Here is a 113,325-nt window from a genome sequence, read left to right on the forward strand (position 1 = left end):
CCCCCGCCTCAATGGCGGGAGTCGTTTTAGCCCCTCGCCGGGCGGGCGCTCCCGCGCCCTTGGCCCCCGCCTCAATGGCGGGAGTCTGTTAGCCCCTCGGCCCAAGCGGGCGCTCCCGCGCCCCCCGTCTCGCGAACTGCCTGAAAAGCAAGAGGAACGCACCCATGGGTTTCACCCGACGCACCCTTCTCGGCGCAGCACTCGGCCTTGGCGCGCTGGTCGCCACCGTGCCGGCGATGGCCGCCGACGTGACCCTGAAGCTGGGCTGGACCACCTCTGACGGTGCGACCGACCCCTATGCGATCGCGGCGCGCGACTTCGCCGCGGCGCTTGAGGCCGAGATGCCCGGCGTGTTCGAGGTGAAGTACTTCCCGAACCGCCAGCTGGGCGACGAGAAGGAAATGATCGAGGGCATGTCCTTCGGCACCATCGACGGCGGCATCATCACCAATGCGGTGATCGCCAATGTCGAGCCGGCCTTCCAGCTGCTGGACCTGCCCTTCCTGTTCGCGAACGAGGCCCAGGCCCACAAGGTGCTGGACGGCGATGTCGGCCAGGAGCTGATGGGCAAGCTGCGCAACCGCGGCATCATCGGCCTGGGCTTCGCCGAGGGCGGCTTCCGCCACATGATCAACAACACCCGCCCGGTGGCCCAGCCCGACGACGTGTCGGGCGTGAAGTACCGGGTGATGCAGAACCCGGTCTTCCTGGAAATGTTCAGCTCGCTGGGCGGCAACCCGGTGCCGATGGCCTGGGGCGAGACCTTCACCGCCGTGCAGCAGGGCACGATCGACGGGCTGGAAATTCCGGTCGCGGTCATCCAGGCCAACAAGTTCGCCGAGGTCACGAAGTATCTTTCGCTCACCCGCCATACCTATTCGGCGCTGGGCGTGCTGATCTCGAAGCGGACCTTCGACAAGATGACCAAGGAACAGCAGGAGGCGGTGCTGCGCGCGGCCCCCAAGGCGATCGCCGCCCAGCGCGTCCAGGTGGCAGACAACACCAAGCAGATCATCGAAGAGCTGAAGGCCGCCGGCATGACGGTCAACGAGATCAGCGATCCCGCCGCCTTCCGCGCCAAGGTGACCGGCGTCTACGACCGCTTCAAGCCGCGGATCGGCGCCGAGCTGATGGACAAGGCCCTCGCCGAGGTCAACTGACCCCGGTGACGGACCGTCCGGCCGGCAGTGCGCCCCCCGCGCTGCCGGCCGGATGCCATTCCGGACCAGCGCATCCCCCCGACCCTGACGGCAGACGGTAGCTCCCCCATGTCGGCTTTGCTCCAGACCCTCTCGCGCGGGCTTGCCCGGGTGACCGGCTGGGTGATCGTGGCCATCACCACCGTGATGATGGTGAGCCTGATCCTCCAGGTGTTCTCGCGCTATGTGCTCGGCCAGGGCTTCACCTGGACCGAGGAACTCGCCCTGTTCCTGTTCACCTGGGTGGTGCTGCTCGCCGCCACGACCGCGATCCGCGACGACGGCCATGTCCGCCTGCAGCTGGTCATCGACCTGCTGCCCGGGGCGGCCCGGCGGATCTGGATGCGCGTCCTGACCCTCGCCGTGCTGATCTTCTGCGTGGTCTTCGCCGTGACCGGGGCCGAATACGTCTCGGCAACGCTGGGCCAGGTTTCGGCCGCGGTGCAGTACCCGATCGAGGCGCTGCACATGGCGGCCCCCGTCGCCGGCGTGCTGGGGGCGATCCACGCCCTGGCCCGGCTGCTGGCGCCGCAATCGGTGATCGACGGCACGCCCGAAACCGGAGGCATGGTATGAGCACCGCCGCAGCCGTTCTGCTGATCGCCTTCGCCGTCTGCCTGTTCAGCGGCGTGCCGATCGTCTTCTCGCTGGGCCTTGCCGCCATCGCCGGGCTCTGGGCTGCCGATTTCGACCTGATCGTGCTGGCCCAGCGGACGATTTCAGGCACCCAGGTCTTCACCCTGCTCGCCATTCCGGGCTTCGTGCTGGCCGGGGACCTGATGATGCATGGCGGGCTGTCGCGCCGCCTGGTCCGGCTCTGCCAGGTGCTGGTGCAGCATGTGACCGGCGGGCTCGGCATGGTGACCGTGCTCTCGGCCACCTTCTTCGCCGCGATCTCGGGCTCGGCACCGGCCACCACCGCCGCCATCGGCGGCATCATGGTGCCCGAGATGGAGCGCCACGGCTGGAGCCGCCGCTTCGCCGCCGCACTCTCCACCGCCGCCGGCCCGATCGGGCAGATGATCCCGCCCTCGATCCCCATGGTCATCTGGGGCGTGGTCGCCGAACAGTCGATCACCAAACTGTTCCTGGCCGGCATCGTGCCCGGCATCCTGATCGCCATCGGGCTGATGACGGTGTGCTGGTTCGCCGCCCGCGCCCAGGGCATCCCCAAGGCGACCCGCCGGGCGACCGCCCGCGAACTGCTGGTGGCGCTGAATGACGGCAAATGGGCGCTGGCGGCGCCGCTGGTCATTCTGGGCGGCATCTATGGCGGCATTTTCACCCCCACCGAAGCCTCGGCGATCGGCGTCGCCTATGCCTTCGTGGTCGGCATGTTCATCTATCGCGAGCTGAAGGTCCGGGACCTTCCGGCCATTCTGCTCCAGTCGATGCGCACCACCACCATCGTCTGCAGCATCATCGCCGTCGCCTCGGCCTTCGGCTGGCTGGTCGCCATCGAACAGCTGCCGACGGTGATCGCCGAAGCCATTCTGTCGGTCTCGTCGAACCCGATCGTCATCCTGATGATGATCAACGTGCTGCTGCTGTTCATCGGCGCGATCATGGACAATGTGGCGGCGATGATCATCCTGGGCGGCGTGCTGACCAGCATAGGCACCAGCCTGGGGCTGGACCCGATCCATCTGGGCGCGATCGTGGTGATCAACTTCGCGATCGGCATGGCCACCCCGCCCTTCGGCTATTCGCTGTTCGTCGGCGCCGCGATCAGCAGGCTGTCGGTCGAAGAGGTCTCCAAGGCGCTCTGGCCGATGCTGCTGGTCAAGATTCTGGTGCTGGCCCTGATCACCTATGTCCCCTGGGTGGTGCTGGCCCTGCCTCGGCTGCTCGGCTGAAACCGGTCCCCGAACCGGGTCGAAACCGCCCCCGCCGGCCGCCGGCGGGGGCGGTTTCGTTTCGGACCGGCCCCGGAATTCTTAGAACCTGAAGTTTATTTTGGTCCGATAATATTCCTTGACGCGTTCATTTCGGGTGATAAAGTCGCGCAAGAATTAAACAAGAGCGGCATGTAGTCCATTCTTCATCAGCTGGGGAGCGGCATCGGATGAAGGTGTACGACTCGATCCTGGAGGCCGTCGGCGATACGCCGATGGTCCGGATCCGCAGCGTCTCGAAACAGGTCCCGGCGGAGATCTTCGCCAAGCTCGAATTCATGAACCCCGGCGGCAGCGTCAAGGACCGGCTGGTCCGCTACCTGCTGGAGCGCTACGACGAAGCGGGCGCGCTGACGCCCGACACCGTGCTGGTCGAGAATTCCTCGGGCAATACCGGCGCGGCGCTCTCGATGGCGGCGGCCGTGCGCGGCATCGGCTGCGTGGTGACCATCCCCGACAAGATGAGCACCGAGAAGATCGCCCGGATGCGCGCCTTCGGCACAAGGGGGGTGGTGGCCCCGACCGCAGTGGCCGCCGATGCGCCCGAAAGCTATTACAGCCAGGCCCGGCGTATCGCCGAAGAGACGCCCGGGGCGATCTATCCCGACCAGTACAACAACCCGCTGAATGCCGCCGCCCATTACGCCAGCACCGGGCCCGAGATCTGGGAACAGACCGGCGGCCGGATCGACGCCTTCGTCTGCGGCATCGGTACCGGCGGCACGATCAGCGGTGTGGGCCGCTATCTGAAGGAACGGGATCCGTCGATCCGGGTGATCGGCGTCGACCCGGAGGGCAGCGTGTTCCACGACCAGTTCCATCACGGCCGGTTGAGCACGCCGCATGTCTATCAGGTGGAGGGCATCGGCGAGGATTATCTGGTCGAGGCGGTGGATTTCTCGGTGATCGACGACATCATCCGGGTCGACGACCGGTCTTCGTTCCTGACCGCGCGCCGGCTGGTGCGCGAGGAAGGGCTGCTCTGCGGCGGATCGAGCGGGGCTGCGATGTGGGGTGCGCTGCAGGTGGCGGACCGCTTCCCGGGCGGCCGGATCGTGGTGCTGCTGCCCGATTCCGGCAACATGTATCTCAGCAAGTTCCTGGATGACGACTGGATGGTCCGGCACGGCCATCTGGCGGCCCCGACGGCAGCAACACCGCAGGCCATGGCGGCCGTGGCAGGTGCAGAATGACCGCCGTCGCAGCCGGGCCGTCCGTGGCCGAACCCCCGGTGGCGGCCGGCGTGATGCCTGGCGCGCGCTGGGCCTTCGCCGACCGCATCGACCTGATGGACGAGAGCCTGCGCGAGGGCGCCGAACGCGCCAGCGTGCCGCCGGACCTGGACGCCAAATGCGATCTGGCCCGGGCGATCGCCGATGTCGGCATCCGCACGCTGGTGGTCGGCATGTTCCCCGACGTGCCGCAGAATGCCGAACTGCTGGCACGGCTGGTGCGCCGCCAGCAGGCCGGGCAGCTGCCTGCCGATCTGCGCTTCATGGTCATCTCTCATGTTGGCGTGACCATGCGCCAGACGCTGGCCCTGCTCGACGAACTGGCGATCCCGCTCGACACGGTGCATGTGATCGCGATCCATTCGGTTTCGGATCTGCAGATCACCCATCTGTTTCCGACCATTCTGCGCAAGGACGGCGCCGTCGACTGGGATCAGGCCGCCTGGGAAGCGCTGGACGATGCCACGCGGCGGGCGCGCAATCTGGACTGGCTGGCCGATTTCCTGCCGGTGGTGACCGGCTGGCGCGGCGGCGGGGTGATGGTCGGGCTGCTGGATGCCTTCCGCGCCGATCACGGCCATCTGATGAATGCGGTGGCACCCGTGGCCGCGGCCGGCATCCGCCAGATCCGTCTGGTCGACACCGCCGGCACCTGCCTGCCCCATCAGCTGCCCCAGACGGTGGGCGAGCCGGTGGCGCGCTTCCCCGACATCGCCTTCTACGGCCATTTCCACGACGATTTCGGCATGTCGACCGCCAATGCGGTGATGGGGTTGTCGCTGGGGCTGAAGGGGGTGGACGTCTCGGTCGGCGGCTTCGCCAACCGGGCCGGACATCCGCCGCTGGCCGAGGTGGTGATGGCGCTGCGCAAACTCTACGGCGTGGAGCTGCCGGGCATGGACGCCACCCGGCTGCACGGCCTCAGCCGCATGGCTGAACGGATCTACGGGTTGATGGAAAACCCCGCCCAGGCGATCACCGGCGTCGTCACCCACAGCGTGCAGAGCGGCATCCGTACCGAGCTGCTGCGCAAGGCCCCGCGGATCTTCGACGCGATCGCCCCCGAAGAGGTCGGTGCCCGACTGGTGGCGATGTTCGGGGTGCGCAGCGGTCGCGACGGGCTGCTGCGCTTTCTGCGCGAACGCCAGCTGCTCGCCCCCTTCGGCCTGGAGCCGACGCCCGAGATCGCCGACGCGCTGTTCGAACATCTGGACGCCGAATGGGCCCTCCGCAGCGCCGGCGCCCGCGCCCGGCTGGGCGAGCTGATCGAACAGTATCAGGACACGCTGAACGCATCCTTCTTTACCGAAGAGGCTATGACGTCATGGCTGAGCGCGCATCTGACCGCCGTGCATATGAAGACGGCCTGACCGCCACCGCCGCCGCGGCCGCGCTCTGGCCGATCTTCCGCGACCGGGCCACCGGCGCCGATGAGGAACAGTGGCGCGACATGCTCGACCTTGCGGCGATCGCGGCCGCCGGGCTGACGCAGGAGAACGGGCTGGACCCGGTGGGTGAACTGGCCGTGCACCGGGTGCTTTATGCCATCTATGCCGGGCGGATCCTGGTGCCCTGGTCGCCGCAATGGCGCGATCTGGACGATGTCCGGGTCGATCTGCTGCGCCGGACGCTGGAAACCGGCTGGGAGGCGGCCGAACGCCGCCGGCTGACCGGCTTCTTCGGCCCCCTGCCGCAGGTGACGGATTTCGCCGGCTGGGCCACGCATCACTGCCAGGCCCACCGGTCCAATGTCGGCCACCCGCTGTTCGATTTCTTAAGCGACCGGGCAAGCTTCGACCAGCTGCGCAGCTTCATCGTTCAGGAAACCCCCTTCGACATCCATTTCGGCGACATCGTAGCCATGATGCTGCCGGGGGTGCATGGCGGCGCCAAGGCCGAGTTCTCGCGCAATTTCTGGGACGAGATGGGCCGCGGCGACCAGCGGCTGGCGCATCGCCAGCTCCGGCTCGACATGATGACGGCGCTGGGCGTGCGCGAGGATGTGCATGTCACCGAGGTCGAGGCCTTCTGCCTGGAAGAACTTCGCCTCGCCAACATGTATTTCCACGGCGTGTTCAACCGCGCCCTGCTGCCCCAGGCGATCGGCATGATGCTGGCCACCGAACTGATGGTTCCCGGGCGGCTGGACCGGCAGATCCAGGGCTGGCGGCGGGTCGGGCTGGATGACGACACCATGCGCTATCTGATCGAACACACCGTGGTCGACATCGAACACGCCGCCGGCTGGATGAACGAGGTGGTGCTGCCGATGCTGGCCGAGCGCCCCGAGGTGATGGGCGAAATCGTCCTCGGCATGGCCCGCCGGCTGGAACATGCCGCCGCGGTCTGCGACCGGATGATGACGCTCCTGCCTGCGGCGGCCTGAATGACCGCCCTCGCCGTTGGAGACCTTCTCTCCCGAACCCCTGCCGCTGAAATCGTCCTTGCCGGCTGCGGCCTGAGAGGCATGGGGCTGCTGACCGCGACGCCGGCCCTGCTCGACCACCGCCTGACGGTGGTCGATGCGGGGCCGCGGCCGGGGCCGGGGGCCTTTCCGGGATACCGGATCCAGTCCAATTCCGCCGGCGCCGATTTCTTCGGCTGGGTGGATCCGGCGGGGCCGTTCGGGGCCGTGCTGGACGATCCGGCCGTGCGCCGGCTGCGCGAGCATCAGGGCGCCTTCGATCTGGCGCTGCTGGCGGGCGCGCTCGACCGCTTCGGCGACAGGCTTGCCGCATTGCTGCCGCCGGACCGGCTGATCCGGGGCGATCCGCTGGTGCATGTGACGGTGGAGGGAGAGGCGATCGCGCTGACCCTTGCCTCGGGCCGCCGCATCGACACCCGGGCACTGGTGCTGGCGCTGGGCATCACCGAACCCGCCCATGACGCCCTGGCGCCCTGGGCGGGCCGTACCATCCCCTCGGGCCGGATCGTGCGCGACCATCTGGCCGCCCTGCCGCCGGTGCCGGCAGACCGCCCGGCACGGATCGTGATCGCCGGCGGATCGCACAGCGCCTATTCAGCCGCCCTGGTGCTGGCCGATGCCGTGGATGCGGGCCGGCTTTCGGCCGAGGTCACCATCCTGCATCGCGGACCCGCCCGGCTGTTCTACCCGAACATGGACGCCCATGCCGCCGAGCCGCATGGCCCGCTGGAAGCCCTGCCCGACCCCGCCCGCGACATCTGCCCGGAAACCGGCCAGATCTTCCGCTATTCGGGGCTGCGCCACCGGGCCCGCGCCCTGTTCCGCGAGATCGCCCTGGGCCGCCGCCCGGGCTTCACCCAGCGGCAGATCCCCGCGATCGACGATGCGGCCGCCCTGCTGGACCAGGCCGATCTGATCGTCCAGGCGCTGGGCTATCGAAGCCGCCGGCTGGCGATGACCATCGACGGCCGCCCCTGGGATCCGGCCGGCGGGCGGCCGGTGGTCCGCCCGGAGCCCGACGGTCGCATCCCGCTGCCGGCAGGGGCTCGCGCGCAGATCTTCGTGATGGGCATGGACCCCTACCCCTATGACGACGGCGCACTGACCCCCACGGGGCAGTATGCGCTGCGCGGCGGCCAGATCCTGGCCGCCCTTGCCCGGCCGCCTGCGGCCGGACAGCCCCTCCCCCTCGCAGAACCCGGATGAGGTACGGCCATGGCGCATATGGTCTTCGTGGAAACCACCCGCCCCGCCACGCGGGCGATCGATCATGCGCTGGCCATGGGGCACGAGGTGACGCTGATCCGATCCGGGCGCTTCGACTGGTTGTTGCCGCCCGCCGAGCATGAGCGGATCCGCGCGCTCGACATCCGCCTGGTGGAGATCGCCGACACGCGCTCCGATATGCTGATCGAGGCGGCGCTGCGGGATCTGATGGCCGGCGGGCCGGTGGATGCGGTGCTGACCGCCCTGCAGCCGGCCGCCACCCCGGCCGCGATCGCCGCCGGCCGGCTGGGCATCCGGGCGACGGCGGCACGGGGCATGATCAATGCCCGCGACAAGGCGCTGACACGGGCGGCACTCGACCGCGCAGGGCTGCCCTCGGTCGCCCATGCCACCGTCCGCACGCTGGAAGATGCCCTCGACGCCGCGGCGCGCATCGGCTATCCGGTGATCGTGAAGCCGGTGAACGGTCTGGGCAAGGCACTGACCACCTGGGCGAAGACGCCCGACGACATCCACCGCCATTTCGCCACCCTGGCCGAGCGCCGCGAGGTGCTGCAGACCGGTCTTGCCGACGAGCTGGCCGATGCCGCCTTCATCATCGAAGAGATCGCTCGCGGCCCGCTGCATTCGCTGGAACTGGCGGGCCTCGCCTCGGGCGCGAAGGTGCCGCTGATCCTGGTGCGGCGGAAAACCGGGCGGGATGATCCGGTGCTGGAGATGGGCTCAACCGTCCCCGCACCGCTCTCGGCCGAAGACCGCCGGGCGGCGGGCGATTACGCGGTGGTGGTGGCCGAGGCGCTGGGCCTCGACATCGGCATCTTCCATATCGAGCTGATCATGACCGACAGGGGCCCGCGGCTGGTGGAGGTGAACCCGCGGATTGCCGGCGGCGCCATCCCCGATCTGATCCGCACCGCCACCGGCATCGACCCGTTCGAGCTGCTGGTGCGCGTCCATGCCGGCGAAAGCCCGGTTTCGGACTGGCTGCCCGAGACCTGTGCCGCCAGCCACAGCTTCATCACCATGGCCGAAGACTGCACCATACGTGCCGATCTGGCTCCCGACTGGTTCGAAGCCTTCCGGCCGCGCATGGCCTCAGGCGGTTGCGACATCCGCCCCGGCGCCAGCTACCGGCGCATGGATGGCAACCAGGATGTGTTGGGCGTTGTTCGAATGGTTGCACCCACCATCGGTGAGGCGGCCGCCGCCTGCGAGGCGCTGCGGGCCGAGATCGCCGACACACTGGGCGTGAAGCTGGTGGAGCTGGTGGAATGAGCGGCACCACCCAGGCACTACCCTCGCGGCTCGCGCTCTTCGCCGACCGGCGGTTCCTGCTGCTCTGGGCGGCGATGCTGGTCAGCGCCACCGGCACCTTCATGCTGCTGCTTGCGGTTTCGGCCGAATTGCTGAAGCGCCACGGCTCGGGGCTGGGTGCCGCCTCGGTCTTCGCCTTTCAGTGGATCCTGCCGGTGGTGGCGGTGTCGCTGGTCCGCCGGCTGGCGGAAAGCCGGCGGCTGCGCCGCACGGTGATCCTGGCCGAAATCGCCGGGGCCGTGATCTCTCTGGCGATCGGCCTGCTGCTGACCGCCGATCTGACCGTGGCGGTGCTCGCCTGCTTCCTGATCCGGGGCCTGGCCGAAGCGGTGACCAAGACCTCGCGGGTGGTGCTGGTCAAGCTGATGTTCCAGGGGCCGGCGCTGACGCTTGCCTCGTCCACCTTCAACCTGTCCTTTTATGTCGGCGGGGCGCTGGGCGGGCTGGCGGGCGCGGTGGCGGTAGAACATCTGCCGCTGATCGGCGTCTGCGCGGTCGACGCCATGACCTTCCTGATCTCGGCCGCCTGCTACCGGGCGCTGCCCGATCTGAGGCCGGCCGAAGACGCAGCCCCCCGCGCGCCCGGCCGGCGCCGGGGCGCGATCGCCGAAGCCCTGACGCTGATGCGCGCCGATCGGCGGCTCTGGCTGGCGGCGGGCTATGTGGTGGCCGCCACCGGCGTGCTGCAGGGGTTCCACAACACCGCCCGGGTGGTGCTGCCCATGCGCCATCTGGGGCTGGATGAAAGCGCGGTGATGCATCTGCAGATCACCAGCGGCCTCGCCATCATCCTGGGCGCGGTGGCGATCCCGGTGCTGGGGGCGCTCGCCCGCCATCGCAGCTTCGCGCCGCTTACCCATCTGGGGGCCTGCGTGATGCTTTGGGCGGTGACGCTGGTCGCCGGCGAGACGGGGCTGCATCTCGGCTATTTCGCCTATATCTTCCTGTTCGAAGCCGCCTTCACCGCCGCCCAGGCCCAGCTGATCCAGGCCACGCCCAGCCGCGACATGGCCACGATGCAGGCGGCGGTGGGGGCGCTGGGCACCAGCCTGCTGATCGGCTGCACGCTGTTGAGCGGCGCGCTCGCCGATCTGATGCCGCTGCCGGTGGTCGCCGCGATCACGGCCGGGATCGGGGTCGTCATCCTGCTGGGTATCGAGGCGGGCAGCCGCCACGGCATCCGCAAGGCGGCCGGTATCTGATGAAGGCCCATATCTGATGAAGGCCCATATCTGGTGAAGGGACTGCTGCACGACCGCAACTTCCTGCTGATCCAGGCGGCGACGCTGATCAGCGCCACCGGCAGCTTCATGCTGCTGCTGGCGGTTTCGGCCGAGCTGTTGCGGCGGTCGGGATCGGGGCTGGGGGCGGCGTCGGTCTTCGCCTTTCAGTGGATCCTGCCGGTGCTGGCGGTGTCGGCCGTGCGCCGGATTGCCGATCTGCCGGGGCTGCGGCGGGTGCTGATCCTGGCGGAACTGGCCGGCGGCGCGCTGTCGCTCGCCATCGGCCTGCTGCTCACGGCCGATCTGCTGCCGGCCGTGCTCGGCTGCTTCCTGCTGCGCGGCTTCGGCGAGGCGGTGACCCGCACCGGCCGCGTGGTGCTGTTGCGCCGGCTGTTCGACGGCCCGCGTCTCGCCGCGGCCGCGTCCAGCTTCAACATCGCCTTCTATACCGGGGCGACGCTGGGCGGCGTGGCGGGCGGGCTGGTGGTCGGGCGGCTGTCGCTGACCGAAATCTGCGCCCTTAACACCGCAGGCTTCGTGGTGGCGGCGCTGTGCTGGCGGGCACTGCCGGATGTGCGCGCTGCAGCCGATGCCGCCGGAAGAGGTGGCGGCGCCCTGCGTGACGCCCTGCGGATGACGGCCGGCAATCCTGCCCTGCTGCGCCAGGCCGGCTATGTCGTGCTCTCGACCGGCGTGTTCCAGGGCTTCCACAATGCCGCCCGCACCCTGTTGCCCATGCGCGGGCTGGGGCTGGACGACCGGGCGGTGATGCATCTGCAGGTGGCAAGCGGGCTTGCCATCATCCTGGGGGCGGTGCTGGTGCCGCTGCTGGGCGGGCTTTCCCGCCGCCGCTGGCTGACGCCCTGCGCCTCGGCGCTTGCCTGCCTGCTGCTGGCGGCCGCCAGCCGCGCGCCCGGGCTCGGCCTGCTGATCGCCGCCTATCTGGCCTTCCTGGTCGCCTTCGAACTGGCCTTCACCGCCGCCCAGGCCGGGCTGATCCAGGCCGCGACCACCGGCCAGATGGCGACCATGCAGGCCGCCGCCAATGCCGGCGGCACGGCTCTGGTCATCCTGGTGACGCTGGCGACCGGCGGGTTGGCCGATCTGATGCCGATGGCGGCCGTAGGCCCGGTGATCGGCATTCTGGGGCTGATGCTGATCGCCGGGCTGGAGCTGGCCGCGCGGCGGGCTCAGGCGATGCTGTCGACCACGCCGCCATCCACCCGCAGGGCGGCGCCGGTGGTGGCGGACGACAGCGGCGAGGCCAGATAGACCGCCAGATTGGCGACCTCGTCGACCGAGGCAGCGCGCCGGATGAGCGAACCCGGCCGGTTGTCGGCCACGAAATTCGCGGCACTGTCTTCGATCACATCCCCGTCCACCGGCCGGCCATCCGCCTCCAGCATGCGCCGGAGCCCGCGGGAGAGGGTCGGGCCGGGCAGGATGGCATTGGCGGTGACGCCGGTGCCGGCCAGCCGCTTGGCGAGCCCCCGCGACAGGGCGAGATAAGCGGTTTTGGTGACGCCGTAATGGATCATGTCGGCGGGGATGTTGAGCGCCGATTCAGACGACAGGAAGATCACCCGCCCCCAGCCGCGATCGACCATGCCCGGCACCAGCGCCCGCGACAGGCGCATGCCCGACAGGAAGTTGACCGCCAGGATCTGCTGCCAGAGATCGTCATCGGCCTCGAAAAAATCGGCCGGGCCGAAGAAGCCGACATTGTTGACCAGAATGTCCGGATGCGCGACCGCCCCGGCCAGGGTGTCGCAGCCGGCTTCGGTGCCGAGATCAGCGGCGACACCGCGCACATCCGCCCCGGGCACGGCCTGTTTCAGCGCCGCCACTGCCTGGTCGACATCCGGCTGGTGCCGGCCGTTCAGCACCACGGACGCCCCCGCCCCGGCCAGGCCGCGGGCGATGGCATGGCCGATGCCGGCGGTGGAACCGGTGACGACGGCCGAGCGGTCGGTGAGATCGATCTTCATCGGGTTTGCCTCCAAACGACTGCGGGATCGTCAGAGGTGCGAACGCCGTGGCAGGCGATGCGTTCCGGCCGGACCGATCAGCGATAGCCGGTGGGATCGGCCGGCAGGCCCGCCTCCTGCACCTCCACCAGATAGCGGAAGCAGTCGGGGCGCGACCCGTCGAGATCGTCGATGCCATAGACCCGGGCCAGTTCGCCGCTGGAGGTCGAGCCGCCGTTCCAGCGCATCCGCCGGGGGTCTGCCGCCAGCGCCGCAATGCCGCGGCCAAGGAAACGGGGGGTTTCCGAGATGCAGAAATGCGGTTCCCGCGCAATCGCCTCGCGCCAGCCGGCCTCGGTCACGCCGTAATGGTCGAGCATCATCTCGGACCGCATCCAGCCCGGCGTCACCGCGACCGAACAGCAGCCATGGGGCTCAAGATCGCGGCCATGGGCCCAGGCCATGCGGATCACCGACATCTTGGCCAGATCGTAGAAGGGAGACAGCCGGTAGCGGCCGGCATTGTAATCGGCGGTGCCGTCGGTCACCTCGACCAGAACCCCGCCGGGCCGGCGGATCAGCAGCGGCAGCAGGTGATGGGCGGCGATCAGATGGGTGTCGACCGCGTTGTGCAGCAGCCGCAACCCTCTGTCGAGATCGTGCCCCCAGACCGGGACATTCCATTCGGTCAGCAATTCGCCGCCCCAGACATCGTTGACCAGCAGGTCGAGCCGGCCATGGGCCGCATCGATCCGGGCGGCCAGCGCGGCCACCGCCGCCGGGTCCAGATGGTCGAGCACGACCGGAATGCCGCAACCGCCGGCCGCCGTGACCAGGGAAGCCGTTTCCTCGATCGTCTCGGGCCGGTTGTAATCCGAGCGGCGACCGGCGGTGGAGCGGCCGGTGACGTAGACCGTGGCCCCGGCGGCGCCCAGTTCGACCGCGATCCCGCGCCCGGCGCCGCGCGTTGCGCCGGCGACCACGGCAATCCTGTCCGAAAGAGCCGTCATGAACCCTGCCTCCCTGGATACGGCGCTTCCATCTGCGCCTCGGATAATTTATAAACGAACATTCATTTATAATGAAAGCCCGAGATCTGCAAGGGGAGGACGACATGGCCCGCCGACGCAGCCTGCCCGATGACCGGATTCTGGAGATCACCCTCGCCCTGATGCACCGGCTGGGGCCGCAGGCGGTCACCTTCGCAGCCGTGGCGACGGAAACCGGACTGTCCGGCGCCACCCTGGTCCAGCGCTTCGGCAGCAAGCCGGCGATGATCCGGGCCGCGCTCGATCTTGCCTGGACGCGGCTGGAGACCGCCACGGCCGAGGCGATCGCCGCCTGCCCGCCGACACCGGACGGTGCGGTCGCCCTGCTCGCCGGGCTCTCGCAGAGCTATGGCGACATCGACAGCTATGCCGACGGGCTGATGGTGCTGCGCGAGGATCTGCGCGACCCGGAGCTGCGCGCCCGCGGCACCCGCTGGGGCAACGGTCTGGCCGCGGCGATCGACCGCTGCTTTCCCGCCCAGCCGGGTGCCGGCCGGCTGATGATCACCCAATGGCAGGGCGCGCTGATCTGGTGGGGCTTCGCCCCCGACCGGCCGATCGACCGGGTGGTGGCGGAAAGTCTGGGCAGCCTGGCAGGGCTGCTCGCCGGACGGCCGGTCCCGGCGGAACCGGCCGGCGGCGCCTGATCGCGCGCGCCAACGCCTCCTCCCCCCCTCAACGCCTCGCCACCGCCTCACCCGGGGTGGCGTCAGGCGGTGGCGCCCAGATCTTCCGAGATGATCCGGCAGCGCTCGGCCAGCAGAAGGGCGGCCGGGTGGTCGGGGTCGGCGAGCGCACGGTCGGTGCCGATCAGGGTCAGCACGCATTGCGCCTCGTTCTGCCAGTCGAGCACCGGGCTCGAAGCAGCGGCAAGGCCCGGCACCACCGAACCGTCGACGGTGGCGACCCGGCGGGCGCGGATCTCCGCCACCAGCGCATCGACATCGACCGGCGGCAGATCCCGGCCGGCGGCACGGGTTTCGGTGGCGAGCACCGGCGCGGTGACGCTTTCGGGCAGCCAGGCCAGAAAGGTGCGGCCGGTGGCCGACCGCAGCAGCGGCATCACCGATCCCAGGCTGAGCGCGCCCACGAAGGGCACCCGGCTGCGATGCAGCCGGACGACGACGGCGCCGTGCAGGCTCCAGACCGCCAGATGGGCGGTGAACCCCGAGGCCTCGGCCAGTGCCGGCAGTTCGGCCGCGGCCCGCGCGACCGGATCGAGCCGGCCCATGGCGGCCAGCCCCAGCTGCAAGGCGATCGGCCCCAGATCATAGCGGCCGCCATCACCATCCTGCACCACCAGCCCGTCGCGGACATAGCTCGCCAGATAGCGATGGGCATTGCTGGCCGAGATGCCGGCCGCCTGGGCGATGGCCTTCAGCGGCAGCGGCCCGCCGGCGCGCATCAGCACCATCAGCACGCGGTTGCCGATCTCCACCGACTGAATGCCGCGCGATCCGGCGGCCGCGCCGATCGCGCCCCCCTCTTCCAGCTCGATCGCTGCCATGGCGGGGTCCTGTCCTCCCATTGTTTCCGACGCCTTGCGGCAGATCGCCGCCGCGGCGATCGACCGCATGGGCGCCTGCATTGGCGTTTGCTTCTGAGCAATCGTTTTGCTAATAGAGAATACAGAGCCCGAAGACGGGTGACAACATGTCGCACCGACGGCCGGCGATCTTCAGTGTCGCCCCGGCCCAACGGTCGCAAAGCAGAGGCCGGGTCATCAGCGGGTCGCGTGGGAAACGCCGCCGTCCTCCCGGCATGTGCCCATGGAGGAATTTCGATGACCGCTCCCACCGCTTCAGGCCCGACCTCTTCAGGCCTCCCTGAAAGCTACGCCGCCGAACTCGACCGGCTGGACATGGCGCCGCTCTGGACGGTGCTGGCCGATCTGGTGCCCGAACATCCGCGCCCGAAGGCCGTGCCCCATCTCTGGCCCTATGCGACCGCGCGCGAGGTGCTGCTGGAAAGCGGCCGGCTGATTTCGGCCGAAAAGGCCGAGCGCCGGGTGCTGGTGCTGGAAAATCCCGGCCATCGCGGCGAGCACCGCGCCACGGCGTCGATCTATGCCGGCCTGCAGCTGATCCTGCCCGGGGAACGGGCGCCCGAACACCGCCACACCCAGTCGGCGCTGCGCTTCGTGATCGAAAGCGACGGCGCCTATACCACGGTCGAAGGGGCGCGGGTCGACATGGCCCCCTTCGATCTGGTGCTGACGCCGCGCTGGCGCTGGCATGCCCATGGCCATGACGGCAGGCAGCCGGGGGTGTGGCTGGACGGGCTCGACATCCCGATGATCAGCCTGTTCCAGGGCGGTTTCGCCGAGCGGATCGGCGACAACGAGGCCCCCGCCCGCCGGCCGGACGTGTCGCCCGCCATGCATGCCGCGGGGTTGCGGCCGGCGGCCGGCACTGCCGCCGCCGCCCATGGCCTGCTGCATTATCCCTTCGCCAGCTGGCGCCCGGCGCTGGATGCCGCACGTGCCGCAGGCGGCGTGGAGCCCCATGACGGCGTGCGGCTGGAATTCACCGACCCGGCCACCGGCGGCCCGGTGCTGCCGACGCTGTCGGCCTTCGCACAGCTGGTGCCGGCCGGGACCGCCACCCGGCCCGTGCGCCGCACCGAAAGCGCGATCGTGGTCGGTGTCGAAGGTCGCGGCACGCTGGAAATGAGCCGCGCCGACGGCAGCCGCGTGGCGCTTGCCATCGGCCCGCGCGACGTGGCCGTGATACCCTCCTGGTCCGATCTGTCGATCACCGCCGAAGCCGGCGAGGACCTGGTTCTGTTCAGCCTGTCGGACCGGGCGGCGCAGAGCGCGCTCGGCCTCTATCGCGAGGAACGTGCATGACCACCGCTGCCACCAGCCCGGAGATCACCGCCGGCGGCACCGCCCCCACCGTCGTCGTGCCCGTCGAGGGCGGCGGCGGCTTCGCGGTGCGCCGGGTGTTCTGCGTCGGCCGCAACTATGCCGCCCATGCCCGCGAGATGGGCCGCGACCCGGATCGCGAGCCGCCCTTCTTCTTCACCAAATGGGCCGAAAGCGTGGTGCCCGGCAGCGGCACCATCACCTATCCGCCGCGCACCGCCAATTATCACCACGAGGTCGAACTGGTGGTGGCGATTGCCGAAGGCGGCGCCAACATCCCGCAGGACCGGGCGCTGGATCATGTGTTCGGCTATGCGGTCGGCCTGGACATGACCCGCCGCGACCTGCAGCTGGCCGCCCGCGATCTGGGCCGGCCCTGGGACGAGGGCAAGAATGTCGAGCAGAGCTGCCCGATGGCGGCGCTGGTGCCGGCGGCCCGCATCGGCCACCCCGATCGGGGCCGGATCGTGCTGACGGTGGACGGCGCCGTGCGCCAGGAGGCGGACCTTGCCGACCTGATCTGGAGCGTGCCCGAGATCGTGTCGATCCTGTCGGAGAGCTGGACCCTTCAGCCCGGCGACCTGATCTTCACCGGCACGCCCGCAGGCGTGGGGGCGGTGGTGCCGGGTGCGGTGATGCATGCCGAGATCGACGGCCTGCCGGCGCTGGACGTGACGGTGGCGGCGGCCGGCTGACGGGCGCCGGAAGAAAGACGGGTGCGGCCGGCGGGGAATGACCGGCCGCCCCTCCATGACATTGGGGAGGAGACGACCATGCGCGGTTTCATCGCGGCGGCCTTCGGGGCCGCCCTCACCCTCGCCGGTCTGGGCGGCGGTGTGGCGCCGGCCGCGGCGCAGGAAACGGTGACGCTGAAGATCAGCCACTATCTGCCGGCCAGCCACGGCTTCCAGGCCGATTTCCTGGGCCCCTGGGCGGAAGAGCTGGAGCGGCGCACCAACGGCAAGGTGAAGGCCGAGATCTATCCCGGCACCAGCAGCTTCGGCAATGCCGCCCGCCAGGCCGACCAGGTCCGCGCCGGGGTGATCGACATCGCGCTGGGTCTGCGGGGCATTCCGCGCGGCCGGTTCGAGCGCAGCTCGGTCTTCGAACTGCCCTTCGTCGTCAGCGAGGCCGGTGCCGGCACCAGGGCGATGTGGGAGATGTACAAATCCGGCGCGCTGGCCGACGACTACAAGGATTACAAGGTTCTGGCGCTGTTCGTGCACAATGGCGGCCTGTTCCACACCACCTCTGTCCCCGTCCATGAACTCTCGGATCTGAAGGGTCTGCGCCTGCGCACGCCGAGCGAGGCGGTGTCGGTGATGCTGCAGTCGCTGGGCGCGAGCGCGGTGGGCCTGCCGCCGAGCGAGATTTACGAGAACCTGCAGAAGGGCACGCTGGACGGGCTGGTCACCACCTGGGACCTGGTCGGCGCCACCCGGCTGAACGAGGTGGTCAAGTACCACACCGACGGCCGGGTCTATACCGCGGCCTTCTACGTGCTGATGAACAAGCGCAAGTATGAGAGCCTGCCCGCCGACGTGAAGCAGGCGATCGACGAGACCACCGGCGATGCGCTGGTCGCGAAGTTCGGCGACTGGTGGGCGAAGTGGGACAAGGCCGGCCGCGAGGACGCGGTCGCGCGCGGCCACGAGATCATCGAGATCGACGAGGCCACCCGCAACCGCTGGCGCGAAGAGCTGACGCCGATGATCAACGCCTATATCGAGCGGCTGCAGAACAACGGCGTCGCCGATGCCCGCGCGCTCTACGACCAGGCCCGCGACCTCACCGCCCGCTACGAGGCCGCGGAATGACCAAAAGCCCTTCGGCATCGCCCCGGCCCGCACGCGGCGGTGCCGTCCGGCTGATCGACGGCCTGATCGAGGCGGCGGCGCTGTTCGGCGTCGCCTGCCTCGGCATCGGGATCGTCGCCACGGTGGCCGATGTTCTCGGCCGCCAGGTTCTCGGCTTTCAGGTGACCGGCACCGTCGACCTCACCCAGCTGGCGGTGGTTACCTGCGCCTTTCTCTCCCTGCCCTTCGGCTTCCGTCGCGGCGCCCATGTCGCGGTCGAACTTCTGGACGACCGGCTGCCGCCCGCGGCCCTGCGTGCGCTGGATCTGCTGGCCGGCATCGCCGGGCTGGCGGTCATGTTCGTGATCGCCTGGCGCGGCTGGGGCGAGCTGGAGCTGGCGCTCGACTATGGTTCGATTTCGCAGGATCTGGGCCTGCCGCTCTGGATCCATCGCGGCCTGGTCGTGGCCGGCGGCGCGCTCGGCGTGCTTGCCTGCCTGATGAACATGGCCGAGGCCCTCGGCCTCTGGTCACGCCCCGCGCCCGCCCCTGCCGGCGCCTCCGTCTCCGTCAACGAGGGCTGAGTTCCCATGGATCTGACGATCGGCGTGCTCGGCTTCGTGGCCGTGCTCGTGCTGGGCATCCTGCGCGTGCCCGTGGCCGTGGCGATGGCCGTGGTCGGCCTGGCCGGCGGTGCGGCTCTGGGCGGGCTCGACGGCATTCTCTATCTGTCGGGCACGCTGCCCTATGACGCGGTCTCGCCCTATGGCCTGTCGGTCGTGCCGCTTTTCGTGATGATGGGCGTGTTCGCCGGCCGGGCCGGGCTGTCGCGGGCGCTTTACGACGTGGCGGATCTTCTGGTCGGCCGCTTCCGCGGCGGCCTCGCCATGGCGACGATCGGCGCCAGCGCCGGCTTCGGTGCGATCTGCGGCTCCAGCCTCGCCACCTGTGCGACCATCGGCAAGGTGGCGCTGCCCGAAATGCGCCGCCACGGCTATCCAGACGATCTGGCGGCGGGCGCGGTTGCGGCCGGCGGCACGCTGGGCGTGCTGATCCCGCCCTCGGTGATCATCGTGCTCTATGCGCTGATCACCGAACAGTCGATCGGCGCATTGTTCGCCGCCGCCCTGATCCCCGGGCTGATCGCCACCCTCTATTACATGATCGCCGCCCGGATCTCCGCCCGCCGGCTGCCGCGGCGCGGCGAGCGCCCGCAGGACGCCGCGCAAAAGCGCGGCGGGGGCCTGCGCCTGCTCGCCATCGCCGATATCGTGGTGCTGTTCGGCCTGGTGATCGGCGGCATCTATGCCGGCCTGTTCTCCCCCACCGAAGCGGCCGCGATCGGTGCCGGCGGTGCCGCCCTGCTCGCCTGGGTGCGCGGCGGGCTGAAGGGCGGCGAGCTGCGCGGCGCGATGGTGGAAACCGCGCTCACCTCGGGCATGATCTTCCTGATCCTGATCGGCGCGGCGCTGTTCAACTATTTCGTCGAGACCTCGGGCCTGCCCCAGGCGCTGGTGGGCGCGATCGCGGCCGCCGGCCTCGGCCAGCTGGAAGTCATCCTGCTGCTGGTCGCCTTCTATCTGGTGCTCGGCTGCTTCATGGACAGCATGTCGATGGTGCTGCTGACGGTGCCCGCGGTCTTCCCGCTGATCCAGGCCAGCGGCATCGATCCGATCTGGTTCGGCATCCTGCTGGTGACGGTGGTCGAACTCGGCCTGATCACGCCGCCGATCGGCATGAACCTGTTCGTGCTGAAGGGCATCGATGCCCGGCTCGATCTGGGTGTGGTGATCCGCGGCGTGCTGCCCTTCATCGGCGCCGATGTGGTGCGGGTGGTCACGCTGATCGCCCTGCCCCAGGTCGTGCTGTTCCTGCCCCATCTGCTCGGCTTCTGAGGACCCCGCCCCCATGACCATCGAACCCGATACCGGCGGAACCGATACCGTCTTCCACGGCTATTTCCGCTCCTCCGCCGCCTATCGCTGCCGGATCGCCTTCAACCTGAAGGGCTTTGCGCCAGCGCAGCGCTTCGTGCATCTGCGCAAGGGCGAACAGAAGAGCGCGGCCTACAAGGCGCTCGCGCCCGCAGGGCTGGTGCCGGCGCTGGAAACGCCCCGGGGCGTGCTCACCCAGTCGCTCGCGATCATCGAATGGCTGGACGAGACCATGCCCGATCCGGCGCTGCTGCCGGCAGATGCCTGGACGCGCGCCAAGGCCCGCGCCTTCGCCCAGACCATCGCCTGCGACATCCACCCGGTGAACAATCTGCGGATCCTGGGCTATCTCAAGACCCCGCTCGGCCACGACCAGGCGACCGTCGACACCTGGTACCGCCACTGGATCGCCGAGGGCCTGAGTGCCGCGGAAGCCCTGGCGCAGGATGCCGGCGGACACGGCCGTTTCCTGTTCGGCGACCGGCCGGGCCTCGCCGAAATCTGCCTGGTGCCCCAGCTCTACAATGCCCGCCGCTTCGCCTGCCCGATGGAGGCCTATCCGCGGCTGCTGGCGGTGGAAGCGGCCTGCAACGCCCTGCCCGCCTTCGCAGACGCCGCCCCCGATCGCCAGCCGGACGCCGAGGGCTGAGGGCCAGGGTCGCTGAGGGCCAGGGTGGGGGCGTCTCAGACCTGAAAAACGGGCGGACGAAGATCAGGCTGGTAAGGCCATCCGCTCGTTTTTCGTTTCGCGACGGCCTGGAGGACCGCCAGATCAGACATCGTCCTCGTCCTCATCGAGCTGATAGACGGGGCGAGGTTCCGCCTGGCCGGATGTCAGGGATGCGATGACGGCAAGAACCGCCGGCAATGCCTTGCGCGGCACGAGCACGGGTTCCAGATCGAGCACCCGGGCCAGTTCGATCAGGCTGGAGAGCTGCAGATCGACGGTGCCGGTCTCGATCTTCGAGATGTGACTCTGGGGCAGGCCGGTCAGCGAACCAAGGGCCCGCTGCGTAAGGCCCTTGCCCTGCCGTGCGGCCTTCAGCTCCTGGGCAATGTCGGGAATCTCGTACATCTGATCTGCTTTCGTATATATCGACCTGCGCGACATATACTAAAACAGATCAGACTCTCCCGCGACCTCAACTCCGGGCGCCGGCGACCTTCGCCAGCATGGCCACGGCGCGGTCGACCTCGGCCTCGGTGGTGAAGCGGCCGAGGCCCAGGCGCAGGGCCGCCGTCACCCGCGCCTCGGCGAGTTTCAGCGCCCGGAGCACGTAGGACGGCTCCACCGCCGCCGAGGAACAGGCCGAACCGGCCGACATGGCGATGTCGGGCAGCGCCCGGATGATCCGGTCGGCCTCGGTGCCGGGGATCGAGAGATTAAGGTTGTGCGGCACGCGCGGCATATGGCCGGGGGCTTCGCTTCCGGTGAAGGCGGCGCCGTTGATTTCGGGCGTGAGCCCGGCGGCGGTCAACCCCGCCAGCAGGCGCAGATGCAGCCGGCCGATGCGCTGCGTTTCTTCCGGCCCTTCCTGACGCGCCAGACGGGCCGCCTCTCCCAGGCCGACGACCAGGGGGGTCGGCAGGGTGCCGGCCCGCAGGCCGCGTTCCTGACGGCCGCCATCGAACAGCGGCTGGATGCGGTCCTCGATCCCCCGGCGCACGAACAATGCGCCCACGCCCTTGGGGCCGTAGATCTTGTGGCCCGACAGGCTGAGCATGTCGACGGGGGCACGGCGCAGGTCGAGCGGGATGCGCCCTGCCGCCTGGGCGGCGTCGGTATGGACCAGGGCGCCCCGCTCATGGGCGCGGGCGGCGATGTCGGCGACCGGCTGGACGGTGCCGATCTCGTTGTTCACCGCCATCACCGAGACCAGCAGCGTGTCGTCGCGCAGCACCGCCGCGACCGCATCGGCCCGCACGATGCCGTCGGGGCCGGGCGGCACCACCGTCACCTCGAAGCCATGGGCTGCTGCCATGCGCTCGGCCGCCGCCAGCACGCAGCGATGCTCGATCGCGCTCACCACCAGATGGCGGCGCGGATCGCCGGCCGCCACCGCCGCCAGCGCCACGCCCTTGATCGCGAGGTTGTTCGATTCGGTGGCGCCCGAGGTGAAGACGATCTCGCCCTGATCGGCGCCGATCAGGGTCGCGACCTGGCGCCGCGCCTTGACCACCGCGGCATCGGCATCCCAGCCCCAGCGATGGGTGGCGGAATGCGGATTGCCGAACTGGGTGGTGAGATAGGGCATCATCGCCTCAAGCACCCGCGGGTCCATGGGCGTGGTCGCCTGGTTGTCCAGATAGATCGGCGCCGCCGGACAGTCGGTATCGTCGCTCATGCGGCCGGGAGCCTCCATAGCGGTCATCGCATCACGTCTCCGTCACCGGCCCGATCGGGCCCCCGGTTGTCGTTCCGTCGCAGCCGGCACCCGCCAGATGACGCGCGCGCCGCAGATCTCATTCGGCGGCCACCCGGTTCCGCCGGGCCGCCATGCGGCACCAGGCGGCAATGAAGGCCTCGGCATCATCGGCCGTGCTGCCGGCCCCCAGGCTGACCCTGATCGCCTGGCCGGCCAGATCCCCCAGCCCCATCGCGGCCAGCACCGGGCTTGCCGCCACCTTGCCCGAGGAGCAGGCGGAGCCGGCCGAGACCGCGATCCCGGCCAGATCCATCCGCATCACCTGGGTTTCGGCGGCGATGCCCGGCAGCACCACCGACAGGGTGTTGGCGACCCGGCCGAAGGCGGCATCGCGCCCCGGGAACAGGACATCCGGCGCCGCATCGGCAAGTGCCGCCTGGATCCGGTCGCGCAGCGCCGCCAGACGCAGCGCTTCGGCCGCCCGATCCGTGGCGCACAGCACCGCGGCCGCCGCCCCGAAACCGGCAATGCCGGCCAGGTTCTCGGTACCGCCGCGACGGCGGTATTCCTGCCCGCCGGGGATCAGCGCCGCAGGTTCGATCTCCGGCCCCGCGACCAGTACGCCCACACCCTTGGGGCCGCCGATCTTATGGGCGGAGAGTGACAGGAAATCGACGGCACCGCACAAGGTTCCGAGGTCGAGCCGTCCGGCGGCCTGCACCGCATCGCAGGCGACGCGCCCGCCCCGGGCATGGACCAGCGCCGCGATCTCCGCCACCGGCTGGATGACCCCGGTCTCGTTGTTGACCGCCATCACCGCGACCAGCGCCCCGGCGCCGCCATCCGGCAGCCGATCCAGCACGGCCGCGACCGCATGCGGGTGGACGACGCCCTGATCGTCGACCGGAATGCGCGGGGCATGGGGCGCCGCCGCCAGCACGCTGTCATGCTCCACGGCCGACACCGCAAGCGGGCCCATCCCCGCCTGATGCCCCCTGGCCTGATGCAGCATCCAGGCATTGGATTCGCTGCCGCCCGAGGTGAACAGCACCCGGTCGGGCCGGGTGCCGCAGAGTGCGGCGATCTCGGCCCGGGCCTGTTCCACCACCGCCCGCGCGGCGCGGCCTTCGGCATGAACCGAGGACGGGTTGCCGGCCAGATCCAGCACCTCGATCATCCGCGCCCGCGCCGCCGGCAGCAACGGCGCACCGGCATTGTGATCCAGGAAATGACGCACGGCACCGGTCATGGGTGATCATCCCGATGCGCCGCGGCCAGATCGGCGATGCTGACCCGGGCGAGCCTGTCGCGGACCCCGGCATCGACCGCCTGCCAGAGGGCGACCACGCCGCAGCCGAAACGGCCTTCCACCCCACGCAGCCGGCCATCGCCGCCTTCGACCGCGGCCACCACATCGGCGACGCTGATCGCCTCGGGCGCGCGGGTCAGGCAGTAGCCGCCGGCGGCCCCCCGGGCGCTGCGCACCAGGCCGCGCCGGCGCAGCTTGCGGAACAGCTGCTCCAGATAGGCGGGCGGGATGTCGGCACAGGTCGCGATGTCGGAAATACAGGTCGGCGTGGCGCAGCGCCGCCGGGCCAGTTCGACCATGGCCACCACGGCGTAATGCGCGCGCGCCCCCACCCGGACCACGCCCGAGCCGCCCGCCGCCTCCCGCGCGGCCGGGCGGGCGCGCCGGGGCAGATCGGCGGTCCCGGAACAGTCGGGGTCGGCGGTTTCGATCGCGGCACTGTCGAAGCTGTCGGGCATGGGGCGCAGCCTGGCGTTTGTGGGGCGGGTGGGCGCAGATCCGGAAAGGTCAGCGCCGGTCTGCGGCGCCGGGCAGGCGATGGATGCGGGCTTCGGCATCGGTGACCGCCCGGGCATGGGCGTCGGGGTCGAGCCCGGCCTCCAGCTCGCTCACCCGCGCCGACAGGCGCTGCACCTCGCTCAACAGCCCGTCGACGATCCGCGACATCGGGTCCGGCAGGTCGGGAGTGCCGATCGCATAGGCGTCGAAACGGCGCATCTCTTCGTCCAGCCCGCCGCGGGCCTTGACGATCCGGCCCGGGATGCCGACCACGGTGGCGCCCGGGGGAACGTCCTTGACCACCACGGCGTTGGAGCCGATGCGGGCATCGGCGCCGACCGTGATCGGCCCCAGAACCTTGGCACCCGCCCCCACGATGGTGCCTTCCAGCACGGTGGGATGGCGCTTGCCCTTCTCCCAGCTGGTGCCGCCCAGCGTCACGCCCTGATAGAGGGTGACGTTGTCGGCGATCTCGGTGGTTTCGCCGATCACCACGCCCATGCCGTGGTCGATGAAGAAGCCATGGCCGATGGTGGCGCCGGGATGAATTTCGATGGCCGTCAGGAAGCGCCCCAGATGCGACACCCAGCGCCCGAGCAGCTTGAAATTCCGCCGCCACAGCCAGTTCGCGACCCGGTAGATCATGATCGCGTGGAAGCCGGGATAGCAGAGAATCACCTCCAGCCGGCTGCGCACCGCGGGGTCACGATCGAACACCACGTCGATCTCGCGTTTCAGGCTCTTGAACATGGCCTCGCACCGTGTGATATCATCCGCCACCCTGCGTCCGGCGACGGACTCCGTTATGGCGCCCCGACCGCTGCGCGCGACCCGACGTCGTTTCGACGGACTCTACGGATATCCGACCGAAACAGTCAAGATTGTCCGTCATCACCGGCCCCCGCCCGGGCGCTTAGACGTCGGCAACGACAATACTGGGAGCAGCAATGCCCGAAGTGATCATCAACGGACCCGAAGGACGCCTTGAAGGCCGGTATCACCACGGGACGGCGAAAAACGCGCCGATCGCGCTGATCCTGCATCCGCATCCGCAGCATGGCGGCACGATGAACAACAAGGTGGCCTACACCTTGTTCCAGACGTTCAAGGCCCGCGGCTTTTCGGTGCTCCGCTTCAACTTCCGCGGCGTCGGCCGGTCCCAGGGCAGTTTCGACAACGGCCAGGGCGAACTGTCGGATGCGGCATCGGCCCTCGACTGGATGCAGAACTACAACCCGAACGCCACCGGCTGCTGGATCGCCGGCTTCTCGTTCGGGGCCTGGATCGCCATGCAGCTGCTGATGCGCCGGCCCGAGATCGACGGCTTCATCTCGGTCGCGCCGCCGGCGAACATGTATGATTTCACCTTCCTCGCCCCCTGCCCGTCTTCGGGCCTGATCATCCATGGCGACCGCGACGACATCGTCTCGCCCGATTCGGTGACCAAGCTGGCGGCGAAGCTCAACAGCCAGAAGGGCATCACCATCGAGCACAAGGTGGTGCCCGGCGCCGACCATTTCTTCGGCCAGCAGCTGGAGACGGTGGCGGCGCTCAGCGACGATTATCTGACCCGCGCGGGGCTTTGAACGGTCAGCCGGGGGCGTCATGTGGCAGGTATGAAAGGGAAGACCATCATGCGTGCAACCGACGCTCCCCCCTTTATTCCGGTCGGCAAGATCAAGAGCTTCGGGCATTTCGGACCAAAATACGAAGTGGGACACGCCCTTCGTCAGCTGGATGACGGCGATTGGATGGTCGAGATCACGATGGTCGAGACCGGCGAAACAGCCGAATACCGCCTGACGCACCTGTCTGATGATCCCGAGGGGCGGTAGGGCGAAAAGAACGACCGAAGGGCACATGCAGGTCGTTACGGATCTTTTCCCGCTTAAGGCCTGACATGCCCCCTCAGCTGCGCCTCAACAGGCGCAGCGCATTGGCGGTGACCAGCACGGTGGCGCCGGTATCGGCCAGGATCGCCGGCCACATGCCGGTCAGTCCCGCGATGGTGGTGACCAGGAAGACCAGCTTCAGGCCGATCGCGATCGCGACGTTCTGACGGATCACGCCCATGGTCCGGCGCGACAAGTCGATCAGCGCCGGCACGCCGGTGACGCGGTCGTCGAGCAGGGCCGCATCGGCGGTTTCCAGCGCCACATCGGTGCCGCCGCCCATGGCGATGCCGACCGAGGCCGCCGCCAGCGCCGGGGCGTCGTTGATGCCGTCGCCGAGTTTGGCGACCGGGCCGCGGCCGGTGCGGGTCAGATCCTGCACGATCCGGGCCTTGTCTTCGGGCATCAGCCCGCCATGGCCCTCGATGCCGAGACGGGCGGCCATGGCCGATGCGGTGGCCGGGGTGTCGCCGGTCAGCATCACCGCACCGATGCCGCGGCGCTTCAGCGCCGCCAGCCCGTCCAGCGCATCGCCGCGCGGGGCATCCTCCATCGCGATCAGGCCCAGCGGCCGGCCGGCCTCGGCCAACACCGCGATGCTGTGGCCGGCCTCCCCCGCGCGCGCGATCGCCGCGGCCAGGTCCGCCTCATTCTGTCCGCGGCCATTGCCGAGCAGAAGGCTGCGTCCCTCGACCACCCCGCTCAACCCCTCCCCCGGGATCGCACGAACATCGCGCGCCGGCGGCAGGGTCAGGCCGCGGGTGCCGGCCTCGTCCAGGATCGCCCGGGCGATGGGGTGGGCGGCGCCGGTCTCCAGCGCCGCCGCCAGGCGGACGACATCATCGGCCGCCAGCGTGCCGAAACCTTCGACCGTCACCACCCGCGGCCGGCCCTCGGTCAGGGTGCCGGTCTTGTCGAAGGCGACGGTGCGGATGGCGGCCAGCTTTTCCAGCACCGCACCGCCCTTGATCAGCAGCCCCCGGCGGGCGCCGGCTGCAAGCCCCGACGCGATCGCCGCCGGGGGCGAGATCACCAGCGCGCAGGGGCAGGCGATCAGCAGCAAAGCGAGGCCGCGATAAATCCACACCGACCAGTCGGCCCCGGCCAGCAGCGGCGGCAGCACGGCGGTGGCGAGCGCCAGCCCCACCGCGATCGGCATGTAGATCCGGGCGAAGCGGTCGATGAAGCGGGCGACCGGGGCCTTGGCCTCCTGCGCCTCTTCCACCAGCCGCACCACCCGGGCGATGGTGTTGTCGGCGGCGGCGGTCGTCACCCGGATGGTGATTGCACGATCCTGGACGACGGTGCCGGCGAAGACGTCGTCGCCGGTCAGCTTCTCGCGCGGGACCGATTCGCCGTTGACCGGGCTTTCATCGATCAGCGCCGCCCCCTTGATGACCGCACCGTCGGCCGGCACCCGGTCGCCCGGGCGGACCAGAACATGATCGCCGACGGCAAGATCGGCCGCGGGCACCTCGCGCACGCTGCCGTCGGCAGCAACCCGCCGGGCCGTGCGCGGCACCAGATCGGCCAGCGCCTTGATGCCCTTGCGCGCCCGGGCGGCGGCAACGCCTTCCAGCAGCTCGCCCACCGCGAACAGGAAGACCACCGTCGCGGCTTCGCCGGCAGCCCCGATCGCCAGCGCGCCGAGCGCCGCGATGGTCATCAGCATCTCGATGGTCAGAACGGATCCGCCGCGCGCCGCACGAAACGCCTGGCGCGCAACCGGTGCCAGCCCGATCAGCGCCGCGATCACGAAGGGCCAGGGATCGGCCACCGGCCAGGTCACCTCCAGCACCATCGCCACGGCCAGCATCAGCCCGGCGATGCCGACCAGCCGCGCCTTGGGGGTCTGCCACCAGGGGCCGTCGATCGCGGCGCCATGGGCGTGCCCCTGGCCGGTATCGTCACCATGATCGTGACCGTGATCATGGCCGCAGCCCGCCGCCTGTGGACCACCGATGGTGTAGCCGAGCGCCGTGATCGCCGCCTCCACCGCCGGCCGGTCCGGGGGCGTGGCGCCGGCGGGCGTCTCCACCCGCACCGTGCCGCCGGTCACGTTGACGCTGACATCCGACTGCGGTGCGACCCGGCCGACCGCCCGCTCGATCTTGAGCGCACAGGAGGCGCAGTCCATGCCGCCGACCGACAGGCGGAGCACGGGGGCGGCACCGCCTTCGATGGCGGCTTCGGGGTCGTGAGGGCTGGCACGTCGCATCGCAGGGCCTCGCAGTTCGGGGGGAACGTCCTTGGATGCCCCCGATCCTGAGACCTACAGCGACTGTAGCTTCAAGCCCTTTTTTGCGAGCCGGTCGCACCCCACATGTCGAACAGCATTCCCGAGGGGAGACCCGGCATGACCGGCGGCAGGGCCGCGGCCCTTTCCATCGGATCCCTGGCGCGCGAGACCGGCGCCAAGGTCCAGACCATCCGCTATTACGAACAGATCGGCCTGCTGCCGGAACCGGCGCGCACCGCCGGCAATCAGCGGGTCTATGGCAAGAGCCATCGCGACCGGCTGGCCTTCATCCGCCATGCCCGCGAACTGGGCTTCCCGCTGGATGCGATCCGCGAACTGCTCTCGCTTTCGGACGACCCGGCCGCCCCTTGTGCGACCGCCGACCATATCGCCCGCGACCAGCTGGCGGCGGTGGAAGCGCGCATCCGCCGGCTGAAGGCGCTGAAGATCGAACTCGAACGCATGCTTTGCGATCATGCCCGCACCGGCACGATCGCCGATTGCCGGGTGATCGAGGTGCTGGCCGATCACAGTCACGGGCATTGCGTGGTTCATCACGAAGAAGCGGAGGCCGGGGCGGAGCCGGCCGACATGGCCGCTGCCGTGAAAACTTCGTGAGGCATCAGGAAGCCCGCGTCAGAGGCGTGGGAGTGTGATATCCAAAAGCGTCGGGTCGCGTGAACAGGCCTGATGCAGTGTGACGGACGGGCAGTCAGGCGGACGGGCAGTCAGGCAGACGGGACGGGCGGGCATGGTGACGTTTTCGATGAAGCGGGCGGGCTGTGCGGAGCATCGCCGGACCGCACGTGGCCGGGGCAGCGATTTTGTCGCCTTCTTTCGCGCCTGGATGGGCGATCCGCTCCGGGTCGCCTCGGTGATGCCCTCGGGCGAAGGGCTGGCACGGCTGATCACGTCTGAAGTGACGCCTGCAACCGGCCCGGTCCTGGAACTCGGCCCCGGCACCGGCGTGTTCACCCGGGCCCTGCTGGCGCGCGGCGTGGCCGAACGCGACCTGACCCTGATCGAATTCGGCGCCGAATTTGCCGGCATGCTGACCCGCCGCTTCCCCGAAGCGCGCATCGTGCAGGCCGATGCGGCGAAGCTGAAGCAGTGCCGGCTGTATGACGGCGCCCCGGCCGGCGCGGTGATCAGCGGCCTGCCGGTGCTGTCGATGCCCGCCCGCAAGGTGATGGCGATCCTGACCGGCGCCTTCGGCTATCTGAAACCGGGCGGCGCCTTCTACCAGTTCACCTATGGGCCGCGCTGCCCGATCTCGCGCCGGATTCTGGACCGGCTGGGGCTGAAGGCGGTCAAGATCGGCTCCACCCGCCGCAATCTGCCGCCGGCCTCGGTCTATCGGATCACCCGGCGGCCGGCGCTGAAATCAGCGGTTGCGGCCTGATACCTGACCCACCACCTGCGCCCGGTGCAGCGCCCCGCCGGTGACCGCACCGTCGGTGGCGGTGGTCGAGGCGTAGGAGAGGGCGAGCCCGTCGGCCGCCCGAACCGCCAGCACCGCGAAGGCCTGGGCTTCAAGCGCATCGCCGTCGAGACCGACCTCGTCCACCGGCGCGACCGGCAGGTTGGACCGCGCGGCGATGGCGGCGCGCAAGGTGCGGTTGTGGCGGCCGCCACCCGCCAGCAGCACCCGTTCCGGCGGTTCGGCACCGGCGGCGACCGCCAGGCTGAGGCCGCGGGCGACCGCACGGGCGGTGAACTGCGTCAGCGTTGCGGCCGCATCGGCCAGCGGCAGATCCGCCACCAGGTCGAGTGCCGCGGCGAAGCGGTCGCGATCGAGCGATTTGGGCGGCGGCCGGTCGAAGAAGGGATCGGCGAGCAGCCGGCCCAGGATCGCCTCGTCGGCATGACCGCCCGCAGCCGTGCCACCATCCTGATCGAAGGCCTGGCCGGTGCGGCGACGCATCAGATCGTCGATCAGCGCCCCGCCCGGCCCGCAATCGAAGGCGAGCAGCCCGCCATCGGCACCGATGAAGGTGAGATTGGCGACGCCGCCGATGTTCAGCACCGCAACCGGCGGCGCCACCCCCGCCCAGGCCATCATCGCCCGATGGACCACCGGCACCAGCGGCGCGCCCTCCCCGCCCCGGGCCATGTCGGCGCGGCGGAAATCGGAGACCGTGTCGATGCCGGTCAGGGCGGCGAGCCTTGCGCCATCGGCCAGTTGCACGGTGATGCCCTCGTCCGGCAGATGCAGCACGGTCTGGCCATGAAAGCCGATCAGCCGGACATGGGGGGCGATCTCAGGCACCGTTTCCAGCAGCGCGGTCACGGCGTCGGCCTGGGCGCGGGTCAACGCCGCCTCGGCCCGGGCGGCATCGACGAGCGGCGCGCGGCCGCCCAGCAGCCGGGACAGCGCCTCGCGCAGATCCGCCGGATAGGGCCGGAACAGGGTCGGCCCGAAGCCGGTGATGTCGACCCCGTCGGTTTCGACCAGGGCGGCATCAATGCCGTCGAGCGAGGTGCCGCTCATCAGCCCCCCCGCCCAGACCGGCCGGCGGCGCGGCGCGCCGTCATCGGCAGAGGCGGCAATGACGGTGGGGTCGGGATCGGCCGGCACCGGCCGGCCGGCCATGCGGGCTGCGATGGCGACCAGCGATGGCGGAGCGGGGAAGCCCAGCGCGCGGGCGCGCGACCAGTCCTGTGCCGCCGGCCAGCCGGTGACGGCGGCCGTGGGCGCCGCCTCGGGGGCGATGGTGATCAGTCCCGCCGCCTCTGGCCCCGCGACGCGGGCAACGGCGCCGACAAGATCCCCCGCCCGTATGGTGCGCGCAGGCAGGGCCACCAGCGGGTCGCCGCCCAGCGCCGCCGCCGGCAGACCGGCCAGCCGGATCAGCCCGTCCACGGTGGAGGCGACATCGGAAACCGCAAGCTTCAGCCCCGCCGGCAGCGGCAGAACCACCGCCTCTCCGGCAGGTGCTGCCGACAGCACCCGGGCCAGGCGGGCGACCGCGCTGGTGCCGCCGACAGCGGCCGGCCGGTCGATGATGCTGGCGATGCGGGCGATGCGCGGATCGACCACGCCGCGGCGGCCGGCATCGGCGAGCAGCAGCTCGGCCGCGGCCTTGGTCGCGCCATAGGTGGTGGCCGGGCGCGGCGCATCGTCGTCGCCGGCTGTCGCCCGCGCCGTCCGCCCGCCATGGACCGAAATGGTCGAGGCGAAGACCAGCCGCGTCTGCCGCCCGCTTGCGGTGATCGCCCCGATCAGATGACGCACGGCATCGAGATTGAGCGCGGCCGCGGCCTCGGGATCGGCCTCGCCCGAGGGCGTGTTGCCGGCGGCCAGATGGAAGATCAGATCGGCCCCCGCACCGATCAGCGCCCGCACGGCATCGGCGCGGGTCAGATCGACGGCAAGCGGGCCGCCGCGGGCGACCTCGTCCAGCCGCTCGATCGGCCGGGCGGTGCCGTCGATCAGGATCGTGCCCGCCGCCTTCAGCTGCCCGACCAGCGCCCGGCCGATGAAGCCGGTCGCCCCGGTCACGATGATGCGCATCGGTCACGTCCCTCCGAGACTGCGTTGATCTGCCTGACGACGGATCGTCATCCCGCGGCCGGTCATCTGGCGGCCCGTCATCTGGCGGCCCGTCATCTGGCGGTGCGGGCGGTTTCGTGCTACATCCGCCCGCGTATCCAAACCCGGTCGGCCCCCTGAACCATCCACGGCCGGCCGCTTTCGTGCAAGAGGAACCCTGCCGATGACCGATCGCCGCTACGTGTCCGACTTCGTGCGCGTAATGGTCGAGCGCGGCTATCTCCACCAGGCAACCGACCTGGAGGGGCTGGACGAGCGCTTGAACCAGGGCACGGTCGCCGGCTATATCGGCTTCGACTGCACGGCCAAAAGCCTGCATGTCGGCAGCCTGGTGCAGATCATGATGCTGCGCTGGCTGCAGAAGACCGGCCACAAGCCGATCGTGCTGCTGGGCGGCGGCACCACCCGGATCGGTGATCCGACCGGCCGCGACGAGGCCCGCAAGATGCTCGACGATGCCGCCATCGCCGAGAACATGACCGGCATCCGGCAGGTCTTCGACAAGTTCGTGCAGTTCGGCGACGGCGCCACCGATGCGGTGATGGTCAACAATGCCGACTGGCTGGACGGGCTGGGCTACATCTCATTCCTGCGCGACTATGGCCGGCACTTCTCGGTCAACCGCATGCTGACCTTCGAGTCGGTCAAGCTCCGGCTGGAGCGCGAGCAGCCGATGTCGTTCCTGGAATTCAACTACATGATCCTCCAGGCCTACGACTTCCTGGAACTGTCGCGCCGGCAGAACTGCCTGCTGCAGATGGGCGGCTCGGACCAGTGGGGCAACATCATCAACGGCGTGGAGCTGGGCCGACGGGTGGACGAGCGCGGCCTGTTCGGCCTGACCTCGCCGCTGATCACCCTCGCCTCGGGCCAGAAGATGGGCAAGACCGCGGGCGGTGCGGTGTGGCTGAACGCCGAGATGCTGTCGGCCTATGACTACTGGCAGTTCTGGCGCAACACCGCCGATGCCGATGTCGGCCGCTTCCTGAAGCTGTTCACCGAACTGCCGCTGGACGAAATCGCCCGGCTGGAAGCGCTGGGCGGCGCCGAGATCAACGAGGCCAAGAAGATCCTGGCCTACGAGGCGACGAAGATGGCGCATGGCGAAGAGGCGGCGCTCTCCGCCGCCGAAACCGCCCGCCGCACCTTTGAGGAAGGTGCCGCCGGCGAGGATCTGCCGGTGATCGTGATCCCCGCCGCCGAACTGGATGCCGGCATCCCGGCCTTCGAACTCTTCGCCCGCGCCGGCCTCGCCCCCAGCCGCAAGGAAGCCCGCCGCACCATCCAGGGCGGCGGCGCCCGCCTGAACGGCGAGAAGATCGAGGACGAACAGCAGCCGATCACCACAGCCTGGCTGGCCGATGGCCAGATCAAACTGTCGGCCGGACGCAAGCGCCACGCGCTGGTGAAGATCGGCTGAGCCGCACCGGGCAAGCGGTCGGGACGACATGCGGGCGGCACCGGTTGGGGTCGCCCGTTTTCCTATGCGCGCGCCATCATGTCGACGGAGTCCGTTCTCCGCGTTCATATAGCTCGTCGCGCGTCCACCTGCCGGCATTCACGACGTCCTGTCGGGACAGGCGGTCGAGCAGGCGTCGGCGCGCTGCAGTCACCCGCACCTCTTCGTCCTGGTCATCGACCGGCAGGGAACTGCGGGTCGCGTCATCTTCCGTCATCCTGATGGCCTCCCCGGCTGGTGCGTCGCGTCGAGTTTACGACGCCGCCTCAAACGCCGCACCGATCTCCAGCATCACCTCGTCCGAGACCATCGGCACGATATAGGTCATGCCGAAATCGCTGCGGCGGATGGTGGTCTCGGCCTCGAAGCCGATGGTGGCGGCCTGGTTCATGGGGTTGATGCCGGCGCCGGTGAAGCGGGCGTCGAGCACCACCGGCCTGGTGACGCCGCGGATGGTGAGGTCGCCGGTGATCTTCGCCGTCAGGCCGTCCACCTCGACCGCGGTGGAGCGGAAGGTGATGGTGGGGTGGGATGCCATGTCGAAGAAATCGGGGCTCCGCAGATGCTCGTCCAGCTCCGCGCTGGTGGTGACCAGGCCGTCGACCGGAACCTCCATCGCGACGCTGGCTTTCGACGGGTCGGCCGGATCGATCTGAAGCGTGCCGCTGGCGCCGCCGGCGATGCCGCGATAGGCGTTGAAGCCGAAATGGTCGACCGTGAAGGTGATCTGGGTATGGGCGGGATCGGCCGTGTAGCGGCCCGCGGCCACCCGTGACGGATCGGCCGCACCCGGCACCTGCTGCGCCATGGCCGGGACGGCAACGGCGCCGAGGCCCAGGCCGGCGCTGAGGCCCAGGCCGGTGCTGAGGATCGCGGCGGAGAGAACGGTCTTCATCATCGGCGGCATCCGATCATCCTTTCGAAACCGGTGGACGGCATATCTGCCCCGCAGTCTTTCACATCCGTCGTGACCATTGCGTGTGCGCAGCCGCGTGACACCCCGCACAGCCCTGCCCCGATCGCAGGGCGGCCGCGCAAGGAGGGGGCTTGCCCTCAAGGCCGATCCGGCATAAATGTCGCCAGACAATCATTAGCACCCTATATATGTGGTCCCTATGAAATCCCGTCCCGCCACCCTGCGCTCCGACGTCACCAACGAGCTGGCCACCGCCAGCCGCAAGATGCGCACCGGTTTCGATGCGCTGGTCCGCACCCGCGGACTGACGCTGGCCCGGGCGCGGGCGCTGATGCTGCTGGCCCGCCATCCGGGGATCAGCCAGACCGAACTGGCCGGGCTGCTGGAAATCGAGAACCCGACCGTGGTCCGCCTGCTCGACGGGCTGGAGAAACAGGGGCTGATCCGGCGGACGCCCGCCGAGACCGACCGGCGGGTGAAGCGGATCGATCTGACCGTGGAGGCCGAAGACCAGGTCGATGAGATCGAGGATCTGGCCGAGGTGATGCGCGGCACCATGGCGCGCGGCATCGCCGAGGCCGATCTGACCGTCACCCTGAACGTGCTGCGCCGGATGATCGCCAATCTGGAGAGCGGTCCCGCCGCCGATGACGGGGAGGCGGATTGAGGTGACCGAGGAGCCCGGCATCCCCATCCGGCGGATGATCGCCTGCATCGCGACCTCGGCCCTGCTCTGGTCGGCGCAGGGCCTGGGCATGAACCTGATTGCCGCCAACACCAGCCAGATCTCGGGCGCGCTCGGCGCCACCACCAACGAGACGATGTGGCTGGTGGCGGCCTATATGGCGCCCAATGTCAGCCTGACCATGCTGCTGACCAAGGTGCGCAACCAGTTCGGCCTCAGGCGCTTCACCGAAATCGGCATCGCGCTCTTCGTCGCGGTGTCGTGCCTGCATCTCTTCGTCCAGGATCTGCATGCGGCCCTGGTGGTGCGCTTCCTGGCCGGGGTCGCCGCCTCGCCCATGTCGACGCTCGGCTTCCTTTATATGCTGGAAGCCTTCCCGCAATCGAAGAAGCTGTCCTGGGGGCTCAGCCTCGCGCTCACCTGCACCACGCTCAGCGCGCCGCTCGCCCGGATCATCTCACCCGCTTTGCTCGATCTCGGCCTCTGGCACGGGCTTTATCTGATGGAGGCGGGGGTCGCCCTGATCGCCATGGCCGCCGTGCACCGGCTGCCGCTGACGCCGATCCCGCATACGAAGATGCTCCACCCGCTGGATGCCGTCAGCTACCCGCTGGTCGCGACCGGCTTCGGCCTGCTGGCGGTGGTGATGGTGATGGGCCGCTATGTCTGGTGGCTGGAGGCGCCGTGGATCGGGATCTGCCTCGCCCTCTCCGCCCTCTGCATCACCCTGGCCGCCGCGATCGAGATCCATCGCGAAACGCCGTTGCTCAACATCCGCTGGCTGACCAGCCCCGAGATCCTGCATGTGGCGGCCATCCTGCTGGTTTTCCGGCTGGTGCTGTCGGAACAGACCTCGGGCGCCTTCGGCCTGTTCCAGACGCTGGGCCTGCTCAACGATCAGAGCCGGTCCCTGCAGGTCGTGATCCTGCTGGCCTCGATCGCGGGCGGGATAACCTGCGGGATGCTGCTGAAGCCGGGGCGTGACGCCGCCTTTCACGCGGTGGCCCTGCTCTGCATCATGGCGGGCGCCTTCATGGACGGTCATGCGACCAGCCTGACCCGCCCGGGCCAGATGTATCTGAGCCAGGCCCTGATCGCCTTCGGCGGCATGCTGTTCCTGCCGCCGGCCATGCTGACCGGGCTGATGCACACCCTGAAACAGGGGCCCACCTTCATCACCAGCTTCATCGCCGTCTTCCTGTTCACCCAGAGCCTGGGCGGGCTGATGGGCTCGGCCCTGTTCGGCAGCTTCGTCACGCTGCGCGAGAAGTTTCATTCGGCCCGGCTGGTCGAGGATGTGGTGCTGACCGATCCGCTGGTCGCGGCGCGCGTGAAGCAGCTGGGCGGCGCCTATGGTCATGTGCTGACCGATCCGGCGCTGACCAATGCCGAGGGCATCGCCCTGCTCGCAAAACAGGCGACGCGCGAGGCGACGGTGCTCGCCTATAACGACGCCTTCCTCGCCATTTCGGCCCTGGCAGCCCTGGCGCTTGCCGGCCTTGTCCTCCATCTGCTCGTCGCCCGGGTCCACCGGACGGCGGATGCGATCGCTTCCTGATGTCCCCATGGCCAAGAAAATCTTCCATTTCAAGACTCTGATCATCCTCGCCGCCGGCCTTGCAGGTGCGCTGCTCGTCCTTTACGCCTGGCGGCTGCCGCCCTTCGACAGCGGCGTCGAGGTCACCGAGAACGCCTATATCCGCGGCCGGGTCACCCTGCTCGCCCCCCAGCTTTCGGGCTATGTGACGGATATCGCGGTCAGGGATTTCGAGACGGTCCGGGCCGGCCAGGTGCTGGTGCGGATCGACGACCGGATCTATGCCCGCCGGCTGGAGCAGGCCGAGGCGGAGCTGGCCGGCAGGCAGGCCGCGCTGGCCAATGCCGATCAGGACCGGCTTGCCGCCGAGGCGCGCATCGCCTCGGCGAAAGCGGCGGTCGACAGCGCGCAGGCGGCCCTGACCCGCAGCCGCGCCGATGCGGGCAGGGTGGATGCGCTGATCACCCGCGGCGCCGCAACGCGCGCCGCGGCCGATGCCGCCCACGCCGCCCGCGACCAGGCGGCCGCCGCCCTCGCCCAGACAGAGGCGGCGGTGGAGGTGGCGAAACAGGATCTCCAGAGCGTGATCGTCGGCCGCGGCACGCTGGACGCGGCGGTGGAAGCGGCACGCGCGGCGGTGCGGCTGGCGCGGATCGACCTCGACAATACCCGGATCACCGCGCCGGTCGACGGGCGGATGGGCGAGATCGGTGTCCGGCTCGGCCAGTATGTCACGGCCGGCACCCAGCTGGCGGCGATCGTGCCGGCCGATCGCTGGATCATCGCCAATTTCAAGGAAACCCAGCTCAGCGGCATGCGGCCCGGTCAGCCGGTCTCGTTCACCGTCGATGCCCTGCCCGGCCAGAGCTTCCGGGGGCGGATCGAGCGCTTCTCCCCCGCCACCGGCTCGGAATTCGCGGTGCTGAAGCCCGACAACGCCACCGGCAACTTCACCAAGGTGGCGCAGCGCCTGCCGGTCCGGATCGCGATCGACGGCGACCAGCCGGCGCTGGACGGTCTGGCACCGGGGCTGTCGGTGGTGGTGCGGGTCGATACCGACGGCGGTGCCGGCCGCGGCTGATCGGCCATCAACGATTGAAGTCCGGCTTGGGATCGGTGCCGGTCGGCGGGCTGCCGGCCTTGCCCGTCACCCCGTCGGCGATGGCGCCGAACAGGTTGCGCAGAAAGCCAGGTGCCAGGGCGGCGAGCGGGTTGACGCTGACATCCGGGTCGTCGAGCGGCCCCTTCAGCCGATAGGTGGCGGCGAAGATGCCGCTGCCCTCCTCCCCCACCAGCAGATCGCCGATCACCGGGATGCGGCCGATGGCGCTGTTCAGGGTATAGAGCGGCACCAGCGTGCCGGCCATGTCGATGGTGCCGCCGTCGATATCGATCTGCCCCGAGGCGGTGACGCCGACCTCGCTGCCATGGGCCCGGGCCTCGGACAGCGTGACGACCCCGTCCTCGTAGACGAAATCGCCGTCGAGCACGCTGAAGGCGATACCGTCGCGCCCGCCCAGCTTGTCGGACACCCCGGCCGGCGAGGCCGTCGCCAGGGCGCGGGCGATGGCGGGCGCGTTCTGCAGGCGATAGTCGCGGCCGACCAGATGGCCGCGGATCAGATCATGGGCGACGCTGTCGTCGATCACCCCGTCGATCACCATCGATCCGCCGGCAATGCGGCCACGCAGCCCGGCAAAGGCTATGAGATCGTCCATCCGGTCGGTCTCCAGCCGGATGGTCCGGCCGCCGATGGCGGCGGCACCGCCACCGATCGCGACCGACACCATGCCCGGCCCGCGATTGCCGGCAGCCGCCGCGGTTTCCGGCGCCACCGGCAGCACCGCCTGCAGCCGCGCCTCGCGCCAGTGGCCGTTCGCGATCGAGACCGAGCCGCGGGCCCGGTCCAGATGCCGTTCATCGTCGATCCGCACCCGATCGAGCGCCAGTTCCAGATCGATCCGCTTCGGCGGTGCCGCCGGATCGCGGAGATCGGCGGCCGTCTCGCCGCCCTTGCGGTCGATCAGCGGTTCGACATCGAGCATCCGCCCGGCCAGCGAGACCCTGTCGGCCGCACCGTCGCGGCCGGCGCGATAATCGATCCGCAGCCGGCTGTCGCCCAGATCGAAGCGCGCGATCTTCGCCTCCAGCAGCCGGCCCGCCGCCACCCTGAGCGTGCCGAGCGAATAGAGATCGCCCGCCTCGACACGCAGATCGCGGATGTCGATGACTTCGCCGCCCGGACCCGCACCGCCCGGCACGGCGTGGGGATGGACCGTGGCCGTCAGCTGCCCGGCGGTTCCGGCGGGCTTGGACCAGCCGATATCGGGGATGGCGAGGCGCGACCGGGCCAGATCGGCATCGACCTGGATGACCGGCTCGTCGGGCTTGCCGCGCGGCACCTCGACCGCAAGCTTCAGGCCGATCGGGCCGGTGAGATAGGGATCCAGGTCGAAGCCGGCACGCTTGCGGGCCGCCTCGTCCAGCGTGCCCGCGACATCCACCCGCCGCTCCCAATCCGTGCGCGCGGCAATCGCCTGCCGCCAGTCGATGTCGAGCGGCGCACCGCCGATCGCCGCCCGGCCGGTCAGCCGCGCCTGGGCATTGTCGACCGCCACCGCGAAACTGCCCTCGGCCATGTCGAGCCCGAGCACCGCGTTGCGCAGCGCCAGCGCCTCGATCCGGCCGCGGGCGGTATAGCGGACATCGGGCTTGTCCTGGCCGAGCGGCAGTTGGAGGGTGAGATCGATATCCGTGCGCCCCTCCAACCCCTCGGGCCTGGACAGGGCCGGGTCGACGAATTCGATCGGCGGCATGGCGAGCACGCGCACCGCATCGGCGACCGGGCCCGAGATCGGGATCATCGACTCCACCCTTGTGGGCTCGGTCTTGACGCCGAAGCCTTCGATGGCGACCCGGGCCGCACCGAGACGGAGCCCGGTATCGCCGGCACGGCCGCCATCCTTCAGATTGAAGCGCAGGCCGCGGAGATCGAAACTGCCGGTGCCGGCCAGATCGCGCGCCGGCGGCAGCGGCCGTTCATAATCGACCGAGATGCCCCGATAGGCGAAATCGCCCTGAATGGCCGAAGGCGCCAGATGCCCGTCGGCCCCCAGCATGCCCGGGCGGATGTCGAGCACCACCGACACGCCGTCGACCCGGCCGCCGCGCACCCGCGAAATCACCCAGTCGCGCGCCGCCTCCTGCTGGCCGAGCGGCCAGTAGCGGTCGATATCGTCGACGGCGAGATCGCCGCCGATCATCCCGCCCGAGATGCCGAGCCCCGCGGCCGGGCCGTTCAGCCCGGTGACGGTGACGCTGCCGCCGAGTGCAGCACCGTCGGCCAGGCGGAGATCGGCACGGGTGACCTCCAGGCGGTTGCCGTCTTCCGTGAGATCGGCGGCGAGCACGACCCGCTCCACCGGCAGCGGCCGGGCGATGACGCCGGGCCAGTCGACCTCTCCCGCCCCCGCCGTGGCATGGAGGCGCAGCCGATCGATCCGACGATCGGCCATCTTCATCTCCACCACCCCCTGCAGCGGCAAAGCGAGGCCGTCGAAGGGCGCCGGCAGGCCGAGCACGGCCGCAATCCGGTCGACGCGGGTGGGATGGATGGTCAGGTCCAGATCGGCCGCACCCTGATCGGGGATGACCACGCCGCCCAGCGAGGCGCCGACCGCCTCGCCCGCGACGTCGCCCGACAGCTCGACCGCGACCCGGATCCGCTCCCCCTCGCGGATCAGGCGCAGATCCTGACCGGAAACCTGGCCCGAAAAGCCGGCGACGCCATCCTGATAGGTGACGTCCACCGCCGCCACACGGACCAGTTGCACCCGGGTCATGTCCAGCGCCCAGGCGCCCGGGTCGGTCATCTGATTGAGCCAGCCGCGCAGCCGGTCGACATCGGAGGCGGGTTCGGCCGGCACCGGCGGAGCGGCGGGGTCGGCGGCGCGGAGTTCCGGATCGGGTGCCACCGGCTCGGGCAGCGGCGCATCGGCATCGAAAAGCGGCCTCAGCTGCGCGATCGGCAGCCCGTCTTCGGGCGCCCGGGCACGTTCGAGCGGCGCCGCATCGAGCAGGGCCAGCGAGACCTCGCCCGAGGGTGCGCGCTGGACGGCCAGTTCGACGCCGGTCACCTCCAGCACCGTGGGCACGATGCGCTGGGCGATCAGGTCGCCGACCGACAGCCCGATCCGAAGGCCGGGCAGGCGCAGCACCGGCTGGTTGAACCGGTCGATGATCCGGACGTCCTCGACCGCCAGGGTGAGGGCGACATTGGTGGCGTCGAGCGAGAGCCGGGCCTCGCCGGCATCGATCCGGAAGCGGCCCTCGGCCAGTTCCAGCCGGTCGGCGATCCACGGCCCGGCCGGCCCCAGATCGACCGGCCCCGCGGCCAGCCGGAAGCCCGCAGCCGCCAGCGCCAGAATGACGACCAGCAGCAGCCCGAGCACAAGACGGACGACCCAGGTCGAGATCCTGACGATCATGCGGGCGCGTCCTTACTGTCCTGATGGGCCGGCGGCAGGCGGCAGTGGAGGCGATGCACCGGGTCTTGCGTCCCGGCAGGGGTTATGATCCGGTGTCTAGCAGGTAATGCCGGTCGCGCGAAGCGCCAAGACGGTGTCCGTCGCATGGTCGCATGGCCTGCTTGCGTGATCATTACGTGTCATCCCTGCCCCACCCCCGCGCCCCTGGCTGCGCCCGTACCGGAAGCCCCCGCATGACCGCCGCTTCGCCCCTGCTCGACGCCGCCCCGGGCCATCGCCTGCCGGTCGTGGCCGACCCCGACCGCGCCGCGATCGCCCGCGAGCGCATCCTGGAACGGCTGGGCGAGGCGCAAGGCGATGCGGCGGACGATCTGGCCGCCTTTCGGGCGTTTCTGGAGGATCCGACCGGCCGGCGACTGATCGACGGCATGGCCTGCGGCAGCGCCTATCTGACCCAGCTGGCGGTGATCGAGGCGCCGGTTCTGGCGCGCACCGTGCGCCTTGGCCCCGTGGCGGCCTTCGACGAGATCCGCGCGGGTTTCGAGGCGCTGAAACGCCAGGGCGGCACCGAGGCGCAGGTGATGGCAGAGCTGCGCCGGCTGAAACGGCGGGCCGCGCTGGTGATCGGGCTGGCCGATCTGGCCGGGATCTGGTCGCTGGCCGAGGTGACCGGCGCCGTTTCCGACACCGCCGAGGCGGCGCTTCAGGCGGCCTTCGCCCATCTGCTGCGCGATGCGGCCAGGCGCGGCGAGATCCGGCTGGACACCCCCGAGGATCCGGGGCCGACGAGCGGGCTTTTCGCGCTGGGCATGGGCAAGTTCGGCGCCTGCGAGCTGAACTATTCCTCGGATATCGACCTGATCGTGCTCTACGAGCCCGAGCGGGTGCAGATGGCCGATGACCGCCACCCCCAGCCGGTTTTCACCCGCATCGCCCGCGATCTGGTGAAGCTGATGGAGGCGCGCACCGCCGAAGGCTATGTCTTCCGCACCGATCTGCGCCTGCGCCCGGACCCGGCCTCCACCCCGCTTGCGCTCTCGGCCGAAGCGGCCGAGGTCTATTACGAAAGCGTCGGCCAGAACTGGGAACGGGCCGCGATGATCAAGGCCCGGGTGGTGGCCGGCGACGAGACCGCCGGCCAGCTGTTTCTGAAGCGGCTGACGCCCTTCGTCTGGCGCAAGAGCCTGGATTTCTACGCCATCGCCGACATCCATTCGATCAAGCGCCAGATCAACGCCCATCGCTCGGGCGACGGGCTGGCCCTGCCCGGCCACAATCTGAAGCTCGGCCGCGGCGGCATCCGCGAGATCGAATTCTTCTGCCAGACCCAGCAGCTGATCTTCGGCGGCCGCTCCCCGGCGCTGAGAGCGCGCGCGACCGAGGCGGCGCTGGATGCGCTGGTCGCCGAACAGCGGGTGGAGGCGCCGGTGGCGGCACGGCTGAAGACCGCCTACCGGCTGCTGCGCACCATCGAGCACAGGCTGCAGATGGTCGACGACGCCCAGACCCATTCCCTGCCCAAAGACGAGGCCGCCTTCGCCCGCGTGGCGGCGTTTTCAGGCTTCGAAGACCCGGCCGAATTCGGCCGGGTGCTGCTCGACACGCTGAAGGGGGTGGAGAAGGCCTATGCGGAACTGTTCGACGACGCGCCGGGGCTTGGCACCGCCGAGGGCAACCTGGTCTTCACCGGCACCGAGGATGACCCCGACACGATCGAGACCCTGGAGCGGATGGGCTATCGCGAGCCGTCGCGCGTGGGCGCCCGCGTGCGCGAATGGCATCGCGGCCGGGTCCGCGCCACCCGCAGCGGCCGCGCCCGCCAGATCCTGACCGAGATCATGCCGGAACTGCTCTCCCGCCTGGGCGGGACCGGCGATCCCGATGCGGCCTTCATGCGCTTCGACGCCTTCCTGGGCGAACTGCCCTCGGGCGTGCAGATCTTCGCCCTGTTCCACAGCAACCCCGAACTGCTGGAACTGGTGGCCGAGGCCATGGGGACCGCACCCAAACTGTCGGAACAGCTCGCCCGCCGGCCGTCGCTGCTGGAAGCCGTGCTCGACCCCGATTTCTTTTCGGAACTGGCGACGCCCGAGGCGCTGGCCGCCGATCTGGAGCGGGTGCTGTCGCGGGCGATCGACTATGAAGACACGCTGGACATCACCCGCCGCTGGGCGGGGGAGCGCAAGTTCCAGGTGGGGGTGCACATCCTGCGCGGGCTGACCGATGCCGATGCCGCAGCCCCGGTGCTGACCGCCATCGCCGATGCGGTGATCGGCGCCCTGCTGCCGCGGGTGCTGGACGAATTCGCCCAGGCCCACGGCCGGATGCCCGGCGGACGGATCGCGATCCTGGCCCAGGGGCGGCTGGGATCGCGCGAGATGTCGATCGACAGCGACCTGGATCTGGTCGTCGTCTACGACGCCTCGGGCGAGGCCGGATCGGATGGCAGCCGGCCGCTGGGGCCGTCGCACTACTATGCCCGCCTTGCCCAACGCTTCATCTCGGCGATCTCGGCACTGACCGGAGAAGGCCGGCTTTACGAAATCGACACCCGGCTCAGACCCTCGGGCTCGTCGGGGCCGGTGGCGAGCCATCTGGATGCCTTCCGCCGCTATCACCGCGAGGATGCCTGGACCTGGGAACATATGGCGCTGACCCGCGCCCGGGTGGTGGCGGCCAGCGACGACAGCCTGACGCAGGATCTGAACCAGGTGGTGCGCGAGGTGCTGCTCACCCCCCGCGATGCCGACCGGGTGGTGGTCGAGGTGGCGGATATGCGCCGCCGGATCGCCCAGGAACACGGCACCGAGGATTGCTGGCAGGTCAAACACGTCCGCGGCGGGCTGGTCGATCTGGAATTTCTGGCCCAGCAGCTGCAGCTGATCCACGGGCCGGACATGCCCGGGCTGCTGCTCGGCGACACGGCCCTGGTGCTGGCCCGGGCGGGGGAGCTGGGGCTGATCGAGGATGGCGCGATGCTTGCCGATGCGGTAAGGCTTCAGCGGCGCATGCTGGGCCTGCTCCGGCTGACCGTCACCGGCCGCTTCGACGGCCGGACGGCGCCCCGGGGCTGATCGCCGCCCTCGCCCGCGCCGCGCGCCTCGACGAGGGCGCGGATGCCGAGGCGATCGGTGACGTGCTCCGCTCTTGCCAGGCGCGCGTGCACGCCCATTTCGACCGCTACGTCACCGATGTCGCCGCCCGGGTGAAGGCCGAAGGCGCGGCGGATGCCGGGGCGGACCCCAAGACCGCGATGGAGACGAAACGATGATCGAGGAAGGCGCCAAGGCCCCGGATTTCACCATGCCCACCGATGGCGGCGGCGAGGTGTCGCTGGCCGCCCTCGCGGGCAAGACGGTGGTGCTTTATTTCTACCCGCGCGACGACACGCCCGGCTGCACCAAGGAGGCCTGCGCCTTCCGCGATCTGCATCCGGCGCTGGAAAAGCTGGATGCGGTGGTGATCGGCGTCTCGAAGGACAGCGTCGCCGCCCATGACAAATTCAAGGCCAAATACGACCTGAACTTCCCACTGGCGGCCGATACCGACGGCGCGGTCTGCGAGGCCTATGGCGTCTGGGTCGAGAAGAACATGTATGGCCGCAAGTCGATGGGCATCGAGCGCAGCACCTTCCTGATCGACGGCACCGGCACCGTGCGGAAGATCTGGCGCAAGGTGAAGGTCGACGGCCATGCCGAGGCCGTGAAGGCGGCCATCGACGCGCTCTGACGGGTGACGCATCCCGTGACCACAGCTGCCTTTATCCCCGCCGCTATCGGGGTTCTGCTGACCGCGGAGCCCCGCGCCAAGGCCGCCGCGGCGCGGGCGCTGGCGGCGGACTGGCGGGCCGGACGCCTGGCTGCCCCGACCCTGGCTGCCCCGACCACGGCCACCCCGGCAGATGGCGGGGCGGCGGCGCTGCCGCTGCGCCCGGCCCGGCCGGAGCGCCCGGTTCTGCTGCCGCCGGCGCGCATGCCCAAGCGCGGCCGCGGCGGCAGCGTCGCCAGCCGGGTGCGGCTGCTGCATGCGCTCGCCCATATCGAGTTCAACGCCATCGATCTGGCGGTCGACATGGCGGCACGCTTCGGTGCGGAGATCGATGCGGACGAGACGGTCTGCCGGCGCTTCGTCGACGACTGGGTCGGCATCGCCGACGACGAGGCGCGCCATTTCGGGCTGGTCGCCGACCGGCTGGAAGCGCTGGGCGCGGCCTATGGCGACCTGCCCGCCCATGACGGGCTGTGGGAAGCGGCGATGGCGACCGCCCACGACATGACCGGCCGGCTGGCGGTGGTGCCGATGGTGCTGGAGGCCCGCGGCCTGGACGTCACCCCCGATATGATCCGCCGGCTGGACGACTTCGGCGACACCGCTTCGGCCGATGCGCTGCGCGTGATCTATCGCGACGAGGTCGGCCATGTCGCCGCCGGGCTGCGCTGGCTGACCCATGTCGCGGCCGCCCGCGGCACCACCGCACGGGCCCTGTTCCACGACCGTGTCCGCCGCCTGTTCCCGGGCCGGGTGAAACCGCCCTTCAATGCCGATGCCCGCGCCCGCGCCGGCATGGTGCCGGAAGATTACGAGCCGCTGGCGGAGATGCGCACGGGCGAGGCGCGGGAAGAGAAGGACGCCCGCCCCCACGCCCGGTGATGCCCCGCCCCCGGTGATCACGAGGCTTCCATCAGCCCCGCCTCGGGAAATTCGCGGCGGAAGGCCTGATCGTCGAAGGCACCGGCAGCCGGTGCCGGCTCCCCTGCCCGCCAGGGCACCGCAAAACCGGTCTGCGACAGGGTCCGGGCGATGCCGTCGTAATAGTCCACCGCCACCCGATAGCGGATCAGGCAGCCGATCGCGACTTCGCGGATCAGCCCCGGATGGTCCGCAAGCAGCGGCAGAACCACACGCCGGATCAGGTCCCGGCCGTGGCCCGCATCGATCGCGATATGCAGGTCGTGATAGTGGATCACATCTTCCGGCATGCCGAGGCGGCGCATGCCGCGCACGGTCCGGGAGAAACGCCAGGGTGCGGTGTGCTCAAGGATGGTGAGCGCCCCCAGCAGCCGGCCGGCATGGCGCCGCCGCAAGGCGTACATCAGCAGCAGATTGCCGTTCTTCAGGGCCGAGGCCGGGACCTGATCCCGGACGTCGATGCCCGCCCGATCGAGGATGTCGCGCATATAGGCCGAGGACCGGCAGAACATCACCGTGTGCATGTCTTCCAGGCGGCCATTACCCATCTCATCCCAGAAATTCTCGGCCAGGGCAAGCTTCATATCGCCGCCCAGCCCCAGCTGCGCCAGGGCCACGACATCGTCGAAACGACCGTCCACCTCTTCTTCCAGGCAGATGTAGAAGGCCATCGCCTCGGCGGGCGCCGCCTCGGCGATGTAGTCGAAGAAGGGGGCGACCTCGCGGCAATGCCGCTTGTGAACCTCGAAATACCAGGCGGCAAAACCCTCGGCATCCGCCGGCAGATCGCTCAGATCGATGCGGCTTTCCTCATAGGCGTTCCACATCGCCTCGATTTCGTGAATCCGCCGGAATTCCGCCGGATGTACGGGCACCTCGTGGGCGCGATGGGCCGGCGCCATCTCGCGCAGGTAGAAGGCATTCAGACGGCGCTGGGTGTCCAGCCTGTTCGCGATATGCATGGATCTCACTTCCGGGTGGGGTCGTCGACGCCATCATGGGCCCCGATCGGTGGCCGGGCGGCGGGCAGGACCTCCTTGAGGTCGGGCTTGCTCTTCCACAGCGGTTCGGGCGGCAGATAGCCGGGCCGCGGCGCGTAAACCGACGGCAGGATGCCGGCCTTCTCCGAGGCCGCCCTCTCCGCATCGACCAGTTCGGGGAGATAGCGGGGACAGTTCGGGAAGATGTGGCCGGCGGTCACCTCCACCACCAGCCGGGCGGCGTGGTGGCGGGCGACCCGCGCCGGGTCTTCGATCACCTGTGCCCTGCCGTTGATCCGAAGCTTGCGGCGCTCCCCGGTCAGTTCGACGAACAGAAGTCCGACATGCGGATTGACCAGGATGTTTCCCAGCGATCTGTACATGCCATTGCCATCATAATCGGGGAATTCCAGCCGATCGTCCGCCGTCAGCGTCACGAAGCCCGGCATCCCGCCCTTGATCGAGCAGTCGGGCCGTCCGTCGGCATCCGCCGTGGCAAGGAAGAAGAAGGCGGCGGCGGCGATGATCTCCCGGTCGCTCTGCGACCAGGTGACATGCATGCGGGCGCTTTCGAGCCGGTCCGCAAGACGCCGGGAGTCGAAGGTGTCCTGCAGGCGGCGGCTCCCGTCATGGTAGAAATTCTGCGACATGGGATAACTCCCCCTCCGACGCGTGCTCCGGCATCGCCCCTCATATCGCAGTGCATCATTACTCCCTTATAGATTTTTTTCAATTCCTAAAATTCAACCAAAAGAGTCAATTTCCTTGACTCACCGAGTCAAAATCCGTCATTCATTTTTTGCAGCCGCGATATCGTCAGTACACATCAGAGTACACATTCAGAATCATGAGTCATGCTTGCACGTTGACTCAATGATCGGACTCTCATGTCTGACGCTAAATGCACGACACGGCGGTTTTTATTTATGGGGACGAACATGTCAGAGATGCATACGGCAAGAGCCGGGCGTAACGAGGACCTGTCCGGGATCCGGCGAACGCCGTCGAATACCATCTTTGCCCTTAAGTTTTTCGCCTGGGGGTTGATGATGGGTGTCGGCTTCTGGGGAAGCGTGACGATGCCGCTGCCCTATATCCTGCCGTTTCAGATCCTGCTGGCCCTCGGCATGGTTCATGGCGTGGAACTCAGCCACCAGGCCCTGCACGGCACGGCGTTCTCGGGACGTCTGGCCAACCGGATCGCCGGCGCCCTGATGGGGCTGCCCATGCTGGTATCCTTCAGTGCCTACCGGGCCAGTCACCTTCACCATCACCGGGCACTCGGTACGCCGGCGGACCGGGAATTCTGGGACTATGGCGACATCTCACGCATCAGCATGCGCGCACTCGCGGTCCACTTTCTGATCCTCAAGCACTATCAGCGGGCCGGGGCGAATATCTTCAGGGCCGTGACCTTCCGCAACGATCCCGATCTGCCGTCCCGCGCGGCCCGCTATGCCGGGACCGAATACCGGGCCATGGCGGTGATGATTCTGGCACTGGTCGCCGCTTCGATCGCGATCGATCCGCTGATCTTCCTGACCGGCTGGCTGCTGCCGCTGGTGCTGATTGCCGGACCGGTCCATGCGCTGGTGGAACTGCCCGAGCATCATGGCTGCGATCGCAGCACGCCCGACGTCTTCACCAACACCAGGTCGATCACCTCCAACCGGTTCATGACCTGGTTCACCAACGGCAACAATCTTCATGTGGAGCATCACTACCAGGCCGGGCTGCCGGTGGAATCCCTGCGCACCCTGCACGAACGGATCGGCCCGCGGATCGTGAACCGCGACCAGGGATATCGCGCGTTCTATGGCCGCTTCTTCGCCGAAATCTTCGGCCGCACCGCCCGCACCGCCTGATCCGCCCCCCCGTCTTCTGCCCATTCCCGTCTTCTGCCCATTCCCGTCTTCTGCCCACTCCCGTCTTCTGCCCACCCCCGCCGGTCGTCCCGCCCCCGCAGACCTCTTCACCATCCTGCGAATGGCTTGCCCCTTCATGCCCGATGCGCCGCTGCCAACGACAACACCGTCCTTCGTTCCCGAGGTTTTCCTCTCTCTGCCGGACAGCCTTGCCGTCTCGTCCTCGCTGGACGAGATCAGCATCACGCCGGTCACCACCACCGACGACTGGGCCGCGCTCAGCGCCGCCTGGGACGATCTGCCGGTCGACCGCTACATGAATGACGGCGGCACCTATCGCCGCCGCCGGTTTTCACGCTTCCACCACAGCCGGGAGAACGGCGCCGGCCGGGGCCGGCTGCGCCTGAAGGCGCATGCCCCCTATGCCCAGCCGCTTCACCTCAACCCGCTGAACGGCGGGATGCTGCGCCATTTCGAGCCGATCCTGCCCCAGACGATCGCCAACCCGGCCTTCGTCGCGCTGCTCGACGGCTTCGCCACCGTGCTGGGCCTGGTGGACGGCGTCACCAGCTGGGACATCAACGTCTATCTGAACCGTACCGAAACCGACCCCGTACAGACCGGCCTGCCCGTCCCCGAAGGCCTGCATCGCGACGGGGTGCGCTACTCGCTGATCATGGGCATCGCCCGGCGGAACGTGACCGGCGCCGTGAACAGCGTGCACGACGACGACCGGCGCCCCTTGCTCAGCCGCGTTCTGGAACGGCCGGGTGATTTCGTTCTGCTGCTGGACGAGCGGACCTATCACGACGCCACGCCGGTGCTGCCCGCAGACGGTACCGGGCGGGGGACCCGCGACGTGATCGTCGTGGAGTTCTACCACGCGGACACGGCCGCCGATCAGCTCTACGTGCCCTGATGCCCCGGACACCCACGGCGCCCCGGCGCCCCGGAAGGAGGACCCGGTGATGACGGTTCATTCCGCCTCGCGGCCCCACGGCATTGCCGAAATCGACCGCAGCCGGCCAGAGGAGATCCTGCCCCTGCTGACCCGGCTGTACCCGGCCATCCCCGCAGAGACCATCGCCGCACGCCTGGCCCGCGTCGCCGCCGGCGACTGGCGCTGCCTGGTGATGCGCGAGGCCGGCCAGATCGTCGCGCTCTCCGGTTTCCGGATCATGGAGCGCATCTGCTATGGCCGCTTTCTCTATGTCGACCACTTCGTGACCGACGATACCCGCCGGTCCCGCGGGGCGGGCCGGGTTCTGCTGGACCGTCTGGCCGGGCTGGCCCGCGACGAAGGCTGCGAGTCCATGGTGCTCGACACCTTCGTGACCAATGCCCGCGCCCAGAAATTCTGGTTCCGCGAAGGCTTCCAGGTCGTCGGCTTCCATTTTCTGCGCCCGCTGGGCCCAGCCTGACATCGCCATCACGAGGATACTCTCCCCATGACCTCTTCCGATCCGTTTCATCGCGACATCCTGTTTTCCCGCATGCTGGGCATCGTTTCGCAGGAAGAACTCGACAGGCTCGGCACCTTCACCATCGCCGTTCCCGGCTGCGGCGGGGTGGGGTTCACCCATGCCGAAGCGCTGGTGCGCATGGGTATCGGCGGCATCCGGATCGCCGATTTCGACGAGTTCGGGCCTGAAAATTTCAACAGGCAGTTCGGCGCCACCATCCACACCGTCGGCCGGTCCAAGGCCGAGGTGCTGAAGGAACGTCTGCTGTCGATCAACCCGGCGCTGCGCATCCGGGTCTTCGACGGCGTCTCGACCGAAACGATCGACGACTTCCTGGACGGCGTCGACATGGTCTGCGACGCCATGGACTATTTCGTCATCCAGCCGCGCCGCCTGATGTATGCCGAGGCCCGGCGACGGAACCTGCCGGTGGTGGTGGCCGGGCCGATCGGCTTCGGCGCGACGGTGCATCTTTTCGAACCCGACGGCATGTCGTTCGACAGCTTCTTCGACCTGCATGACGGCCAGGACGAAGAGGAGATGCTGATCAATTTCGGCCTGGGCCTGAACCCGGCACAGCTGCACCGCCACTACATGACCGATCCGAAGCTCGATTTCGAAGCGCGTAAGGTGGCCTCGGTCAGCGCCTCGTGCCTGCTCGCCACCACGCTCAGCACCTCGACCGCGATCCGCCGGCTGCTGGGACATCCGATCTCGTTCCGGCCGGTGCCCTGGGTTCAGCAGATCGATTACGTGGCCGGCGCCTTCGTCCAGATCGACACCGATCAGGGCGTGACGTCGATCCGTCAGGCGCCCGCGCGATATATTCGCTGACTTTACCAGCGCCCTGGTAGATTATCCCCTGAGCGGTTTACCCGCCGGAGCCCCCGACCGTACAGCACGTCACAACGCAGACGCCGGACCGACAGACGAGGATCCACGATGCCCACCATCTTCATCGACGGGGAGGCCGGCACGACCGGGCTGCAGATCCGTGCCCGCCTGGAAGGGCGCGACGATCTGGACTTCATCAGCCTGAGCGATGCCGACCGCAAGCTTCCGGCCCGCCGGGCCGAGGCGCTGAACGCCGCCGACCTCGCCATTCTCTGCCTGCCTGACGATGCGGCGCGCGAAGCGGTGGCGCTGGTCACCAATCCGGCCGTCCGCATTCTGGATGCGAGCTCCGCCCATCGGGTTCTGCCCGGCTGGACCTATGGCCTGCCCGAGCTGTCGGCCGACCAGCCCGGGCTGATCGCCCGCGCCGCCCGGGTGACCAATCCCGGCTGCTACCCCACCGGCGCCGTCGCCCTGCTGGCACCGCTGGTGGCGGCCGGTCTGGTGCCCCGGGACTATCCGGTCGCGGTCTTCGCGGTCTCGGGCTATTCGGGCGCCGGCCGCAGCCTGATCGAACGCTATGAAGACCCGACCCGCGCCGACCATATCGACGCGCCGCTGCGCGCCTATGCCCTGCATCTGGAACACAAGCATATCGACGAAATGCGGGTGCATGCGGGGCTGGCGCACCGGCCCACCTTCCTGCCCGCCATCGGCCGCTATCGCCAGGGCATCGTGATGCAGATTCCGCTGCGGCTGGACCTGCTGCCCGGGCAGCCGGCGGTGGCCGATCTGCACCGGGTGCTGACCGACCACTACCGGGATCAGGCGCATATCGGCGTCGAAAGCCTGGCGGAGACCGCGGACATCCGGGAGCTGGAGCCCGAGGTGCTGAACGGCACCAACGACATGACCATCCGGGTGTTCGGCAGCGATCATCGCGGCCAGGCGGTCCTTTCGGCCGTGTTCGACAATCTGGGCAAGGGCGCGTCGGGTGCGGCCGTGCAGAACATGAACCTGATGCTGGGCCTGACCCAGACCGGGCGGCTGAACCTCAATCAGGCGGCCTGACGAGGGCTGCATCGCCCCCTGGACCAGGGCCGGGCGCGTCTTCTATGTTGACCCCCTGTCATCATGGAAGATGCACCGGACCCTAGCCCATGCTTATCCGCGACGCGGCCGCCGCCGACCTGCCCGGCATCCTTGCCATCTATAACGACGCCGTGGTCAACACCACCGCGATCTGGAACGAGCGCCTGGCGACGCTCGACGATCGCAGCCGCTGGCTCGCCGCACGCCACGACGCCGGCTATCCGGTTCTGGTGGTCGAAGACGGCTCGATCGAGGGCGGGGTTGCCGGCTATGCGAGCTTCGGCGACTGGCGGCCCTTCGACGGCTATCGCCACACGGTCGAGCATTCGGTCTATGTTCATCCCGATGCCCGCGGCCGCGGGCTGGGCCGCGCCCTGATGGAGGCCCTGATCGACCGGGCGACCCGGGCCGGCAAGCATGTGATGGTGGCCGGCATCGATGCCGGCAACACCGCCTCTCTTGACCTGCACCGCCGGCTGGGCTTCACCGAAACCGGCCGCCTGCCGCAGGTGGGCGCCAAATTCGGCCGCTGGCTGGACCTGGTGTTCATGCAGCGCCGGCTGTCGGAACGGGAGGTGCCGCCGGAGATGTGATCGTCCATCACTCGGCGACCACCACCTCGATCTCCGGCTGCCCGGCATAGTCCAGGCGGATGGCGCCGCGGGCGGGGCGGGTCAGGGTGATGGGGCCGGGTTTTTCGTCCAGGCGGCGGCGAAGCAGGATCAGGCGGGTTTCCAGATTGTCCTTGAAATCCGGCAGGCGCAGGGCCGCATCGCGGCGGATTTCACGGTTGGTGAAATCCTGACGCCCGGTCGCCAGATAGGCCGTGACGAAATGGTGGAGCAGCCGGCCGGGCACGCCGCGGATCAGATAGTCGCCGTCGATGAAAACGCTGCCGTCGCGCGGGAAATAGCGCAGCCGGATCGGGCGCCGGCCCGCGGGCGCCGGGTCGGGTGCCTCGGCCGCTGGTGCCTCCCCCCGCTCCGCCTCGGCCCGGTCGAGGGCGAGGGCGAGCGTTGCCGCCACGATCGACAGCACCGCCTCTTCCGTATGGCCGAAGGCGAAGCTTTCGGCCGATTCGGCGAAAAGCACCCCCACCAGCCGACCCTGGGCGATCATCGGTACCGCCAGCTGGCATTGCGGCTGCGCCAGGGACGGGAACGGGATCCCGGCCATGGGCGGCCGGTCCATCGCCCCCCTGACCGCCGCGACATAGCGCTGACCGCGGCGCATGTCGGCGATGCGCAGCACCCGGCGGCGCAGGGCGGCCACGCCGATCACCCCCTCCCCCAGCGCCACCTCCGACCCGACGCCGAATTGCGGATAGCCGCGGCTGGCGATGGTGGTGAGCAGGCCGCCGGTTTCGTCCGGAACCGCCACCACCAGATTGCCCATGCCCAGATCCGCAACCAGGCGATCGAGGGTGAGATCGAGCAGACGGTCGGCATCGGGCTCCGCCGCCATCAGGGCGGCAAGCCGGGCCGCGACCGCCAGATGATCCGGCGCCTGCGGCCGGGGTGGCGGCATCTCAAGCGGTTCCGCCGCCACCACCCGGGTCACCGCCTCCACCCGGTAGAGATCGACCGCGCGCAGGCGCATCACCTCGCCCATGCCCTGGGCGGCGCTCATCACCTCCAGATGGACGGCGATGCGCTCGAACACCTCGCCCGTGGTTCGGGCACCGACGAAGACCAGGTCGAGCAGGAACTGGCCGCCGGTGCGGGCATCGACCACCATCACCGTCGCCCGGCCCGTGCGGCGGACATTGGCCGCGGTCTTGGAAAAGAACTGGTTCGACAGCGCGACATGGCCCGCATCCACATAGTGGACGTGGGAGAGATAGGAGATGTTTGGCATGCCGTCGGCATCGAGGGGGGCGATGACCGAGGGGATGATGCCTTCCAGCGCATCGCGCAGCGCATCAAGGCCCGGCAGCGCATCAAGGCCCGGGCCGGCGGTCATGGCTGCGCATCCCGGGGCGTGTTTGCGGCACCGAGCGACCGACCGGCGGTCGGGCCCGGGGTCTGGTCGAAGACCTCGTGCGGGTGAATGTCGATGCGCAGCAGATCCCGGTCGGTCAGGGTCTGGGAGAGCTGGAGCCGGCTGACGCCGAGCGCCCCCATCACCCCCAGCATGCGCGCGACATAGGCCGTGCCCTCGGCCGCATCGGCCGGGCCGGCCGGCGCGACGGCGGTGATCATGCCCTTGATCTGATAGGTGCGGTAGTCGTGGGGCCGCGCGCAGGTGACCGCGATCGGCCCGCCGGCGACGGCGCCCGAAGCCGCCCCCGGCCAGAGGCTGCGTGACATCAGCACCACAAGCCCGTCGCCCTGGTCCCGCAGGATCCCCGAACCGCGACCGATCGTGGCCCTGCCGGCCGGATCCCTGGTCGAGACCAGGATCATCAGCGGCCCGGCGAGCACGGCCGCCACCTCGTCGTCGATCATGCCTCCGCCCCCCCGCCCGCGCGTCTCCCCCTCTGATTTTTAGGAAACGGCTGCGGCCGTTAGCAAGCATTTAGGAAGAGCCGTTCCAGCTGTCGGCGTAGAAACACAACCACAGGATGGGCCCCGACAGCAGGGGCCGCCCAGAGGAGGACGCCTGATGACCATGATCCACGGCAGCCGGTCCGACGCCGCCATCACCCCGATCCTGCCGCTGGACGGGCGGTACGATCTCTACGGCCCGGTGCACAAGGGGCTGCGGCGGGCCGGCATGGCCCTGCTCGACCGGCTGGGCCGGGCGGATTTCGCCAGCCCGGCCGCGACCACCGGCCTGCTGACCGAGCTGCGCGACTATCTGCGGCTCGCCACCGCCCATATCGCCCATGAAAGCGACACCATCCATCGGGCGCTGGAAGCCCGCACGGGGCCTGCGACCGAAGACCTCGACCGCCAGCATGCCGATCATCACCGCTCGATCGCCGGGCTGATCGCACGGATCACCGCGCTGACCGACGACTTCTCCGGGACCCGCGAAGAAGCCGGCCGTGCGCTCTATCTGGCCTTCGCGGCCCATCTGGCCCGGGATTTCGCCCATATGCACGAGGAAGAGACGGTGACCACGCCCCTGCTTCAGGCCGTGTTCAGCGATGCCGAACTGGCCGCGATCGAGATGGAGATCGTGAGCACGCTGTCGCCCGAGATGAACCTGGCCTTCATGCGGCTGATCATCCCGGCGCTGTCGCCGGCCGAGCGGGTGCGGCTGCTGGGCGGCGTGCGCGCCACGGCCCCGGCCGAGGTGTTCCGGCTGCTGATGGACGAGGTCGCCCGGCCGCTGCTGCCGCCGGCCGATTTCGCCGACCTTGCCCTCAGGCTGCAGATCGCGGCCTGACAGGCAGCGCTCAGGGCGTGGCGCCGGTACCCGCAAAGGCCGAGATCAGCATGGCCACCCGCGGATCCGGCCTGAGCCCCGGGGCGGTATAGGCGGCGATATTGCCCGCCCGGTCGGCCGGGGCCGGTTTCAGCACATGGTTGAGTCCGGCCAGGATTTCGATCCGGGTATCTTTCGGGCGGCCCGCGGCCAGGCGGCGGGCATCGGCAGTGGTGACCTGAAGGTCGCGATCGCCCTGCAGGATCAACACCGGCCCGCCGAAACGCTCCATCACGGTCGCGGGGTCGATGCCCAGCCACGAGATCAGATAGGGCTGGACGGAAGGCCGGAACAGCGGCGCCAGTTCCAGCGGGACATCGGCGACCTTCCGGCCGGCACCGAGATCGGCCAGGATCCGGTCGGCGGTGCGGCGGAGATCATCCGGCATCGGGGCCTGGGCCAGCTGGCGTTCCAGCGTGCGGATGGCGGGCTCCCCCGGGGTCGCGGCCAGCACGATGGCATCGGGCGCCTCGCGCCGCGCCGCCAGCAGGGCGATCAACCCGCCTTCGCTGTGGCCGAGCACGATCACCGGCGCCCCGTCGGCCAGTTTGCGCGCGGCACGGGTCCATCGGGCGGCATCCGAGGCCAGCAGGTCGATGGTCATCAGCGCCTCGTCGGCAATCGCCGCCCGGCTGGCGCCGATGCCGCGCTTGTCGACCCGCAGGCTGGCGATGCCGCGCGCCGCCAGATCTTCCGCCAGCATGCGCAACAGATCGGTGCGCAGCCCCGGCTGGTTGCCGTCGCGATCGGTGGGGCCGGACCCCGCCAGCATCAGCACCACCGGCAGCACCGCATCGGCACCGGCCGCACAGGGAAAGCCGAAACTGCCGACCAGATCGCCGGAAGCGTCGACCGGTGCCGGCATCGGCGCCTTGATCGCGATCTGACGCTCACACAGGGCGGCGGCCGGCGTCGCCAGCTGCGCCTCGGCCCGGGACGGCGCCAGCAGGCCGGCCTGAAACGACACGACCGCGGCGAGCAGAGCCGCCGCGGTCGCAAGGCGTCCGGTTGTCCGGAAGCGGGCCGTCATCAGTCGAGATCGCCGACATCGCCGGAGGTGCCCTCGACCCTGGCCGACAGCGCCGCCTGCATGAAGGCATCCAGATCGCCGTTCAGCACCGCCTGGGTGTTGCCGGTCTCCACCCCCGTGCGCAGATCCTTGACCATCTGGTAGGGGTGCAGCACGTAGGAGCGGATCTGGTGGCCCCAGCCGATATCGGTCTTGGCATCCGCCTCGGCCTGGGCCTTTTCTTCCCGCATCCTGAGTTCACGCTCGTAAAGGCGTGCCTTCAGCATGCCCATGGCGGTGGCGCGGTTCTTGTGCTGCGAGCGGTCCTGCTGGCACTGCACCACGATGCCGGTGGGCACATGGGTGATGCGGATGGCGCTGTCCGTCCGGTTGACGTGCTGGCCACCGGCACCCGAGGCCCGGTAGGTATCGATGCGCAGATCCTTGTCCAGGATCTCGATATCGATCGAGTCGTCGATCACCGGATAGACATGGACGGCGGCGAAGCTGGTCTGGCGCCGGGCCTGGCTGTCGAAGGGCGAGATGCGCACCAGCCGGTGGACGCCGGTCTCGGTCTTCGCCCAGCCGAAGGCGTTCTGGCCCTTGATCAGCAGGGTGGCCGATTTGATGCCCGCCTCTTCGCCGTCGGTCTCTTCGACCAGCTCGGTCTTGTAGCCATGCGATTCCGCCCAGCGCGTATACATGCGCAGCAGCATCAGCGCCCAGTCCTGGCTTTCGGTGCCACCGGCGCCGGCATGGACTTCAAGATAGCTGTCATTGCCGTCGACCTCGCCCGAGAGCAGGCTTTCGACCTTGAGCTTCAGCAGCTCGTCGAGCAGCCGGCCAAGCGAGGCCTGGGCCTCGTCGACGACGCTTTCATCGTCTTCCATCTCGCCCAGTTCGGCGAGTTCCAGATCGTCGCGGAACGCCTGTTCCAGCTTGCGATAGCGCTCGATGGCGCCTTCGAGCTGGGTGCGTTCGCGCATTACCTTCTGCGCGCGCGCCGGATCATCCCAGAGCTTCGGATCTTCGGAGAGGGCGTTCAGCTCTTCGAGCCGGATGAGCGCGTTCTCCCAGTCAAAGATACCTCCTCAGCAGACCGAAGGTCTGCTCGATCTCGTCGGCGAGCGACTTGATCTCGGCGCGCATACGCACGTCCTCCCGTTGATGATGATGCCGGCGCGGATGGCGCCGGCATGGATATCGCGGTGACCCCGATCAGTAGAGGCCGCCCGGTGCCGGCGCCGCAGCGCCGCCATAGGGGTTCGAAGGCCGGGCCGGCAGGGTGCCGCCGGTCCCCGCACCGGCGCCCGGATCGCCATAGGTGCCGTAATCGTCCTGCATGCCCGAAACCATGGTCGGCTCGGTCCCGGGCTTGAACGCCTCGGTGATCACCGTCGCCGTATCGGGGCCGGGCAGCAGGCCGGTCTTGGCGTCGATGCGCACCAGGCGGATGCCGCTGGGGGTACGGAACGGCGTCGCCGGTGCATCGGCCAGCGCGCCCTTCATGAACTCAACCCAGATCGGCAGCGCGGCCGAGGCACCCTGCTCGTTATCGCCGAGCGAACGCGGCGTGTCAAAGCCGACATAGACGCCCACCACCAGGTCGGGGCTGAAGCCCATGAACCAGGCATCGAAGCTGTCATTGGTGGTGCCGGTCTTGCCGGCCAGCGGCTTGCCGATCGACAAGGCCCGGCGACCGGTGCCGCGCTGGATCACGCCTTCCATGACATGCACCAGCTGATAGGCGTCGAGCGGGTTCAGCACCTGGTCGCGGGTGTCGGGCAGCACCGGCGGCTGCAGGCCCGGATGCCATTCCGGCACCGAACAGGCCTCGCACGGGCGCTCGTCGCGGCGGAAGATGGTCTTGCCGTCGCGGTCCTGGATGCGCTCCACCAGCGCCGGATGGATCTGCCTGCCGCCATTGACCACCATGGCATAGGCGGTGGCGAGGCGCATGAGCGTGGTCTCGCCGGCGCCAAGCGCCGTGGAGAGATAGGGCGGCCAGTCGCCGATGCCGAGCCGGCGGGCGATTTCCGAAATCGACTCGGCCCCGAGGTCGCGGGCAAGACGCACGGTCATCAGGTTGCGCGACTGCTCCACGCCGACGCGCAGCGTGGAGGGGCCGTAGAAGCGGCCGCTGTAGTTCTTGGGCCGCCAGGTGTCGAGACCGGCCCCCTGTTCCAGCGCCAGCGGGGCATCCTGAACGATCGAGGCCGGCGTCCAGCCATGCTCGAAAGCCGACAGATAGACGAAGGGCTTGAAGGCCGAGCCCGGCTGACGCTGGGCCTGGGTGACGCGGTTGAACTCGCTGGCGGCGAAGTTGAAGCCGCCGGTCATCGCCAGCACCCGGCCGTTATGCGGGTTCATCGCCACCAGACCGCCCGAGACGTCGGGCACCTGGACCAGTTTCAGCGCGCCTGCGGCGGCCTTGGGCGCCGGGCCCTCGCCGTCTTCGGCCCGGCGGTCGGCCTCGGCCGCCACCTCGGTCGGATCGTCGGCCGGCGCCACGACCACGATGTCGCCGGTGCTGACCACATCGTCCACCGCCCGGATCGCCGGCCCGCGCCGGTCGACCGAGACGTATTTCCGCGCCCATTTCACCGCCTCGAGATCGAGCGTGCCGGCGGCGCCATCGGCGAAGATCAGCTTCGCGGCCTTGCCGCCCGCCTCGGTGACCAGCGCATAGCGCCAGCCCGGCACCAGCGGCTTGTCGCGGCCCAGATCCTCCAGCCGCTTGCGGGCGGCCTCGATATCGTCGGTGGCAACGCCGCTCTGCACCGGCCCGCGATAGCCGTGGCGGCGGTCGTAAGAGACCAGCCCGTCGCGAAGCGCGGTGTCGGCCAGGGCCTGAAGCTTGGGATCGACGGTGGTCATCACCGTCAGCCCGCCTTCATAGAGTTCGTCGGACCCGAAGCGCTGGGCGATGTCGCGGCGGACCTCTTCGACGAAATAATCGGCGCGGGCCTGATCCTCGCCGCCGCGCGGGCGGGTGACCAGCGGCCGGGCTTCGGCGGCACGGGCCTCGTCGGCCGAGATGTAGCCGTCCTCGGCCATGCGGCTCAGCACCCAGTCGCGACGGGCCTTGGCGGCATCCGCACGGCGGATCGGGTTGTAGTTGTTCGGGGCCTTGGGCAGGGCCGCCAGATAGGCCGCCTCTTCCGCGGTCAGCTCGTCGAGCGACTTGTCGAAATAGGCGAGCGCCGCCGCCGCGACGCCATAGGCGCCATAGCCCAGATAGATCTCGTTCAGATAGAGTTCGAGAATGTGGTCCTTGGTGAAGGCGCGCTCGATCCTGAGCGAGAGCAGCGCCTCCTTGACCTTGCGCTCGATCGACACCTCGTTGGTCAGCAGGAAGTTCTTGGCCACCTGCTGGGTGATGGTCGAGGCGCCGATGGGCCGGCGGTCGCTGGCCAGATTGTCGATATTGGTCACCGCGGCGCGCAGGATCGCGACCACGTCGATGCCGGGATGGGTGTAGAAGTTCTGATCCTCGGCGGCGATGAAGGCGTGTTTCACCACATCCGGGATCGCGTCGATCGGCACGAAGACGCGCTTCTCGCGGGCATATTCATCCAGCAGGCGGCCGTCGCCGGCATAGATCCGGGTGACGGTCGGCGGCTTGTAATCGGCCAGCTGCTCGAAATCCGGCAGGTCGCCGTCATACATGGTGACGCCGTAATAAAGCGCCGCGCCGCCAGCGATGGCGAGCAGGACGATGCCGGTCAGGAGAAAACCGAGCAGGCGGATCAGGCTCATCGGCTGTGCAACGCCGCGGGCCAGGGCCGGCGGCTCCCATGTGGTTGACGGGCGGCGCCAGCGGACGGATCCGTCCCTGGTCGCGGAGCCGGAGTGTGGCCGCGCGCGGCCCTGGCGTCAATCGCAGGGGTACCATCCCCGACCTGCAAGCCACGCAAATGACACGGCATCGGAAGAGGCCGGCCTCCGACGCGGCCGTGCCGGATCAGAGGCGGCTCCAGGTCTGTTCGGCGGCGAAGAACTGATCGACCGCACCGACGATGCTGCGGGCCAGTTTCGCCCGATGGGCGGAATCCTGCAGCACTTTTTCATCCTGTCGGTTGGACAGGAAACCGGTCTCGATCAGCACCGACGGCATGTCGGGCGCCTTGAGCACCGCAAAGCCGGCCGAGCGCACCGGCTTGGTCAGCAATTCGGTATGCGGCTGGACCTGGCCGATGACATGGCCGGCAAAGCGCGCCGACAGGTTCATGGTCTCGCGCCGGGCCAGATCGATCAGGATCGAGGTGACCTCGGCGCTTTCGGTCGAAAGATCGACGCCGGCGATCAGGTCGGACTTGTTTTCGCTGTCGGCCAGTTGGGCGGCGACACCGTCCGAGGCGCGTTCCGACAGCGTGTAGATCGACAGGCCCCGCGTGCGCGGGTTCTGCACCGAATCGGCATGGATCGAGATGAACAGCTCCGCCTGAGCGGCACGGGCGATGGCGACCCGGTCGCGCAGCCGGATGAAGATGTCGCGATCGCGGGTCAGCACCGCCTTGTAGCGGCCGGTCTTTTCAAGCTCCTGCGCCAGCGCCTTGGCCATGGCCAGCGTGATCGACTTTTCCTGCACGCCGGTGATGCCGATGGCGCCGGGATCGATGCCGCCATGGCCCGCATCGATGGCGACGATCCGCCGGCCGTCGGTCCGGGCCCGCGGCCTGGCCGCGTCGGGCAGGATCGGCGCGGCGGCGACCGCCGCCTGCCCCGCCGGCGGCTGCGGGGCGGCCGCGACCTTGGTGCCGTCGAAGCGGTCTTCCGGTTCCCCCTTCAGGGTGGTGCGGGCGAAAGATTGCGCCGAGGTGCGCGACAGATCGACCACGAAACGCGGCGGCAGACCGTCCTGGGCCGGCAGCACGAACATCGAATCGATCTGCGACGGCTGCGACAGGTCGAGCACCATGCGATAGACGCCGGGTTCGAACAGGCCGACGCGATAGCGCGCGATCAGCCCGGCGCCCGAATTCTCGCCCTTGTCGAGGATCTGCCAGTCCAGATTGCGGAAGTCGATCACCACCCGGTCGGGGCCCGACAGGGTGAAGGCCCGGAAATCCACCCGACGGTCCAGATCGATCACCAGCCGGGTCTTGTCGGGATGCATGCCGAAGCGCAGGCCGACCGCGCGGGCGGTTTCGGCGGCCACCGCCTCTTCCGGACCGACGCCCGGCAGCGGCCCTGCAATCACCGCGACCAGCGCCAGCAGGCAGATCACCGCCCAGCCCATGGCGCGTTTCGCCATCCGGCCCAGCCGTGCGGCAGCCCGCCCCGGCCGGGACGGCGGAGCGGCGGAGACGCGGCAAAGATGGTCGGCGGTCTGGCGAATGGCAGGCGCGGACATGTGACGGCTCCAGGAGGCGTCGGCGGCTGATCCTCTGACCGGCCGCGCCGCCCGAAAACCGCCCGCGAACGGGCAGCTCCGATGACACCGCAACCAGCGACTCCTTCGTTTTATAGGCGGAAGTCGCCCAATCTTTCAATGCGTTTATCCATGTTGTTGGCACCGGGGGTGAACTTGCACGAAGGGTTGTGGCCGCGGTGTGACTCAAGCCGCCGCCATGCCCGCCCCGAAACGGCTGTCGCAGGACGCGCCCGGGGTGGCCGCATGCCTGCGCAGCACGCGCTTGCCCTGTCGCCGGATTGCAACAGCGCGATTGTGGAAGGGCCGCGACCTGTTCTATAGTGCGGCCGCGCGTTCCGCTTCGGCCACCGGCCCTGCCCCGCCTGGGACAGGATCGACCACCGGATGGGAGGCGCCGGAATTCCGTATGGCCGGAGGCATCGGACCGAGTTGATCGGACCGCGCCGCTCCGGGAGGGAGCATCCCCCGGCCGACGGTTGAACCCGCCGCGAGGCAGGACGACGACGACCCAGGGCATGCCGGCCACGCGACAAGCGGGCCGGGCCGGCCGGCGGAGAGCGAAATCCTTGTGACGCGGCGGCGGAGCGGGGTGTGCGGCAATTACGCGGCGCGCCCCTCCGACCAACAAGGAACGGTCATGAACGACGCGCGCGATTTCGCGCAGAGCGTCGGTCGCACGGGCCCTGAGGCGTCTTCCGATGCCACATCCGTCTGAGCGTCCGGTGCATAGCCTGAGAGGCTTCGACTGCCGCCGATCGCTCGGCGGTATGCGTTCCGTCGTCTTCGTATCGTTCCCCTGCCATCCGACACCGGGCCTGACCGTGCCGCCTGCCGCCGCCGCCCTGACCGGCGCCCGCGCAGCCGACGGCCGCAACCCCGCGCGTCGTTCCTCCACATCCTGCCCGACGGATCTGCGCCGCCTGACGAAGGCCGGCGCCCGTTGCGGTCATATCCGGAGTTCCACGCTCGATGACGAAGCGTATGCTGATCGACGCGAACCACCCCGAAGAAATGCGGGTGGTCGTCACCAACGGCAACCGGCTTGAAGAATTCGATTTCGAAACCTCGACCAAGAAGCAGCTGAAGGGGAATATCTATCTCGCCAAGGTGACCCGGGTGGAGCCCTCGCTCCAGGCCGCGTTCGTGGATTACGGCGGAAACCGGAACGGTTTCCTGGCCTTCAGCGAGATCCATCCCGACTACTTCCAGATCCCCCTGGCCGACCGTGAGGCCCTGGTCCGCGAGGTCGAAAAGGCGGCGCGCGAGGATGCCGAGCGCGAAGCCCGCGCCGATGCCGGCGAAGGGCCCGAGATCGAGGAGGTCGGCGGTTCCGACGTCGACGACATCGCGGCCGGCGGCGCCAGCCGGCGGCGGCTGCAGCCGCACCGCCAGTACAAGATCCAGGAAGTCATCAAGAAGCGGCAGCTGATCCTGGTCCAGGTGGCCAAGGAAGAGCGCGGCACCAAGGGCGCGGCCCTGACCAGCTATATTTCGCTGGCCGGCCGCTACTGCGTGCTGATGCCCAACACGCCCAATGGCGGCGGCATCTCGCGCAAGATTTCGGACGCCCGCACCCGCAAGAAGCTGCGCGAGACCCTGACCGAGCTGGGCACCCCGGCCGGCATGAGCGTGGTGCTGCGCACCGCCGGCGCCGAGCGCACCAAGACCGAGATCAAGCGCGACTACGAATATCTCTCGCGGCTGTGGGACGACATCCGCGAGCGGACCCTGTCGTCGCGCGCCCCGGCCCTGATCTATGAAGAGGCCGACATCATCAAGCGGTCGATCCGCGACATCTATTCCAACGACATCGACGAACTGCTGGTCGAGGGCGGCGACGGCTATCGCGCCGCGAAGGAGTTCATGCGGATGCTGATGCCCAGCCGCGCGCGGCTGGTGAAGCAGTATGGCGACCGCATCCCCCTCTTCCACCGCTATCAGGTCGAAACCCAGCTCGCCTCGATGCACTCCCCCACCGTGCGCCTGCCCTCGGGCGGCTATGTGGTGATCAACCAGACCGAGGCGCTGGTCGCGATCGACGTCAATTCGGGCCGCTCCACCCGCGAACGGAACATCGAAGAGACCGCGCTCAAGACCAATCTGGAAGCCGCCGACGAGGTCGCCCGCCAGCTGCGCCTGCGCGACCTGGCCGGACTGATCGTCATCGACTTCATCGACATGGACGACCGCAAGAACAACCGTGCGGTCGAACGGCGCCTGAAAGAGGCGATGAAAGCCGATCGCGCCCGCATCCAGCTGGGCCGGATCAGCGGTTTCGGCCTGCTGGAACTGTCGCGCCAGCGCCTGCGCCCGTCGCTGATCGAGGCCAGCACCATGCAGTGCCCGCATTGCGGCGGCACCGGCCTGGTCCGGTCGGTGGAAAGCACCGCGCTTGCCGCCCTGCGTGCGGTGGAAGAAGAAGGCATCCGCGAGCGCACCGAAGAGCTGGTGCTGCGCGTGCCGACCGAAGTCGCGCTCTACATCTTCAACCACAAGCGCGACATGCTGGCGGATATCGAGGCCCGCTATGTCTTCCGCGTGCTGGTGGAAGCCGCCGACAATCTGACGCCGCCCACGCCTTACGAGCTGGAACGCACCCGCCAGCGCAAGGAAGGCGAAATCCCCGAGCGTCCGGCCGGTAGCGAACGCCCGGTGACCGCCGAATCCTCTGCCGCCGCCGCCGATGCCGATGCCGCGCGCATCGCCGCCGAGGTTGCCGAAGCCGAGGCCGAGGAAGAGGCCATGGCCCAGGAAGAGGCTGCCGCCGAGGCACGCAGCGAGGCCGAAGCCGAGACCCGGCCCGAGGCCGACAGCCAGAGCGAGGAAGAGCGGACCCGCCGCAAGCGGCGCCGCCGGTCGCGCCGGCGGAAGCGTCGTGACGACGAGACCCAGTCGACCGCCGAGGGCGAGGACCAGGCCGAGGACCAGGACGAAGACGGCGAGGCCGAAGGTGACACCGAGGCCGACACCGCCACGACCGAGGCCGAAGCCGAGAGCACCGAAGACGCCCGGAATGCCGACGACCGGAATGGCGAGGAGAACGGCCGCCGTCGCCGCCGGCGTCGCCGGCGTCGCCCGGGCAATGGCGAGGCCCGCACCGAGGCCCAGACCACTGACGGGGAGCAGGCCACCGATGAAGAGCAGGCCGGCGACGAGGCAGAGAATGCCGAGGCCGAGACTGCCGAGGCGGTGAGCGAAACGGAAACCCCGGCAGTCGAAGCGTCTGGCGCGGAGAGCGAGGTCGTCGAGCCCGTGGCCGAGGTGGTCGAAGCCGAAGAGGGTCGCGGCCGTCGCCGCCGCCGTCGTCGGCGGCCGGGCGAGGTCGAGGCGGTCGCGGCCGTCGAAGCCGATGCCGCCCCCGCTCCGGTGAGCGACGAGGCGCCCGTGAGCGAGCCGGAGCCCGTGAGCGAGCCGACTTCCTCCGTGAGCGAGACGGGACCGGTGAGCGACGAGACGCCCGCCGAAGCGGCACCAGCCGACACCGCAGCGGTCGACCTGGCACCGACTGAAGAGACCGTGGCCGCCGACGCCCCCGCCGCGGAGCCCGAGGCCCCGGTCAGCGAGCCCGCCGCCGAACCCGAGCCCGCCCCCGAACCCGAGATGGTCGGTGCGGATCTGGTGCCCGAAGCCGATGCCGTGGTCGAGGCCGATGCGGTGGTTGCCGCCGAAGAGCCGGTGGCCGCACCGGAGAAGCCGAAGCGCCGTCGCAAGGTGAAGGCCGAGACCGAAGCCGAGGCGCCCGCCGAGGCCGAGGCCGCGCCCAAGCCGCGGCGCCGCCGCAAGGTGGCCGAGACTGCCGCCGACGCCCCGGCCGACGCCGAGGCGGTGGCAGAGGCGGCCCCCGCCCGCAAGCGGGCGACGCGCGCCAAGGCGACGACGGCCAAGGCGACGGTGGCCAAGGCTGCGACCACCAAGGCCGCCGCGGCCAAGACCACCCGCGCCCGCAAGGCGAAGGCGGTCGAGGGGGCTGAGCCCGTCGAAGCTGCCGCCGAGGCACCGAAGCCGCGCCGCCGCCGCAAGGCGGAGCCTGCGGTGGAGGCGGCCGAGCCGGCCCTGGTCGTGACCGCCGTGGAAACCGGTGCCGAGCCGCCGGTGATCGACGGGCCGGCCGCCGCTGCGGTGGCCGAAGCCGCCGAAACCCCGGCCGCCCCGCTGGAGCCGCCTTTCCGCGAGGAAGCGGCCGCCGAGGCGACGCCCGAGGCCACCGAGGCGGAGACCGGCACCGAGGCCGAGCCGCAGCCGGCCGGCGATGACGAGCCGGCCGTGACGGTGATCGAGGCCGAAGGCGCGCCCGCGCGCCCGCGCCGCGGCTGGTGGGCCTCTCGCGGCCGCAGCTGACCGTCGACACCGGAGCCGGCTATGCCGGCTCCGGCCACTGACGAAAAGCCAGCCACTGACAAAAGCCAGCCACTGACAAAAGAATGGGCCGCCGGTTCGACCGGCGGCCCTTTCTTTTGTCCGGGCAGCTGTCATGCGTCTGGTCAGGCGACCTTGCCGACGCCGAAGCTGCGGCGCATCCAGCCATCCAGCCGGTCGACCACCTGCACCATGTCTTCGGTGGAGCCGGCAAAGGCCATGCGCAGATAGTGATGGCCCTTGAAGGGGTCGAAATCGACACCCGGCGTGGCGGCGATGCCGGCCTCGTGCAGCATGCGGCGGCAGAAATCGATGCTGTCGGTGCTGTAGTCGGAAATGTCGGCCCAGACATAGAAGGCGCCGTCGATCGGCGCGATCCGGCCCAGCCCGACCTTGGGCAGCCCTTCCAGCAGCACCCGGCGGTTCTCGGCATAGCGCTTCACGGCAATCTCTGCCTCGTCATAGCCGTCGAAGGCCGCCGTGGCGGCGATCTGGGCAACGGCCGAGGGCGAGAGGAAGAAGTTCTGCGCCAGCTTTTCACCCGTGCGGGCCATGTCTTCCGGCAGGATCATCCAGCCCATGCGCCAGCCGGTCATGGCGAAATACTTGGAGAAGCTGTTCACCACGATCGGCGCCTGCGAGAAGTTCAGCGCGCTGCGGGTGGGCCGGCCATAGGTCAGCCCGTGATAGATCTCGTCCGAGATCAGCGTGATGCCCTTCGCCTCGCAATAGCGCACCAGGGCTTCCAGCTCTTCGGGCTTCAGCGTGGTGCTGGTGGGGTTGGAGGGGCTGGCGACGATCAGCCCGTCGATCGGCTTATCCAGCGCCTCCAGATGGGCAATGGTCGGCTGGAAACGGCTTTCGGGCCCGGTCTCGATCGACACCACCTCGATGTCGAGCGCCTTCAGCACATTGCGATACGAGGTATAGCCGGGCTCCGCCATCGCCCCCCGCGCGCCGGCATCAAAGGCCGCCAGAAAGGCGATGGTGAAGCAGCCCGACGCCCCATGGGTGATCAGGATGCGCTCGATCGGGATGTCGAGCCCGTACCACGACCGGTAATGCGCGGCGATCCGCCGGCGCAGCGCCGGCTGCCCGGCCCCTTCGGTGTAGCCGAAAGCCGGCCCGTCGAGCGCGGCGCGGGCTGCACGGATCGCCGGCGCCGGCGCGCCGGTCGACGGCTGGCCGACTTCCATATGGATGATGTGACGGCCGGCAGCCTCGAGCGCATTCGCCTCGGCCAGCACCTCCAGCGCGTGGAACGGGGGGATCTGCGAACGACGGGAAACGGGCATGGGATGGGGTATCCTTCTGCAGGGGCCGTGCCCCCGGGGGGAAGACGACCTGCACGGGGCGCGACAGATCTGGCCGGGACTATGAAACCATAAGTTCATAATCCCGGCCATACCATGTGCGCGATGCGATCAGCCGCAATCTGCGGCGCACCGTCGGCGCGACGGCTCAGCGGATCGCCAGCCCCGGCGACGAGGGCGAGACGAGGGCGTTGCAGCGCTGATCGTCGGAGGGAATGCCGTTGGCACAGGCGGCGGCACCGATATCGGCACCGGCCGTGGCGGCGGCGGCAAGCGAGTCGTCCAGCGGCTCACCGCCATAGAAGCTGCCGATCAGCCGGCTCATGGCCGGCACGGCGCCCTCGCCGGTCGCAGTTGCGGCCATATAGGGCTTGTAGATGTTGGTATTGACCGCCAGCACCGCGGCGCCCGAGGCGGTTGCCGCCGGATCGAGCGGCCGCGCGGCGATGATGCCGGTATCGTCGCCCATCCGGCCGGTGCCGAAGGGGGCACCCTGGGTGAAGGTGCAGGCCACCGCCTGGCCGTACTGGTCGATGGCCAGAATTCCGGACTGCACGGCATCATGGCCGGCCACCGGCAGCGCCGTACCGGTGCGCACGGTCGACAGCGCATCCAGCGCCGCAGCACCGCCGGTGCCGGGGATGGTGACCATGTCGAAATTGCCGAGCGACCGGGTCAGCGCATCGCCCTTGGCGGGCTGATAGGCGCGCAGCTCCTCGGCCCTGAGCGTGACGCCCGCCTGGGCGAAATCCTCGATCATCCGCCGGCCGAGCGGACCCGCATAAAGCGTGCCCGGGCCTTCGGTGCGCAGCGAGCCCAGCGAAGAGGCGAGATCCGGCCGGGTCATCTGACTGCCCTGGGCCAGATTGCCGAAGCTGCGCGCCAGCGTGGGCGAGGCCGAGATCACCTCGCGATAGGCCCCGAGATCGGCCGCGAAGGCCGGCGAGACCTGCACACCGAACCGGGCCAGCTGCTCGGCCGGCGACACCAGCTGCGGCAGGCGCAGCACGCCGTAATCGGCATGCATGGTGAACAGCCCGCGCGCGAAGCCCGGCACCGCCACCGTCTCGCCGGGCACGGCGGCCTGGGGCATGAAGGCATAGGCGCGCGGCGGCTCGGCCTCCTTGGGCTTGGTGCGGCGCGATTGGGCCTTGTAGACCACGCAGGCGCCGCCGCCGCCCAGACCCACGCGGCTGGGCAGAGTGACGGTCTGGGTGAAGGCCATGGCCACCGCCGCATCGACGGCACTGCCGCCGGCCGACAGGATGTCGCGGCCGACCAGCGCCGAGCGCGGCTCGTCGGCGGCGATCAGGCCGATGAAGCCGGTCACGGCATCCACCTGGCCCACTTCCACGCGCGGCCCGCAGCCCGCCAGCACGGCGAGGCTCACGATCGCGAGAGCTGCCGGTGCTTCACGGAGATGCCACGGTTGCCGAGATTGACGGGCGTGTCGTGCGACCCTACGTTCGGTGAAGACATCCGGGGTCTGCACCGTGCGCTCAAGCTTCCTCCGCATCGCCGTCCTTATCTGCTTCCTGATCGTGTCGGGGATCGGTGCCGTGGGCCCCGCTTCGGCGCAGCAGCGAAGCCTGTCCTTCATCCGCGACGCCGAGGTGGAACATACCATCCGGCAGATAGCGACTCCACTGTTCAAGGCAGCCGATCTCGACCCGAACGCGATCGACATCCACCTGATCCGCGACAACGCCATCAACGCCTTCGTCGGCGGCGGCATGCACCTGTTCATCTTCACCGGGCTGCTGATGGCCAGCGACAATCCCAACCAGATCGCGGGCGTGATTGCGCACGAAACCGGCCATATCGCCGGCGGCCATCTGTCGCGCATCGGCAGCGCCGTCGAGATGGCGACGGCCCAGGCCATCGCCTCGGCCCTGCTGGGGCTTGCGATCGGTGTCGCCGGCGGCAGCGCCGATGCCGGCATGGCGATTGCGATGGGCGGCCAGCAGATGGCCCAGCGTGGCATGCTGAGCTTCAGCCGCGCCCAGGAAAATTCAGCCGACCAGGCTGGGATCCGCTTCCTGCACAGGGCGGGCGAATCGGCGCAGGGCATGCTTCAGTTCTTCGAGAAGCTCGACACCCAGAATGCGCTGATCGGCAGCCGGCAGAGCCCGTACCTCTCCACCCATCCCATGGCTGCGGACCGGGTCAGGGTGGTCGAGAACGTGGTGGCGCAGGAAAAGGGCGTCAGCGCCGAGGCGACACCCGAGCAGCAGATGGCCTATGACCGGATGATCGCCAAGCTGCGCGGCTTCCTGGACCCGCCCGGCCGCACCTTCGCCGCCTACAAGGCCGATGACACCTCGGTGCCCGCACGCTATGCCCGCGCCATCGCCTATTACCGCCAGGCCGATCTGGACCACGCCCTGCCGCTGATCCGCGGGCTGATCGCCGAACAGCCCGACGATCCCTATTTCCACGAGCTGGAAGGCCAGATGCTGTTCGAGAACGGCCGGGTTGCCGAGGCGATCAAACCCTATCGGCTGGCGGTGGAAAAATCCGACCGTGCGCCGCTGATCGCGGTCGGCCTCGCCCAGGCGCTGATCGAGACCGGCACCGATGCCGGCTATGCCGAGGCCCAGGCGCTGCTTGAAAACGCGACCGCGAAAGACCGCGACAACGCCACCGCCTGGCGGCTGCTGGGCATCGCCTATGGCCGCGCCAACCGCATGCCCCAGGCCTCGCTGGCCCTGGCCGAATACAACGCCCAGATCGGCCGCTGGGACGAGGCCGAGGTCCAGGCGACCCGCGCCCGCGACAACCTGCCGGTCGGCTCCCCCGGCCAGCTGCGCGCCGATGATCTGGCCGAATACGTCAAGCGCCAGCGCGAGGAAGCCCGCGCCAACCGCTGAGGCCGCGGGGCACCTGCCCTGCCCTCCCGAACCACCCCACTCCGTTCCGAAAGACACCAGACCCCATGTCGAAACTCCTCGTCCCGGCCCTGGCCCTGATCCTGGGTGCTGCCGGCGGTGCCGCCGCGACCCTGGTCATCGACCGCATCCACGCCGTGGACCCGGCATCGGAAGCCCGGGCCGGCGAGGATATGGTCCGGGCCCTGCTGGCGCGCGAACCCGAGCTGGTGGTCGAGAGCATCCGGGCCTGGCAGGCGAAGCAGCAGACGGCAGAGATGGAAGCCCAGGGCTCGGCGATCCGCGACAGCGAGGCCGCCCTCGTCGCCGATCAGCGCGACCCTGTGGTCGGCCCGGCCGATGCGGCGGTGACGGTGGTCCAGTTCTTCGACTATCGCTGCCCCTATTGCCGCCGCGCCATGGGCACGGTGGACCAGCTGATCGAAAAGCGCGACGACATCCGGGTGGTCTACAAGGAATTCCCGATCCTGGGCCCGGATTCGCTGGTCGCCGCCCGCGCAGCCCTGGCCGTCAACCAGGTGGCCCCCAAGGCCTATCCTGAAATCCACACCGCGCTGATGACCCAGCAAGGCAGCCTGACCGAAGACCGCGTGCTGGCCATCGTCGCCGATCGCGGCATCGACGCCGAGGCGGTCAAGGCGCGCATGCACGCGCCCGAGACCGAGGCCCATATCCGCGATACCATGGATCTGGCCCGCAAGCTCGGCATCGGCGGCACCCCAGCCTTCGTGATCGGCGACACCCTGCTGCCGGGCGCCGTGGAACTCGACGCCCTGGACCAGGCGGTCGAGGCGGCGAAGGGCTGACCTGCCACCACTCTCACGCCCGGGAGGTGCTCCTCATGTTGACCGCCATCACGCTCGAAAACTTCAAGAGCTACAGGTCGGCACGCCTCCCGCTGGCACCGCTCACCGTGCTGATCGGTGCCAATGCCTCGGGCAAGAGCAATGCGGTGGAGGCAATGCGGCTGCTGTCGTGGCTGGCCCAGGGACAGAAGCTGTCGGCCATCCGCTATGCCATCCATGACGGCGAACAGGTCGTGCGGGGCAAGGTTCAGGATCTGGCCTACTGCGAAGGCGACAGCTTCAGTATCGGCTGCGAGACGGATGATGACGATTTCAACCGGCTGAGCATGACCGTCTCGCTGCGCGAGGACGGGCTGCATCTCGCCGGGGAGCAGGTGGCCGGCCTCCGTCTGCCGCTCTATGATCTGGACCAGCCGTCCACCGGCCGCAGCACCGATGTCCGGGTCGCCTATGACAATTTCAGCCGGGGTGGCAAGAAGCCGCATGTCGTATGCAGCGACCAGATGGCGATCTTCACCCAGCTGACCAGCCCGGCCACCTTCGACGCGAAGCACCGGAAATCGCGCGAGACGATTCCGAAGATCACCCGCGCCTATGAAGCGAGCCTCGGGTCGATGCTGTTCCTCGATCCGGTCCCCGCACGTATGCGCGACTACAGCTTCCCCGGCGAGCACAGGCTCAATGGAGACGGCAGCAATATTTCGTCGGTCCTGTGGGACCTGACGGAAGGCGCGCGCAGCACGGGCGAAGCCACAGCGGATGTGCTCGGCTTCGTCAAGAGCCTGCCCGAACAGAACATCGCCGGCTTCGATTTCCTCAAGGAACCCCGTGGCGGGGTCATGATTCAGCTGGAGGAGACGTTCGGCGCACAGACGCGGAGGTATGATGCCTCGCTGCTGTCCGACGGCACATTGCGTGTTCTCGCCATCGCCGCCGCCATGCTGTCAGCACAAACCGGCAGTCTGGTTGTGATCGAAGAGATCGACAACGGCGTCCATCCGAGCCGGGCCCGCCACCTGCTGGACAGCATCCGCAGCCTCGCCCGACGGCGGGGCCTGCGGGTTCTGCTCTCGACCCACAATCCCGCCCTGCTGGATGCGCTTCCGGACGAAGCCGTTCCCGATGTGGTGTTCTGCTATCGCGACCCCGAAGACGGATCGAGCCGGCTTGTCCGCCTGGACGATCTGCCGACCTATCCGGAACTCGTCGCACAGGGCAGCCTGGGTGATCTGGCCACCAGCGGAGCGCTGGAGAGGGCGGCGAAGATCCGGATCGATGAGGCCACCCGCAGAAGCCTGGCCCTCGCCTGGATGGATCGGCTGGGTTGAGGGCCGGGCCATGCGCAACGTCATCCTGATCGACACCTCCGTCTATCTCAACATCCTCAAGGTTCCGGGTTTCGACCAGCAGCAACAGACCGTCCACGCAGATTTCAGACAATACCTATCCGGAAATGCCCGCCCGATCACGCCCAGCGGAACAAATCGGACGACAGGACCAGCGAAGGCACCAGCCTCGCCGACCTGTCCCTGATCAAGGAGTGGGAGCGGCTTTGTACGCTGGATCCCAGGGCGCATGTCGTCATCTGGTCGCTCGACCGCGACCTTCTGGGCCACGACCGGAAACCCGACTGAGGCCTACACCCGCGGCACGGCCACGGCGATCCCCCGCACCGCCAGCAGGCGCGGGGCGATGGTGGCGAGATCGGGGAAGCGGTCGGCGATGGCATCGGCGCCCTCGGCCATGGCGAGGGGGCCGTGGCCCCAGCCGGCGAAGATGACCGGCATGCCGGCGCCCCGGGCCGAGACGACGTCGTTGCGGTGGTCGCCCACCATCACCGCCGGGGCGTGATCGAGATCGGCCGCCTGCAGCGTCAGGGTCAGGTGGCGCGGGTCGGGTTTGGAGACCGGGAAGCTGTCGCCGGCGCCGATGCCGTCGAAGTGCCGCAGCAGGCCCAGCCCGTCGAGCAGGGTGCGGGTGGCGGCCGCCGGTTTCTTGGTGCACAGCAGGACCGCCCAGCCGGCAGCGCGGAAGGCATCCAGGGTTTCGGGCACACCCGGAAAGGCCGTGGTCGCCCCGGCGGCATGGGCGGTGTAATCGGCGAGGAAGCGGTCATGCGCCGCCTCGTCCATCGGCCGGTCGCGGGCGGCCAGCACACGTTCCACCAGCTTGCGCGGCCCGTCGCCCAGATAGCCGGCGATTTCAGGACCCGACACTTCGGGCAATCCCAGCGCCGCCATCAGCCGGTTCATCGCCGCCGCAAAATCCGGCACGGCATCGACCACGGTGCCGTCGAGGTCGAGAAGAAGGGCGGGACGGGTCATCGGCCGAAGACTCCGGCTTGAGGGGGGGTTGAGAGGCGCCGCAGAATAGCAGCCGCCGCCCGATGCCGCGACAGCCGGTTCCCCGCGCCTGCGGCCGGCTGACGCAGGCGATGACGCCCCCCTGTCCCCCGTCCGCCGCAGACTGCATACTCGCCGCCATGGACCTGTATCGCCCGACCGCCCATCCTTTGCCCCAGGACTCGCGTCTCCGCCCGATGTTCGTCGGCGCGGATCTGGCCGACTGCTATGCCATCGGCCTGCCGGCCGGAGTGGGCGGCGATCCGGAACATCTGGCGCGCGTCCTGTTCACAGGCCAGGCCGGCTGGGCCCGGAGCCTGCTGAAGCTGCGTGACCTGCTGGTCCGCCCCTTCGGGCTCAAGACCTCGGACCGCATGGCCGCTGCCGGGGATCCTGCCGATCCGGGCAACCGCCGGATCGGCATCTTCCGGATCTACGAAACCCGGCCGGACGAGATCATCCTGGGCGAGGATGACCGCCATCTGGATTTCCGCCTGACGGTGCGCCTGGCCCCCGATCCCGACCGCCCGGGAGAGCGGCTGGTGATGACCGCAACCGCCGTCCGTTGCCATAACGGTCTGGGCCGGCTGTACATCACCCTGATCCGCCCCTTCCATGTGGCGGTCGCGCGCTCAGGCCTGGCGCGGGCGGCGCGGGCGGGATGGCAGGCATAGATCGTGACGTTCGGCATCCGCGATTTCTCGGGCCTCTCATCTCTATGCCCGGAGCTGGCGGATGAAGCCGGCCGCCGGCTCATGATCCGGCGGCCGGCTTCACGCCCGATGCCTGCAGCTGCATCACGATCAGCCCCAGAATGATCAGGCCCAGCCCGGCGAGGCGGGGCAGCGAGACCGGCTTCTGCGGGAGGCCGACCAGGCCCCAATGGTCGATGATGACCGAAGCCAGCATCTGGCCGGCGATGGCCGCGGTGATGAAGCCGGCGGCGCCCAGTTTCGGCGCCAGCACGAGCGCGCCGGTGATATAGACCACGCCGACGATCCCGCCGATCCATATCCAGCGCGGCGCCTGGGCGAGATTGGACAGGGCCGGCATCTCGACACGCGCCAGCAGCATGACCGGCAGGATGCAGGCGAAGCTGACGCACAGCGATATGGCGGTACCCCAGAGAGGGTGTCCGAGCGTCCGCCCGAGAACCGCATTGGCGCCCGCCTGAAACGGGACGACCGCGCCCGAGACGATCGCGGCGAGGATGAGAAGCAGTGAGCTGGTGTGCATGATGAACCTCCGTGTTCATCAGATGCGATATCTGCTTCGTGAATGGAAATTCGGATGTAATATCCTCTATATGCAGCAGATGAATAATCTTCGCGGCATCGATCTGAACCTGCTGGTGGTGCTCGATGCGCTTCTGGCCGAGCGGCATGTGTCGCGCGCGGCCGCCCGGCTTAATATGAGCCAGCCGGCCGTCAGCCACGCGCTCGGGCGTCTGCGGCATCTGTTCGACGACCCGCTGTTGATCCGCCGCAACGGGCAGCTGACGCCGAGCGCCCGGGCGCTGGACATCGCCCCCGCGCTGACCGAGGCCTTGCGACAGCTGCAGGGGGTTCTGGGGCCGGGAGGCTTCGACCCGGCGCAGGAAACGCGACGTTTTCGCCTGGCGATGTCGGATTACGGCTCTGCCGTCATTCTTCCCGACCTGCTGAACATGCTGCGCCGCACGGCACCGGGGATCGAGCTGGTGATCACCCAGGCGAGCCGGGAGGCCATGCTTCGGCAGGTGCTGGACGGGGACTGCGATCTGGCATTGGGCGTGTTTCCCGATCTTCCCCCGCGGATCGAGGCCGAACGACTTTTCGACGAGCACTTCGCCTGCCTTGCGGATCGGCAGCAGCTGGACGGCCATGATCGTCTGGATCTGGCCGCCTATCTCGCCCGGCCCCATGTGCTGGTTGCGATGCAGAACGACGCCGATACCGGAATCGATACGGCCCTGCGCGCCATCGGCCATACGCGCCGCATCGTCGTCACGCTGCCGCATTGGGGCACTGCGCCACGGCTGATCCGGGGGACGGACCTGGTTCTGACCGTCGCCCGCAAAACCCTGGCCCTCTGCGAAGATGATCCGGCCCTCGCCGTCTTCGCGCCACCCTTTGCGATCCGGCCCTTTCCCTTCGTTCAGGTCTGGCATGAACGACGCGCCGGCGACCCCGCGCATCTGTGGTTGCGCCGCGCCGTGGCAAGTACCTCTGTGTCGGTGTAGTTGTCAGCCACCCGGCGCCGGTGCCGATGATCCGGTTCCGGATGATCAGGACCCGACAAATGATGACGCGGGATACATGAAGCGTCCTTGGAATTCCCCCTGATCCTTCACCACTTCTCAACTCTTTTCAGAATAATCTTCCGCCGACGGCGATATGATCATGGCGGACCATCATCATCTCCGGTTGACAAGAATGGTGGGGCTCGCCATCGGAATTGCGCGGTCTGCTTGTCCGCTGCTCCGCACCCCACCTCCGAGGCGTGGAATGTGAGTCGTCATGTCTTTCATCAAGCTGCCGTCCTTAACCGATCACGACATCCTGAAGGCGCTCGACCTGTCGCAGGCGATCGTCCATTTCTCCCTCGAGGGCACGGTCCTTGCGGCCAACGACAATTTCCTGAAGCTGATGGGCTATCGGCTGGAGGAGGTTGCCGGCAAGCATCACGGCATGTTCGTGACCCAGGCTGAGCGGAACGCCCCGGACTACCGGGCCTTCTGGCAGGATCTGGCCGCGGGCAGCTTCCGCAAGGCGGTGTTCAAGCGCGTGACCCGCGAGGGTCGCGAGATCTTCATTCAGGCGACCTACAACCCGATCAGGGACCACAAGGGTCGGGTGCGACGGGTGGTGAAGTTCGCGACCGAGGTGACGGCGGATGTGCTGAAGGCCGCAGAACATGCCGGCCAGATCACCGCGATCCAGAAGACCCAGGCGGTGATCCACTTCACGCCCGAGGGTACGGTGCTCTGGGCCAATGAGCTGTTCCTGAACCTGATGGGCTATCGCCTGGACGAGATCCAGGGCAAGCCGCATGCCCTGTTCGTCGACGACGCCTATGCCGCCAGCCAGGACTATCGCGCATTCTGGGCCGGGCTGCGCCTTGGCAAGGCCCGGACGTCTGAGTTTCGCCGCCTTGCCAAGGGCGGACGCGAGGTGTGGATTCAGGCGACCTACACGCCCATCCTGGATCCTGCCGGCAAGCTGGTGAAGGTGGTGAAATATGCAACCGACATCACCGCGCAGAAGCTGGTGACGGCCGACTATCAGGGCCAGATGGCGGCCATCGGCCGGACCCATGCGGTGATCGAATTCGATCTGGACGGCAGGGTGCTGCAGGCCAACGACAATTTCCTCGCCGCCACCGGCTATCGGCTGGACGAGATCCGGGGCAAGCCCCACAGCATGTTCATGCCCGAGGCCGAGGTGAAGACCGAGGCCTATCAGGCCTTCTGGCAAAAGCTTCGTGCCGGCGATTTCATCACCGGCATCCATAAGCGGCTCGGCAAGGGCGGGCAGATCGTCTGGCTGCGCGCCACCTATAACCCGATTTTCGATGCCTCGGGCCGGGTCTGCAAGGTGGTCAAATATGCGACCGATATCACCCGGCTGATGACTTCGCATCTGGCCGCGGTGTCGTCGGCCGAAGTGACGCTCGCCAATGTCGAGGCGGTGGCCGCCGCGTCGGAAGAGCTGACGGCCTCGGTCGCCGAGATCACCCGTGCCGCCGACAGCGGCCACCGCTCCGCCGAGAGCATGCGCAACAACGTCACTCAGGGTGAAGCCGCGGTCGCCCGGCTGAAAGAGACCACGACTGCGATGAACGGGGTGATCAAGCTGATCCAGGACATCGCCACGCAGATCAACCTGCTGTCGCTCAACGCCACCATCGAGGCGTCGCGCGCGGGCGAAGCCGGCCGCGGCTTCACCGTCGTCGCCTCGGAGATCAAGACCCTGTCGGGCCAGACGGCCACCGCCACCGAGAACATCGCCCGCCAGATCGCCGAACTGCAGGAGGTCTCGCAGACCGTAGACGGCACGATGTCCGGCATCACCGGCGGCATCCTGCAGCTGCACGAGGCGAGCGCCGTGCTGTCTTCGGCGATCGAGGAACAGCTGGCCATGACCCGGAGCATTGCCAGCAACATGCACAAGGCGGTCGACGGCGTGACCGGCACCACCGACAGTCTGGCGAAGATGGTGCAGTAGGCCACAGCGAAACACGGCCCGCCGGATTCCCCCGGCGGGCCGTTTCACGTCAGACAGAACCGGATCGGCCGCCCCTCAGCCCCACTTCACGCCCTCAACCCCACTTCACAATCTTCTGGTCGATCGCGCCGAAGATCGAGACCTCCTCGCGGTCGGTCATCTCGATGCGCACGCGGTCGCCGAAAGACATGAAGGGCGTGGCGGGCTTGCCGGCATCGATCGTCTCCAGCATACGCCGCTCGGCGATGCAGCACGAACCGCGGCTGCGGTCGAGACTGGAGACGGTACCCGAGCCCACGATGGTGCCGGCGCCCAGATGGCGGGTGCGGGCGGCGTGGGAGACCAGGCGACGGAAGTCGAAGGTCATGTCCTCGCCCGCCTCGGGCGCGCCGAACAGCTCGTCGTTCAGCCAGACCTTGAGCGGCAGATTGACCTTGCCGCCATCCCAGGCATCGCCCAGCTCGTCCGGGGTGACCGCGACGGGGGAAAAGCTGGAGGCAGGCTTCGACTGGAAGAAGCCGAAGCCCTTGGCCAGCTCGCCCGGGATCAGATTGCGCAGGCTGACATCGTTGACCAGCATGACCAGACGGATATAGCCGCCCGCCTGCTCCGGCGCCGTGCCCATCGGCACGTCGTCGGTGACGACCGCGACCTCGGCCTCGAAATCGATGCCGAAGGCCTCGTCGGCGCATTCCACCGGATCCATCGGGCCGATGAAGCGGTCGGAGACGCCCTGATACATCAGCGGGTCATGCCAGAAGTTCTGGGGCATCTCGGCGCCGCGCGCCTTGCGGACCAGCTCGACATGGTTCACATAGTCCGAGCCGTCGGCCCATTGATAGGCGCGCGGCAGCGGCGCCATCGCCGCCACGGGATCGAAGCCGATCACGCCATCGACCTCGCCCGCATTCAGCGTCTCGGACAGGGCCTGCAGCCGGGGAGCGGTTTCGGCCCAGCGGTCCAGCGCCGCCTGCAGGGTGGGGGCGATGCCCTCCGCCGGCACGCAGTGCTTCAGGTCCCGCGAGACCACCACCAGCCGCCCGTCGCGGCTGCCGTCCTTGAGGGTCGCCAGCTTCATCGTCACTCCGCTGCTTCGTTGGTCGCGGCCGGCGGCGTGCGCCAGCTGTCGACGTAACCGGTCCATTCCACACGGGCGGCACCCGCCTGAACCTCCAGCGGGTCGCGGGTGTCGATCATCACCGCCACCTCGTCGGTTTCCTTGCGCGCGGCCTTCTGGCCGATGGCAAAGGCCTTGGGGTGCGGCCCGTGGGCAAAGCCCGCCGGGTGCAGGCTGATCATGCCGGGATGGATGTTGTCCCGGCTGAAGAACGAGCCCCGGTGATAGAAGATGAACTCGTCATAGTCGACGTTCGAATGGAAGAACGGGACCTTGAGCGCGCCGGGATCGCTTTCGATCGGCCGGGGCACGAAGGTGCAGACCACGAAGCGCTCGCCGACGAAGGTAGTGTGGGCCGAAGGCGGCAGATGGTAGCGATGGCTCATCAGCGGCCGGATGTCCCGCCAGTTCACCTTCACCGGCGCCAGATCGCCGTGCCAGCCCACCGCATCCAGCGGGTTGTACGGAAAGACCATGGTCGAAACCTCGCCGAAGCGCTTCACCGCCACCCGGGTCTCGGTTTCGGAGCGCTGGTCGTCGAAGGCCTCGTCGATCACCGGCACCGCCAGGATCGCCGGATCGAAGATCGCATGCGGCCCCACGATGCCCTTGTCCGGCAGCTTGTAGGCCGAATCCGTCGCCTCGATCATGAGCACCCGGGTCGGCGCCTCGGGCGCCAGGCGCCACATCGTGCCGCGGGGCAGCAGGATATAGTCGCCTTCGGTGTAGGTCAGATGGCCGAAATCGCAGAACAGATGGCCGGCGCCGTCATGAATGAACAGCAGCTCGTCGCCATCGGCATTGCGCGCCAGATGGTCCATCGGTGCGTCGATCCGCCAGAAGCGCACCGCGCAGCGGCGGTTGCCGGCCAGCGCCTCGGCCGCCCAGGGGCCGGCCGGCACCGCATCGAATTTCGTGGTGTCGAAGGCACGCGGCCGGATCGGACCTTCGAACCGCACCCAGCCGGTCGGGGCATGGGCATGATGGATATGGGCGGCCGGGCCGAAGAAGCCCTCCCGCCCGATCTCGTGCTCGAAGGTGCCGTCGGGCAGATCCGCATGGGCCTGCCGCGACGCCCGGCCTTCGACGCGCGGGATGTTGATCCAGTTACGCATCGGCGCTCAACACTCCGCGCTTGATCTGGTCGAGTTCCATCGCCTCGAACAGCGCCTTGAAATTGCCTTCGCCGAAGCCCTCATTGCCCTTGCGCTGGATGATCTCGAAGAAGATCGGGCCGATGACGTTTTCGGTGAAGATCTGCAGCAGCATGCCGACATGGTTGTCGGGCAGGCCGTCGATCAGGATATGGTCGCGGCGCATCCGCTCCAGATCCTCGCCATGGCCGGGCACGCGGGTGTCGACCATGTCGTAATAGCTGGACGGCGTTTCCAGGAAAGCGACGCCACGGTCGCGCATGCCCTCGACCGAGCGGAAGATCGCCTCGGTGCCGAGCGCGATATGCTGGATGCCTTCGCCGTTATAGGCCTGGAGGTATTCCTCGATCTGCGACTTGTCGTCGGCCGATTCGTTGATCGGGATCCGGATCTTGCCGCAGGGGCTGGTCATCGCGCGCGAATGCAGGCCGGTCAGCTTGCCTTCGATGTCGAAATAGCGGATCTCGCGGAAATTGAACAGCTTGGTGTAGAATTCCGCCCAGTGGTTCATCCGCCCGCGATGGACGTTGTGGGTCAGGTGATCGATATAGGTGAGGCCCTGATCATTGGCGGCGGCCTCCGCCCCCTCGATCGGCTCGAAATCGATGTCGTAGATCGTGCCCCGGGCGCCGTAGCGGTCGACCAGATAGATCACGCTGCCGCCGATGCCCTGGATGGCCGGGATGTTCAGCTCCATCGGGCCCACCTGGCCCAGATGCGGCTTGGCGCCCAGCTCCAGCGCGCGCTTATAGGCGAAGCGCGCATCCTTGACCCGGAAGGCCATGGCGCAGGCGCCGGGGCCGTGCACCCGGGCGAAGGACTGCGCGAAGCTCTCGGGCTCGGCATTGACGATGAAATTGATGTCGCCCTGGCGGTAGAGGGTGACGTCCTTGCTGCGGTGACGCGCGACGGCGGTGAAGCCCATCCGCTCGAACAGCGCGCCCATCTCCACCGGGTCGGGGCTGGCAAACTCGACGAACTCGAAGCCGTCGGTGCCCATCGGGTTCTCGAAACCGAACGGCGTGTCGCCGCCAATCCTGCTTTCCGCGCTCATCGCTTTCCCCCTCGACGTGCCACGGCTACCATCCTGCCCCCGGGAACGGCACGCGGACGACGCCCTGCAGGAATGCGGGGATCGGGAGACCGGGCCTTCCGGGGCTCGACGTCGCCGTCGGCCCCTGATAGTTTCATTTGTAACCAAGTTGCCCCCGGACCCGGGCAATGTCAAGCGGAGGCCATCATCCGGTGAGCGAAAGCGCCAGCCCAATCTCCGGCAACAGCCCGGGTTCCGGCACCGGCTCTGCCCCCCGCCCGAACCCGGCGCGGGGCGAGGACGGCAAGAGCCTGAGGCTGGAGCGCTTCCTGCCCTACCGGCTGTCGATCCTGGCCAACCGGATCTCCTCTACCCTGGCCCGCGCCTATGCCGAGACGTTCGACCTCACCATTCCCGAATGGCGGGGGATGGCGGTGCTGGGCCGGTTTGCCCCCCTTACCGCCAATGCGATCTGCGAGGCGACGCAGATGGACAAGGTGACGGTCAGCCGCGCCGTGCAGCGGCTGGAGCGCGCCCGGCGGATCGAGCGCACCACCGACGCGGCCGATCGCCGCCGGGTGCTGCTGCGGCTGTCGGCCGACGGGCTGGACGTCTACGGCCGGATCGCGCCGCTGGCGCTGGATTACGAGGAACGGCTGATCGCCGACCTGACGCCCGAGGAACGCGACGCTCTGGTCCTGCTGATCGATCGCCTGACCGACATGGCCGCCCGCACCGAGATCTGACCGGATTTATCAACCATAAGTAGATGAAATGGACAAGGCTGCCAGGCGACGGTGCCCTGCGCCGGCAGATGGGTGCGGCAGAATGTGACGCGGCGCAGCACATTTATCGGCTTTGCGTCGTTTTCGATCGATATTTTATGCAGATGACTTCTGTAAAAACTGGCGGAATACAGCCGAATTCGATGCCGTGACAGCCTTCCAGCCCGCGGGTCCACGATGTGTGCACCGCACGATATATCCTCTTGTTGCGCTGCCGCATCCTGCACTACAGTTAAAGCAGGGTGACATACAGGCGTGACACTTCGGCATCGCAGGATCGGTGCAGCCCCCGGGTGGATCGCCTTCAACGCGTGACACACACAAGCAATACGCGGCCAACCGCGACCGGAGACGCCTTCTGCGACCGGAAAAGATAGGGGGTTTGGTGATGACCAGTCAGATGCCACTCGCAGTGCGTGCCGCGGCCGATGCCGTCGCTGCCGAAACCGTCTCGGCGCAGAAGGTCCGCGGCCTGATGCAGGGGCTGAGCGACGATGTCCGGCGCTTTTCCAGCGGCAACCAGGAAATCGCCGCACGCACCCGTCTTCTGGCCCTGAACGCGGCGATCGAGGCCGCCCGCGCCGGCAATGCCGGTCGCGGCTTTTCGGTGGTCGCGGGCGAGGTCAAGAGCCTCGCCGAACAGGCGGATGGTGCCGCAAAACGCTTCCAGCAGGAGATCATCGGCCGGATCGCCGATTGCGAGGCGGTGACCCAGCGCCTGGTCGGCCAGCGCGGCCAGGAACTGGCCAAGGCCCTGGTCCAGCTGATCGTGCGCAATCTGTATGAACGCACCTGCGATGTGCGGTGGTGGGCGACCGACACCGCCTTCTGGGAAGCGCTGGAACAGCCATCGCGTGAGGCGCTGGAACACGCCGCCATGCGGCTCTCGGTCATCCACCGCTATTACACCGTCTATACCAATCTGGTGCTGACCGATGCGTCGGGCCGGGTGGTCGCCATGGCCGACGACAGTTTCCAGCGCATGCGCGGCGCCGATCTGTCACGGGAAGCCTGGGTGCGTGATGCCCTCGCCACCCGCAGCGGCGATGAATACATCGTCGACGACGTGCGCACCGACGCCATGCACGACAATCGCTCGGTTCTGGTCTATGCAACCGCGGTGCGCGAGGGCGGACGCACCGACGGCCGGATCATCGGCACGCTCGGCATCTATTTCGACTGGGAACGCCAGGGCCGCTCGATCGTGGTCGATGAACCCTCGCTGTCGGCCGATGAATGGACCCGCTCGCGGGGGCTGCTGCTGGATCGCGCCCGGCGCGTGATCGCCGCTTCCGACGGCCAGGGGCTTTACCAGACCTTTCACCTGTCGACCGACGGCGCCAAACAGGGCACCTATATGACCGGCGACACCGTGATCGGCTTTTCCGAAACCATCGGCTATCAGGAATATGACGGTCTGGGCTGGATGGGTGTGGTCGTCCAGCGCATGAAGTAAGCCTGGGGCTGCCGTCGGCCGCCCGGTCCGCTAGGATGGGGCGTCCGGCCGCAGCACCCGCCTTCCGCGCGGTCCGGCCAGCCCGGAGCCCGAGCCGCGAGCCATGACCAGCCCCAGCCTTCCCCTGCCCCAGGGCCGCCCGCAAAGCCGGCGCAACCGTCTGGTGCGCCGCCTGCGCGCGATAACCGGCGCCATCATGCTGGTCTTCGTTACCGGCCATCTGATCGCCCATGCCAGCGGGCTGTTCGGCATCGGCGTTGCCCAGAAGGTGCTGGACGTCACCATGGCGCCCTGGACGGTGCCGCCGGGCAGCCTGCTGCTGCCGGCGGCCTTCCTGCTTCACGCGAGTCTGGGCCTGCGCGCGCTCTATCTGCGCCGCAGCCTGCGCATGCCGCCCACCGAGGCGCTGCAGCTGGCGCTGGGCCTGCTGCTGCCGATGCTGCTGGCGGCCCATATCACCGGGGTCGATGCCGCACTCAGCGTCGATGCGGGGGTCGACAGCTATACCCGGATCATGGCCCTGCTCTGGACACCCACCGGGGCGCTGCGCCAGTTCGTGCTGCTGGGGGTGGTCTGGCTGCACGGCATGATCGGTCTCGGCTTCTGGCTGAAGGGGCGCGGGGCCGGGGCGGGCTGGATCGCCGCCTGGCGGATCGGTGCCTGGGCGCTGCCGCTCGCCGCCCTGCTGGGCTTTCTGGATGCCGGCCGCAGCGTGGCCGGGCTGGTGAAGCTGGGGCTGCTGTCGCCGACGCTGTCTGCCCTGCCCGCCGATCTCCATGCCCGGGCCCAGGCAAACGAGTTTGCGATGATTGCGAACTGGACCTTCGCAATCTTCGCAACCTTCGCCGCCCGCGGCCTGCGCCACCTGATCTCGCTGCGTCATGGCCGGGTCGTGGTGACCTATCCGGGCGGACGCACGGTGCGGATGCTGCCGGGCGGTTCGGTGCTGGAGGCAAGCCGGCTGGGCAATGTGCCCCATGTGGCGGTCTGCGGCGGCCGCGGCCGCTGTTCCACCTGCCGGGTGGAAATCGTGCGCGGGCTGGAAAACCTGCCGCCAGCCGATGCCGAAGAATCCGCCCTGCTGTCGCGCATCCGCGCGCCCGCAGGCGTGCGGCTGGCCTGCCGGCTGCATCCGACCGGGCCGGTGACGGTGCACCCGCTGCTGAAGGCCCAGGGCCGCGGCCGGCGGCCGTCGGAGGATCCGATGGTGCATGGCGGGCGCGAAAAACGGGTCGCGATCCTGTTCACCGACATCCGCGGCTCTACCGCCATCGCCGAACAGCGCCCGCCCTATGACATCATGTTCCTGCTGGAACGCTATTTCGAAACCATCGGCGGCGCGGTCGAAGCGGCCGGCGGCACACCCAACGCCTTTGTCGGCGACGAGGTGATGGCGATCTTCGGTGCTGATGGCGGCGATGGCCCTGAAGATTTCGCCGCGGCGGCGACCCAGGCCCTGCATGCGGCAGGCGAGATCGCCCGCCGGCTGGAGGTGCTGAACCGCAGCCTGGTGCGCGATCTGGGCCAGCCGCTCAGGATCGGCATCGGCATCCATGGCGGGCCGGCGGTGGTCGGCCGGCTGGGCTATGGCGAGACCCGGATGCTGACCGCGGTGGGCGATACCGTCCATGTCGCCCGGCGGCTGGAAGAGCTGACCAAGGCCCATGCCTGCCTGCTGGTGGTGTCGGACGACATCCTGCAGGCGGCGGGACGGGCGCCGGCGACGCTGGATGCCAGCTGCCACGAGATCACCGTCCGTGGCCGGGTGGAGCCGCTGGCGGTGCATGCGGTGCCGGCCGAGGCGGTGCACCGGCTGGGGGGCTGAGCCTCAGCCGGGCCCCGATGCGGGCGCCAGATCGAAGATCGCCCCCTCGCGCTCCCAGGCGCGGATCCGGGCGTAATCCGCCGCCAGCACCGCCGCATCCTCGTGGACCAGATAGACCACCCCCGGGCTTGAGAAATAGTCGATGGTGGGCCTGAGCCGCACCCCAGGCCCCGCCACGGCGATCGAAGAGGCATAGGAGGCGAGGCCTTCGATCCGCGCGAAGCCCGAGCGGCCGGTGATGATGCCCTCATGTTCTGAAATCAGCGCCACGCACCAGATTTCCGCCGCCATCCGATAGGGCTGGTCGAGCCGGGAAAGGAAGCCCGCCGGATCGGTCACCGCCTGCACCGCAAGATCGGCCTGGGTGACCCCCAGGCTGCGCCGCACCGCCTGCTGTTCCACCGTGCCCATCAGCCGGGCGGCGGTTTCGATCAGCACCGGCCCGTCGGCGGTGAGCATCAGCTCGGTATGGGCCGGCCCGTAGGCGATGCCCAGCGCATCGAGTACGGCCGAGGTATAGGCGGCGAGCGCATCCTGAACCGCGCCCGCGCGCGGCATCAGCATCTCCAGATCGTTGATGAAGGCGGCATCGGCCACCTCGCGCTTGGATTCGGCCCAGATCTCGGCGATCAGATGGCGGCCGTTCAGGCTGACCGTGTTGACGAAATACTGCCGCCCGCGCAGGAAGCCCTGCACCAGCAGCCGGTCGTTGACCGAACCCAGTCGGTTGGGCCGGCCATGCAGCGCCCGGAAGGCGCGGTCGACCGCCACGGCATCATGGCAGAAGGTGACACCGTCGGTGCCGGCGCTGTCCAGCGGCTTGACCACCACCGGCCAGTCCCCGCGCGCCACTGCCCAGGCAACCGCATCGGCCGGATTGTCGGTCACATGCTGGGGCGCGGCCGTAAGGCCCGATGCCGCCACCACCTGCCCCATCAGGAACTTGTCGCGCCGGGCCCGGCTCAGCTCCGTGCCGTTGCCGGGCAGGCCCAGCCCCGCGGCCAGCCGGTCGGCCAGCTCCACGCCGCATTCCGCCCCGGGCAGCACCACCACCGGCGCATGGGGCAGCAGGGCATTAAGCGTGCGGCGAAGATCGCCGTCATGGGCGATCAGCCCGATGAAGTCCCCCGGCCGGAAGCTTGCCCGATAGGGCTCGGGGACGACCGGGCTGCTGGAGACATGGACCGTGCGCCAGCCGGCGGCGGCGAAGGCGGGGGCAAGTGCCGCGCCGGTCGAATAGGCATCGACCACCACCGCAACCGGCCTGACATCGGGGCGCGACGGGCGGCCGGTCATGGCGCATCCCCCGCGGCGAGCGCCGGGCCGGCGCGGCGCGGCCGCATCAGCCCCAGATAGCCGGCGGCGACCAGCAGCGCCACACCGGCGACGGTCAGCGGTGACCAGTGGTTCCAGGCGCTGAAGGCCTGAAAGGCGAGCGTGAACAGCGGGCACAGGCCGACGATGACGTTGACGTGGAAGATCCGGCCATAGCGGATGCCCACCTGCAACGCGTAAAGCGGCAGCGCCACGCCCAGAAGGCCGATGCCGGCGACGGTTTCGACCGAGGGCATCGGCCCTGCCAAGCGGCCGGTGGCCCAGGCGACCGCGCCGCAGAAGCCGACCAGCAGCCAGAAGCGCCGGGCCATGATCGCCGACGGGCCCAGCCCCGCCAGCGACAGTTTCTTGGCCCAGACACTGGTCAGCGTGGCCGAGATGCCGCCCGCGGTGGCCGCCACCAGGCCGAGCGCGGTTTCGACCGGGGTGGCGGCGATCACCTCCCCCTGCCCCTCGGCCGCACTCCAGGCCAGCAGCAGGCAGGCGGCCAGAATGCCCGCCCCGCTCGCCGCCTCGGCCAGGGTGGTGCGGATGCCGGCAAAGCGGCGCCAGGCCAGCACCGCAAGCGGCCCGACACCGCCGCTCAACCCGCCGGCCACCGCCGGCTCCAGCCAGCGCAGCGCCAGATAAATGCCGAGCCAGGCACCGGCCGTGGTCAGGTTCACCATCACCAGCGCCCGCATCACCCGGGGCGTGTAGACCGACGGCTGGCCGCCGCCGGCCCGGTCGATCACCTGGAACAGCAGGATCACCAGCCCGAAACAGGCGGTGATCAGCACGAAGGGATCGACGGTCTGCAGCACATGGCCGGCATAGACCTCTTTCGCGGCGCTGGTGACGTTATAGACCATGGTCGCAGCCAGACCGGCCAGAACCAGCGGCCGTGCATGGGCATAACGATCGGCGTCGGCATCGGTCATGCGGCACCCTTCGGCGCGCGGATGTTGCGGAACACCTCGCGGTAGTAGCGGCCGAAAAAGGCCCCATAGGAGGACTCGGTATGGGCCAGATCGGCATGGATGACGGCGTCGATCCGGGCCAGCTGTCGGATCGGCGCATTGGCCAGCCAGTGATGCGACGCGTGGAAGTTGTTGCCGTTCACGAACCACGACAGGAAGCGGCTGGTGGTGATGGTGCGGCTGTTGATCAGGGCACTGCCATTGTCCATCACACAGCCGAAATGCTCGGGCAGCTGGATGTGGAAGTTGAAGATCGCCGCCGGGATCAGCGGCAGGAACCACAGCCAGAGGAAGACCGGCTGGCCGGTCATAAGGTCGAAGACCACCCCGCCCGCCAGACAGGCCGCCATCAGCCGGAAGCCGTCGCGCACCCGCCGCTCGGACCGGCTGCGAACCGGCATGCGGCCGCGCACCGCCGCCACGCATTTGCCCAGCGCCGCACGGAAGTGGTCCAGCGCCAGCAGATTGCGCCATAACAACCACCAGTTGCGAATGGCCGCCGGCTGATAGGCGAAGCCCTCGTCCCGGACATCGACGTGATGGCGGGCATGCGACACCCGCCATTCCTCGAAATTGGTCAGCAGGGTCATGGCCAGTGCCGTGCCGACCACCCGGTTCACCCGGCGGCTGCGGAAGGCGATGAAATGCATGCATTCATGGGCAAATTCCAGATTGCGGGCATAGACCGCGCCGATCAGCACCGCCCCCAGGATCTGCAACGGCAGGATGCTGGTGCCCAGGGCGAGCCAGGCCCCCGCCCCCCAGATCGCCCCCTGTTCGGCCATGCGCCACAGGAAATAGCGGTCCCGGATCTGCATGAAGCCGGGATCTGCCAGCAGTCGCGCACGTTCGGCAGCAAGCCGCCGCTCGGCGGCGGCGGCGTCTGCCTCCATCGCCGCCCGCCGGGCCGCGGCATCGGCCGCGGCATCCGGCGCCGCATCAAGCGCGAGAGCCAGGCTCATGAGCGGTCGTCCTCGACATGGGTGGCCCCGCGATGGGTGTAGACCTCGTCGGTGGTCTCGTGCACCACCTCGCGGCTCCAGTCGGCGACGCTGGCCCAGGCGAGGTTGAGGATGGTGCGCTGCGACGGCCGCTGCAGCGGATAGACGCCATGCAGCGTGGTGTCGGAGCGCAGGAAATAGATGTCGCCGGATTTGAGCGCATAGGACCGGATCGGCCGGCTGCACAGGATCTCGTGCAGCCGCGGATCGGCCTTGTCCCAGCGGGTATCGGCGACGCACTGGATGAAGCCGCCATCCTCTACCGGCGGGGCCTCAAGCACCCAGACCATGCCATAGGCGTAATCGTCCCAGTGCCAGCCATGGGTGTCGCCCGGCTCGGTCAGCCGGGCGATGACGAACTGCTCGTCGTCATAGGGGCAGAGCACCACCTCTTCGCCGGCGATGCGCGTGGCCAGGTCGAGCAGCGGCTTCGACCGGTAGAGCAGCGGCACCAGCGCGCTGTTGCGGGCGATGTAGTCGCGCTTGACCGAGTTCATCTTCCGCGGCGTGTTCGACGTGGTCGGCAGGCGGATGTCGCGGCGCGCCGCCCAGCCGGCGATCAGCCGCTCCACCTCGGCGCGGAGGGCCGCCATCACCTCGGGCGGGCAGATTTCAGAGACGACCACCAGCCCTTCGGCCAGGAAGCGCGCCCGCCAGCGGGCGAGCAGGTCATCGGTCACCACGGCCTCGATCTGCCGGGCAAGCAGGTCGTCCAGTTCCGCCGTCAGGTCGGGCTCGGCCGCGGTAACGGTATCGGCGGCAGGCATGGATATGTCGGTCAGGCTCATCTGCGTGATCTCCGGTCGGGTCATCGGGATCCGGACGGGGGCGGGTCTTATTGCGACCATTCGGTGGGCTCGCGATCCCAGCGATGATCGCGGAGTGCTGCGAGCAGATCGGGCGGCAGGCCGCGGCCATCGGCCACGGCCGTGTTGGCGCGGACATGGGCGGGGGACCGCATGCCGGGGATGACGGTGTGGACATCCGGATTGGCCAGAATGAAGCGCAGCGCCATGCCGGGCATGGTCTCCCCCGCCGGCACCAGCGGCTTCAGCCGGTCGGCACGCGCGACGCTGGCGGCCAGGTTCTCGGGCACGAAATAGGAATTGCGCCAGTCGCCTTCGGGCCAGCGGCTGTCGAGGGTGAGCGTGCCGGTCAGCGTGCCCTCGTCGAAGGGCACGCGCGCGATCACCCCAACATCCAGCGCCCGGCAGAGCGGGAACAGCTCGTCCTCGGGCGCCTGATCGAAGATGTTGTAGATGACCTGCACCGTGTCGATCAGCCCGGTGCGCAGCGCCGCCATGGCGTTCCACGGCTCCCAGCGGTTGATGCTGATGCCGATGCCGTCGATCAGGCCACGGGCCTTGAGGTCCGCCATGGTGTCCTGCCAGGCCGGATCATCGGCCCAGGCATCCTCCCAGACGTGGAACTGCATCAGGTCGATGCGGTCGACGTTCAGATTGCGGCGGCTGCGTTCGGTGTAGTCGCGGATATGATCGGGCGGAAACACATCGGCCAGGCGCGATGCCCGGGTCGAGGGCCAGCACCGGTCGGCCGGCGGGATCTTGGTTGCGACATAGATCCGCTCCCCCGGCCGTTCGGCCAGCAGCCGGCCGCACAGCACCTCGGAATGGCCGCGGCCGTAGATCCAGGCCGTGTCGAGGAAATTGACCCCCTGATCGACCGCCAGATGCAGGGCGGCCAGGCTCTGCGCATCCTCGTTGCCCGTCCAGCCGCCCTCGCCGCCGCCGATACCCCAGGTGCCATAGCCGATCTCGCCGATCTGCCAGCCCAGACGGCCAAGCCTGCGTCGGTTCATCATGCAGTCTCCTCGGAAGCGGACTCATCGGAAAAGACGTCGCCGGAAGGATGTGGGCAGGCGGCGCGCCGGCGCGCGAACCAGGGGGCGAGCAGGCCGGCATCCACCGCCGGCCAGGCGAGCCCGGCCGCCGCCATCGCGGCGCGGCTGGCCGCATCGCCGAACATCAGATCCTTGTCCGCCACAAGATCGGCGGTCGCAAAGGCATCCGCAGCGGCGTCGCCCGCCGGATCGGGCAGCAGGGCCAGCAGGGCCGCCGCATCGACGTCACCCGCCGCAGCCCGGCTCAGCCGCTCGTGAAAGGCGGCATAGCTGACGGGGGTGAGCGCGATCCCGGCCGCCTCGGCCTCGTCGAGCAGATCTTCGAACCGGGTGCCGGGGCCGTAGAGGTGGAAGGTGCCGGCGGGTTCGGTCAGCCGCGCCGCCACGAAGGCAGCGGCGATGTCGACCGGGCTGTAGTCGAAGCGCAAGCCCGTCGGGAAGCGCAGCCCCAGCCCGAGACAGGTCGCGGTCAGCCGTTCGACCAGGGCCTGAGGGTTGCCGAGGCCGCTCCGCCGGGCGGGCAGCATCTCGCCCAGGCGGTGGAGGCTGGCGGTGATCCCGCGGCGGCGCGCCTCGTCGATCAGCCGTTCGGCCGCCCATTTGGAGCGGCTGTAGCCGTCCTGCGGCAAGGCACGGGGATCGGCCGCATCGGCCTCGGTCACCGCATCATGACCGGGGCTGCGCGCGAAGACGCTGAGGGTAGAGACCTGGTGGACATGCTTGGGGACGCCCGTGACCGCCAGCCTGAGCAGGGTTTCGACCCCGGCGACATTGGCGGCGGCATGGGCCGCGTAGCCATGGAGCAGGTTGACCAGCGCGCCGGCATTGACGATGACGTCGATGCCCTCTGCCAGCCGGCGCCAGGCCGCATCGCCGAGACCCAGCTGCGGCAGGGCCAGATCGCCCGCCAGCACCGTGACGCGGTCGGCCGCGATGCCGAGGCGCAGAGCCGCGGCGGCATCGTCTTCTGCCCGCACCAGGCAGACCAGATCCACATCCGGCCGCGCCAGCAGCGCCGGCAGCAGATGGGCGCCGACGAAGCCGGTGGCCCCCGTCAGCAGCACCCGCACCCGGCCCAAGGGCGGCGCCCAGGCGGCGGCCCCCGCCGGCGGGCGGATGTCGTCGGCCAGCCGGACCTCGGGCGCCGGCACCGGGGCGGGCCCGGTCTCCTCGCCCCGGCGGCGGCGGTCGATCAGCGCCGCCAATGCGCCCAGGGTGGGATGCGCGAAGATGTCGGCGACGGTGATCCGCATGCCGAAATGACGGGTCAGGTCCATGGCCAGCACCAGCGCGGTCAGGCTGGTGCCGCCTAGATCGAAAAAGCCGTCCTCGGGGCCGGTGGGGGCCAGTTGCAATGTCGCCCGCCAGCGGGCCGCCAGCGCTGCACTGGTCGGATCGGTGAAGCCGGCATCGGCCGCGGCCGCCGCCTCCAGCCGGTCGTTGGCGAGCCGGGCCAGGGCCCGGCGGTCGACCTTGCCATTGGCGTTGAGCGGCAGGGCATCCAGCACCAGCAACCGTGCCGGCAGCGCCTGGCGCGGCAGGCGGGTGGCGAGGAAGCGGCGCAGATCGGCGGTATCGACCTCGCCATGGCCGATCAGGCAGGCGACCAGTTCGCGCCGGCCGCCCTGTTCATGCACCACCACGCGGCCGGCGCGGATGTCGGGATGATCGGCCAGCGCGCCTTCGATTTCCCCCAGCTCGATACGCACCCCGCCGATCTTCACCTGATCGTCGCGGCGGCCGACATAGGCGAGCCGGCCGTCGCGGCGCCAGTAGCCGAGATCGCCGGTGCGGTAGAGCCGGTCGCCGGGCAGTTCCGGGAACGGGTTGTCGACATGGGCGGCCGCGGTCTTTTCGGGCGCGCCCAGATAGCCGCCGCCCAGGCAGGCGCCGCCGATGCGGATCTCGCCCACCATGCCCGGCGGGGCGATGAAACCGTGGTCGTCCACCACCACCGCCACCGTATTGTCGATGGGCGTGCCGATCGGGATGCTGCGGTCGTCGGCATCGCCGACATGGTGGAAGACCATGCCGATCGAGGCCTCGGTCGGGCCATAGGTGTTGACGATGCCGATGCCCGGCAGCATGCGCCGGAAGCGCCGCACCGCCCGGGGATCGATCTCCTCGCCGCCGATCAGCAGATGACGGAGCGAGCCGAGCCGGCGCGCCAGCCCGGGTTCCGCCACCATCAGATCGACCATGGCGTTGAAGATCGAGGGCACGAAATCGGTCATCTCGATCTCATGTGCCGCGATGGTGCGGAGCGTGGTCTCCAGGTCGAGCACGCCGCGGGTGCGCGGGATGATCACCCGCCCGCCGATGGTGAGCGGCCAGAGCAGCTGCCAGATCGAGCTGTCGAAGACATGGCGGCTGTTCTGAAGCACCACCGGCGGCCGGCCGTCGGCGGCAAAGCGCCGGGTCATCACCCCGAAACGGTTGAGCAGCCCGCCATGCAGGTTGATCGCGCATTTGGGCAGGCCCGTGGTCCCCGAGGTGTAGAAGCCGTAGATCGGGTCCCGGCCGTCCACCGCCACGGCGTCGAACGGGGTTTCGGCCGGCGGAATTGCGGCATGGTCCAGGATCAGCGCCGCCACCCCCGGCGGCACCACCGCCGGGTCGGCCGCGATCACCAGCCGGGGAGCGAGCGCGTCGAGCAGGGCGGCGATCCGCTCCGGCGCCCAGCCGTCATCCATGGGCACGAAGGGGGCGCCGAGCTTCATGGCCGCCAGCATGGCGAGCGGCAGCTCCAGCCCGTTGGGCATCAACAGTGGCAGCATGTCGCCACGGCCGACGCCGCGCGCGGCAAGCATTGCGGCCAGCCGGTCGGCGCGGGCATCGAGCTCGCCATAGGTCAGCCGCGCCGTCTCGTGCACCAGCGCCACGCGCTGCGGGTCCCGGCGGGCGATGGCACGGATGGCATCGGGGATGGCGGGGGCCGTGGGGCATGGCCGGCGCGGGCCGTTGCGTTCGATCAGCAGCTCGTAGCGGCGTGCCGGGGAAATGAGATCCACCGCCCCCTGGGCGGCATCGGGGCCGGCGGCGATCAGGCGGTCGAGCGCATGGGCCAGATCACTCGCCCGGGCCTCGTCGAAGGGCGGACGGCAGAGACGCCGGTCCAGGATGACCCGCAGCCGCCCGTCCGCTTCGACCCTGAGCACCAGGGCCACGGCCGGCAGATCGCCGGCAGGCCCCGCGACCAGAAGCGCATCGGCCGGGCCATCGGCCGCGTCGGACACTGGATCCGCCGGGACGAGGTCACCGAGGCGCGTATCGGCCGTGACCTCCAGCGTCAGGACGCGCAGCACCCCGGCACCCGCACCGCCACCGGCACCGGCACCGGCAACGGCGATGCGCGGCTGCGGCAGGGCCCGCCAGCGATGGACCAGCACGGCGAGCAGGGCCGGCAACCGGTCGAGGGGGATGGCCCCCCTGGTCCGGCACAGGGCCTGATCGGGCGCCGACGCGGCCATGTCATGGACAGCGGGCGCCATGTCGGGATCGGTGCCGTGGGGCGGGTATGGAAAGGGAGAAGGGGATGGGAAAGAGGATGATAAGGCGGGAGAAGCGGTTTCCATCACGTCCGGCTCCTGATGCGACCTCTGAGGGGGCGGACCTGTTCCCGGAGGCCGTGCGGAGCCGTGTGCGGGCATGGCTCCGCCCTGCGGGTGTTTTCTGCGCGACGCGACAGCGCATAAAACACCCGGTCCAGCCCTGGCGGGTCTGCCCCGCCGCCGGTCATGTCCTGTTCTGGGTTGGTTGTGAGGGGGTTGAAGAACGGCGGCCGCCGGACATCAGAGGTCAGCTGGCCGCAAAGCTCAGGCGGCGCCCGCCCTGAGGGTGGTCAGCCGGGTTTCGATGGCATCCCACACATCCCGTTCGAGCGTAACGCCGTCGAGGCGGTCGATCTCCTGGATGCCGGTGGGACAGGTCACGTTGATCTCGGTCAGGTGGTCGCCAATCATGTCGATGCCGACCAGGGTGAGACCGCGGGCACGGAGTTCCGGCCCGACCGCTTCGCAGACCTCGCGGTCGCGCGCCGTCAGCGTGGTCTTCACCGGCCGGCCGCCGACATGCATATTGGCCCGGGCCTCGCCCCGCTGCGGCACGCGCAGCACCGCGCCGCGGGGCTCGCCCTCGACCAGGATGATCCGCTTGTCGCCCTCGCGCACCGCCGGCAGATATTTCTGGATCACCAGCGGCTCGCGCCCGCGGAGCGCGTGAAGCTCCAGCAGCGCGCCCAGATTTTCGTCATCCGGCCTGACCCGGAACACCCCCAGCCCGCCGAAGCCGTAGAGCGGCTTGATCACGATGTCGCCGTGTTCCTCGCGGAAGGCGCGGATCTCGTCGACCGAGGACGATACCAGGCTGGGCGGCATCAGGTCGGGGAAACGGGTGATGAACAGCTTCTCGGGCGCGTTGCGCACCTGCACCGGATCATTGGAGACCAACGTCCGCCGGCCGGCATGCTCCAGCAGGTGGGTGCTGGTGATGTAGGCCATGTCGAAGGGCGGATCCTGACGCAGCAGCACCACATCCATCTCGCGGAGCGGAACGCGTTCCTTGGGGCCCAGGCGGTAGTGATCGTCGCGCACCCGCTGCAGCCCCAGAGGCCGCATCCAGGCCACCGCGCCCTCGGGGGTGAGGCTCAGATCCGAGGGCTGGTAGTGATAGAGGTTATGGCCGCGGCGCAGGGCCTCCAGCCCGAGCATGAAGGTCGTATCGCCATCGAAGTTGATGGTCTCGATCGGGTCCATCTGCAGGGCGACGGTCAGCGCCATATGTCCTCCGGGGCGGTTCTGGAGCGACCGGGACGGGGCTGCGGTTTGGAGATGCAGGGGGCCCGCCAGACGAAAAACTCTCTGGCCGGCACCCTATCATTCTATCATGAGTTGGTCCAGACCTGCGATTGCACCCAAACCGACGGTTTTGTGATCGGTCAACCCGAGACGGCCGGAGCGTCCAGTTCCGGATAGTGGCGGAAAATCCCGCCCTGGTTGAATTCAATCCGGCGGTCGCTGCCGAGATAGGCGGCGATCCGCGGCAGGGCCGCCACGCGATCGACCAGCACCTCCACCCCCGGCCAGCGCCCGGCAAGACCCGCCATGTGGTTGGGGAAGGCGTAGCGCAGGCCCAGCACGGTCTGGAACAGGCCCAGATCGGCATAGGAAAGACCGGCGCCCACCAGCCAGCCCGATGCGGCCGGGTTGCGGGTCAGCACCTGTTCGTACCAGCCGAGGAATTTGGGGATCCGCTGGTCACGGAACCCCGCCGCCCGGCGTGCCGCCTCGGGCTTCTGGTCCTCGTAATAGTCCCAGGAGCCGAGCGGGTGATGGACGTCATGGGCCTCGTTCACCAGATCGGCGGTGGTGAGCGCGATCTGCCGCGCAAACAGCCGCGCCGCCTCGTCGACCGGGGCCAGCCCGTAGGTCTCGCCCAGATAGGCGCAGATCAGCGGCGTCTGGGCGATCAGCAGATCGCCATCCTTCAGCACCGGGCAGGCGAAGGGGGCGAAGGGCTCGCGCTCATCCCCCAGCACGCGCAGAAGCCCGTCCATGCCGCCGCCCTGGCGTTCGGTCAGGCGGGCCATGTCGCGCCAGGGGGCATCGATCGCGACCAGCACCAGGCGGACATATTCGCCCCGCCCCGGCAGGCCCGGCCAGTAGTAGAGTTCCATGCTCATGGGGGTGGGGCTCCTTGGCTGAACCGGGAACCGCCCCCCGCACCCGGCTCAGATCAGGCCGGCGAGCGGTGAGGACGGGTCCGCATAGAATTTGCGCGGCATGCGCCCGGCCAGATAGCCGAGGCGCCCGGCCTCGACCGCGGCCTTCATGGCGCGCGCCATCATCACCGGATCCTTCGCCCCGGCGATCGCGGTGTTCATCAGCACGCCGTCGCAGCCGAGTTCCATGGCCACCGCCGCTTCCGAGGGCGTGCCGACACCGGCATCGACCAGCACCGGCACTTTTGCCTGCTCGACGATGATCCGGATGTTGACCGGGTTCTGGATGCCGAGCCCCGAGCCGATCGGCGCCGCCAGCGGCATGATCGCGCAGCAGCCCAGATCTTCCAGCTTCTTCGCCACGATCGGGTCGTCGCTGGTGTAGACCATGACGTCGAAACCGTCGCGGATCAGGGCCTCCGCCGCCTTCAGGGTTTCGGTCACGTCGGGATAGAGGGTCTTGTGATCGCCCAGGACTTCCAGCTTGACCAGGTTCCAGCCGCCGGCTTCACGTGCCAGGCGCAGCGTGCGCACGGCATCGTCGGCGGTGAAACAGCCGGCGGTGTTGGGCAGGTAGACGTAGCGCTTCGGGTCGACGTAATCCATCAGCATCGGCGCCGACGGGTCGGTGACGTTCACCCGGCGGACCGCCACGGTCACGATCTCGGCGCCCGAGGCCTCGATCGCGCGGGCGGTTTCCTCAAAATCCTTATACTTGCCGGTGCCGACCAGCAGGCGCGAGGTGAAGGTCCGGCCGGCGACGACGAAAGGATCTTCCACGGTCGCCACGGCCACGTCGGCGCCGCTGCCGCCGCCGATGAAATGCACGATCTCCAGCCGGTCGCCATCGGCCAGCTGCGTGGTCTCGAACGCGGCCCGGCGGACGATCTCCAGATTGCGCTCAACCGCGATCTTCCGCGCATCCAGCCCCAGCTGGCTCAGAAGCCCGGCGACGGTCGGCTCGCCTGCAACCTCGCGGGCCTCGCCGTTGATCATCAGTCGCATACCAGGATCTCCGCTCCACGTGATGTTCGGGCGCGGGTGGCGGAACGCCCGCTTCGAACGGCGTTGCGCCCCGCGGCACGGGTGCTTTATAACGCAGGGCTGACGTGGCGTCCTCTCCTAATCACCGTTCACGGGGTATCGACAGCCCGCATGGCGCCGACCATCCTGGTCCTGAACGGACCGAACCTGAACCTGCTTGGCACCCGCGAGCCCGAGGTCTACGGGCATACGACGCTGGACGACATCCGGCGTCTGTGCGAAGCCCGTGCCGCGGCCCTGGGGCTGGCGGTCGATTTCCGCCAGTCGAACCACGAAGGCGTTCTCGTGGACTGGGTACAGGACGCCCGCACCTCTGCGGCAGGGATCGTGATCAATCCCGCCGCCTACACCCATACCTCGGTCGCCCTGCTCGACGCGCTCACCGCGACGGCACTGCCGGTGATCGAGGTGCATTTGTCGAATATCCATCGTCGCGAAACGTTCCGGCATCATTCCTATGTGTCCCGGACGGCGGTCGGCGTGATCTGCGGCCTGGGGGCCACGGGTTACGCGCTGGCGATCGAGGCGATGGCCGGGCTGATCCCTGGGGGACAGGCCCGCGCGGCCACGAAGGACCAATCGCATGTCTGACACCAAGGCTCGTGCCGTCGATACCGGCCTGATCCGCGAACTGGCGCTGCTGCTCGACGAGACCGGCCTGACCGAGATCGAGGTCGGCGCGGGCGAGGGTCGCATCCGCATCGCCCGCCAGGCGCCGGCGCAGATGACCGCCCCGCAGATGCTGTTCCAGGCGCCCGCCGCCGCCGCGGCCCCCGCGGCGGCCCCGGCCGCCGCAGCCCCTGCGGCACCGGTTGCCGCCGATCCCGCCAGCCATCCGGGCGCCGTGCCCTCGCCGATGGTGGGCACCGTCTATCTGGCCCCGGAACCGGGTGCGCCGGCCTTCGTCGCCGAAGGCCAGAGCGTGCGCGAGGGCCAGACCCTGCTGATCATCGAAGCCATGAAGGTGATGAACCATATCCGCGCCCCGCGGAGCGGCACCGTCAGCCGGCTTCTGGTGCAGAACGGCCAGCCGGTGGAATTCGGCGAGCCGCTGGCGATCATCGAGTGACGCGGGAGCGATCATGTTCGAGAAGGTGCTGATCGCCAATCGCGGCGAAATCGCATTGCGCGTCCATCGCGCCTGCCAGGAGATGGGCATCCGCACCGTTGCGGTCCATTCCACCGCCGATGCCGATGCCATGCATGTCCGTCTCGCCGACGAGAGCGTGTGCATCGGCCCGGCGCCCGCGCGCAATTCCTATCTGAACATCCCGGCGATCATCGCCGCCGCCGAAATCACCGGCGCCGAGGCGGTCCATCCGGGCTATGGCTTCCTGTCCGAGAACGCCCAGTTCGCCGAGATCGTCGAGGCCCATGGCCTGACCTTCATCGGCCCCACCCCGGACCATATCCGGCTGATGGGCGACAAGATCGAGGCCAAGCGCGCCGCCAGGGAGCTGGGCCTGCCGCTGGTGCCCGGCACCGACGGGCCGGTGACCGACGAGGCCGAGGCGATGAAGATCGCCCGCGAGATCGGCTTTCCGGTGCTGGTCAAGGCCGCCGCCGGCGGTGGCGGCCGCGGCATGAAGGTGGCCGAAAGCGCCGAGGGCCTGCGCGAGGCGCTGCAGACCGCCCGCGCCGAGGCCAAGGCCGCCTTCGGATCGGATGCGGTCTATCTTGAGAAGTATCTCGCCAATCCGCGCCATATCGAGATCCAGATCCTCTGCGACACCTTCGGGACCGTGGTGCATCTGGGCGAGCGCGACTGTTCTCTGCAGCGCCGCCATCAGAAGGTGCTGGAAGAGGCGCCGTCGCCGGCAATCGATGCGGCCGACCGCGCCCGCATGGGCGAGATCGTCGCCAATGCCATGCGCAAGCTGGGCTATCGCGGCGTCGGCACGGTGGAGTTCCTCTACGAGAACGGCGAGTTCTACTTCATCGAGATGAACACCCGCCTGCAGGTGGAACATCCGATCACCGAGGCGATCACCGGCATCGATCTGGTGCGCGAGCAGATCCGGGTCGCCGCCGGCCAGCCGCTGGGCTTCACCCAGGACGACGTGCGCGTCCAGGGCCATGCCATCGAGTGCCGGATCAACGCCGAGAACTCCGAGACCTTCGCCCCCTCGCCGGGGCTGGTCGACACCTATCACGCCCCGGGCGGGCTGGGTGTGCGCGTGGACAGCGGCCTCTATCAGGGGTATCGCATCCCGCCCTATTACGACAGCCTGATCGCCAAGCTGGTGGTCCATGGCCGCAACCGCAACGAGTGCATCATGCGGCTGCGCCGGGCGCTGGAGGAATATGTCGTGGGCGGTATCGACACCACCCTGCCCCTGCATCAGCGCATCGCCCGCCATCCGGATTTCGTCGACGGCGTCTACGACATCCGCTGGCTGGAGGCCCTGGTCGCCAATCGCGGCTGATCCGGGAGCATCATGCATCAAGGGGCGGGCGGGCCGGAGGCGTTTCCGGCCCGCCCGTCTGCGTTTGACCCGAGCCCCCCTTCTCGCGGAGCCCCGTCATGGCCGGTCTCTCCCCCGATCTGCAGACCCCCTGCCTTGTGGTCGACGAGGCGAAGATGACCGCTAATCTCGACCGGATGGCCCGGCGGATCGCCGGGCTCGGCGTGGGCTTCAGGCCGCATCTGAAGACCGCCAAATCGGTGGAGATCGCCCGGCGGATGCTGCCCGACACAGGCGGGCCGGCCACCGTCTCCACCCTTCGCGAGGCCGAGGTCTTCGCGGCGGCGGGCGTGCAGAACATCCTTTATGCGGTCGGCATCACGCCCGCCAAGCTTGATCGGGTGCAGGCGCTGAGGGCCCGGGGCTACGATCTGGCGGTGATCCTGGATTCCGCCGGACAGGCGCAGGCGGTTGCGGCGGCCGGGGCCGGTGCCGGCCCGATCCCGGTGCTGATCGAGATCGACTGCGACGGCAAGCGCGCGGGCCTCGCCCCCCATGCCGCAGAGATCATCGAGATCGGCCGGATCCTGCACGAAGGCCGCGCGGAACTTCGCGGGGTGATGACCCATGCCGGCGGCAGCTACGACGTCTCGGGCGATGAGGCCCATGCCGCCTTCGCCGAACGCGAGCGCCGGGCGGTGGTGACGGCGGCAGACCGGCTGCGCGCGGCCGGCCTGCCCTGCCCGGTGGTCAGCGTCGGCTCCACCCCCACGGCGCTTGCCGCCCGCGATCTTGCGGGCGTGACCGAGGTCCGCGCCGGGGTCTATGTCTTTTTCGATCTGGTGATGGCCGGGATCGGCGTCTGCGCGGTCGACGACATCGCGCTCTCCGTCGCCACCACCGTGATCGGCCACCGCCCCGACCGGGGCTGGACCCTGGTCGATGCCGGCTGGATGGCGCTGTCGCGCGATCGCGGCACGGCCGGCCAGGCGGTCGATCAGGGTTATGGGCTGGTGGCGGATGCCACGGGCCGGGTGATCCCGGATCTGATCGTCACCGGCGCCAATCAGGAACACGGCATCCTGGCCCTGCGCCCCGGTGCGGCGGCCACGCCGCCGGACCTGCCGGTCGGCACGGTGCTGCGCATCCTGCCCAACCATGCCTGCGCCACCGCGGCACAATTCGACGCCTATCATGTCATCCCGGCGGATGCGCATGCGGCGCCGGCAATCTGGCCGCGTTTCGGTGGCTGGTGACCGGGATGCGGCCGCATGTGGCCGCAACCGGTGACGCGACATCATAAACCAGACCGCCCAGACTTCCCCGGTCAGCCCCGCCCGCCAGCCCGGCGGCGCGGCGCACCATACCGGGGATCATCAAGATGCCGATCTTTACCGCCTGCCTTATCTGCGTGACGGATTTCGGGGCCGTCGGCGACGACGTGACCGACGACACCGCCGCCATCCAGGCCGCCATGGACCATGCCGCCAGCCTGCCCACCGGCGGCTCGGTGCTGTTTCCGGCCGGCTATTACCGCATTTCGGCGCCGCTCATTCAGGACAGCCGGGTCTTCCTGACCTCGGGCGGCGGCCTGTGGGACGTGGTGATCCGCCCCACCACCGGCTTCACCGGCTCGGCGCTGATCAAGACCCGCGGCTTCGACACCTACAATGCCGGCGACTATTCCATCGTTCGCGACACCGGCATTCCCTATGGCTACGGCGTCTGGGGCCTGGCGCTGGACGGCATGCAGGCCGTCAGCCGCTGCTATGAAGGCTACGGCAAGTTCCGGTACATGAAGATCACCTGTACCGATGCCGTCGACGACTGCTTCTTCCATGCCTGCGGCAAAAGCACGGGCATCGAGACCACGCCGGTCGACGGGGTGATGCGCGACCTCTGGGAAGGCGTGCTCGACATCGACACCGCCCGCAGCGGCCGCTATGGCGTGCACTTCATGGGCCCCCACGACGCCCATATCATCCGCTCGGTGAACGTGCTGCATGGCGACTGGCACTTCTTCATCGACTATGACGACAACCGTGACGGCGGCTGCCGCATCGGCCGCGTGCACACCTATGGCGGCAGCGGGGGCGGCGTCCGCTTCAGGTCTTCGGTTCAGGGCGATCACGTGATCGCCGAGAACGGCGTCCTGATCGAGGGCTATACCGAAACCCTGCTCAACATCATCCAGACCCGCAACTCGTCCTCGCCCGCCTGCGTGCAGATCGCCGGCCCCTGCGACATCGGCATGATCCGCGCCAACTGCAATATGGGCGACGTCTATCCGGCGGCGAATGGTGTGGAGGTTTCGGCCTCGCGGGTGAAGATCGGCCAGATGCGCGTTCTCGGCGCCAGCGGCGGCGGGGCCGGCACCGGCCTGGTGATCGCCAGCACCGCTTCGGACTTCTGGGTCGGCAAGGCCGATATCCGCGCCTTCGGCGCCGTCGGCGGCAAGGGTCTGTCGATCGACGGTGCGGACAATGTCCGGATCAACGGGCGCATCTCGTCGTGTGAGACCAACGCCTCGTTCGCCCCGGCCGGCGATGACTGCCATGTGGAGCTGGACAGTTATGTCGTGACCGGCCAGCAGCACTACTCCGGCAGCCTCGGCGCCCGCTCGAAACTGCTGATCAACGGTTTCGGCGCCAGCTTCCTTGCCAAGGAGGCCGTTGCCTCCGGCACGATCTCCACCGCCGCGACCGGTCCGGTGGTCGGCTACGTGACCTTCCCGCGGCCGCTCAGCTACACGCCCGGCCCGTCGCAGGTGAATGTCATGCTCACCACACGCTCGGACAATGCGGTGACTGCCCGTGTCGAGCGTATCGCCGCCATCTCCGCCACCAGCGTTCAGGTCGTCTTCACGGTGACCAATGCGGTTGCAGGGTCCACCTATGACTATGAACTGCGGGTCGCACCCTGACACACCGAAGGATGACCCGGCGATGATTCGCCGCGTCATGTTGACCTGGCGTCACCGGCTTCCGATCTGAAAGGGCGACGCGGCCGGCAATCCGTCGGCCGCGTTACCGTTCAACGACCGGGACCGCCGCCCTTGTCCGCCTCTCCCTTCGATCGTCTGGGCCTGGAAGCCCGCCGCCTTGCCCGCCGCCTGACGCCCGAGGCGCTGGCCGAAGAGGCGGCGTCCCTGCTCGACCGGCCGCTCCGGCTGGGGGTGACCGGCCTTGCCCGGTCGGGCAAGACCGTGTTCACCACCGCGGTTGCCCGCGCCCTGCTGTTTCCCGACCGCCTGCCCTTTCTGCAGGCCCGCGCCGACGGCCGGCTGATCGGTGCCGAGCTGCGCCGGCCGGGCGATCCCGAGATCCCCCGCTTCGCCTATGAAACCCATCTGGCGCGCCTGGCCGGCAGCGATGGTGAGATGCCGGGCTGGCCCGCCTCCACCCGCATGCTCTCGCAACTGCGCATGGGGCTGCGCTGGAAACCGGCCGGCATGGTCGACCGGCGGATCCGGCCGGTGCGCGAGTTGACGCTCGACATCATCGACTATCCGGGCGAATGGCTGCTGGATCTGGCCCTTATCGAGCGCAGCTTCGCCGACTGGTCGGCCGAGGCGCTGGCCATGCTGCGCCAGGGCAAGCGGGCAGAGCTGGCCCGCCCCTTCCTCGCCCGGCTGGAAACCCTGGATCCGGCCGCCCCGGCCGATGACGTGACGCTCGCCGAGCTCGGCCAGGGCTGGAGCGCGCATCTGATCGCCTGCCGTGCGGCGGGACTTGCCGTCTCGCGCCTCGGCCCCGGCCGTTTTCTGGTGCCGGGCGATCTGGAAGGCGCGCCGGTGCTGGCCTTCTCCCCCCTGCCGGAACCCAGGGGGCGCGTGCCCTCGGGCAGCCTGTATGCCGTGGCGGCGGAGCGTTTCGACCAGTATCGCAAGCGCATCGTCGGCCGCTTCTTCCGCGAGCATTTCGCCCGGCTGGACCGCCAGGTGGTGCTGGTCGACCTGCCCGGCGCGCTCAGCGCCGGGGCCGACGCCGTGGAGGATCTGAAACTCGCCCTGACCGAAAGCCTGGGCGCCTTCCGCTATGGCCGCGGCCACGGCATGATCGGGCGGCTGCTGTCGGGCGTGCGCATCGACCGGGTGCTGTTCGCCGCCACCAAGGCCGACCAGGTGCCGGCCGCCCAGCATGCCCGGCTGGACGCGCTGATGCAGTCGCTGGTGGCCGATGCCGCGCGCGCGATCCGTTTCGAGGGCGCCGAGACCCGCACACTGGCCATCGCCGCGGTCAAGGCGGCGGAAAGCGTGTTCGCCGAGCATGACGGCCGCAACCTCGCCTGCGTGCGCGGCCGCATCGCGGGCCGCGAGCGGCCGTCGGTGGTCTATCCGGGCGAGTTGCCGGCCGATCCGGCCGAGGCGCTGGCCAGGGCCGCCGGTGGCGGTTTCGACTTCCCGCCCTTCCTGCCGCCCGAGGGTCTGGTCCGCGACGGCCACGGCATGGCCCATATCCGCCTGGATCAGGCGCTGGATCATCTGATCGGAGACCGGCTCGGATGACCGACCGCCCGCGCATTTTCGACGACCCGGCCGCAACGCCGCCCCGCCGTCCGGCAGCCCCCCATGCGGCGGCGTCCGGCCCGCTGGAGCTGCCCGAAGCGGCCGCCCTGACCGCACGGCCGGCAGAGGAGGCGGCACTGCCCGCCACCGTGCCCGGCCGCGGGCTGATGCCGGATCTGGCGCCCGGGGCCGCGACGCGCCGCACCGGCCGCCGGCTGCTCTGGGGCGGGCTCGGCGGCCTTGCCGTGGCGCTGATCGGCTTCGAGACCTGGGATCTCGCCACACGCGCCTTCGCCCATGCCGACTGGCTGGGCTGGATGGTCACCGGGCTGGGCGTCGCCACGCTGGGCGGGCTCGGCATTCTGGGCGGCGCCGAGATTGCCGCACTCCGGCGGCTCGCCCGGGTCGACGGGCTGCGGAACGAGGCGGAGCGGCTGGTGGCACCGGAAGCCCTGCACGACCCCGCCGCAGCGGCCGACGCCACAGCCCTGTCCGCACGGGTCGCGGCGCTCTACGAGGCCCGGCCGGGGCTTGCCGCCGCGCGGGCCGATTTCGCCGCCCAGCTGACCGATGCCCATGACGCCGCCGAGGCGCTGGCCCTGACCGAACGCCTGCTGCTGGCCCCGATCGATGCCGAGGCGCGGCGGCTGGTGCTGCTGGCCGCCCGCGACACGGCGCTGGCCACCGCCGCCAGCCCGGCGGCCCTGCTGGATGCCGCGGTGGTGCTGTGGCGCAATGCCCGGCTGGTGCGCGAGGTGGCGGCACTTTACGGCGTGCGCCCGGGCCGGATCGCCAGCCTGAAGATCGTGCGCCGCAGCCTGGGTGCGGCCGCCGTCGCCGGCATGGGCGAGGCCGGCCAGGATACCGCCGTCGACGCGCTGGGCGGCGGGCTTGCCGCCGCGGTCTCGGCCCGGCTGGGCCAGGGCGTGGTCAACGGCCTGGTTGCCGCCCGCATCGGGCTCGGCGCCATGGAAGCCTGCCGCCCCCTGCCCTTCCGGGCGGTGAAGCGGCCGCGCACCACCGATCTGCGCCGCGACATGATGCGGATGCTGACGGGCAATTGACGGCTACTCTTGCCACCCGGCGCCAGGGGGTGCAGGTTGGGTGCCGGCTGCAGGTCGGGGACCGGGGCGACGTTGAGGAACGCGGCCGGCCACCCCACATCTGGAGCAGTTTCCTCCCCAGGGACATCCGGCATGCATCTGACGCCCGACCTGCTGCTGCGCGCCTATGTCTGCGGCATCTTCCCGATGGCCGAGTCGGGCGACAAACCCGAACTCTACTGGGTCGACCCCGACCGGCGCGGCGTGCTGCCGCTGGACGGCTTTCACCTGCCGCGCAAGCTGCGCAAGACCATCCGCCGCCAGCCGTTCACCGTGACCGTGGATGCCGATTTCAAGGGCGTGATGCGCGGCTGCGCGGCCCCCGCCCCCGGGCGCGAACGGACCTGGATCAATGACGAGATCCTGACGCTTTATACCGAGCTGCACCAGATGGGCCATGCCCACAGCATCGAGGTGCGGGAGGGCGACGAGCTGGTCGGCGGGCTGTACGGCGTGTCGCTGGGGGCGGCGTTTTTCGGCGAAAGCATGTTCAGCCGTCGCACCGATGCCAGCAAGGTGGCGCTGGTCCATCTGGTGGCCCGGCTGAAATGCGGCGGCTATCGGCTGCTCGACACCCAGTTCGTGACCGACCATCTGACCCGCTTCGGCGCGATCGAGATTCCGCGCGGGGTCTATCAGGACCGGCTGCGCAATGCGCTGGGCATCAGGGCGAGCTTCATCCCCGAGCCTTTCGGCTTCGGCGCGGGCACGCCCGATCAGGTGCTGGCGGCGATCGACGGGCCGGTGGCACAGCCCCGGCGACGGCGGCCGCGCGATCCGATGGACGATGCCGATGCGGTGGTGGTGGAGGTCTGAGCGGGATCAGCCCGCGGGCTTCGCGGCGCCCTCGTCCGACGGCTCCGGCGCCTTGTCGACGCAGGAGATCGGCCAGATGTCGTAGATCGGGTTGTCGAGTGCGTTCAGCCCCGGCGAGGAAGCGAACATCCAGCCGTCGAAGATCCGCTCGGTCGGTGCCGAGGCGGTGGTCTGCTGCACTTCCAGGAAGACCCGCGCTTCAGGGGCCTGTTCCGGCGGCGCGCTTTCGCAATAGCGCACGGTGATCACCAGCGAGCCGAATTCGACCGGCTGGTCGATGGGCGCCACGATCCGGCTGATCCGCGCCGTCACCTTGTTCAGGCCGTTGAAGATCGCGACCTTGCCCGGGATGCCGCCCGTTCCACCCGTCTGCTGCTGCGCGGCCGCAGGGCCCGAGGCCAGAAGCAGGGCGCCGAGCGCCACGGTCGCAAGGCTGCGCATCCTGATCATTCCGCGAACGGATCCTTCTTCGCCGCACCGCCGGTGGCGGGAGCTTCGGCACCGGCCGGCTTCTCCTCGCCGCTGCCGCCGGACGAGAAGAGATAGCGGCCGATCAGCGATTCGAGGCTGACCGATGACTGGGTATAGGTGATCGCCTGGCCCGGCTGCAGCATGCGATCATCGCCGCCCGGCACCACCGAGACGTATTTGTCGCCCAGCAGGCCCGAACTTGCGATCTCGGCCGAGCTGTCGGCCGGCAGCTTGATCGTGGGGTCGATCGACAGCGTGATCTCGGCGCGATAGGTCTCGGGGTTCAGATGCTGGCCGGTGACGCTGCCGACCTTGATGCCGCCGATGCGGACCTCCGAGCCGGGCACGATGCCGTCGACACTGTCGAAAGCGGCGGTCAGGGCATAGCCACTGCCGCTGCCGCCGCGCCCGGCGCCGGTATAGGCATGGACGGCGAAGCCGACCGCGACCGCGATGACGGCCGCGCCGAGCAGGGTTTCGACGACACTGCGCTGCAAGCTCTGCTTCCTTCCGGCCGTTGGATCCGGATCAGCTGCGACGGCCGGCAATGGGGGCCGGCCGGCAGATACCCGATCAGATCAGGACGGCGTCCAGGGTTCGTAGTCACCGGTGGCCTTGGGCCGCTCGCCGCCGGCCAGGATATGGCCCTTGGGCAGATAGGCTTCGGCGCTGCCGGTGTGGTTCGGCTCGAACGGCTTTTCCCAGGTCTTGCGCGCCAGCGGCGCCTCGACCGGGGTCTTGTCGGTGGTGCCGTGCAGCCAGCGATGCCATTCCGGCGGCACCGTGGTCGGGTCGACACCCTTGCCATAGGTCACCCAGCGCTTGGACGGGTTGTCCTTGTGCCGGAAATAACGGTTCCCGAACTCGTCCTCGCCCACGGACACGCCGTGGCGCAGGGTGTAAAGACGTGTCATGAGATTGGTCATGGGGTCCACTATCCGGATGACTGGCCGCCGCCAAGATAGGGGTTGCCCCCCGGGTGCGCAAGCCTCGGCCGTGCAGGGCGGGCATATGTGCCGTGCAGGGGTGGCGGCGGCGCTGCATTACGCATCGATGACAGTCATCCTGTCCACAGGCCGCTTGTGGAAAAGCGGGGGAAGAATCGCCCGGTTCCGGCGCGGAATCAAGGCACTCCGGGGCTTTGCGCGGATGCTGCGCGAACGCGCCGGCGCGCCGGGCTTATCCATACATGACCACACCATATAGATAAAATCCCCTGGAAGACCCCCTAGATATTGTAAGGCAGGGCGCTCGGAAAACACTTGCGGCGCGGGGCCGTGCAGGCTTACGATCCGGGTCAGACGGGCAGGCCGAAGACATCTTCCTCGGGGATCCCGCCGCAGATTTGGCGCCGGTCCGGCCGGCGACCTTCGGACATAACCCCAACCCGACAGACCCGACCCCCGACACCACACCCCGCGCGCCCGGGAACGAACCGATGCAGTCGATGCGCCGGTGGCCGGGCTTCGGGGTGTTTCCGTGCCCGGGGCGTCGTTGCGTCGCCATTTTCCGTTGAATCCCACGCGAGCGGGCCCCAAGCCGCCCGCCAGCATGATGGAGGCAGGATACGATGCGGATCGCCCGCAAGCTCACCGTCGATGGCCGCTCCCCTTACCAGGGGATCGAGATGCGGACCGCCACCAGCGAAATCCGCAACCCCGACGGCTCGGTCGTCTTCAAGCTCGAAAATATCGAGGTGCCCGCCTCGTGGTCGCAGGTCGCCTGCGACATCATCGCGCAGAAGTACTTCCGCAAGCGCGGCGTTCCCGCCGTCACCCGGCGCGTGCCCGAAGAGGGCGTGCCCGCGTTCCTGTGGCGTTCGGAACCCGACGAGGCGGCGCTTGCCGCCCTGCCCGAGGGTGAGCGCTATACGGGTGAGCGCACCGCCGCCCAGGTCTTCGACCGCATGGCCGGCACCTGGGCCTATTGGGGCTGGAAGGGCGGCTATTTCGACAGCGAAGCCGATGCCGCCGCCTATCGCGACGAGATGTGCCGCATGCTGGCCGACCAGATGGCCGCACCCAACTCGCCGCAGTGGTTCAACACCGGCCTGCACTGGGCCTATGGCATCGACGGCCCGGCCCAGGGTCATTATTACGTCGACCATGTCACCGGCGAGCTGACCCGCTCGGCCACGGCCTATGAACACCCGCAGCCCCATGCCTGCTTCATCCAGTCGGTCTCGGACGATCTGGTGAACGAGGGCGGCATCATGGACCTTTGGGTCCGCGAGGCGCGGCTGTTCAAATACGGCTCGGGCACCGGCACCAATTTCTCGTCGGTGCGCGGCGAGGGCGAGCCGCTGTCGGGCGGCGGCCGCTCGTCGGGCCTGATGAGCTTCCTGAAGATCGGCGACCGCGCCGCGGGCGCCATCAAGTCGGGCGGCACCACCCGCCGGGCCGCGAAGATGGTGGTGGTCGATGTCGACCATCCCGATATCGAGGCCTATATCAACTGGAAGGTGATCGAAGAGCAGAAGGTGGCCGCGCTCGTCACCGGCTCCAAGCTCGCCAACAAGCATCTGAACGCGGTGATCAAGGCCGCCTCGGATCTGAAGGTGGCCGAGGACGACCGCTTCGATCCGCGCCGCAACCCGGCGCTGAAGGCTGCGGTCAAGGCCGCCCGCGCGGCGCTGATCCCCGAGAATTACGTCCAGCGCGTCATTCAGTTCGCGCGCCAGGGCTATACCGAACTCCATATCCCGGTGTTCAACACCGACTGGGATTCGGAAGCCTATCTGACCGTCTCGGGCCAGAACTCGAACAATTCGGTGCGCGTCACCGATGCCTTCCTGAACGCGGTGCTGGCCGATGGCGAGTGGACGCTGACCCGTCGCACCGACGGCAAGGTGGTTCGTACCATCCGCGCCAAGGATCTGTGGGAGCAGATCGGCAACGCCGCCTGGGCGAGCGCCGATCCCGGCATCCAGTTCGACACCACGATCAACGACTGGCACACCTGCCCCGCCCACGGCCGGATCAATGCGTCCAACCCGTGCTCGGAATACATGTTCCTCGACGACACGGCCTGCAACCTGGCGTCTCTGAACCTGATGACCTTCCGTCGCGAGGACGGCTCGTTCGACATCGAGACCTACGAGCATGCGGTCCGGCTGTGGACCGTGACGCTGGAAATCTCGGTGCTGATGGCGCAGTACCCCTCGGCGACCATCGCCCAGCTGTCCTATGATTTCCGCACCCTCGGCCTCGGCTACGCCAATCTGGGCGGCCTGCTGATGGCCTCGGGCCTTGCCTATGACAGCCACGAGGGCCGCGCCCTGTCCGGTGCGCTGACCGCGATCATGACCGGTGTCGCCTATGCGACCTCGGCCGAGATGGCGAAGGAACTCGGCACCTTCCCGAAATACGCGCCCAATGCCGAGGCGATGCTGCGGGTGATCCGCAACCATCGTCGCGCCGCCCATGGGGCGAGCGAGGGCTATGAGCAGCTGTCGGTGGCACCGGTGGCGCTGGACCATGCCAACCTGCCCGATCCGCGCCTGGGCGATGCCGCCCGCCGCGCCTGGGACCAGGCGCTGGAACTGGGCGAGGCCCATGGCTTCCGCAACGCCCAGTCGACCGTGATCGCCCCCACCGGCACGATCGGCCTGGTGATGGATTGCGACACCACCGGCATCGAGCCCGATTTCGCGCTGGTGAAGTTCAAGAAGCTGGCCGGCGGCGGCTACTTCAAGATCATCAACCGCACCGTGCCCGAGGCGCTGGCGAAGCTTGGCTATGAAGAGCCGCGGATCCGCGCGATCATCGACTATGCGGTCGGCCGCGGCACGCTCGCCGGCTCGCCCGCCATCGGCCATGACGCGCTGCGGGCCCGCGGCTTCGACGATGCCGCGATCGAGCGGCTGGAGAAGTCGCTGGGCCAGGCCTTCGAGCTGAAATTCGCCTTCAACAAGTGGACGCTGGGCGCCGAGTTCTGCCGCGACGCGCTGGGCTTCACCGATGCCCAGCTCGACGATCCGGCTTTCGACATGCTCCAGGGCCTGGGCTTCTCGAAGGACGAGATCGAGGCCGCGAACATCTGGGTCTGCGGTGCGATGACGCTGGAAGGCTCGCCGGGGCTGGAAGCCCGGCATCTGCCGGTCTTCGACTGCGCCAACCCCTGCGGCCGCAAGGGCACCCGCTACCTGTCGGCCGAAGCCCATATCCGCATGATGGCGGCGGCGCAGCCCTTCATCTCGGGCGCGATCAGCAAGACCATCAACATGCCGAATGCGGCCACGGTTGAAGACTGCAAGGCGGCCTACATGCTGTCCTGGCGCCTGGGCCTCAAGGCCAATGCGCTCTATCGCGACGGCTCCAAGCTCTCGCAGCCGCTGAACGCCATGATCCTGGACGACGATGTCGAGGACGTGGAAGAGGCGGTGGCCGAGTTCGCAGCCAGGCCCGCCACCGAACAGGCGCGCGTGGTGGCCGAGCGGATCGTCACCCAGTATATCAGCGAGCGCCAGCGCCTGCCCCACCGCCGCAAGGGCTATACCCAGAAGGCGGTGGTTGGCGGCCACAAGCTCTATCTGCGCACCGGCGAATACGAAGACGGCAAGCTGGGCGAAATCTTCATCGACATGCACAAGGAAGGCGCCGCCTTCCGCAGCCTGATGAACGCCTTCGCCATCGCCATCTCGATCGGCCTGCAGTATGGCGTGCCGCTGGACGAATATGTCGACGCCTATGTCTTCAGCCGCTTCGAGCCCTCGGGCATGGTCGAAGGCAATGACGCGATCAAGATGGCGACCTCGGTGCTCGACTACGTGTTCCGGGAACTCGCGATCTCGTATCTGGGCCGCACCGACCTCGCCCATGTCCAGCCGGTCCAGGCCGCCGACCTGCTGCCCGACAGCGTGGGTCGCGGCGTGCGCGAGGGCACCCGCGAAGACGGCCAGGGCGGCACGCCCGTCCCGGCGCCCGCGGTCGCCGCGGCCATGGGGCTCGCCAGCGCCGGCTTCGTGCGCAGCAACCTCTACGTGCTCCGTGGCGGCGCCGGCGGCAACACCGCCACCGCCTATGCCGAGCCCCACGACCATGCCCATGCGCATGAAGACCTGTCGCCGACCGCCATCGGCCGTGCCGACGTGGTCGACGAGCGCCTGGAGGCGATCCGCATCGCCCGCCAGAAGGGCTTCGAGGGTGACCCCTGCGGCGAATGCGGCAACATGACCCTGGTCCGCAACGGCACCTGCCTGAAATGCGTCACCTGCGGCTCGACCAGCGGCTGCTCGTGACCGGCGGGGCGGCCACCCGCCCCTGCCTGCACACCGATGACCATCCGACGCCGCCCCGGTTCCGACCGGGGCGGCGTTCGGTTTTGGTGGCAGCGGCAGCCCGCCATGCCTAGAGTCAGGGCCATGGCCCAGGACATCGCCCCACCCGCCCTCATCGTCCCGGCCGAGTATCCCGAACTCCGGCTGCTCGCCTGGAACCGCGATCCGGCACGACCGCTGCCGGAAGCGGAGGTGTTTGCGCTCTACGAGGCCAATTGGCGCCATGTCGACCAGGACCGCCTGACGCCCCGCGAACGGGCGCTGATCGACCGTCTGACCCGGCGCTGGGGGGCCGGGCGGATGCTGGTCCGATGACCGGCTATCGTCGCCCCGAGCATCAGGCGGTCGCGGTCCTGCTCGATCGGCTGGACGCGGCGGTTCTGGAGGCGGGCGCCTGCCGCTTCGGCGGCGGCACCGCGATCGTGCTGGCGCTTGGGGAATACCGGGTCTCCGCCGATGTCGACTTCCTTTGTGCCAGCACGGAAGGGTATCGCTTCCTCCGTCAGCGCATCTTCGACGGCGGATTCGGAAGCCTGTTCAGAGCCCCTGTCACCCTGCCCCGCGGCCACCGCGCCGATCAGTACGGCCTGCGTGCCCTGATCGAGATCGACGGCCGGCCGGTGAAGTTCGAAATCGTCCGCGAAGCCCGCATCGACCTGGATCCGCCAGATGCCCGGCTGTGCGGCTGTCCGGTGCTGAGCACCGCCGACCAGTACGCCGAAAAACTGCTCGCCAATGCCGACCGCGGGGCAGACAAAGCCGTCGCCTGGCGGGATGCGATCGATCTCGGCATGCTGATCCAGCATCTGGGCCCCGTCCCGGATGCAGCGGTCACAAAGGCCGTCGGCGCCTACGGCCCCTCGGTCCTGGCCGCCCTCTCACGGGTTCACGAGACGCTCGACCTTCCGGACAACCGCCGCCATGCCCGCGATCGCCTGGGCATGACCGGGGAGGATCTGGACAGGGCCGTCGATGCGCTCGGCACCGATCTCCGGCGGCTGACGGGCGGCTGATCCACCAAGGCGACGATATCGCCTCACCGCAACAATTTCAGGCTCCCGGTCAGCGAGCGCACCCATTTATCCGGGCCGAGGAGGCCGAAGCCGTCGATCGTCTCGGTGCCGAGATCGCGCGAGGGGAAGGCGGCGACGTAGTCGGCGAAGAGGTGCAGGCTGCGGGCAAAGCCCGGAAAGGGGACGACGACGGCCTCTTCGGGGGCCGGCAGGGCCTTCAGCAGCAGGCTGCGGATCACCTCGGCCGGTGCCTGGAGGATGGGTACCGGCAGGTTGGTGATCGTGGCCGTGCTGCGGCCGACGGCGTCGGTGAGGGCGACGGCGCCGAGTTCCGGCCGGGCGGCCCCCAGGCCGATGGCGATACCGGCGATGGTGTTGGCGAGCAGTCCGGCCGGCAGGGCCGGGTCGATGATGATGGCGATGCGGCTGCTGGCGGCAGTCATCCGGGGATCCCTTCGCATGAAAAACGGGATCGGGCGTCCACCCGCTCCCGGTCGCGAAGTCTGGGCGGCGGCCGCGGGAATGTGCTGTCTATCCACCCGCCGGCAGAGAGGCCAGAAGGCAGAATCGTCCCGGTTTTGCATCAATCGGGGCAGAAGTTTGCGCACCACCGGAAGTGGCGAGTTCCCATACAATCGCAATCACGCCCGAGATGATGGTATACCAGCTCGGGATCAAATCGACCGGATCCAGGATGTGGCCATGCACAATATTTCTTGTGCAACGCAATATCGTTCCGATCCGGCGGTCGGGATCAGATCCGAACGCCTCTTCCGGAAATAAT

The 113,325-nt window shown here is 69.1% G+C and carries 100 protein-coding genes (1 of these 100 only partly in view); 58 read left to right on the top strand and 42 right to left on the bottom strand.

The genetic code is table 11. The features are described from left to right. The first annotated feature begins 164 nt into the window (after positions 1 to 164). The 10 genes from dctP (at position 165) to CMO28_RS20335 (ending at position 11,787) form a co-directional block, all read left to right on the top strand. Complete coding sequence (dctP, locus tag CMO28_RS20290) at positions 165 to 1,160, top strand: TRAP transporter substrate-binding protein DctP (protein WP_296716258.1); 996 nt, start codon at positions 165 to 167, stop codon at positions 1,158 to 1,160. Positions 1,161 to 1,268: 108 nt separating this feature from the next. Next, a complete protein-coding gene (locus CMO28_RS20295; RefSeq protein ID WP_296716259.1) occupies positions 1,269 to 1,775 on the top strand; it encodes a TRAP transporter small permease in 507 nt (168 codons plus the stop codon). Next, complete coding sequence (locus tag CMO28_RS20300; RefSeq protein WP_296716262.1) at positions 1,772 to 3,055, top strand: TRAP transporter large permease; 1,284 nt, start codon at positions 1,772 to 1,774, stop codon at positions 3,053 to 3,055. The genes CMO28_RS20295 and CMO28_RS20300 overlap by 4 nt, the downstream gene beginning before the upstream one ends. 209 nt (positions 3,056 to 3,264) lie before the next feature. Beyond that, positions 3,265 to 4,287, top strand: coding sequence for a PLP-dependent cysteine synthase family protein (locus tag CMO28_RS20305; RefSeq protein ID WP_296716263.1), 1,023 nt, complete (start codon positions 3,265 to 3,267; stop codon positions 4,285 to 4,287). Then, a complete protein-coding gene (locus tag CMO28_RS20310; RefSeq protein WP_296716265.1) occupies positions 4,284 to 5,696 on the top strand; it encodes a homocitrate synthase in 1,413 nt (470 codons plus the stop codon). The genes CMO28_RS20305 and CMO28_RS20310 overlap by 4 nt, the downstream gene beginning before the upstream one ends. Then, the gene (locus CMO28_RS20315; RefSeq protein WP_296716267.1) at positions 5,651 to 6,712 is read left to right on the top strand and encodes an iron-containing redox enzyme family protein; all 1,062 of its coding nucleotides are present in this window, start codon (positions 5,651 to 5,653) and stop codon (positions 6,710 to 6,712) included. The genes CMO28_RS20310 and CMO28_RS20315 overlap by 46 nt, the downstream gene beginning before the upstream one ends. Continuing rightward, positions 6,713 to 7,957, top strand: a complete 1,245-nt coding sequence (locus CMO28_RS20320) for a hypothetical protein (RefSeq protein ID WP_296716269.1) — start codon at positions 6,713 to 6,715, stop codon at positions 7,955 to 7,957. A gap of 9 nt (positions 7,958 to 7,966) precedes the next feature. Continuing rightward, positions 7,967 to 9,253, top strand: coding sequence for an ATP-grasp domain-containing protein (locus tag CMO28_RS20325; protein WP_296716271.1), 1,287 nt, complete (start codon positions 7,967 to 7,969; stop codon positions 9,251 to 9,253). Then, entirely contained in the window at positions 9,250 to 10,494 is a 1,245-nt protein-coding gene (locus CMO28_RS20330) for an MFS transporter (RefSeq protein WP_296716273.1), read from the top strand. Before CMO28_RS20325 ends, CMO28_RS20330 begins: the two co-directional genes overlap by 4 nt. 33 nt (positions 10,495 to 10,527) lie before the next feature. Then, complete coding sequence (locus tag CMO28_RS20335; RefSeq protein WP_296716274.1) at positions 10,528 to 11,787, top strand: MFS transporter; 1,260 nt, start codon at positions 10,528 to 10,530, stop codon at positions 11,785 to 11,787. On the opposite strand, the gene CMO28_RS20340 is transcribed toward CMO28_RS20335, so the two are convergent. Together CMO28_RS20340 and CMO28_RS20345 are read right to left on the bottom strand one after the other, a co-directional pair. Continuing rightward, positions 11,706 to 12,503, bottom strand: coding sequence for an SDR family NAD(P)-dependent oxidoreductase (locus CMO28_RS20340; RefSeq protein WP_296716276.1), 798 nt, complete (start codon positions 12,501 to 12,503; stop codon positions 11,706 to 11,708). The two genes, CMO28_RS20335 and CMO28_RS20340, sit on opposite strands and share 82 nt — an antisense overlap. Before the next feature lie 77 nt (positions 12,504 to 12,580). Further along, a complete protein-coding gene (locus CMO28_RS20345; protein WP_296716278.1) occupies positions 12,581 to 13,492 on the bottom strand; it encodes an SDR family oxidoreductase in 912 nt (303 codons plus the stop codon). A gap of 104 nt (positions 13,493 to 13,596) precedes the next feature. On the opposite strand from CMO28_RS20345, the gene CMO28_RS20350 reads away from it, so the two are divergent. Further along, entirely contained in the window at positions 13,597 to 14,178 is a 582-nt protein-coding gene (locus CMO28_RS20350; protein WP_296716280.1) for a TetR/AcrR family transcriptional regulator, read from the top strand. A 62-nt stretch (positions 14,179 to 14,240) separates the two neighbouring features. Here CMO28_RS20350 and CMO28_RS20355 read toward each other — a convergent pair whose 3' ends face one another. Then, entirely contained in the window at positions 14,241 to 15,038 is a 798-nt protein-coding gene (locus tag CMO28_RS20355; RefSeq protein WP_051045636.1) for an IclR family transcriptional regulator, read from the bottom strand. A gap of 276 nt (positions 15,039 to 15,314) precedes the next feature. On the opposite strand from CMO28_RS20355, the gene CMO28_RS20360 reads away from it, so the two are divergent. The 6 genes from CMO28_RS20360 to maiA all read left to right on the top strand — a co-directional run bounded on the left by CMO28_RS20360 (position 15,315) and on the right by maiA (position 20,776). Further along, positions 15,315 to 16,379, top strand: a complete 1,065-nt coding sequence (locus CMO28_RS20360; RefSeq protein WP_296716283.1) for a cupin domain-containing protein — start codon at positions 15,315 to 15,317, stop codon at positions 16,377 to 16,379. Continuing rightward, positions 16,376 to 17,092, top strand: coding sequence for a fumarylacetoacetate hydrolase family protein (locus CMO28_RS20365; protein WP_296716284.1), 717 nt, complete (start codon positions 16,376 to 16,378; stop codon positions 17,090 to 17,092). The genes CMO28_RS20360 and CMO28_RS20365 overlap by 4 nt, the downstream gene beginning before the upstream one ends. Positions 17,093 to 17,170: 78 nt before the next feature. Continuing rightward, positions 17,171 to 18,214, top strand: a complete 1,044-nt coding sequence (locus tag CMO28_RS20370) for a TRAP transporter substrate-binding protein (RefSeq protein WP_062765668.1) — start codon at positions 17,171 to 17,173, stop codon at positions 18,212 to 18,214. Continuing rightward, positions 18,211 to 18,777 carry a TRAP transporter small permease gene (locus tag CMO28_RS20375; RefSeq protein ID WP_014748260.1) on the top strand — a complete coding sequence of 189 codons (567 nt, stop codon included), beginning with the start codon at positions 18,211 to 18,213 and terminating at the stop codon, positions 18,775 to 18,777. Before CMO28_RS20370 ends, CMO28_RS20375 begins: the two co-directional genes overlap by 4 nt. 6 nt (positions 18,778 to 18,783) lie before the next feature. After that, positions 18,784 to 20,088, top strand: coding sequence for a TRAP transporter large permease (locus CMO28_RS20380; RefSeq protein WP_296716288.1), 1,305 nt, complete (start codon positions 18,784 to 18,786; stop codon positions 20,086 to 20,088). A gap of 13 nt (positions 20,089 to 20,101) precedes the next feature. Then, entirely contained in the window at positions 20,102 to 20,776 is a 675-nt protein-coding gene (maiA, locus tag CMO28_RS20385) for a maleylacetoacetate isomerase (RefSeq protein WP_296716290.1), read from the top strand. A 123-nt stretch (positions 20,777 to 20,899) separates the two neighbouring features. Here the strand turns inward: maiA and CMO28_RS20390 are convergent, their stop codons facing one another. From CMO28_RS20390 to cysE, 5 genes are all read right to left on the bottom strand, one after another. Then, positions 20,900 to 21,202: a helix-turn-helix domain-containing protein gene (locus CMO28_RS20390; protein WP_296716292.1), complete on the bottom strand. Its 303-nt coding sequence runs from the start codon at positions 21,200 to 21,202 to the stop codon at positions 20,900 to 20,902. Between the two features lie 67 nt (positions 21,203 to 21,269). Then, positions 21,270 to 22,472, bottom strand: a complete 1,203-nt coding sequence (locus tag CMO28_RS20395) for a cysteine desulfurase family protein (RefSeq protein WP_296716293.1) — start codon at positions 22,470 to 22,472, stop codon at positions 21,270 to 21,272. Between the two features lie 118 nt (positions 22,473 to 22,590). Then, positions 22,591 to 23,742 carry a cysteine desulfurase family protein gene (locus tag CMO28_RS20400; protein ID WP_296716296.1) on the bottom strand — a complete coding sequence of 384 codons (1,152 nt, stop codon included), beginning with the start codon at positions 23,740 to 23,742 and terminating at the stop codon, positions 22,591 to 22,593. After that, positions 23,739 to 24,260 carry an RrF2 family transcriptional regulator gene (locus tag CMO28_RS20405; RefSeq protein WP_296716298.1) on the bottom strand — a complete coding sequence of 174 codons (522 nt, stop codon included), beginning with the start codon at positions 24,258 to 24,260 and terminating at the stop codon, positions 23,739 to 23,741. Before CMO28_RS20405 ends, CMO28_RS20400 begins: the two co-directional genes overlap by 4 nt. 49 nt (positions 24,261 to 24,309) lie before the next feature. Then, positions 24,310 to 25,080 (bottom strand): serine O-acetyltransferase, encoded by a 771-nt coding sequence (cysE, locus tag CMO28_RS20410; RefSeq protein ID WP_228382373.1) that lies wholly within the window; start codon positions 25,078 to 25,080, stop codon positions 24,310 to 24,312. Positions 25,081 to 25,247: 167 nt separating this feature from the next. On the opposite strand from cysE, the gene CMO28_RS20415 reads away from it, so the two are divergent. Together CMO28_RS20415 and CMO28_RS20420 are read left to right on the top strand one after the other, a co-directional pair. Continuing rightward, positions 25,248 to 25,886 (top strand): alpha/beta hydrolase, encoded by a 639-nt coding sequence (locus CMO28_RS20415; protein WP_062763282.1) that lies wholly within the window; start codon positions 25,248 to 25,250, stop codon positions 25,884 to 25,886. Positions 25,887 to 25,934: 48 nt separating this feature from the next. Further along, positions 25,935 to 26,135: a DUF5397 domain-containing protein gene (locus tag CMO28_RS20420; RefSeq protein WP_296716302.1), complete on the top strand. Its 201-nt coding sequence runs from the start codon at positions 25,935 to 25,937 to the stop codon at positions 26,133 to 26,135. 73 nt (positions 26,136 to 26,208) lie between these two features. Here the strand turns inward: CMO28_RS20420 and CMO28_RS20425 are convergent, their stop codons facing one another. Further along, positions 26,209 to 28,410, bottom strand: a complete 2,202-nt coding sequence (locus CMO28_RS20425) for a heavy metal translocating P-type ATPase (RefSeq protein ID WP_296716305.1) — start codon at positions 28,408 to 28,410, stop codon at positions 26,209 to 26,211. A 138-nt stretch (positions 28,411 to 28,548) separates the two neighbouring features. Here CMO28_RS20425 and CMO28_RS20430 point away from each other — a divergent pair, with 138 nt between their 5' ends. Together CMO28_RS20430 and CMO28_RS20435 are read left to right on the top strand one after the other, a co-directional pair. Next, positions 28,549 to 29,049, top strand: a complete 501-nt coding sequence (locus CMO28_RS20430) for a MerR family transcriptional regulator (RefSeq protein ID WP_296716306.1) — start codon at positions 28,549 to 28,551, stop codon at positions 29,047 to 29,049. A 148-nt stretch (positions 29,050 to 29,197) separates the two neighbouring features. After that, positions 29,198 to 29,833: a class I SAM-dependent methyltransferase gene (locus CMO28_RS20435; protein ID WP_372021163.1), complete on the top strand. Its 636-nt coding sequence runs from the start codon at positions 29,198 to 29,200 to the stop codon at positions 29,831 to 29,833. Here the strand turns inward: CMO28_RS20435 and CMO28_RS20440 are convergent. Next, entirely contained in the window at positions 29,816 to 31,945 is a 2,130-nt protein-coding gene (locus CMO28_RS20440; RefSeq protein ID WP_296716311.1) for an anhydro-N-acetylmuramic acid kinase, read from the bottom strand. The two genes, CMO28_RS20435 and CMO28_RS20440, sit on opposite strands and share 18 nt — an antisense overlap. Before the next feature lie 202 nt (positions 31,946 to 32,147). Here CMO28_RS20440 and tyrS point away from each other — a divergent pair, with 202 nt between their 5' ends. Then, positions 32,148 to 33,404 carry a tyrosine--tRNA ligase gene (gene tyrS / locus CMO28_RS20445; RefSeq protein WP_296716312.1) on the top strand — a complete coding sequence of 419 codons (1,257 nt, stop codon included), beginning with the start codon at positions 32,148 to 32,150 and terminating at the stop codon, positions 33,402 to 33,404. A 76-nt stretch (positions 33,405 to 33,480) separates the two neighbouring features. Here the strand turns inward: tyrS and CMO28_RS20450 are convergent, their stop codons facing one another. Both CMO28_RS20450 and CMO28_RS20455 read right to left on the bottom strand, forming a co-directional pair. After that, complete coding sequence (locus tag CMO28_RS20450; RefSeq protein ID WP_062763955.1) at positions 33,481 to 33,660, bottom strand: hypothetical protein; 180 nt, start codon at positions 33,658 to 33,660, stop codon at positions 33,481 to 33,483. Positions 33,661 to 33,696: 36 nt separating this feature from the next. Beyond that, on the bottom strand, positions 33,697 to 34,341 hold the full coding sequence (locus CMO28_RS20455) for a YceI family protein (protein WP_296716317.1): 645 nt from the start codon (positions 34,339 to 34,341) through the stop codon (positions 33,697 to 33,699). Between the two features lie 217 nt (positions 34,342 to 34,558). Here CMO28_RS20455 and CMO28_RS20460 point away from each other — a divergent pair, with 217 nt between their 5' ends. The 3 genes from CMO28_RS20460 to CMO28_RS20470 are packed head-to-tail and all read left to right on the top strand — an operon-like array spanning position 34,559 to position 37,662. Beyond that, positions 34,559 to 35,026, top strand: coding sequence for a MarR family winged helix-turn-helix transcriptional regulator (locus CMO28_RS20460; RefSeq protein ID WP_296716319.1), 468 nt, complete (start codon positions 34,559 to 34,561; stop codon positions 35,024 to 35,026). A 1-nt stretch (position 35,027) separates the two neighbouring features. Further along, positions 35,028 to 36,602, top strand: a complete 1,575-nt coding sequence (locus CMO28_RS20465; protein ID WP_296716321.1) for an MFS transporter — start codon at positions 35,028 to 35,030, stop codon at positions 36,600 to 36,602. A gap of 7 nt (positions 36,603 to 36,609) precedes the next feature. Continuing rightward, complete coding sequence (locus CMO28_RS20470; RefSeq protein WP_296716323.1) at positions 36,610 to 37,662, top strand: HlyD family secretion protein; 1,053 nt, start codon at positions 36,610 to 36,612, stop codon at positions 37,660 to 37,662. A 7-nt stretch (positions 37,663 to 37,669) separates the two neighbouring features. Here CMO28_RS20470 and CMO28_RS20475 read toward each other — a convergent pair whose 3' ends face one another. Next, positions 37,670 to 41,068: an AsmA-like C-terminal domain-containing protein gene (locus CMO28_RS20475; protein WP_296716325.1), complete on the bottom strand. Its 3,399-nt coding sequence runs from the start codon at positions 41,066 to 41,068 to the stop codon at positions 37,670 to 37,672. Positions 41,069 to 41,301: 233 nt separating this feature from the next. On the opposite strand from CMO28_RS20475, the gene CMO28_RS20480 reads away from it, so the two are divergent. From CMO28_RS20480 to CMO28_RS20495, 4 genes are all read left to right on the top strand, one after another. Continuing rightward, entirely contained in the window at positions 41,302 to 44,142 is a 2,841-nt protein-coding gene (locus tag CMO28_RS20480; RefSeq protein ID WP_296716327.1) for a bifunctional [glutamine synthetase] adenylyltransferase/[glutamine synthetase]-adenylyl-L-tyrosine phosphorylase, read from the top strand. 62 nt (positions 44,143 to 44,204) lie between these two features. Further along, positions 44,205 to 44,339, top strand: a complete 135-nt coding sequence (locus CMO28_RS20485; RefSeq protein ID WP_296716330.1) for a hypothetical protein — start codon at positions 44,205 to 44,207, stop codon at positions 44,337 to 44,339. Continuing rightward, entirely contained in the window at positions 44,336 to 44,797 is a 462-nt protein-coding gene (gene bcp, locus CMO28_RS20490) for a thioredoxin-dependent thiol peroxidase (protein ID WP_014748285.1), read from the top strand. Before CMO28_RS20485 ends, bcp begins: the two co-directional genes overlap by 4 nt. Before the next feature lie 15 nt (positions 44,798 to 44,812). Continuing rightward, entirely contained in the window at positions 44,813 to 45,718 is a 906-nt protein-coding gene (locus CMO28_RS20495; protein WP_296716333.1) for a ferritin-like domain-containing protein, read from the top strand. 17 nt (positions 45,719 to 45,735) lie between these two features. Here the strand turns inward: CMO28_RS20495 and CMO28_RS20500 are convergent, their stop codons facing one another. Continuing rightward, positions 45,736 to 46,719, bottom strand: a complete 984-nt coding sequence (locus CMO28_RS20500; RefSeq protein WP_296716335.1) for an iron-containing redox enzyme family protein — start codon at positions 46,717 to 46,719, stop codon at positions 45,736 to 45,738. 5 nt (positions 46,720 to 46,724) lie between these two features. Further along, positions 46,725 to 47,387, bottom strand: a complete 663-nt coding sequence (locus CMO28_RS20505; protein WP_296716337.1) for a pyridoxamine 5'-phosphate oxidase family protein — start codon at positions 47,385 to 47,387, stop codon at positions 46,725 to 46,727. A gap of 429 nt (positions 47,388 to 47,816) precedes the next feature. On the opposite strand from CMO28_RS20505, the gene CMO28_RS20510 reads away from it, so the two are divergent. The 6 genes from CMO28_RS20510 to CMO28_RS20535 all read left to right on the top strand — a co-directional run bounded on the left by CMO28_RS20510 (position 47,817) and on the right by CMO28_RS20535 (position 52,584). Beyond that, positions 47,817 to 48,602: a fatty acid desaturase family protein gene (locus tag CMO28_RS20510; RefSeq protein WP_296716340.1), complete on the top strand. Its 786-nt coding sequence runs from the start codon at positions 47,817 to 47,819 to the stop codon at positions 48,600 to 48,602. Between the two features lie 136 nt (positions 48,603 to 48,738). Then, a complete protein-coding gene (locus CMO28_RS20515) occupies positions 48,739 to 49,521 on the top strand; it encodes a 2OG-Fe dioxygenase family protein (RefSeq protein WP_296716341.1) in 783 nt (260 codons plus the stop codon). A gap of 49 nt (positions 49,522 to 49,570) precedes the next feature. After that, positions 49,571 to 50,023 (top strand): GNAT family N-acetyltransferase, encoded by a 453-nt coding sequence (locus CMO28_RS20520; protein ID WP_296716343.1) that lies wholly within the window; start codon positions 49,571 to 49,573, stop codon positions 50,021 to 50,023. Between the two features lie 27 nt (positions 50,024 to 50,050). Next, positions 50,051 to 50,899 carry a ThiF family adenylyltransferase gene (locus CMO28_RS20525; protein WP_296716345.1) on the top strand — a complete coding sequence of 283 codons (849 nt, stop codon included), beginning with the start codon at positions 50,051 to 50,053 and terminating at the stop codon, positions 50,897 to 50,899. A gap of 108 nt (positions 50,900 to 51,007) precedes the next feature. After that, complete coding sequence (argC, locus tag CMO28_RS20530) at positions 51,008 to 51,970, top strand: N-acetyl-gamma-glutamyl-phosphate reductase (RefSeq protein WP_296716348.1); 963 nt, start codon at positions 51,008 to 51,010, stop codon at positions 51,968 to 51,970. An 89-nt stretch (positions 51,971 to 52,059) separates the two neighbouring features. Next, the gene (locus CMO28_RS20535; RefSeq protein ID WP_296716350.1) at positions 52,060 to 52,584 is read left to right on the top strand and encodes a GNAT family N-acetyltransferase; all 525 of its coding nucleotides are present in this window, start codon (positions 52,060 to 52,062) and stop codon (positions 52,582 to 52,584) included. A gap of 7 nt (positions 52,585 to 52,591) precedes the next feature. On the opposite strand, the gene CMO28_RS20540 is transcribed toward CMO28_RS20535, so the two are convergent. Beyond that, positions 52,592 to 53,953: a GAF domain-containing protein gene (locus tag CMO28_RS20540; protein WP_296716352.1), complete on the bottom strand. Its 1,362-nt coding sequence runs from the start codon at positions 53,951 to 53,953 to the stop codon at positions 52,592 to 52,594. Further along, complete coding sequence (locus tag CMO28_RS20545; RefSeq protein ID WP_296716354.1) at positions 53,950 to 54,438, bottom strand: hypothetical protein; 489 nt, start codon at positions 54,436 to 54,438, stop codon at positions 53,950 to 53,952. Before CMO28_RS20545 ends, CMO28_RS20540 begins: the two co-directional genes overlap by 4 nt. 157 nt (positions 54,439 to 54,595) lie before the next feature. Between CMO28_RS20545 and CMO28_RS20550 the strand changes: the two genes are divergently transcribed. Then, entirely contained in the window at positions 54,596 to 55,324 is a 729-nt protein-coding gene (locus tag CMO28_RS20550; protein WP_296716355.1) for a hemerythrin domain-containing protein, read from the top strand. Positions 55,325 to 55,334: 10 nt separating this feature from the next. On the opposite strand, the gene CMO28_RS20555 is transcribed toward CMO28_RS20550, so the two are convergent. The 4 genes from CMO28_RS20555 to CMO28_RS20570 all read right to left on the bottom strand — a co-directional run bounded on the left by CMO28_RS20555 (position 55,335) and on the right by CMO28_RS20570 (position 61,728). Then, on the bottom strand, positions 55,335 to 56,393 hold the full coding sequence (locus CMO28_RS20555) for an alpha/beta hydrolase (protein WP_296716358.1): 1,059 nt from the start codon (positions 56,391 to 56,393) through the stop codon (positions 55,335 to 55,337). Continuing rightward, positions 56,393 to 57,521, bottom strand: a protein-coding gene (gene prfB, locus CMO28_RS20560) for a peptide chain release factor 2 (protein ID WP_156503035.1) whose coding sequence is annotated in 2 segments (ribosomal slippage) — positions 56,393 to 57,451 and positions 57,453 to 57,521 — 1,128 coding nt in all. Because the reading frame shifts where the segments join, the coding sequence is not laid out codon by codon here. Before prfB ends, CMO28_RS20555 begins: the two co-directional genes overlap by 1 nt. Before the next feature lie 69 nt (positions 57,522 to 57,590). Continuing rightward, complete coding sequence (locus CMO28_RS20565) at positions 57,591 to 60,131, bottom strand: penicillin-binding protein 1A (RefSeq protein ID WP_296716361.1); 2,541 nt, start codon at positions 60,129 to 60,131, stop codon at positions 57,591 to 57,593. Positions 60,132 to 60,336: 205 nt separating this feature from the next. Continuing rightward, a complete protein-coding gene (locus CMO28_RS20570) occupies positions 60,337 to 61,728 on the bottom strand; it encodes an N-acetylmuramoyl-L-alanine amidase (RefSeq protein WP_296716363.1) in 1,392 nt (463 codons plus the stop codon). Between the two features lie 990 nt (positions 61,729 to 62,718). On the opposite strand from CMO28_RS20570, the gene CMO28_RS20575 reads away from it, so the two are divergent. Further along, entirely contained in the window at positions 62,719 to 66,087 is a 3,369-nt protein-coding gene (locus CMO28_RS20575) for an Rne/Rng family ribonuclease (protein WP_296716365.1), read from the top strand. Between the two features lie 143 nt (positions 66,088 to 66,230). Here CMO28_RS20575 and CMO28_RS20580 read toward each other — a convergent pair whose 3' ends face one another. Both CMO28_RS20580 and CMO28_RS20585 read right to left on the bottom strand, forming a co-directional pair. Continuing rightward, on the bottom strand, positions 66,231 to 67,400 hold the full coding sequence (locus CMO28_RS20580) for a pyridoxal phosphate-dependent aminotransferase (protein WP_296716366.1): 1,170 nt from the start codon (positions 67,398 to 67,400) through the stop codon (positions 66,231 to 66,233). A gap of 166 nt (positions 67,401 to 67,566) precedes the next feature. Next, on the bottom strand, positions 67,567 to 68,808 hold the full coding sequence (locus tag CMO28_RS20585; RefSeq protein ID WP_296716368.1) for a gamma-glutamyltransferase: 1,242 nt from the start codon (positions 68,806 to 68,808) through the stop codon (positions 67,567 to 67,569). 79 nt (positions 68,809 to 68,887) lie between these two features. On the opposite strand from CMO28_RS20585, the gene CMO28_RS20590 reads away from it, so the two are divergent. The 4 genes from CMO28_RS20590 to CMO28_RS20605 all read left to right on the top strand — a co-directional run bounded on the left by CMO28_RS20590 (position 68,888) and on the right by CMO28_RS20605 (position 72,645). Next, a complete protein-coding gene (locus tag CMO28_RS20590) occupies positions 68,888 to 70,288 on the top strand; it encodes a M48 family metalloprotease (RefSeq protein ID WP_296716370.1) in 1,401 nt (466 codons plus the stop codon). A gap of 65 nt (positions 70,289 to 70,353) precedes the next feature. Next, entirely contained in the window at positions 70,354 to 71,112 is a 759-nt protein-coding gene (locus CMO28_RS20595; protein ID WP_296716372.1) for a DsbA family protein, read from the top strand. Positions 71,113 to 71,147: 35 nt separating this feature from the next. Continuing rightward, positions 71,148 to 72,440, top strand: a complete 1,293-nt coding sequence (locus CMO28_RS20600; RefSeq protein WP_296716373.1) for an AAA family ATPase — start codon at positions 71,148 to 71,150, stop codon at positions 72,438 to 72,440. A gap of 10 nt (positions 72,441 to 72,450) precedes the next feature. After that, entirely contained in the window at positions 72,451 to 72,645 is a 195-nt protein-coding gene (locus tag CMO28_RS20605) for a hypothetical protein (protein WP_296716375.1), read from the top strand. A 104-nt stretch (positions 72,646 to 72,749) separates the two neighbouring features. Here the strand turns inward: CMO28_RS20605 and CMO28_RS20610 are convergent, their stop codons facing one another. Beyond that, complete coding sequence (locus CMO28_RS20610) at positions 72,750 to 73,436, bottom strand: HAD hydrolase-like protein (protein ID WP_296716377.1); 687 nt, start codon at positions 73,434 to 73,436, stop codon at positions 72,750 to 72,752. A gap of 158 nt (positions 73,437 to 73,594) precedes the next feature. Here CMO28_RS20610 and CMO28_RS20615 point away from each other — a divergent pair, with 158 nt between their 5' ends. Then, positions 73,595 to 74,128: a DUF2867 domain-containing protein gene (locus CMO28_RS20615; protein ID WP_296716380.1), complete on the top strand. Its 534-nt coding sequence runs from the start codon at positions 73,595 to 73,597 to the stop codon at positions 74,126 to 74,128. A gap of 79 nt (positions 74,129 to 74,207) precedes the next feature. On the opposite strand, the gene CMO28_RS20620 is transcribed toward CMO28_RS20615, so the two are convergent. Continuing rightward, entirely contained in the window at positions 74,208 to 74,690 is a 483-nt protein-coding gene (locus CMO28_RS20620) for a DMT family transporter (RefSeq protein WP_014748312.1), read from the bottom strand. Between the two features lie 79 nt (positions 74,691 to 74,769). On the opposite strand from CMO28_RS20620, the gene CMO28_RS20625 reads away from it, so the two are divergent. Together CMO28_RS20625 and CMO28_RS20630 are read left to right on the top strand one after the other, a co-directional pair. Then, the gene (locus CMO28_RS20625) at positions 74,770 to 75,675 is read left to right on the top strand and encodes a LysR substrate-binding domain-containing protein (RefSeq protein ID WP_322111397.1); all 906 of its coding nucleotides are present in this window, start codon (positions 74,770 to 74,772) and stop codon (positions 75,673 to 75,675) included. A gap of 277 nt (positions 75,676 to 75,952) precedes the next feature. Next, positions 75,953 to 77,659: a PAS domain-containing methyl-accepting chemotaxis protein gene (locus tag CMO28_RS20630; protein WP_296716385.1), complete on the top strand. Its 1,707-nt coding sequence runs from the start codon at positions 75,953 to 75,955 to the stop codon at positions 77,657 to 77,659. A 94-nt stretch (positions 77,660 to 77,753) separates the two neighbouring features. On the opposite strand, the gene CMO28_RS20635 is transcribed toward CMO28_RS20630, so the two are convergent. From CMO28_RS20635 to hppD, 3 genes are read right to left on the bottom strand one after another with little or no spacing between them, the layout of a single operon-like run. Beyond that, positions 77,754 to 78,737 (bottom strand): fumarylacetoacetate hydrolase family protein, encoded by a 984-nt coding sequence (locus CMO28_RS20635; protein WP_296716388.1) that lies wholly within the window; start codon positions 78,735 to 78,737, stop codon positions 77,754 to 77,756. Positions 78,738 to 78,739: 2 nt separating this feature from the next. Then, on the bottom strand, positions 78,740 to 79,891 hold the full coding sequence (locus tag CMO28_RS20640; protein ID WP_296716390.1) for a homogentisate 1,2-dioxygenase: 1,152 nt from the start codon (positions 79,889 to 79,891) through the stop codon (positions 78,740 to 78,742). Continuing rightward, a complete protein-coding gene (gene hppD / locus CMO28_RS20645; protein WP_296716393.1) occupies positions 79,884 to 80,984 on the bottom strand; it encodes a 4-hydroxyphenylpyruvate dioxygenase in 1,101 nt (366 codons plus the stop codon). Before hppD ends, CMO28_RS20640 begins: the two co-directional genes overlap by 8 nt. 191 nt (positions 80,985 to 81,175) lie before the next feature. Between hppD and CMO28_RS20650 the strand changes: the two genes are divergently transcribed. From CMO28_RS20650 to CMO28_RS20660, 3 genes are all read left to right on the top strand, one after another. After that, a complete protein-coding gene (locus CMO28_RS20650; protein WP_296716395.1) occupies positions 81,176 to 81,709 on the top strand; it encodes a MarR family winged helix-turn-helix transcriptional regulator in 534 nt (177 codons plus the stop codon). A gap of 427 nt (positions 81,710 to 82,136) precedes the next feature. After that, positions 82,137 to 83,204 (top strand): methyl-accepting chemotaxis protein, encoded by a 1,068-nt coding sequence (locus CMO28_RS29960; protein WP_296716398.1) that lies wholly within the window; start codon positions 82,137 to 82,139, stop codon positions 83,202 to 83,204. Positions 83,205 to 83,307: 103 nt separating this feature from the next. After that, on the top strand, positions 83,308 to 85,029 hold the full coding sequence (locus CMO28_RS20660) for an adenylate/guanylate cyclase domain-containing protein (protein ID WP_296716400.1): 1,722 nt from the start codon (positions 83,308 to 83,310) through the stop codon (positions 85,027 to 85,029). Between the two features lie 3 nt (positions 85,030 to 85,032). Here CMO28_RS20660 and CMO28_RS20665 read toward each other — a convergent pair whose 3' ends face one another. The 9 genes from CMO28_RS20665 to thiS form a co-directional block, all read right to left on the bottom strand. Further along, positions 85,033 to 86,325 carry an ATP-grasp domain-containing protein gene (locus CMO28_RS20665; RefSeq protein WP_296716402.1) on the bottom strand — a complete coding sequence of 431 codons (1,293 nt, stop codon included), beginning with the start codon at positions 86,323 to 86,325 and terminating at the stop codon, positions 85,033 to 85,035. Continuing rightward, complete coding sequence (locus CMO28_RS20670; RefSeq protein WP_296716404.1) at positions 86,322 to 87,284, bottom strand: hypothetical protein; 963 nt, start codon at positions 87,282 to 87,284, stop codon at positions 86,322 to 86,324. Before CMO28_RS20670 ends, CMO28_RS20665 begins: the two co-directional genes overlap by 4 nt. Next, positions 87,281 to 88,285 (bottom strand): fatty acid desaturase family protein, encoded by a 1,005-nt coding sequence (locus CMO28_RS20675; RefSeq protein WP_296716406.1) that lies wholly within the window; start codon positions 88,283 to 88,285, stop codon positions 87,281 to 87,283. Before CMO28_RS20675 ends, CMO28_RS20670 begins: the two co-directional genes overlap by 4 nt. Further along, positions 88,282 to 89,112 (bottom strand): hypothetical protein, encoded by an 831-nt coding sequence (locus CMO28_RS20680; protein ID WP_296716408.1) that lies wholly within the window; start codon positions 89,110 to 89,112, stop codon positions 88,282 to 88,284. Before CMO28_RS20680 ends, CMO28_RS20675 begins: the two co-directional genes overlap by 4 nt. 47 nt (positions 89,113 to 89,159) lie before the next feature. Beyond that, positions 89,160 to 90,143 carry an aldo/keto reductase gene (locus tag CMO28_RS20685; RefSeq protein ID WP_041607659.1) on the bottom strand — a complete coding sequence of 328 codons (984 nt, stop codon included), beginning with the start codon at positions 90,141 to 90,143 and terminating at the stop codon, positions 89,160 to 89,162. Then, the gene (locus CMO28_RS20690) at positions 90,143 to 93,676 is read right to left on the bottom strand and encodes a non-ribosomal peptide synthetase (RefSeq protein WP_296716411.1); all 3,534 of its coding nucleotides are present in this window, start codon (positions 93,674 to 93,676) and stop codon (positions 90,143 to 90,145) included. The genes CMO28_RS20685 and CMO28_RS20690 overlap by 1 nt, the downstream gene beginning before the upstream one ends. 324 nt (positions 93,677 to 94,000) lie before the next feature. Further along, positions 94,001 to 94,963 carry a glutathione synthase gene (gshB, locus tag CMO28_RS20695; protein ID WP_296716413.1) on the bottom strand — a complete coding sequence of 321 codons (963 nt, stop codon included), beginning with the start codon at positions 94,961 to 94,963 and terminating at the stop codon, positions 94,001 to 94,003. Positions 94,964 to 95,121: 158 nt separating this feature from the next. After that, positions 95,122 to 95,865, bottom strand: coding sequence for a glutathione S-transferase (locus tag CMO28_RS20700; protein ID WP_296716415.1), 744 nt, complete (start codon positions 95,863 to 95,865; stop codon positions 95,122 to 95,124). 48 nt (positions 95,866 to 95,913) lie between these two features. After that, positions 95,914 to 96,909 (bottom strand): sulfur carrier protein ThiS, encoded by a 996-nt coding sequence (gene thiS / locus CMO28_RS20705; protein ID WP_296716418.1) that lies wholly within the window; start codon positions 96,907 to 96,909, stop codon positions 95,914 to 95,916. 150 nt (positions 96,910 to 97,059) lie between these two features. Between thiS and aroQ the strand changes: the two genes are divergently transcribed. The 8 genes from aroQ to aat all read left to right on the top strand — a co-directional run bounded on the left by aroQ (position 97,060) and on the right by aat (position 105,779). Beyond that, the gene (gene aroQ / locus CMO28_RS20710; protein WP_014748330.1) at positions 97,060 to 97,539 is read left to right on the top strand and encodes a type II 3-dehydroquinate dehydratase; all 480 of its coding nucleotides are present in this window, start codon (positions 97,060 to 97,062) and stop codon (positions 97,537 to 97,539) included. Beyond that, positions 97,532 to 98,017, top strand: coding sequence for an acetyl-CoA carboxylase biotin carboxyl carrier protein (gene accB / locus CMO28_RS20715; protein ID WP_296716421.1), 486 nt, complete (start codon positions 97,532 to 97,534; stop codon positions 98,015 to 98,017). Before aroQ ends, accB begins: the two co-directional genes overlap by 8 nt. 13 nt (positions 98,018 to 98,030) lie before the next feature. Further along, positions 98,031 to 99,374, top strand: a complete 1,344-nt coding sequence (gene accC / locus CMO28_RS20720; RefSeq protein ID WP_014748332.1) for an acetyl-CoA carboxylase biotin carboxylase subunit — start codon at positions 98,031 to 98,033, stop codon at positions 99,372 to 99,374. Between the two features lie 98 nt (positions 99,375 to 99,472). After that, complete coding sequence (locus CMO28_RS20725; protein ID WP_296716423.1) at positions 99,473 to 100,609, top strand: alanine racemase; 1,137 nt, start codon at positions 99,473 to 99,475, stop codon at positions 100,607 to 100,609. 125 nt (positions 100,610 to 100,734) lie between these two features. Further along, on the top strand, positions 100,735 to 102,276 hold the full coding sequence (locus tag CMO28_RS20730) for a glycoside hydrolase family 55 protein (RefSeq protein ID WP_296716425.1): 1,542 nt from the start codon (positions 100,735 to 100,737) through the stop codon (positions 102,274 to 102,276). A gap of 132 nt (positions 102,277 to 102,408) precedes the next feature. Continuing rightward, positions 102,409 to 103,860 (top strand): YcjX family protein, encoded by a 1,452-nt coding sequence (locus CMO28_RS20735; protein ID WP_296716427.1) that lies wholly within the window; start codon positions 102,409 to 102,411, stop codon positions 103,858 to 103,860. Beyond that, entirely contained in the window at positions 103,857 to 104,924 is a 1,068-nt protein-coding gene (locus CMO28_RS20740; RefSeq protein WP_296716430.1) for a TIGR01620 family protein, read from the top strand. Before CMO28_RS20735 ends, CMO28_RS20740 begins: the two co-directional genes overlap by 4 nt. A gap of 132 nt (positions 104,925 to 105,056) precedes the next feature. Further along, complete coding sequence (gene aat / locus CMO28_RS20745; RefSeq protein WP_296716432.1) at positions 105,057 to 105,779, top strand: leucyl/phenylalanyl-tRNA--protein transferase; 723 nt, start codon at positions 105,057 to 105,059, stop codon at positions 105,777 to 105,779. A gap of 6 nt (positions 105,780 to 105,785) precedes the next feature. Here aat and CMO28_RS20750 read toward each other — a convergent pair whose 3' ends face one another. From CMO28_RS20750 to CMO28_RS20760, 3 genes are all read right to left on the bottom strand, one after another. Beyond that, positions 105,786 to 106,229, bottom strand: coding sequence for a DUF2155 domain-containing protein (locus CMO28_RS20750; RefSeq protein ID WP_014748337.1), 444 nt, complete (start codon positions 106,227 to 106,229; stop codon positions 105,786 to 105,788). Further along, entirely contained in the window at positions 106,226 to 106,747 is a 522-nt protein-coding gene (gene mlaD / locus CMO28_RS20755) for an outer membrane lipid asymmetry maintenance protein MlaD (protein WP_062767430.1), read from the bottom strand. Before mlaD ends, CMO28_RS20750 begins: the two co-directional genes overlap by 4 nt. An 81-nt stretch (positions 106,748 to 106,828) precedes the next feature. Next, entirely contained in the window at positions 106,829 to 107,176 is a 348-nt protein-coding gene (locus CMO28_RS20760) for an NADH:ubiquinone oxidoreductase subunit NDUFA12 (protein WP_296716437.1), read from the bottom strand. Between the two features lie 644 nt (positions 107,177 to 107,820). Between CMO28_RS20760 and CMO28_RS20765 the strand changes: the two genes are divergently transcribed. The 3 genes from CMO28_RS20765 (at position 107,821) to CMO28_RS20775 (ending at position 112,541) form a co-directional block, all read left to right on the top strand. After that, positions 107,821 to 111,489, top strand: coding sequence for a vitamin B12-dependent ribonucleotide reductase (locus tag CMO28_RS20765; protein ID WP_296716439.1), 3,669 nt, complete (start codon positions 107,821 to 107,823; stop codon positions 111,487 to 111,489). Positions 111,490 to 111,612: 123 nt separating this feature from the next. Next, the gene (locus CMO28_RS20770; RefSeq protein WP_296716442.1) at positions 111,613 to 111,843 is read left to right on the top strand and encodes a hypothetical protein; all 231 of its coding nucleotides are present in this window, start codon (positions 111,613 to 111,615) and stop codon (positions 111,841 to 111,843) included. Continuing rightward, positions 111,840 to 112,541, top strand: a complete 702-nt coding sequence (locus CMO28_RS20775) for a nucleotidyl transferase AbiEii/AbiGii toxin family protein (protein ID WP_296716444.1) — start codon at positions 111,840 to 111,842, stop codon at positions 112,539 to 112,541. The genes CMO28_RS20770 and CMO28_RS20775 overlap by 4 nt, the downstream gene beginning before the upstream one ends. Before the next feature lie 23 nt (positions 112,542 to 112,564). Here CMO28_RS20775 and CMO28_RS20780 read toward each other — a convergent pair whose 3' ends face one another. Both CMO28_RS20780 and CMO28_RS20785 read right to left on the bottom strand, forming a co-directional pair. After that, positions 112,565 to 112,984 (bottom strand): DUF2000 domain-containing protein, encoded by a 420-nt coding sequence (locus CMO28_RS20780; RefSeq protein WP_296716446.1) that lies wholly within the window; start codon positions 112,982 to 112,984, stop codon positions 112,565 to 112,567. 88 nt (positions 112,985 to 113,072) lie between these two features. Further along, positions 113,073 to 113,325, bottom strand: the 3' portion of a protein-coding gene (locus CMO28_RS20785) for a hypothetical protein (RefSeq protein ID WP_296716449.1). The gene runs 35 nt beyond the window's last position; only the last 253 of its 288 coding nucleotides appear in the window; the start codon falls outside the window, past its right edge; the stop codon is at positions 113,073 to 113,075.

The sequence above is a fragment of the Tistrella sp. genome (genome assembly GCF_002684955.1).
GTDB lineage: Bacteria > Pseudomonadota > Alphaproteobacteria > Tistrellales > Tistrellaceae > Tistrella > Tistrella mobilis.

What these genes read in the sequence shown, in the direction of transcription:
- dctP (WP_296716258.1), top strand. Translation starts at nt 165, where the DNA reads ATGGGTTTCACCCGACGCACCCTTCTCGGCGCAGCACTCGGCCTTGGC.
- CMO28_RS20295 (WP_296716259.1), top strand. Translation starts at nt 1,269, where the DNA reads ATGTCGGCTTTGCTCCAGACCCTCTCGCGCGGGCTTGCCCGGGTGACC.
- CMO28_RS20300 (WP_296716262.1), top strand. Translation starts at nt 1,772, where the DNA reads ATGAGCACCGCCGCAGCCGTTCTGCTGATCGCCTTCGCCGTCTGCCTG.
- CMO28_RS20305 (WP_296716263.1), top strand. Translation starts at nt 3,265, where the DNA reads ATGAAGGTGTACGACTCGATCCTGGAGGCCGTCGGCGATACGCCGATG.
- CMO28_RS20310 (WP_296716265.1), top strand. Translation starts at nt 4,284, where the DNA reads ATGACCGCCGTCGCAGCCGGGCCGTCCGTGGCCGAACCCCCGGTGGCG.
- CMO28_RS20315 (WP_296716267.1), top strand. Translation starts at nt 5,651, where the DNA reads ATGGCTGAGCGCGCATCTGACCGCCGTGCATATGAAGACGGCCTGACC.
- CMO28_RS20320 (WP_296716269.1), top strand. Translation starts at nt 6,713, where the DNA reads ATGACCGCCCTCGCCGTTGGAGACCTTCTCTCCCGAACCCCTGCCGCT.
- CMO28_RS20325 (WP_296716271.1), top strand. Translation starts at nt 7,967, where the DNA reads ATGGCGCATATGGTCTTCGTGGAAACCACCCGCCCCGCCACGCGGGCG.
- CMO28_RS20330 (WP_296716273.1), top strand. Translation starts at nt 9,250, where the DNA reads ATGAGCGGCACCACCCAGGCACTACCCTCGCGGCTCGCGCTCTTCGCC.
- CMO28_RS20340 (WP_296716276.1), bottom strand. Translation starts at nt 12,503, where the DNA reads ATGAAGATCGATCTCACCGACCGCTCGGCCGTCGTCACCGGTTCCACC.
- CMO28_RS20345 (WP_296716278.1), bottom strand. Translation starts at nt 13,492, where the DNA reads ATGACGGCTCTTTCGGACAGGATTGCCGTGGTCGCCGGCGCAACGCGC.
- CMO28_RS20350 (WP_296716280.1), top strand. Translation starts at nt 13,597, where the DNA reads ATGGCCCGCCGACGCAGCCTGCCCGATGACCGGATTCTGGAGATCACC.
- CMO28_RS20355 (WP_051045636.1), bottom strand. Translation starts at nt 15,038, where the DNA reads ATGGCAGCGATCGAGCTGGAAGAGGGGGGCGCGATCGGCGCGGCCGCC.
- CMO28_RS20360 (WP_296716283.1), top strand. Translation starts at nt 15,315, where the DNA reads ATGACCGCTCCCACCGCTTCAGGCCCGACCTCTTCAGGCCTCCCTGAA.
- CMO28_RS20365 (WP_296716284.1), top strand. Translation starts at nt 16,376, where the DNA reads ATGACCACCGCTGCCACCAGCCCGGAGATCACCGCCGGCGGCACCGCC.
- CMO28_RS20370 (WP_062765668.1), top strand. Translation starts at nt 17,171, where the DNA reads ATGCGCGGTTTCATCGCGGCGGCCTTCGGGGCCGCCCTCACCCTCGCC.
- CMO28_RS20375 (WP_014748260.1), top strand. Translation starts at nt 18,211, where the DNA reads ATGACCAAAAGCCCTTCGGCATCGCCCCGGCCCGCACGCGGCGGTGCC.
- CMO28_RS20380 (WP_296716288.1), top strand. Translation starts at nt 18,784, where the DNA reads ATGGATCTGACGATCGGCGTGCTCGGCTTCGTGGCCGTGCTCGTGCTG.
- maiA (WP_296716290.1), top strand. Translation starts at nt 20,102, where the DNA reads ATGACCATCGAACCCGATACCGGCGGAACCGATACCGTCTTCCACGGC.
- CMO28_RS20390 (WP_296716292.1), bottom strand. Translation starts at nt 21,202, where the DNA reads ATGTACGAGATTCCCGACATTGCCCAGGAGCTGAAGGCCGCACGGCAG.
- CMO28_RS20395 (WP_296716293.1), bottom strand. Translation starts at nt 22,472, where the DNA reads ATGAGCGACGATACCGACTGTCCGGCGGCGCCGATCTATCTGGACAAC.
- CMO28_RS20400 (WP_296716296.1), bottom strand. Translation starts at nt 23,742, where the DNA reads ATGACCGGTGCCGTGCGTCATTTCCTGGATCACAATGCCGGTGCGCCG.
- CMO28_RS20405 (WP_296716298.1), bottom strand. Translation starts at nt 24,260, where the DNA reads ATGCCCGACAGCTTCGACAGTGCCGCGATCGAAACCGCCGACCCCGAC.
- CMO28_RS20415 (WP_062763282.1), top strand. Translation starts at nt 25,248, where the DNA reads ATGCCCGAAGTGATCATCAACGGACCCGAAGGACGCCTTGAAGGCCGG.
- CMO28_RS20420 (WP_296716302.1), top strand. Translation starts at nt 25,935, where the DNA reads ATGCGTGCAACCGACGCTCCCCCCTTTATTCCGGTCGGCAAGATCAAG.
- CMO28_RS20425 (WP_296716305.1), bottom strand. Translation starts at nt 28,410, where the DNA reads ATGCGACGTGCCAGCCCTCACGACCCCGAAGCCGCCATCGAAGGCGGT.
- CMO28_RS20430 (WP_296716306.1), top strand. Translation starts at nt 28,549, where the DNA reads ATGACCGGCGGCAGGGCCGCGGCCCTTTCCATCGGATCCCTGGCGCGC.
- CMO28_RS20435 (WP_372021163.1), top strand. Translation starts at nt 29,198, where the DNA reads ATGAAGCGGGCGGGCTGTGCGGAGCATCGCCGGACCGCACGTGGCCGG.
- CMO28_RS20440 (WP_296716311.1), bottom strand. Translation starts at nt 31,945, where the DNA reads ATGCGCATCATCGTGACCGGGGCGACCGGCTTCATCGGCCGGGCGCTG.
- tyrS (WP_296716312.1), top strand. Translation starts at nt 32,148, where the DNA reads ATGACCGATCGCCGCTACGTGTCCGACTTCGTGCGCGTAATGGTCGAG.
- CMO28_RS20450 (WP_062763955.1), bottom strand. Translation starts at nt 33,660, where the DNA reads ATGACGGAAGATGACGCGACCCGCAGTTCCCTGCCGGTCGATGACCAG.
- CMO28_RS20455 (WP_296716317.1), bottom strand. Translation starts at nt 34,341, where the DNA reads ATGATGAAGACCGTTCTCTCCGCCGCGATCCTCAGCACCGGCCTGGGC.
- CMO28_RS20460 (WP_296716319.1), top strand. Translation starts at nt 34,559, where the DNA reads ATGAAATCCCGTCCCGCCACCCTGCGCTCCGACGTCACCAACGAGCTG.
- CMO28_RS20470 (WP_296716323.1), top strand. Translation starts at nt 36,610, where the DNA reads ATGGCCAAGAAAATCTTCCATTTCAAGACTCTGATCATCCTCGCCGCC.
- CMO28_RS20475 (WP_296716325.1), bottom strand. Translation starts at nt 41,068, where the DNA reads ATGATCGTCAGGATCTCGACCTGGGTCGTCCGTCTTGTGCTCGGGCTG.
- CMO28_RS20480 (WP_296716327.1), top strand. Translation starts at nt 41,302, where the DNA reads ATGACCGCCGCTTCGCCCCTGCTCGACGCCGCCCCGGGCCATCGCCTG.
- bcp (WP_014748285.1), top strand. Translation starts at nt 44,336, where the DNA reads ATGATCGAGGAAGGCGCCAAGGCCCCGGATTTCACCATGCCCACCGAT.
- CMO28_RS20500 (WP_296716335.1), bottom strand. Translation starts at nt 46,719, where the DNA reads ATGCATATCGCGAACAGGCTGGACACCCAGCGCCGTCTGAATGCCTTC.
- CMO28_RS20505 (WP_296716337.1), bottom strand. Translation starts at nt 47,387, where the DNA reads ATGTCGCAGAATTTCTACCATGACGGGAGCCGCCGCCTGCAGGACACC.
- CMO28_RS20510 (WP_296716340.1), top strand. Translation starts at nt 47,817, where the DNA reads ATGCCGCTGCCCTATATCCTGCCGTTTCAGATCCTGCTGGCCCTCGGC.
- CMO28_RS20515 (WP_296716341.1), top strand. Translation starts at nt 48,739, where the DNA reads ATGCCCGATGCGCCGCTGCCAACGACAACACCGTCCTTCGTTCCCGAG.
- CMO28_RS20520 (WP_296716343.1), top strand. Translation starts at nt 49,571, where the DNA reads ATGACGGTTCATTCCGCCTCGCGGCCCCACGGCATTGCCGAAATCGAC.
- CMO28_RS20525 (WP_296716345.1), top strand. Translation starts at nt 50,051, where the DNA reads ATGACCTCTTCCGATCCGTTTCATCGCGACATCCTGTTTTCCCGCATG.
- argC (WP_296716348.1), top strand. Translation starts at nt 51,008, where the DNA reads ATGCCCACCATCTTCATCGACGGGGAGGCCGGCACGACCGGGCTGCAG.
- CMO28_RS20535 (WP_296716350.1), top strand. Translation starts at nt 52,060, where the DNA reads ATGCTTATCCGCGACGCGGCCGCCGCCGACCTGCCCGGCATCCTTGCC.
- CMO28_RS20540 (WP_296716352.1), bottom strand. Translation starts at nt 53,953, where the DNA reads ATGACCGCCGGCCCGGGCCTTGATGCGCTGCCGGGCCTTGATGCGCTG.
- CMO28_RS20545 (WP_296716354.1), bottom strand. Translation starts at nt 54,438, where the DNA reads ATGATCGACGACGAGGTGGCGGCCGTGCTCGCCGGGCCGCTGATGATC.
- CMO28_RS20550 (WP_296716355.1), top strand. Translation starts at nt 54,596, where the DNA reads ATGACCATGATCCACGGCAGCCGGTCCGACGCCGCCATCACCCCGATC.
- CMO28_RS20555 (WP_296716358.1), bottom strand. Translation starts at nt 56,393, where the DNA reads ATGACGGCCCGCTTCCGGACAACCGGACGCCTTGCGACCGCGGCGGCT.
- CMO28_RS20565 (WP_296716361.1), bottom strand. Translation starts at nt 60,131, where the DNA reads ATGAGCCTGATCCGCCTGCTCGGTTTTCTCCTGACCGGCATCGTCCTG.
- CMO28_RS20570 (WP_296716363.1), bottom strand. Translation starts at nt 61,728, where the DNA reads ATGTCCGCGCCTGCCATTCGCCAGACCGCCGACCATCTTTGCCGCGTC.
- CMO28_RS20575 (WP_296716365.1), top strand. Translation starts at nt 62,719, where the DNA reads ATGACGAAGCGTATGCTGATCGACGCGAACCACCCCGAAGAAATGCGG.
- CMO28_RS20580 (WP_296716366.1), bottom strand. Translation starts at nt 67,400, where the DNA reads ATGCCCGTTTCCCGTCGTTCGCAGATCCCCCCGTTCCACGCGCTGGAG.
- CMO28_RS20595 (WP_296716372.1), top strand. Translation starts at nt 70,354, where the DNA reads ATGTCGAAACTCCTCGTCCCGGCCCTGGCCCTGATCCTGGGTGCTGCC.
- CMO28_RS20600 (WP_296716373.1), top strand. Translation starts at nt 71,148, where the DNA reads ATGTTGACCGCCATCACGCTCGAAAACTTCAAGAGCTACAGGTCGGCA.
- CMO28_RS20605 (WP_296716375.1), top strand. Translation starts at nt 72,451, where the DNA reads ATGCGCAACGTCATCCTGATCGACACCTCCGTCTATCTCAACATCCTC.
- CMO28_RS20610 (WP_296716377.1), bottom strand. Translation starts at nt 73,436, where the DNA reads ATGACCCGTCCCGCCCTTCTTCTCGACCTCGACGGCACCGTGGTCGAT.
- CMO28_RS20615 (WP_296716380.1), top strand. Translation starts at nt 73,595, where the DNA reads ATGGACCTGTATCGCCCGACCGCCCATCCTTTGCCCCAGGACTCGCGT.
- CMO28_RS20620 (WP_014748312.1), bottom strand. Translation starts at nt 74,690, where the DNA reads ATGCACACCAGCTCACTGCTTCTCATCCTCGCCGCGATCGTCTCGGGC.
- CMO28_RS20625 (WP_322111397.1), top strand. Translation starts at nt 74,770, where the DNA reads ATGAATAATCTTCGCGGCATCGATCTGAACCTGCTGGTGGTGCTCGAT.
- CMO28_RS20630 (WP_296716385.1), top strand. Translation starts at nt 75,953, where the DNA reads ATGTCTTTCATCAAGCTGCCGTCCTTAACCGATCACGACATCCTGAAG.
- CMO28_RS20635 (WP_296716388.1), bottom strand. Translation starts at nt 78,737, where the DNA reads ATGAAGCTGGCGACCCTCAAGGACGGCAGCCGCGACGGGCGGCTGGTG.
- CMO28_RS20640 (WP_296716390.1), bottom strand. Translation starts at nt 79,891, where the DNA reads ATGCGTAACTGGATCAACATCCCGCGCGTCGAAGGCCGGGCGTCGCGG.
- hppD (WP_296716393.1), bottom strand. Translation starts at nt 80,984, where the DNA reads ATGAGCGCGGAAAGCAGGATTGGCGGCGACACGCCGTTCGGTTTCGAG.
- CMO28_RS29960 (WP_296716398.1), top strand. Translation starts at nt 82,137, where the DNA reads ATGACCAGTCAGATGCCACTCGCAGTGCGTGCCGCGGCCGATGCCGTC.
- CMO28_RS20660 (WP_296716400.1), top strand. Translation starts at nt 83,308, where the DNA reads ATGACCAGCCCCAGCCTTCCCCTGCCCCAGGGCCGCCCGCAAAGCCGG.
- CMO28_RS20665 (WP_296716402.1), bottom strand. Translation starts at nt 86,325, where the DNA reads ATGACCGGCCGCCCGTCGCGCCCCGATGTCAGGCCGGTTGCGGTGGTG.
- CMO28_RS20670 (WP_296716404.1), bottom strand. Translation starts at nt 87,284, where the DNA reads ATGACCGATGCCGACGCCGATCGTTATGCCCATGCACGGCCGCTGGTT.
- CMO28_RS20675 (WP_296716406.1), bottom strand. Translation starts at nt 88,285, where the DNA reads ATGAGCCTGGCTCTCGCGCTTGATGCGGCGCCGGATGCCGCGGCCGAT.
- CMO28_RS20680 (WP_296716408.1), bottom strand. Translation starts at nt 89,112, where the DNA reads ATGAGCCTGACCGACATATCCATGCCTGCCGCCGATACCGTTACCGCG.
- CMO28_RS20685 (WP_041607659.1), bottom strand. Translation starts at nt 90,143, where the DNA reads ATGAACCGACGCAGGCTTGGCCGTCTGGGCTGGCAGATCGGCGAGATC.
- CMO28_RS20690 (WP_296716411.1), bottom strand. Translation starts at nt 93,676, where the DNA reads ATGGCGCCCGCTGTCCATGACATGGCCGCGTCGGCGCCCGATCAGGCC.
- gshB (WP_296716413.1), bottom strand. Translation starts at nt 94,963, where the DNA reads ATGGCGCTGACCGTCGCCCTGCAGATGGACCCGATCGAGACCATCAAC.
- CMO28_RS20700 (WP_296716415.1), bottom strand. Translation starts at nt 95,865, where the DNA reads ATGAGCATGGAACTCTACTACTGGCCGGGCCTGCCGGGGCGGGGCGAA.
- thiS (WP_296716418.1), bottom strand. Translation starts at nt 96,909, where the DNA reads ATGCGACTGATGATCAACGGCGAGGCCCGCGAGGTTGCAGGCGAGCCG.
- aroQ (WP_014748330.1), top strand. Translation starts at nt 97,060, where the DNA reads ATGGCGCCGACCATCCTGGTCCTGAACGGACCGAACCTGAACCTGCTT.
- accB (WP_296716421.1), top strand. Translation starts at nt 97,532, where the DNA reads ATGTCTGACACCAAGGCTCGTGCCGTCGATACCGGCCTGATCCGCGAA.
- accC (WP_014748332.1), top strand. Translation starts at nt 98,031, where the DNA reads ATGTTCGAGAAGGTGCTGATCGCCAATCGCGGCGAAATCGCATTGCGC.
- CMO28_RS20725 (WP_296716423.1), top strand. Translation starts at nt 99,473, where the DNA reads ATGGCCGGTCTCTCCCCCGATCTGCAGACCCCCTGCCTTGTGGTCGAC.
- CMO28_RS20730 (WP_296716425.1), top strand. Translation starts at nt 100,735, where the DNA reads ATGCCGATCTTTACCGCCTGCCTTATCTGCGTGACGGATTTCGGGGCC.
- CMO28_RS20740 (WP_296716430.1), top strand. Translation starts at nt 103,857, where the DNA reads ATGACCGACCGCCCGCGCATTTTCGACGACCCGGCCGCAACGCCGCCC.
- aat (WP_296716432.1), top strand. Translation starts at nt 105,057, where the DNA reads ATGCATCTGACGCCCGACCTGCTGCTGCGCGCCTATGTCTGCGGCATC.
- CMO28_RS20750 (WP_014748337.1), bottom strand. Translation starts at nt 106,229, where the DNA reads ATGATCAGGATGCGCAGCCTTGCGACCGTGGCGCTCGGCGCCCTGCTT.
- CMO28_RS20760 (WP_296716437.1), bottom strand. Translation starts at nt 107,176, where the DNA reads ATGACCAATCTCATGACACGTCTTTACACCCTGCGCCACGGCGTGTCC.
- CMO28_RS20765 (WP_296716439.1), top strand. Translation starts at nt 107,821, where the DNA reads ATGCGGATCGCCCGCAAGCTCACCGTCGATGGCCGCTCCCCTTACCAG.
- CMO28_RS20770 (WP_296716442.1), top strand. Translation starts at nt 111,613, where the DNA reads ATGGCCCAGGACATCGCCCCACCCGCCCTCATCGTCCCGGCCGAGTAT.
- CMO28_RS20775 (WP_296716444.1), top strand. Translation starts at nt 111,840, where the DNA reads ATGACCGGCTATCGTCGCCCCGAGCATCAGGCGGTCGCGGTCCTGCTC.
- CMO28_RS20780 (WP_296716446.1), bottom strand. Translation starts at nt 112,984, where the DNA reads ATGACTGCCGCCAGCAGCCGCATCGCCATCATCATCGACCCGGCCCTG.